Origin of the sequence: Micromonospora sp. CB01531 (genome assembly GCF_001905095.1) — a bacterium.
In the GTDB taxonomy this organism is placed as follows: domain Bacteria; phylum Actinomycetota; class Actinomycetes; order Mycobacteriales; family Micromonosporaceae; genus Micromonospora.
Genome location: NZ_LWLS01000071.1, coordinates 1 through 93,770, shown reverse-complemented (window position 1 = coordinate 93,770; position 93,770 = coordinate 1). Strand labels below are relative to the sequence as shown.

The 93,770-nt window shown below is 72.6% G+C and carries 83 protein-coding genes and 3 pseudogenes; 40 read left to right on the top strand and 46 right to left on the bottom strand.

From position 1 onward, the window contains the following. Positions 1-283: 283 nt before the first annotated feature. Positions 284-1,192: a hypothetical protein gene (locus A6A27_RS43240; protein ID WP_143194072.1), complete on the bottom strand. Its 909-nt coding sequence runs from the start codon at positions 1,190-1,192 to the stop codon at positions 284-286. A gap of 733 nt (positions 1,193-1,925) precedes the next feature. On the opposite strand from A6A27_RS43240, the pseudogene A6A27_RS19260 reads away from it, so the two are divergent. The 6 genes and pseudogenes from A6A27_RS19260 to A6A27_RS19235 all read left to right on the top strand — a co-directional run. Beyond that, positions 1,926-2,156, top strand: a pseudogene (locus A6A27_RS19260) (hypothetical protein); the annotation flags it as partial. A 437-nt stretch (positions 2,157-2,593) separates the two neighbouring features. Then, positions 2,594-3,394, top strand: a complete 801-nt coding sequence (locus A6A27_RS19255; protein WP_073836022.1) for a class I SAM-dependent methyltransferase — start codon at positions 2,594-2,596, stop codon at positions 3,392-3,394. 144 nt (positions 3,395-3,538) lie between these two features. Continuing rightward, on the top strand, positions 3,539-4,717 hold the full coding sequence (locus A6A27_RS19250; RefSeq protein WP_073836012.1) for a sensor histidine kinase: 1,179 nt from the start codon (positions 3,539-3,541) through the stop codon (positions 4,715-4,717). Further along, entirely contained in the window at positions 4,707-5,930 is a 1,224-nt protein-coding gene (locus A6A27_RS19245; protein ID WP_443189982.1) for a hypothetical protein, read from the top strand. The genes A6A27_RS19250 and A6A27_RS19245 overlap by 11 nt, the downstream gene beginning before the upstream one ends. Continuing rightward, positions 5,900-6,616 (top strand): response regulator transcription factor, encoded by a 717-nt coding sequence (locus A6A27_RS19240; RefSeq protein WP_073836011.1) that lies wholly within the window; start codon positions 5,900-5,902, stop codon positions 6,614-6,616. Before A6A27_RS19245 ends, A6A27_RS19240 begins: the two co-directional genes overlap by 31 nt. 73 nt (positions 6,617-6,689) lie before the next feature. Beyond that, a complete protein-coding gene (locus tag A6A27_RS19235; protein ID WP_073836020.1) occupies positions 6,690-7,433 on the top strand; it encodes a hypothetical protein in 744 nt (247 codons plus the stop codon). Between the two features lie 53 nt (positions 7,434-7,486). Here A6A27_RS19235 and A6A27_RS19230 read toward each other — a convergent pair whose 3' ends face one another. Continuing rightward, entirely contained in the window at positions 7,487-8,236 is a 750-nt protein-coding gene (locus A6A27_RS19230; protein ID WP_073836010.1) for a lysophospholipid acyltransferase family protein, read from the bottom strand. A 123-nt stretch (positions 8,237-8,359) separates the two neighbouring features. Between A6A27_RS19230 and A6A27_RS19225 the strand changes: the two genes are divergently transcribed. Together A6A27_RS19225 and A6A27_RS19220 are read left to right on the top strand one after the other, a co-directional pair. Next, positions 8,360-9,004, top strand: a complete 645-nt coding sequence (locus tag A6A27_RS19225; RefSeq protein WP_073836009.1) for an alpha/beta hydrolase — start codon at positions 8,360-8,362, stop codon at positions 9,002-9,004. 18 nt (positions 9,005-9,022) lie between these two features. Beyond that, the gene (locus A6A27_RS19220; RefSeq protein ID WP_073836008.1) at positions 9,023-9,415 is read left to right on the top strand and encodes a VOC family protein; all 393 of its coding nucleotides are present in this window, start codon (positions 9,023-9,025) and stop codon (positions 9,413-9,415) included. A gap of 50 nt (positions 9,416-9,465) precedes the next feature. On the opposite strand, the gene A6A27_RS19215 is transcribed toward A6A27_RS19220, so the two are convergent. The 7 genes from A6A27_RS19215 to A6A27_RS19185 all read right to left on the bottom strand — a co-directional run bounded on the left by A6A27_RS19215 (position 9,466) and on the right by A6A27_RS19185 (position 17,139). Beyond that, a complete protein-coding gene (locus tag A6A27_RS19215) occupies positions 9,466-11,529 on the bottom strand; it encodes an amylo-alpha-1,6-glucosidase (protein ID WP_073836007.1) in 2,064 nt (687 codons plus the stop codon). After that, positions 11,529-11,951: an SCP2 sterol-binding domain-containing protein gene (locus A6A27_RS19210; protein WP_443189981.1), complete on the bottom strand. Its 423-nt coding sequence runs from the start codon at positions 11,949-11,951 to the stop codon at positions 11,529-11,531. The genes A6A27_RS19215 and A6A27_RS19210 overlap by 1 nt, the downstream gene beginning before the upstream one ends. Positions 11,952-12,065: 114 nt before the next feature. Beyond that, complete coding sequence (locus tag A6A27_RS19205; RefSeq protein ID WP_073836006.1) at positions 12,066-12,482, bottom strand: CBS domain-containing protein; 417 nt, start codon at positions 12,480-12,482, stop codon at positions 12,066-12,068. A gap of 158 nt (positions 12,483-12,640) precedes the next feature. Then, the gene (locus tag A6A27_RS19200) at positions 12,641-13,081 is read right to left on the bottom strand and encodes a PPOX class F420-dependent oxidoreductase (RefSeq protein WP_073836005.1); all 441 of its coding nucleotides are present in this window, start codon (positions 13,079-13,081) and stop codon (positions 12,641-12,643) included. 91 nt (positions 13,082-13,172) lie between these two features. Continuing rightward, positions 13,173-14,198 (bottom strand): aspartate-semialdehyde dehydrogenase, encoded by a 1,026-nt coding sequence (locus tag A6A27_RS19195; RefSeq protein ID WP_073836004.1) that lies wholly within the window; start codon positions 14,196-14,198, stop codon positions 13,173-13,175. A gap of 299 nt (positions 14,199-14,497) precedes the next feature. After that, on the bottom strand, positions 14,498-15,844 hold the full coding sequence (locus A6A27_RS19190; protein WP_073836003.1) for a M16 family metallopeptidase: 1,347 nt from the start codon (positions 15,842-15,844) through the stop codon (positions 14,498-14,500). Beyond that, a complete protein-coding gene (locus tag A6A27_RS19185; RefSeq protein ID WP_073836002.1) occupies positions 15,841-17,139 on the bottom strand; it encodes a M16 family metallopeptidase in 1,299 nt (432 codons plus the stop codon). Before A6A27_RS19185 ends, A6A27_RS19190 begins: the two co-directional genes overlap by 4 nt. 80 nt (positions 17,140-17,219) lie before the next feature. Between A6A27_RS19185 and A6A27_RS19180 the strand changes: the two genes are divergently transcribed. After that, positions 17,220-17,942, top strand: a complete 723-nt coding sequence (locus A6A27_RS19180) for a phosphodiesterase (RefSeq protein ID WP_073836001.1) — start codon at positions 17,220-17,222, stop codon at positions 17,940-17,942. Here A6A27_RS19180 and A6A27_RS19175 read toward each other — a convergent pair. Further along, on the bottom strand, positions 17,909-18,121 hold the full coding sequence (locus A6A27_RS19175) for a hypothetical protein (RefSeq protein WP_073836000.1): 213 nt from the start codon (positions 18,119-18,121) through the stop codon (positions 17,909-17,911). The genes A6A27_RS19180 and A6A27_RS19175 overlap by 34 nt on opposite strands. Before the next feature lie 470 nt (positions 18,122-18,591). On the opposite strand from A6A27_RS19175, the gene A6A27_RS19170 reads away from it, so the two are divergent. The 3 genes from A6A27_RS19170 (at position 18,592) to A6A27_RS19160 (ending at position 20,353) form a co-directional block, all read left to right on the top strand. Next, on the top strand, positions 18,592-19,677 hold the full coding sequence (locus tag A6A27_RS19170; RefSeq protein ID WP_073835999.1) for a 3-deoxy-7-phosphoheptulonate synthase: 1,086 nt from the start codon (positions 18,592-18,594) through the stop codon (positions 19,675-19,677). A gap of 139 nt (positions 19,678-19,816) precedes the next feature. Further along, complete coding sequence (locus tag A6A27_RS19165) at positions 19,817-20,050, top strand: hypothetical protein (RefSeq protein WP_387280214.1); 234 nt, start codon at positions 19,817-19,819, stop codon at positions 20,048-20,050. Between the two features lie 96 nt (positions 20,051-20,146). Next, positions 20,147-20,353, top strand: coding sequence for a hypothetical protein (locus A6A27_RS19160; RefSeq protein ID WP_073835997.1), 207 nt, complete (start codon positions 20,147-20,149; stop codon positions 20,351-20,353). A gap of 88 nt (positions 20,354-20,441) precedes the next feature. Here the strand turns inward: A6A27_RS19160 and A6A27_RS19155 are convergent, their stop codons facing one another. The 3 genes from A6A27_RS19155 to A6A27_RS19145 are packed head-to-tail and all read right to left on the bottom strand — an operon-like array spanning position 20,442 to position 21,659. Next, entirely contained in the window at positions 20,442-20,981 is a 540-nt protein-coding gene (locus A6A27_RS19155) for a DUF1360 domain-containing protein (RefSeq protein ID WP_073835996.1), read from the bottom strand. A gap of 31 nt (positions 20,982-21,012) precedes the next feature. Continuing rightward, the gene (locus tag A6A27_RS19150) at positions 21,013-21,342 is read right to left on the bottom strand and encodes a hypothetical protein (protein WP_073835995.1); all 330 of its coding nucleotides are present in this window, start codon (positions 21,340-21,342) and stop codon (positions 21,013-21,015) included. Further along, a complete protein-coding gene (locus A6A27_RS19145) occupies positions 21,342-21,659 on the bottom strand; it encodes a DUF6158 family protein (RefSeq protein ID WP_073835994.1) in 318 nt (105 codons plus the stop codon). Before A6A27_RS19145 ends, A6A27_RS19150 begins: the two co-directional genes overlap by 1 nt. A 121-nt stretch (positions 21,660-21,780) precedes the next feature. On the opposite strand from A6A27_RS19145, the gene A6A27_RS19140 reads away from it, so the two are divergent. Beyond that, on the top strand, positions 21,781-22,200 hold the full coding sequence (locus A6A27_RS19140; protein ID WP_073836018.1) for a hypothetical protein: 420 nt from the start codon (positions 21,781-21,783) through the stop codon (positions 22,198-22,200). A 26-nt stretch (positions 22,201-22,226) separates the two neighbouring features. Next, a complete protein-coding gene (locus A6A27_RS19135) occupies positions 22,227-22,556 on the top strand; it encodes a DUF3817 domain-containing protein (RefSeq protein ID WP_073835993.1) in 330 nt (109 codons plus the stop codon). A 1-nt stretch (position 22,557) separates the two neighbouring features. On the opposite strand, the gene A6A27_RS19130 is transcribed toward A6A27_RS19135, so the two are convergent. Then, positions 22,558-23,082 carry a DUF6232 family protein gene (locus tag A6A27_RS19130; RefSeq protein WP_073835992.1) on the bottom strand — a complete coding sequence of 175 codons (525 nt, stop codon included), beginning with the start codon at positions 23,080-23,082 and terminating at the stop codon, positions 22,558-22,560. Positions 23,083-23,582: 500 nt separating this feature from the next. Here A6A27_RS19130 and A6A27_RS19125 point away from each other — a divergent pair, with 500 nt between their 5' ends. Beyond that, complete coding sequence (locus A6A27_RS19125; RefSeq protein ID WP_073835991.1) at positions 23,583-24,551, top strand: C40 family peptidase; 969 nt, start codon at positions 23,583-23,585, stop codon at positions 24,549-24,551. 88 nt (positions 24,552-24,639) lie between these two features. On the opposite strand, the gene A6A27_RS19120 is transcribed toward A6A27_RS19125, so the two are convergent. From A6A27_RS19120 to A6A27_RS19110, 3 genes are all read right to left on the bottom strand, one after another. Next, positions 24,640-25,629, bottom strand: coding sequence for a sigma-70 family RNA polymerase sigma factor (locus A6A27_RS19120; RefSeq protein ID WP_198940363.1), 990 nt, complete (start codon positions 25,627-25,629; stop codon positions 24,640-24,642). Positions 25,630-26,078: 449 nt separating this feature from the next. Then, on the bottom strand, positions 26,079-27,026 hold the full coding sequence (gene murQ / locus A6A27_RS19115; RefSeq protein WP_073835989.1) for an N-acetylmuramic acid 6-phosphate etherase: 948 nt from the start codon (positions 27,024-27,026) through the stop codon (positions 26,079-26,081). After that, the gene (locus A6A27_RS19110; RefSeq protein ID WP_073835988.1) at positions 27,023-27,937 is read right to left on the bottom strand and encodes a MurR/RpiR family transcriptional regulator; all 915 of its coding nucleotides are present in this window, start codon (positions 27,935-27,937) and stop codon (positions 27,023-27,025) included. The genes murQ and A6A27_RS19110 overlap by 4 nt, the downstream gene beginning before the upstream one ends. A 300-nt stretch (positions 27,938-28,237) precedes the next feature. Between A6A27_RS19110 and A6A27_RS19105 the strand changes: the two genes are divergently transcribed. Next, on the top strand, positions 28,238-28,993 hold the full coding sequence (locus A6A27_RS19105) for an SDR family NAD(P)-dependent oxidoreductase (RefSeq protein WP_073835987.1): 756 nt from the start codon (positions 28,238-28,240) through the stop codon (positions 28,991-28,993). On the opposite strand, the gene A6A27_RS19100 is transcribed toward A6A27_RS19105, so the two are convergent. Next, positions 28,978-29,709: a dTMP kinase gene (locus A6A27_RS19100; protein ID WP_073835986.1), complete on the bottom strand. Its 732-nt coding sequence runs from the start codon at positions 29,707-29,709 to the stop codon at positions 28,978-28,980. The genes A6A27_RS19105 and A6A27_RS19100 overlap by 16 nt on opposite strands. A 152-nt stretch (positions 29,710-29,861) precedes the next feature. Here A6A27_RS19100 and A6A27_RS19095 point away from each other — a divergent pair, with 152 nt between their 5' ends. The 4 genes from A6A27_RS19095 to A6A27_RS45065 are packed head-to-tail and all read left to right on the top strand — an operon-like array spanning position 29,862 to position 31,637. Then, the gene (locus tag A6A27_RS19095) at positions 29,862-30,446 is read left to right on the top strand and encodes a nucleotidyltransferase (RefSeq protein WP_073835985.1); all 585 of its coding nucleotides are present in this window, start codon (positions 29,862-29,864) and stop codon (positions 30,444-30,446) included. 56 nt (positions 30,447-30,502) lie between these two features. Continuing rightward, on the top strand, positions 30,503-30,712 hold the full coding sequence (locus tag A6A27_RS19090) for a hypothetical protein (RefSeq protein ID WP_241825342.1): 210 nt from the start codon (positions 30,503-30,505) through the stop codon (positions 30,710-30,712). Positions 30,713-30,725: 13 nt separating this feature from the next. After that, positions 30,726-31,454 carry a metallophosphoesterase family protein gene (locus A6A27_RS19085; protein WP_073835983.1) on the top strand — a complete coding sequence of 243 codons (729 nt, stop codon included), beginning with the start codon at positions 30,726-30,728 and terminating at the stop codon, positions 31,452-31,454. A gap of 36 nt (positions 31,455-31,490) precedes the next feature. Further along, positions 31,491-31,637 carry a GPGG-motif small membrane protein gene (locus tag A6A27_RS45065; protein WP_167402562.1) on the top strand — a complete coding sequence of 49 codons (147 nt, stop codon included), beginning with the start codon at positions 31,491-31,493 and terminating at the stop codon, positions 31,635-31,637. A gap of 178 nt (positions 31,638-31,815) precedes the next feature. Here A6A27_RS45065 and A6A27_RS19080 read toward each other — a convergent pair whose 3' ends face one another. Next, positions 31,816-32,595 carry a M23 family metallopeptidase gene (locus tag A6A27_RS19080; RefSeq protein WP_073835982.1) on the bottom strand — a complete coding sequence of 260 codons (780 nt, stop codon included), beginning with the start codon at positions 32,593-32,595 and terminating at the stop codon, positions 31,816-31,818. A gap of 262 nt (positions 32,596-32,857) precedes the next feature. Between A6A27_RS19080 and A6A27_RS19075 the strand changes: the two genes are divergently transcribed. The 5 genes from A6A27_RS19075 (at position 32,858) to A6A27_RS19055 (ending at position 39,162) form a co-directional block, all read left to right on the top strand. After that, a complete protein-coding gene (locus A6A27_RS19075) occupies positions 32,858-34,201 on the top strand; it encodes an ABC transporter substrate-binding protein (RefSeq protein ID WP_073835981.1) in 1,344 nt (447 codons plus the stop codon). Positions 34,202-34,272: 71 nt separating this feature from the next. Then, a complete protein-coding gene (locus tag A6A27_RS19070) occupies positions 34,273-35,322 on the top strand; it encodes a carbohydrate ABC transporter permease (RefSeq protein WP_073835980.1) in 1,050 nt (349 codons plus the stop codon). Position 35,323: 1 nt separating this feature from the next. Next, positions 35,324-36,286: a carbohydrate ABC transporter permease gene (locus tag A6A27_RS19065; protein WP_073835979.1), complete on the top strand. Its 963-nt coding sequence runs from the start codon at positions 35,324-35,326 to the stop codon at positions 36,284-36,286. Between the two features lie 63 nt (positions 36,287-36,349). After that, positions 36,350-37,423 (top strand): LacI family DNA-binding transcriptional regulator, encoded by a 1,074-nt coding sequence (locus A6A27_RS19060; RefSeq protein ID WP_073835978.1) that lies wholly within the window; start codon positions 36,350-36,352, stop codon positions 37,421-37,423. 83 nt (positions 37,424-37,506) lie between these two features. Further along, positions 37,507-39,162, top strand: a complete 1,656-nt coding sequence (locus A6A27_RS19055) for a glycoside hydrolase family 13 protein (RefSeq protein WP_073835977.1) — start codon at positions 37,507-37,509, stop codon at positions 39,160-39,162. Positions 39,163-39,244: 82 nt separating this feature from the next. Here A6A27_RS19055 and A6A27_RS19050 read toward each other — a convergent pair whose 3' ends face one another. The 3 genes from A6A27_RS19050 to xylA are packed head-to-tail and all read right to left on the bottom strand — an operon-like array spanning position 39,245 to position 43,332. After that, complete coding sequence (locus tag A6A27_RS19050; RefSeq protein ID WP_073835976.1) at positions 39,245-40,657, bottom strand: MFS transporter; 1,413 nt, start codon at positions 40,655-40,657, stop codon at positions 39,245-39,247. A gap of 24 nt (positions 40,658-40,681) precedes the next feature. Then, positions 40,682-42,133, bottom strand: a complete 1,452-nt coding sequence (gene xylB, locus A6A27_RS19045) for a xylulokinase (protein WP_073835975.1) — start codon at positions 42,131-42,133, stop codon at positions 40,682-40,684. 11 nt (positions 42,134-42,144) lie between these two features. Continuing rightward, positions 42,145-43,332, bottom strand: coding sequence for a xylose isomerase (xylA, locus tag A6A27_RS19040; RefSeq protein WP_073835974.1), 1,188 nt, complete (start codon positions 43,330-43,332; stop codon positions 42,145-42,147). A 49-nt stretch (positions 43,333-43,381) separates the two neighbouring features. On the opposite strand from xylA, the gene A6A27_RS19035 reads away from it, so the two are divergent. Further along, on the top strand, positions 43,382-44,641 hold the full coding sequence (locus A6A27_RS19035) for an ROK family transcriptional regulator (protein ID WP_073835973.1): 1,260 nt from the start codon (positions 43,382-43,384) through the stop codon (positions 44,639-44,641). A gap of 9 nt (positions 44,642-44,650) precedes the next feature. Here A6A27_RS19035 and A6A27_RS19030 read toward each other — a convergent pair whose 3' ends face one another. Continuing rightward, a complete protein-coding gene (locus A6A27_RS19030) occupies positions 44,651-45,181 on the bottom strand; it encodes a MarR family winged helix-turn-helix transcriptional regulator (protein WP_073835972.1) in 531 nt (176 codons plus the stop codon). 95 nt (positions 45,182-45,276) lie between these two features. On the opposite strand from A6A27_RS19030, the gene A6A27_RS19025 reads away from it, so the two are divergent. Beyond that, positions 45,277-46,407, top strand: a complete 1,131-nt coding sequence (locus A6A27_RS19025) for a PP2C family protein-serine/threonine phosphatase (RefSeq protein ID WP_073835971.1) — start codon at positions 45,277-45,279, stop codon at positions 46,405-46,407. A gap of 38 nt (positions 46,408-46,445) precedes the next feature. On the opposite strand, the gene A6A27_RS19020 is transcribed toward A6A27_RS19025, so the two are convergent. From A6A27_RS19020 to A6A27_RS18990, 7 genes are all read right to left on the bottom strand, one after another. Next, entirely contained in the window at positions 46,446-47,927 is a 1,482-nt protein-coding gene (locus A6A27_RS19020; RefSeq protein WP_073835970.1) for a sugar transferase, read from the bottom strand. Positions 47,928-48,133: 206 nt separating this feature from the next. After that, on the bottom strand, positions 48,134-49,879 hold the full coding sequence (locus A6A27_RS19015) for a VWA domain-containing protein (protein ID WP_073836017.1): 1,746 nt from the start codon (positions 49,877-49,879) through the stop codon (positions 48,134-48,136). A 178-nt stretch (positions 49,880-50,057) separates the two neighbouring features. Then, positions 50,058-51,092 carry a lactonase family protein gene (locus A6A27_RS19010; RefSeq protein WP_198940361.1) on the bottom strand — a complete coding sequence of 345 codons (1,035 nt, stop codon included), beginning with the start codon at positions 51,090-51,092 and terminating at the stop codon, positions 50,058-50,060. 128 nt (positions 51,093-51,220) lie between these two features. Then, positions 51,221-51,823 (bottom strand): GTP-binding protein, encoded by a 603-nt coding sequence (locus tag A6A27_RS19005; RefSeq protein ID WP_073835968.1) that lies wholly within the window; start codon positions 51,821-51,823, stop codon positions 51,221-51,223. Then, positions 51,804-52,193 (bottom strand): DUF742 domain-containing protein, encoded by a 390-nt coding sequence (locus tag A6A27_RS19000; protein WP_073835967.1) that lies wholly within the window; start codon positions 52,191-52,193, stop codon positions 51,804-51,806. The genes A6A27_RS19005 and A6A27_RS19000 overlap by 20 nt, the downstream gene beginning before the upstream one ends. Next, positions 52,183-52,602: a roadblock/LC7 domain-containing protein gene (locus tag A6A27_RS18995; protein ID WP_073835966.1), complete on the bottom strand. Its 420-nt coding sequence runs from the start codon at positions 52,600-52,602 to the stop codon at positions 52,183-52,185. Before A6A27_RS18995 ends, A6A27_RS19000 begins: the two co-directional genes overlap by 11 nt. Further along, the gene (locus A6A27_RS18990) at positions 52,602-55,022 is read right to left on the bottom strand and encodes a sensor histidine kinase (protein WP_073835965.1); all 2,421 of its coding nucleotides are present in this window, start codon (positions 55,020-55,022) and stop codon (positions 52,602-52,604) included. The genes A6A27_RS18995 and A6A27_RS18990 overlap by 1 nt, the downstream gene beginning before the upstream one ends. A 409-nt stretch (positions 55,023-55,431) precedes the next feature. Here A6A27_RS18990 and A6A27_RS18985 point away from each other — a divergent pair, with 409 nt between their 5' ends. The 3 genes from A6A27_RS18985 to A6A27_RS18975 all read left to right on the top strand — a co-directional run bounded on the left by A6A27_RS18985 (position 55,432) and on the right by A6A27_RS18975 (position 57,461). Next, a complete protein-coding gene (locus tag A6A27_RS18985; RefSeq protein ID WP_073835964.1) occupies positions 55,432-56,025 on the top strand; it encodes a hypothetical protein in 594 nt (197 codons plus the stop codon). A gap of 13 nt (positions 56,026-56,038) precedes the next feature. Further along, the gene (locus A6A27_RS18980) at positions 56,039-56,989 is read left to right on the top strand and encodes a hypothetical protein (RefSeq protein ID WP_073835963.1); all 951 of its coding nucleotides are present in this window, start codon (positions 56,039-56,041) and stop codon (positions 56,987-56,989) included. Positions 56,990-57,056: 67 nt separating this feature from the next. Next, positions 57,057-57,461, top strand: a complete 405-nt coding sequence (locus A6A27_RS18975) for a hypothetical protein (RefSeq protein WP_073835962.1) — start codon at positions 57,057-57,059, stop codon at positions 57,459-57,461. 113 nt (positions 57,462-57,574) lie between these two features. On the opposite strand, the gene A6A27_RS18970 is transcribed toward A6A27_RS18975, so the two are convergent. Next, a complete protein-coding gene (locus A6A27_RS18970; protein ID WP_073835961.1) occupies positions 57,575-59,320 on the bottom strand; it encodes a glycoside hydrolase family 6 protein in 1,746 nt (581 codons plus the stop codon). Between the two features lie 602 nt (positions 59,321-59,922). On the opposite strand from A6A27_RS18970, the gene A6A27_RS18965 reads away from it, so the two are divergent. Both A6A27_RS18965 and A6A27_RS18960 read left to right on the top strand, forming a co-directional pair. Continuing rightward, the gene (locus tag A6A27_RS18965; protein WP_143194069.1) at positions 59,923-60,876 is read left to right on the top strand and encodes a hypothetical protein; all 954 of its coding nucleotides are present in this window, start codon (positions 59,923-59,925) and stop codon (positions 60,874-60,876) included. Then, the gene (locus A6A27_RS18960) at positions 60,863-61,627 is read left to right on the top strand and encodes a class F sortase (RefSeq protein WP_073835959.1); all 765 of its coding nucleotides are present in this window, start codon (positions 60,863-60,865) and stop codon (positions 61,625-61,627) included. Before A6A27_RS18965 ends, A6A27_RS18960 begins: the two co-directional genes overlap by 14 nt. A gap of 70 nt (positions 61,628-61,697) precedes the next feature. Here the strand turns inward: A6A27_RS18960 and A6A27_RS18955 are convergent, their stop codons facing one another. Beyond that, positions 61,698-66,764 carry an NAD-glutamate dehydrogenase gene (locus tag A6A27_RS18955; RefSeq protein WP_073835958.1) on the bottom strand — a complete coding sequence of 1,689 codons (5,067 nt, stop codon included), beginning with the start codon at positions 66,762-66,764 and terminating at the stop codon, positions 61,698-61,700. Positions 66,765-67,043: 279 nt separating this feature from the next. Here A6A27_RS18955 and A6A27_RS18950 point away from each other — a divergent pair, with 279 nt between their 5' ends. After that, positions 67,044-69,011, top strand: coding sequence for a penicillin-binding transpeptidase domain-containing protein (locus A6A27_RS18950; RefSeq protein WP_073835957.1), 1,968 nt, complete (start codon positions 67,044-67,046; stop codon positions 69,009-69,011). A 409-nt stretch (positions 69,012-69,420) separates the two neighbouring features. Here A6A27_RS18950 and A6A27_RS18945 read toward each other — a convergent pair. The 6 genes and pseudogenes from A6A27_RS18945 to A6A27_RS18920 all read right to left on the bottom strand — a co-directional run. Further along, positions 69,421-70,447 (bottom strand): annotated as a pseudogene (locus A6A27_RS18945) (arginase family protein); the annotation flags it as partial. Positions 70,448-70,514: 67 nt separating this feature from the next. Next, positions 70,515-71,420 (bottom strand): tetratricopeptide repeat protein, encoded by a 906-nt coding sequence (locus A6A27_RS18940; RefSeq protein ID WP_073835956.1) that lies wholly within the window; start codon positions 71,418-71,420, stop codon positions 70,515-70,517. Positions 71,421-71,535: 115 nt separating this feature from the next. Continuing rightward, positions 71,536-73,224, bottom strand: coding sequence for an acyl-CoA mutase large subunit family protein (locus tag A6A27_RS18935; protein WP_073835955.1), 1,689 nt, complete (start codon positions 73,222-73,224; stop codon positions 71,536-71,538). Between the two features lie 96 nt (positions 73,225-73,320). Further along, positions 73,321-73,734, bottom strand: coding sequence for an Asp23/Gls24 family envelope stress response protein (locus A6A27_RS18930; RefSeq protein ID WP_073835954.1), 414 nt, complete (start codon positions 73,732-73,734; stop codon positions 73,321-73,323). An 83-nt stretch (positions 73,735-73,817) separates the two neighbouring features. Then, positions 73,818-74,753, bottom strand: coding sequence for a methylmalonyl Co-A mutase-associated GTPase MeaB (meaB, locus tag A6A27_RS18925; RefSeq protein ID WP_443189983.1), 936 nt, complete (start codon positions 74,751-74,753; stop codon positions 73,818-73,820). 124 nt (positions 74,754-74,877) lie between these two features. Next, positions 74,878-76,074, bottom strand: coding sequence for an acetyl-CoA C-acetyltransferase (locus A6A27_RS18920; RefSeq protein WP_073835952.1), 1,197 nt, complete (start codon positions 76,072-76,074; stop codon positions 74,878-74,880). A 63-nt stretch (positions 76,075-76,137) separates the two neighbouring features. Here A6A27_RS18920 and mce point away from each other — a divergent pair, with 63 nt between their 5' ends. From mce to A6A27_RS18895, 5 genes are all read left to right on the top strand, one after another. Continuing rightward, positions 76,138-76,608 carry a methylmalonyl-CoA epimerase gene (gene mce / locus A6A27_RS18915; RefSeq protein WP_073835951.1) on the top strand — a complete coding sequence of 157 codons (471 nt, stop codon included), beginning with the start codon at positions 76,138-76,140 and terminating at the stop codon, positions 76,606-76,608. Positions 76,609-76,877: 269 nt separating this feature from the next. After that, positions 76,878-78,233, top strand: coding sequence for a crotonyl-CoA carboxylase/reductase (ccrA, locus tag A6A27_RS18910; protein WP_073836016.1), 1,356 nt, complete (start codon positions 76,878-76,880; stop codon positions 78,231-78,233). A gap of 276 nt (positions 78,234-78,509) precedes the next feature. Beyond that, positions 78,510-79,760: a DivIVA domain-containing protein gene (locus A6A27_RS18905; RefSeq protein WP_073835950.1), complete on the top strand. Its 1,251-nt coding sequence runs from the start codon at positions 78,510-78,512 to the stop codon at positions 79,758-79,760. A 166-nt stretch (positions 79,761-79,926) separates the two neighbouring features. After that, on the top strand, positions 79,927-82,263 hold the full coding sequence (locus tag A6A27_RS18900; RefSeq protein ID WP_073835949.1) for a hypothetical protein: 2,337 nt from the start codon (positions 79,927-79,929) through the stop codon (positions 82,261-82,263). A gap of 538 nt (positions 82,264-82,801) precedes the next feature. After that, positions 82,802-83,992: an AI-2E family transporter gene (locus A6A27_RS18895; RefSeq protein ID WP_443189980.1), complete on the top strand. Its 1,191-nt coding sequence runs from the start codon at positions 82,802-82,804 to the stop codon at positions 83,990-83,992. Between the two features lie 19 nt (positions 83,993-84,011). Here A6A27_RS18895 and A6A27_RS18890 read toward each other — a convergent pair whose 3' ends face one another. From A6A27_RS18890 to A6A27_RS18860, 7 genes and pseudogenes are all read right to left on the bottom strand, one after another. Beyond that, on the bottom strand, positions 84,012-84,821 hold the full coding sequence (locus tag A6A27_RS18890) for an alpha/beta hydrolase (RefSeq protein WP_073835947.1): 810 nt from the start codon (positions 84,819-84,821) through the stop codon (positions 84,012-84,014). Positions 84,822-84,887: 66 nt separating this feature from the next. Beyond that, a complete protein-coding gene (locus A6A27_RS18885; RefSeq protein WP_073836015.1) occupies positions 84,888-85,220 on the bottom strand; it encodes a hypothetical protein in 333 nt (110 codons plus the stop codon). Positions 85,221-85,277: 57 nt separating this feature from the next. Then, positions 85,278-86,354 carry a hypothetical protein gene (locus A6A27_RS18880; RefSeq protein WP_073835946.1) on the bottom strand — a complete coding sequence of 359 codons (1,077 nt, stop codon included), beginning with the start codon at positions 86,352-86,354 and terminating at the stop codon, positions 85,278-85,280. After that, positions 86,351-86,842: a SigE family RNA polymerase sigma factor gene (locus A6A27_RS18875; RefSeq protein ID WP_073835945.1), complete on the bottom strand. Its 492-nt coding sequence runs from the start codon at positions 86,840-86,842 to the stop codon at positions 86,351-86,353. Before A6A27_RS18875 ends, A6A27_RS18880 begins: the two co-directional genes overlap by 4 nt. Positions 86,843-86,883: 41 nt before the next feature. Continuing rightward, the gene (locus A6A27_RS18870) at positions 86,884-88,674 is read right to left on the bottom strand and encodes a 3-hydroxyacyl-CoA dehydrogenase family protein (RefSeq protein ID WP_073835944.1); all 1,791 of its coding nucleotides are present in this window, start codon (positions 88,672-88,674) and stop codon (positions 86,884-86,886) included. Positions 88,675-88,874: 200 nt separating this feature from the next. Continuing rightward, positions 88,875-89,940, bottom strand: a pseudogene (locus tag A6A27_RS47545) (alpha/beta fold hydrolase). Positions 89,941-90,026: 86 nt separating this feature from the next. Then, positions 90,027-90,431 (bottom strand): FHA domain-containing protein, encoded by a 405-nt coding sequence (locus A6A27_RS18860; protein ID WP_241825337.1) that lies wholly within the window; start codon positions 90,429-90,431, stop codon positions 90,027-90,029. Positions 90,432-90,714: 283 nt separating this feature from the next. Between A6A27_RS18860 and A6A27_RS18855 the strand changes: the two genes are divergently transcribed. Then, complete coding sequence (locus A6A27_RS18855) at positions 90,715-92,217, top strand: aldehyde dehydrogenase family protein (RefSeq protein WP_073835942.1); 1,503 nt, start codon at positions 90,715-90,717, stop codon at positions 92,215-92,217. Between the two features lie 18 nt (positions 92,218-92,235). Here A6A27_RS18855 and nucS read toward each other — a convergent pair whose 3' ends face one another. Beyond that, positions 92,236-92,895: an endonuclease NucS gene (nucS, locus tag A6A27_RS18850; protein WP_073836014.1), complete on the bottom strand. Its 660-nt coding sequence runs from the start codon at positions 92,893-92,895 to the stop codon at positions 92,236-92,238. 71 nt (positions 92,896-92,966) lie between these two features. Here nucS and A6A27_RS18845 point away from each other — a divergent pair, with 71 nt between their 5' ends. Beyond that, the gene (locus A6A27_RS18845; RefSeq protein ID WP_073835941.1) at positions 92,967-93,584 is read left to right on the top strand and encodes a DUF4126 domain-containing protein; all 618 of its coding nucleotides are present in this window, start codon (positions 92,967-92,969) and stop codon (positions 93,582-93,584) included. The last annotated feature ends 186 nt before the right edge of the window (positions 93,585-93,770 follow it).

The window sequence follows — 93,770 nt, the reverse complement described above, 5'->3', positions numbered from 1 at the left end:
CATGGACAGCCGTTAACGAAGGGCTGAGGCTAGTGCGGCGAGGATTGCGACGGCAGCAATTGCGAAGCCGAGAAGCGCGCTGGATGAGCCTGTGAGGGAAGAGTAAACCTGCTGCCGGGTTGCCTTATCGGAGGCGCTTAGCAGGACTGGCTGATCGGAAAGGTGTGACCACACAGTTAGAAGCACAGCTGCAACGGGGAAGGCGATGACGGGGACAGTCCACGGCTTGCGATCGATCCACATGCCTTTTTCTTCGGACATCATAACCTCCCGGAATCATGGCCTATCTATGGGAGCGGCGAGCCTCTAGAGCGTTGTCTAAAAGTCCGCTAGCCAGGAACTTCTTGTATGTCAGGTCGAGGGTAGTGAAGGTTTCTTCGACGTCCGGGAAGGCTGAGTTGTCGACCTGTGGGGACAGTTCGACCTGTTCATGAATTCGCTCGGTCATGAGATTGACCGTGTCAGAAGACCCGGTGATGCGACTCTTGCCCGTCACCACCAGCCGATCCAAGAATTCCTCCTCGGCTGAGGCGAGCTGGAAGAGTTCCTGCTCTAGCCCTTGATCAATATACCGATCACGTGGGCCGTTCTTGCCGAAACCCATGCGAACCGAGATGCTCGGAACCGGAGCTCCCTTGATCATTCTCCAGAGTGTTCCCACCATGGGTGGGTCCACTAGTTCTCTGTGTGGTTTCGTAAACGTGAAGTTGAATGATCGGATTTGTCCTTCGAGTGCTGCCAAGCGTTCATACATGTCGGGCCGGTATAGCTGCCTAAAGGCAGCTTGTGCTCGCAGCTTCCGGTACAGGAAATCGACAAGGCGGCTGGGGCGAGGGAGATTTACGTGGTAGTCATGCGCTAGGTATCCGTCGGGCCACATCATGATGTGGGTTACGTCCGAGACGTAGTGGCCCTCTGGCATTGGAATATTTACTGGGCTTGTGCCAGGACTCCATTGGGCCGGTCGATTCCTAGCGGGCCGCAAGGCCAAGAGTTGAAGTTTGACGGGAAGGTTTTCATTGCCGGCTTCCAGTGGAATTACGGCAGTCCCGTTGTCTTCGTCCTCTAGAACTGCGAACTTTGAGTCTTGTGCGATCTCGGCAGCCAGCAGGGCTATAGAACGCCATGGCACAAACTCGCGCTGCGCATTAACAGATTCCCAGCGGTAAAAGACGATCTTCCTGGCAACCATGCAGGCAGCGTAGATGCCCGTCGTTGATTGCGCGACTTGAGCGAGGGCCAGGCGGCTCGACGCTCAGGCTAAGTGAACCCTGAGTCCTCAAGCCCTCTTGACAGCGGGTCCGTTCAGGGATTATTAGCAGTCGGCCCAGCGATGAGTTCATGTCAAGAACCTATCGGTGGGGTACGACAGAATGGACGACCCCAGGGTTCCTGTATGCCGGCTCCGTAGGCACTTACTGCTTATGCGCGGTTTCGCAAATGGCTATGTGTCGTATTTGCGACCGAATCGCAGATAGGGAGGTTGGCTGTAGCTGACTGAGCCGCCGGGTGGGATCGCTAGCGAAAAGCGATCCCACCCCTGCGAGTCGGCTCCTCGCTGCTCCGCTCCTCCGCCTGACGTGAGCCCGGTGTGAGCCCGGACGCCTGTGGACTGGCCGCTACAGGCAATTACTGACCGACAGCCATAGGGGCGTTTACCTGGATAGGTAGACACCCTTATGGACTGTCAGTCACCCGCGATCATGATTGGGATTCAACTTCTAATCCCAAGGCCGCAGGTTCGAATCCTGCCGGGCGCACCACCGTCATCCCAGGTCAACGGTCTGTCGGTCCCGGCCCGCTCGGTCACCACGGCCCCCGTAACGCCAAGTCAGCCGAAGAGCTGCAGCGCAGCCTCGTCCACCGCGGCTCGCTCGATCCGGCAGGACATGGCGTAGGTGTTCATGGTCAGCCCCACAGCTTCCCTGAAGTTGCTGATCGCGTTCGCCGTCGCCGCTGTGCTGGCCACGATCTACGTTGCCATCGTGGCGGTAGCAACCGACGTACCCATCGTCGGCGCATTGTTGGCATGCCTGGGCGGCGTAGTCGCCGTGCTTGGCCTCACTGCGGTCCACGTCGGCGTCGCCCACGGCCTGCTGAAAGCCAGTTCGATCTGGCGGCGTTTCCGGCCGCCGGCACCTGCGGTCCGCACCTAGCCCGCAAGAGGCCAGCCGACGGCGCGGGAGAGGTTGAGATGTGGGAAGTGGCGGTGACGCCGATCCTGGGAGCCGCCGTAGACCCGGAATCGGGAGTGGGTGAGGCGGCGGCCACAGGACGGGCCGCCGCCTCGCCGCGCCGGCTTCGGCGCGGATCGCGACCCGGCGGTCGACCCAGGGGGGCGGGTCGGCCGAGCGGGCCGCGGTGTCGACGCCGGGCAGGCGAAGGGGGGTGTGGCCGGCCCGGCGTCATGGATCAGATGAATCTCATGCGATCGTTCCGTGTCCTCAGCGCCGACTACCGGCCGAATGTCACACCGTCACCGATGGGCACCACGACGGGACGGACGGCGACGGGCGACAGCCCCCGGCGTAAGCGGCATCGCGTCACCCGGAAACCGGATGACCTGTTCGACACCGTCGTCCACCATCGACGGATGCCGCAGCATCGCCCGGCCGAGGCGGACATCCAGCGCTACTACACCGAGGTCTTCGCCGAGGCGGAGCGGTTGGACCGTACGCCGCAAGGACGCCTGGAGGCGAGGCGGACCCGGGAGCTGCTGACCCGCCTGCTCCCACCGCCACCGGCCGCCGTGCTCGACATGGGCGGCGGCCCCGGCACGTACGCGGGCTGGCTCGCGGCGGCCGGTCACCGGGTGCACCTGGTCGACCTGGTGCCGGCGCACGTGGCCGCCGCGCGGGCGGCGTACCCGGAGCTCACGGCGACCGTGGGCGACGCCCGCGACCTGCCGTTGCCCGACGACGCGGCCGACGTGACGCTGCTGCTCGGCCCGCTCTATCACTTGACCGAGCGCGCGGACCGGGTGGCCGCGCTGCGCGAGGCGGCGCGGCTCACCCGGCCCGGTGGGCCGGTCGTCGCGGCGGTGATCAGCCGCAACGCGGCCCTGATCGACCTGACCGCGCAGGGGCGGGCGGACGAACGCACCCGATCGCGCCTGCTCGGGGCGTACGCCACCGGGGTGAACGACCCGGAGACGGGCTTCACCACCGCCTACTTCCACCGGCCGGAACAGGTGGTGGACGAGTTCAGGGCGGCCGGGCTGCCGACCCCCCAGCTGTACGGCGTGGAGGGTCCACTCTGGCCGCTGCTGAACGCAATGGACACCGGCCCGGCGGACGCGCTCTTCGCCGACGCGATGGCCTGCGCGGAGACGTTCGAGCGCGATCCGGCGGTGCTCGGCGCCAGCGCGCACCTGCTGGCGGTCGCACCCGCCTGACCACGTGGCGAGGTCCTCCGCCGCACCACCCAGGCGACGCGCCACGTACGGAGGGTGACCAGTTGCCGTTTTGCATGTTATTCTCCGGCGTCGATCTAGGCCGCCCGGACCCGACCGGGTCGCTGCCGGAAGGACACCCTCCCCATGCCGGTCGTTGCCGCCACGACCTCGCCACCGAGCCCGCTGGACCGGCCGGCCGGCGGTGCGTTCACCGTCGTCTTCACCACCCTGCCGGCGCTGCTCCGGCTGAGCTGTGGCCTGGTCTGCGCGGTGGTGGCCCTGGCGGTCCGCACCCCGCCGGTCCGGGTGGCGCTGCTGGTACCGGCGGTCGCCGTGCTGACCGGCTGGTCCGTCTGGTACGCCGTCCGCGCGCTGCGGCACCGGATCACCGCCGGGCTGGTGGCCGGCGATGTCGCGCTCTCGGCGGCGGCCGGGCTGGCGATCCCGTGGCTGGTGGCGCCGGAGGTGCTGCCCGGCGAGGTGAGCTGGGTCGCGGTGCTGGCCAGCACCACCGTGATCAACGCGCAGGTCACCGCCCCGGCCCGCTGGTCGGTTCCGGCCAGTCTGCTGGTCACCGCCGGCTACGCGGCCGGCGCGACCGCGGCGGACAACCCGGTGGAGGCGCAGGCACACGCGACCACTTTGCTGGTGCAGACCGGCCTCACGGCGGTGCTGATCGCGGTGGTGCGGCGCCGGATCGGGCGCGCCGACGCCGCCTTCGCCGACTACCAGCGGCTGGCCCGGGAGGCGGTGATGGCGCGTTCCACGCGCGAGGCTGAGCGGCGACAGAACCGGGACCTGCACGACACCGCCCTCGCCACGCTGACCATGGTGGGGCTCGGCGCGGTTTCCGGCCCGTCGGCCGCGCTGCGCGAGCGGTGCGCGGCGGACCTGCGTACCCTCGCCGCCCTGGCGGACGCGCGGTCGGCGCCGCCGGCCGGCGTGGTGGCGCTGGACGACCGGCTGCGGGCGGTCGTCGCCCGGCTGCCCGAGTTGCCGCTGTCCGCGGCGCTGGCCCCGTGCGCGGTGCCGCCGGAGGTCGCCGAGGCCCTCGCCGACAGCGCCGCCGCCGCGCTGGCCAACGTGGTCCGGCACGCGCCCGGCGCGTCCGCCGCGCTGCGGCTGGCCCGGGACGGCGGCACCGTCGTGGTCGAGGTGACCGACGACGGTCCGGGCTTCGATCCGGCCACGGTCCCGGCCCACCGGTACGGGCTGCGCGAGTCGGTCCACGGTCGCATGGCGACCGTCGGCGGGCGCGCCGAGGTGACCTCCGGCCCTGGTGCGGGCACCCGGATCCGACTGGAGTGGACCGGTGAGCACTGACCTCGACGCGCGCGCGGTCGGGCCGGTCCACCGTCTCGCGCCGATCCCGGCCACGGGCGCTCCGGCCCCAACCGATGCCGCGGGAGCGGCGATCGCGGTGGCGGATGCCTCCGACCGGGCCGCCCGGATCGCGGCGGTCACCATCGCGCTCGCCTGGCACCTGGCGATCGACCTGCCGGCGCTGCCCGGCGTCGGGTCCTCACCCGCCGCCTCGGCCGTGGTCGCCGCCGGCTGGCTGGTGACCGCGGCGGTCGGCGTGGTGGCCGGCGTACGCCTGCTGCGCGGTGGCCTGCCGCCCGCCCGGCGGCTGGCGGCGGTGTTGCTGGTGGTCGACGCGGCGGTCTTCGCGGCGGTCGGCGGCGGGCAGTTGTTCGCCGCGGCGAACTGGGTGTGGGGCGGCCTGGTCTGGTTCTTCCCGCTGGTGCTCTGGCGACGGCCGGTCCGGTGGCTGCTGGCGCTGCTCGGCGCGCACGCGGTGATCGCCCTCGCCGCGCTGCTCGCTTCCGGCGCCACCGCCCCGGCCGACCTGGCTCGCTACGCGATGTACGTCTACGGCGTGTCGTCGCTGCCCGTCGCGGTCTTCGTCGGCGGCGTCGCGCTCGCCGCCCTGGCCCAGGCCAGGGCCGGCACGGCCACGGCGGCGCTGGCGGTCGAGGCGGAACGGGTGGCGGCGGAACGGGTCCAGGCGGAACGGCGAGCGCGGCTGGCCCTGGCCAGCGGCACCGCCGAGGAGGTGCTGGCCGCCCTCGCCGCCGGCGACGCCGACCCGGCCGACCCGGAGGTGCGCCGCCGCTGCGTGCTGGCCGCGGCCCGACTGCGCCGGCTGATCGCCGAGTCGGACGACGTGCCCGACCCGCTGCTGCACGAGCTGCGCGCCGCCGCCGACCTGGCCGAACGGAACGGCCTGTCGATCGAGCTGGTCGCCGTCGGCGTCCCGCCGGAGTTGCCCGTCGAGGTACGCCGGCGGTTGGCCGACCCGCTCACCGCGGCGCTCGCCGACGCCCGGGACTGGGCCCGGCTTACCGTGGTGACCGGCCCGGACGAGGTGGTGGTCAGCCTGGTCACGCCCGACCACGACGGGCCCGACGCGAGCGGGCCGCCAGGCCCGACCGGTCCGCGGGAGGCGGACGGGGACGAGAACGGGCCGGTGGAACACGTGCACGAGCGGGACGGGGAGATCAGATGGACGCAGACCCGGTGGCGGCGGACGTGACCGGCGGGCGGCCCATCGGCGTGGCCATCGTGGACGACCACCCGGTGGTGATCGACGGGGTACGCGCCTGGCTGGCCAGCGAGCCGCGGCTGCGCGTACTGGCCACCGGGGACGACCCGGACGCGGTGCTGCGGGCCGCCCCGGAGGCCGAGGTGGTGCTGCTCGACCTGCGGCTGCACGGACGGATGGCGTTCGACAAGCTCGCCGAGCTGAGCGCCGCCGGCCGGCGGGTGGTGGTCTACTCCCAGCACACCGACCCGGACACCATGCTCGCCGCGCTGGACGCGGGGGCGGTCGCGTTCCTGGCCAAGCACGAGGGGCGCGAGCACTGCGTGGCGACCGTGCTGGCCGCGGCGAGCGACCGCCCGTACGTGCCGCCGGCGCTGGCCGGGGCCATGGTGGGCGATCCCCGGCCGGACCGGCCGGCCCTGTCGGACAAGGAGCGCGAGGCCCTGCTGCTGTGGTTCCAGTCGATGTCGAAGGCGTCGGTGGCCCGCCGGATGCGGATCAGCGAGCACACCGTGAAGCAGTACGTGGATCGGGCGCGGATCAAGTACACCCGGGCGGGCCGGCCGGCCGCCACGAAGGCGGCGCTGCTCGCCCGGGCGATCGAGGACGGCCTCGTCCGGCCGGAAGAGATCGGCACCTACCGGTCACAGGCGTCCACCGACCGGCCGACCCCCTAACGGCTGTCATGACAGCCACCACGGTGTGGGCCAGGCTCGACGTACCGCCAACCGTCCCCGGGAGGTTGTGACCGTGCAGGAGGACGCCGCACCGTTCTTCATCGGACCACACCGCTTCGACGCGGATGGGGACTCCGCCCGTCCCACGCTCGACCGGCGGTACGCGCTGGTCCCCGAGCCGGGCGAGCAACTGCTCGGGCAGCACCTACTGCGGATCGCCGGGCATCTGCTCGGTCCCACCGAGAACGCGCCCGCCTGGCACCTGCCCGCGCCGGCGACGGTCACCGTGACGGACCGGCGCCTCTCGTATGTCTGCACCGGCTCCGAACTGGCCCTGGTCTCGGGGCGGACCGGCCGGACAGGTGCCCGGCACCGGCGTCCGCTCCGGCTGTCCCGTCTGGTCAGTGGCCAGATCCGCTGGCAGTGGCCGTCCCGGCTGGAGCTGGCCGAGGGCCCGGACGACGAGGTCGAGTTGCTGTTGGTCTGCGACGCGCTGCGCACCATCCGGCAGCCGGCCCTCGCGCTGGCCGGCCCGGACGCCCTGATCGTCGCGCTGGCTCGCCAGGTACGCCGCGCGGTGGCCGCGTTCCGCCTGGTGCACCCCGAGCTGGTGGACCTCTCCCCGCCGGAACGGGACACCCTGCTGACCCGAGTGGGTGGCGCGCCCGGCCCGGCCCGGGGCTCGCTGACCCTGCCCGGTTCGCTGCCGGTGGAGTTTCTGTCCCGGGAGGACTACTACCGGCCGGCGGCGACCGAGGCGGCGGGTTGGCCCCGGGCGGCCTCCCCGGCCCGGGTGGGGCCGGGTTCCGCCTGCTGACCCTCAGGTCAGCGCGGGCCGGTCGGGGCGGACCCGGGCCCCGCAGCCGGCGGTCAGGGGGTGGCAGCGCGAGGGCCTCGGCGGTCCAGCGCGGCGGCCTCCTCGGGCGTGGGGGCGGCGCCGCCGAGGTGGGCGGGCTGCCACCAGGCGTCGTCGGGGCCGGCGGGCTGCTCCGGGTACTCCCGCTGGGCCCGATCCACCAGCGCGCTGAGCCGGTTCCTCAGCTCGGCCGTCATCGTGGCGGCGTCCGGGTAGCCGGCCGGGTCCATGGGCTCACCCACCAGGATGCTGATCGGGGTGTGCCGGCGGGTGAGGGTGCGTGGGCGGCCCTTGGTCCACAGCCGCTGGGTGCCCCAGAGTGCGACCGGCAGCAGCGGCACGGCGGCCTGCTGGGCCATCCGGGCGGCCCCGCTCTTGAGGTCCTTGACGGTGAAGGAGCGGCTGATGGTCGCCTCCGGGAAGACGCCGACCACCTCGCCGCGCCGCAGCGCGGACACCGCGGTCTGGTACGACCCGGCGCCGGCCGCCCGGTTGACCGGGATGTGCTTCATGCCCCGCATGAGCGGCCCGGAGACCTTGTGCCGGAAGACCGAGTCCTTGGCCATGAACCGGACCAGGCGGCGGGAGTCGCGCGCGCCGTACCCGCAGAAGATGAAGTCCAGGTAGCTGACGTGATTGCTGGCCAGCACCGCCCCGCCGGTGGGCGGCACGTGGTGGCTGCCCTCCACCCGTAGGCGCAGGTCGAGGACCCGGAACATCGTCTTGGCGGCGGCGATCACGGGCGGGTACACGAGCTCCGGCATCCGCCGACTTTACCCCGAGTAGGTTACGCAACCGTAGGAACAGATCGGGCGGTCGGATCTGCGGGCTCTGCCCTGGGCAGAGCCGGGTCGCGGGCCGGCCCCGGGAGGGGCCAGCATGGCGGGATGACCGAACGCGGAGTGCTGCTCTGGATCCACGGTGGCGGCTGGCGGGCCCGGTACCACGAGGACGGCGCGGCCCTGGCCCCGCTCGGGCTCCGGGTGGTCGCGGCGACCTACCGGTTCGTGGCCGAGGCGCACTGGCCGGCCCAGCTCGCCGACGTCCGCGCGGCGGCCCGGGCCGCCCGGGCTGCGGCGGACGGGCTGCCGCTGCTGGTCGGAGGCGACTCGGCCGGCGGGATGCTCGCCCTGCACCTCGCCCTGCGGGGAGTGGACCGGCCGGGCGACGTCGCGGCGGGGCTGGCGTACTGGGCGCCGGTCAACCCGCTGGACCCGCAGTGGCGGCGGCAGCGATCCGACGACCCGTGGGCCGACCTGCTCGGCCACCCGCCCGCCGCGGGCGACCCGGCCACCGTCGACGCCACGGTCGCGTCCCACCTCGGGTCCGGCGTACCGGTGCTGCTGGTGCAGGGGCGCGCGGACGCGTCGGTGCCGGCCGCGCAGTCGGTGGCGCTGGCCGGGCAACTGCTCGCCGCCGGGCACCCGGTGCACAGCTGGATCACCCACGGCGGGCACGCCCTCGACCTGGCGCGTCCGGACATCCAGGCGGTCACCACCGCGTTCCTGGACACCGTCCTGCCGCCCGCCTGACCCGACTACCGTCAGGGCATGCCCGACCTCGCCGCGATCGTCATCCACTGCCGCGACCCGTACCTGCTCGCCCCATTCTGGAGCGCGGTCACCGGACTGCCCGTGGTCGAGGAGGACTGGGTGAAGCTCGCCGATCGGGCGCTCGCGCCGACCGAGGCGGTGCTGCTGCGCGACCCGTCCGGGCACCGGCCGGACATCTGGATCAGCCCCGCCGACGACCTGCCGGCCCGCGGCCGGATCCACCTCGACTTGGCCGGCGACGCGGAGGAGCGGGCCGCGGTGCTGGAGGCGGGGGCGACGGTGGTCCGCGAGCTGCCCCGGTGGACCGTGCTGGCCGACCCGGAGGGGAACGAGTTCTGCCTGCTGCCCCGCACCCAGGCGCACGCCGATCCGCTGGTGCCCGGCCACTGAGCACGCGGCGGCGCCGCCGACCCGGTGGTCGGCGGCGCCCCACGGTCGCGTTACTGGGCGGCCAGCTGGTGCAGATCGACCCGGCCCCGGGCGAAGGCATCCACCTTCCCCCACCGGCCCGGGATGTCCAGCACCTCGATCCGCCCCATGCCGACCGGCAGCCGCGGGTCCACCGCCAGGTGCCCCTCGTGCGGCTCCAGCCCGAGCATCGTCCGGATCAGCAACAGCGGGGTCCCGGTCGACCAGGCCTGCGGGCTGCACGCCGTCGGATACTCCACGGGGAACTTGGTCAGGTCCCGCGGATAGCCGCCGAACGCCTCCGGCAGCCGGCCGTCGAAGTACCGCGCCGCTTCGAGGATGCCGTTGGCGATGACGGCGGCCTCGTCGGCGAAGCCGTACCGGCGCAGACCCCAGGCGATGAACGAGTTGTCGAACGGCCAGATCGTGCCGTTGTGGTAGCCGATCGGGTTGTAGCGGACCTCGCCCTCGGCCAGGGTGCGCACCCCCCAGCCGGAGAAGAGCCGCGGCCCGAGCAGGTGGTCGGCGATCTTCCTCGCCCGGTCCGGCTCGACGATGCCGCTCCACAGCAGGTGCCCGATGTTGGAGCTGAGCACCGCGCAGTGCCGGCCGTCCGGGTCCAGCCCGAGGGCGTAGTACTCGCCGTCCGCCACCCACCAGTCCCGGTTGAACCGCTCCCTGAGCTCCGCCGCCTCCCGCTCCAACTGGTCGGCGTACGCCGGGTCGTCCCAGAACTCCCGGGCCAGCCGGGCGGCCCGCATCTTCGCGTCGTACGCGTATCCCTGCACCTCGCAGGTGGCCCGCGGGAACGGCGGCAGCGTGCCGTCCCGGTAGGAGATGGAGTCCCACGAGTCCTTCCAGCACTGGTTCTCCAGGCCGGTGTCGGTGTTGCGCCGCTCGTACCAGATGTAGCCGTTGCCCACCAGGTCGGCGTAGGCGTCGACCCACTTCAGCGCCGCCCGGCACTCCCGTTCCAGCTCCTTGACCAGCGCCACGTCGCCGGTCCACTTCTCGTACTCGTCGAGCAGCACCACGAACAGCGGCGTCGCGTCCACCGAACCGTAGTAGGGCGAGTGCGGCTGCTCCTCGAAGGCGGCCGTCTCGCCGTAGCGCATCTCGTGCAGGATCCGGCCCGGGTCCTCGTCCCGGAAGTCGTCGAACCGGGTGCCCTGCAACGCCCCGAGGATCCGCAGCGTGGTCTTGGACAGGTCCGGCGCGAACGGCAGCACCTGGAGGCAGGTCAGGATGCTGTCCCGGCCGAACATGGTCATAAACCAGGGCAGGCCGGCGGCCGGCAGCGTCTGCCCACCGAGCGACAACGGCGAGAAGCGCAGCGCCGCCAGGTCGATCAGACTGCGCCGGTACGTCGAGCAGACCTCGCGGTGCTCGCTGTTCACCTTCGGTGCGTTGGCGATCCACTGCTCGAGGTCCTGCTGCAGGGCCAGCCGCTCGACGCCGTGCGTCCGCAGCCCCATTCGCAGGTCCCGACCGCCCGGGCCGATCGCGAAGGTCTGTACGTCGATGCCGGTGTCCCACTGCTCGTTCGGTTCCAGGTGGACAGTGAAGGCGAGGCCGTTCCGGTCGTAGCGGGCTGGCTGGGATGACTGGATCACCGTTTCCCGCTTGAAGTTGCCCCGCCGGTAGCCCAGCCTGAGCCGGTCCGACTCGGCCTCGGCGTAGATCTCGCCCTTCTTGTTCAGGATCTCGTCTTTGACCTGGAACAGGTCGGCGAAGTCCGACGCGGCGTCGATCCGGATCTCCAGGTCGACCGGTTTCTCGTCGTGGTTGAGGATGGTCAGCGTCTCCCGGAAGCTGCCGCCCACCGCCCGCTCCCGGATGATCGACAACTTCGCGTCGATGTAGTGCGTGGCCATGCCCGGCACCAGGAAGAACCGGGCCTCGTAGTACTGGAGGTCGTCGTACGACAGCGCGTTGAGCCGCTCGCCGTTGACGGTCAGCACCCACTTGGAGAGGAAACGGGTGTCGATGGCGAAGAGGCCGGTCGGCTCGCTCGGCGTCGCCTCGATGTCGCCGGTGTCCTCGGACACCACGAACGTGTTGCCGTCCAGGATCCGGACGGTGTCCGTGCCCGCCATCAGGAAGCCCCCCTCTGGAACGCGTGATGCGGCCCGCGAGAGTTCGGCGGGCCGGGAAAGATCCGTTCGACCTGCAACACCAGCCGCAGGTCGCCCAGCACGGTCATGTCGCCGCGCAGCAGCGCCGCGATGACGTTCTCCCGGCCACTCACCAACTCGCCGAAGAGTCGCGGCGCGGTCCCCACGACCGTGTTCGCCTCCTGGTCCTCCTGCCGGACCCGGAGGTTGCCCCGGTCGATGTGCAGCAGCCAGTGTGTCGTGTGCGCCCCCTCGTGCAGGTCGAAGCGCAGGGTGCCGCTGGTCTTCGCCAGCAGGGGTTCGTACCCCCGCCGGTCCAGGTCCTCGAAGAACTTCGTGGTCGCGTCCACCAGTTCACTCCTCCCGCGGTCCGCGGCGTGCGACGTCCGAGAAGGGGTGCCCATCGGGTACGGGGTCAATCTCGCCCGGTTCGGGTGAGCCGCCGACATGGCGCGTGGGCGGAACGCGCGAACGCCGGCACCCGGGAACCGGGGGCCGGCGTCGCCACGGCGGACGGGTCAGTTGTTCGGTTCGTCGGCGCTGATGTCGGCGAGCACCGACTGCGGCTCCCGCTCGACGGCGAGGTCACCCATCGACACCAGTCCGATCAGCCGGCCGTCGTCGACCACCGGCAGCCGCCGGACGGCGTATGTGCGCATCAGGTCCGCGGCCGCCACCGCGTCGTCGTACTGGCTCACCGTCACCACGTCCTTGCTGGTGATCTGGTTGAGCCTGGTCGTGGCGGGGTCCATGTTCTCGGCGACGCCCCGGACCGTGATGTCCCGGTCCGTGACGATGCCTACCACGCGGTCACCATCGGTCACCACCACGTCGCCGATGGCGCTGTCACGCATCTCCTGCGCCGCCGCGGTCAGGGTGTCGTCGCCGTCCATCGTCACCAACCGGGTCGTCATGAACTCTCCGACCGTTGTCATGGTGCTCCCCTCTCGGTGTCGGCACCGCGGTCTACCCGCCGCCACGGGCCGAGTAACGCGCCCTGTTCGGTGGTGGTGGGTCGTGGCAGCCGGTCCTGGACCGGCCGAAGGATGCCGGGCCGGGGGCGACGGGAGGCCAGGGGCGCGGCGACGCGTGGTCAGGCGCGCGGGGGCGCGCCGTAGACCCGCTCGACGTGCAGCCGCAGCACGAGGCGGCGCTCGGCGACCATGGCGCGCCGGAAGTCGTCCCAGTCCGGGTGTTCGCCCTGCACCGCCCGGTACAGCCCGACCAGTTCCTCGACGGTGGGATCGTCCGGCCGCTGGGCCACCGGGGTCAGCTCGGCCCGCGCCTCCGCCACCGCGTACGCCCAGCCGTCCGCGCTGCTGACCTGGAAGCTGGCCCGGGGGTCCCGACGCAGGTTGGCGGTCTTCGCCCGGTCGTCGGTCACCGAGATCCGGATCACGTCCTGCACCCGGTCGAAGGAGTGGACCACGTTGGACAGCTGGGGCCGGCCGTCCCGCTTGATGGTGGCGAGCACCCCGATCCGGCGGCTCGCGATGAGATCGGTCAGGGCCTGCTGGGTCTGCTCGTCCGCCATGGGGGCCTCCCGGGTCGACTGGTCGCGCGGTCGACCCCCATCTCACCGCATTCCCGGCCGGCGTGCCCGACGCACGGCCGGGCCCGCCGGCTCAGCGCCGCTCGGCGGCGACCAGCTCGGCGAGCTGTACGGCGTTGAGTGCGGCGCCCTTGCGCAGGTTGTCGTTGGAGCAGAAGAGTGCCAGCCCGTGCTCGACGGTCTCGTCGGCCCGGATCCGCCCGACGTACGTCGGGTCCTGGCCGGCCGCCTGCAGCGGGGTGGGCACGTCCGACAGGGCCACCCCCGGCGCGTCGTCGAGCAGCTCCCGGGCGCGGGCCGGCGTGATCGGCCGGGCGAAGCGGGCGTTGATCTGGAGCGAGTGTCCGGTGAAGACCGGAACCCGGACGCAGGTGCCGGAGACCTTCAGCCCCGGGATCTCCAGGATCCTGCGGCTCTCGTTGCGCAGCTTCTGCTCCTCGTCGGTCTCGAAGGAGCCGTCATCGACGATCGACCCGGCCAGCGGGAGCACGTTGAAGGCGATCGGGCGGGCGAACGAGCGCGGCGCGGGGAACTCGACGGCCGCACCGTCGAAGGTGAGCCCGGCGGCGTCCTCGGCCACCTTGCGGACCTGCTCGTCCAGCTCCGCCACGCCGGCCAGGCCGGCGCCGGAGACCGCCTGGTACGTCGCCACGACCAGGCTGACCAGCTCGGCCGCCTGGTGTAGCGGGCGCAGCACCGGCATGGCGGCCATGGTGGTGCAGTTCGGGTTGGCCACGATGCCCTTCGGCCGGTCGGCGATGGCGTGCGGGTTGACTTCGGCGACCACCAGCGGCACCTCGGGGTCCATCCGGAACGCCGAGGAGTTGTCGATGACGACCGCGCCGGCGTCGGCGACCCGGGGGGCCAGCTCGCGGGCGGTGCCCTTGCCCGCCGAGAAGAGCACGATGTCCAGCCCCCGGTAGTCCGCGGCGGCCGCGTCCTCGACGGTGACCTCGCCGTCCCGCCAGGGCAGGGTCCGCCCGGCCGACCGCGCCGAGGCGAACAACCGCACCTGCTCCGCCGGGAACTCGCGCTCCGCCAGCACCTGCCGCATCACGCCACCGACTTGGCCGGTGGCCCCCACAATGCCGATCCTCATGCCCGCGAGGCTACCCAGCCGGGCGGCCGGACCGGGAAGGCTTTCCCACCGCGCGGGCCGGCGGCCGGCCCCGCCCTCGCCGGACGGCAGCCGCCAGGAGCTGCAACGACGGCGCTCCAGGACCGCTCGTCCCGGAAGATCACCCGCCGTCGGCCCGCCTGGCCGGAGCATCCGCGCCCCCGCCCGCCCGGGGTTGGCGGCCGGACGCGACCGGAATCACACCCCCGCCCGGCCCGGGAGATCCTGGTAGCGGAAGTCCGCCGCGTACCAGGATCTCGGCCGGGCCGCGCGACGGGCGGTCAGGGGGTGTGGTCGACGACCTCGCCGAGCCCGGTGGCGACCAACTCGTCCCGGATGATCGCCGCGTCGCCCTCCACGACCAGGGTGAGCGAATCCGGGTGCAGGTGCGCCGAGGCCGCCGCGGACACCTGCTCCACGTCGGCGGCGAGCAGCGACTCGCGCAGCCGGGCGTGGTAGTCGTCCGGCAGGTCGTGCACCACCAGGGTGGTCAGCGCCGAGGCGATGGCCCGCGGGGTCTGCAGCTCGACCGAGAGCTGGCCGGCCCGCCAGAAGCGGGCCACCGCGAGCTCGTCCTCGGTCACTCCTTCCGACCGGGTCCGCGACACCTCGCCGACCGCCTCGACCAGCGCTGGCGCGGTCACCGCGGTCTGCACCCCGGAACTGATCGCGAACCGGCCGAACCGGCGGGACGAGGCGAAGTCGCCCCGGATGCCATAGGTGTAGCCGTGCACCTCGCGCAGCAGATGGTTCAGCCGGGAGGTGAAGGCCCCGCCCAGCACCGTGCCGGCGAGCGACATCGGCACGTGGTCCGGGTGGGCCCGGTGCGGGGACGGGTGCCCGAGGCGGAGCGTGGACTGCACCGAGCCGGGGCGGTCGACCAGGATGATCCGCCGCCGGTCGTGCCGCGGCACCTCGACCGGGCCGCCCTTCTCCACCGGGCCGCCCCCGGCGCCCGCGAACGCCGTCGCGCCCAGCGCGTCCAGGTCGATCCGGTCCAGGTCACCGGCGATGACCAGGGTGCCCGGGCGGATGAACCACTCGGAGTGGAAGACGGTCACGTCGTCCACGTCCAGTGCGGCCACGCTGACCGGGTCGCCGTACATCGGGCGACCCCAGCGGTTGTCCGTGCCGAAGATGTCGCCGCGCAGCACCGCGTCCGCCCGGGGGCCGGGGTTGGCCCAGTCCATCCGCAGCGCGGTCGCCTCGTCGTCGCGGACCCGCAGCACGTCGGCCGGGTCGAGCTTCGGCGTCCGGACCGCCTCGGCGAGCAGTTCCACGGCGGCGCTCAGCCGATCGACCGGCACCTGCACGCTGACCTGGAAGGAGTCCCAGTCCAGCGCGGTCACCAGTTCGGTGCCGAGCGCCTCGACGGCCAGCGCGTACGCGGTGGCGTCCCGCTGCGCGGTACCCTCCTCCAGGGCCTTGGCGAGCACCGCGCCCAGCCCCTCCTTGCCGACCGGCTCCCGGCCGGCGCCGGCGTCGAGGAGCAGCAGGGCGACCGCGAGGCTCTGCCCGGGCAGGTGCGCGGCGACGACCTGCCCGCCGGCGACGGCCCGGCGCACCACCTGCGGGAACCGGTACGGGCGGGCGGCGCCCGGCCCGGGACGTTCGGTGATCAGCGTCATGCGGTCTTCTCCTCCGGCACGTAGCACAGGGTCACCCGGTCGTGTTCGGTACGGAGCAGCTCGGCGGCCTGTTCGGCGATCTGCTCGGCGGTGACGGCGAGCCACCCCGGCAGCCGCTCGCCGGCCTTCGCCGGGTCGCCGAACTGGGTGGCGTACCGGCCCAGCGTGTCCGCCCGGCCCTCCACCGTGGACATCTGCCGCCACCACATGGTGCTCAGCAGCGCCTTGGCCCGGTCCAGCTCGGCGGCGGTCACCGGCACCGTCGACAGCTCGTCGACCACCTCCGCCAGCCCGTCGCGCAGCCGCTCGACGGTGACCCCGGGGCGGGCGGTGGCGGTGGCGATCAGCGGGGCGGGAGCGTGGGCCAGGTCCACCCCGTACGCCCCGACCAGATCCGGCTGGGCGATCCGCTCCCCGTCGGCGAGGCGCTGGTAGAGCCGGCTGCCCCGGCCGCTGCCGAGGACGGTGGCGAGCACCGTGGCGACGTCGTAGCCGGGGGTGCCGAACGGCTGGGTGCGGTGCGCCACGTAGACCCGGGGAGCGGGGACGTCGGCGGTGACCGTCTCCACGGCCGGCCGCCCGGCCGTCGGCACGGTGCGTCCGTCCGGCGCGGCGGGGATGTCGGCGCGCGGCGGGATGGCGCCGAAGTACTTGTCGGCCAGCGCGAACACCTCGGCCGCCGTGGTGTCGCCGACCACGGTGAGCACGGCGTTGTTCGGCGCGTAGTAGGTCTCGTGGAACGCCTGGAAGGTGGGCAGGCCGGCGGCGTTGAGGTCGGCCATCGACCCGATCGTGGCGTGGTGGTACGGGTGCCCCGGCGGGTAGAGCAGCGGCAGCAGGCGCAGCCACGCGTCGCCGTACGGGACGTTCTCGTACCGCTGGCGGCGCTCGTTCTTGACCACCTCGCGCTGGTTGTCCAGCGTCTCCTGGGTCAGCGCCGGCACCAGGCCGCCCATCCGGTCGGCCTCCAGCCAGAGCGCCAGCTCGAGGTGCTCGGCCGGGACCGTCTCGAAGTAGTTGGTCCGGTCCGGGTTGGTGGTGGCGTTCAGCGAACCGCCGGACCCCTGGATGAGCTTCATGTGCTCGGTCTTCGCCACGTTCACCGAGCCCTCGAACATCAGGTGCTCGAAGAGGTGGGCGAAGCCGGTCTGGCCCGCCGGCTCATGCCGGGAGCCCACGTCGTACCAGAGGTTCACGGCGATCGCGGGTGCGGTGCGGTCCTCGCTCACCACCACGCGCAGGCCGTTGTCCAGTCGGGTCGTCTCGATCGGCCAGGGGTAACCGCTGTCGGGCATGGCACGACGCTATCCGATCTCGCGGGCGGAAAGGGGACGGGCGGGAGCATCCTCGCCGCGCGGCGGGGTATCCCCGGGGTATGCCCGACCCCGCATCCACCGCCGCCGAACGTGCCGCCGCGGCGCTGGCCCGCCGCCGGCGGGCCCGGCTGCTGCATCCCGTCGGCCGCACCTTTTCCGCCGAGGTGATGATCTGGGGTACGCCCGGTCCGCCGACCGGGGTCCCGCTCTTCGACCGGCCCGGACGGTGGCGGGGCACGGTCCGGCTGTCGAAGGGGGTCGCCACGCCGGGGAGCTGGCCGGACGTACTGGGGCTGGGCGTGCGGCTGCACCGGGACCCGGAATCGCCGGTGGATCTGCTGATGAGTTCCAGCGCCGCCCCGCCGGTGCTGCGCCAGCTGCCGCTGCCCCGGCGGCGCTTCACCGGGACGTACAGCTCGATCATGCCCTTCCGGGCCGGCCGGTGCCGGCTCCTGGTGGCCGCGCTGGCCGACCCGGACTCGCCGGAGCTGGGCCGCAGCCTCGCCGAGGTCTCGTCGGCGGTGGGCCCGGACGCGCCACGGCTGGTGCTGGCGGTGGCCTCGACGGTCGGGCCATGGCGGCCGTTCGGGCAGGTCTGCCTCGACGGCCAGCACGGCGCCCGGGAGGACGCCGCGCTGGCCTTCGATCCGATCGGCAACCCGCCGGCGGGCCTGCGGGCGGAGGGGCTGCTCGCCTGGCTTCGCGACACCACCTACCGCGGCTCCCGCCGGGCCCGGGCCGCGTCCCCTCAGTCCGGAGGCTCGCTCGGGGTCACGGTCTGATCCGACATCCGGCGCTCCAGGGTGGCGTCCTGGGCGACGTTCCGATCCTCCCGGATGTCCGATTCGGCGAGGATCGCGTCGGCCTGGGCCTCGGGGTCCTCGCTGCCCACCGCCGCCTCCTCCGGCAGGAGGTGGGCGCGGGACTCGATCCGCTCCTGGTCGCTCTGCTGGTGGCTCATGCCATCCCCATACCCCGCGGGTGCGCACCGGAACGGGCAACGCACCTCGTTCGGGCGCACTGGGTGCCGCCGTCGTCGGCCAGGTAGTGCGGTTCCGGTTCCGCTTTCCCAGGATTCGGTACGCCGAGGAAATCGTTCCGTCGCGTCGCCGCGTGGCGCTGATGGCCCCGCCGGGCGCTTGTCGCGCCCTCGGCGCCACCGTTGGCAGCATAGATGAAGTTGAACGCGGGGCGGGGCCCTGCCGACGATGGAGTGAGCCCAGCCCGTCGCGTCGGGTACGCTGGCTGGCGTGACGCGGTCGTATCGATGGTTTAGGCAGCCGGCTGGAGGAGCCGGTGACTCAACCATGATCTGACGTCACTCCTCTTCGAGCCGGCCGGGCAGGGATCATTCCCTGCCCTTTCGCGTACGAGCAGCCGGCTCGACCCCGGGCGCCGGCCCCGGGCACGGTCGGCGGAAGGAACCCCACCGTGCCGACCCAGGACGCCCATCGGGTCATCGACCAGCGGATCGACCGCGTCGTACCACTGACCACCCCGGCCCTGCTGCACCACCACCTGCCCCTGGACGCGACGCTCGCGGAGGCCGTGGTCACCGGCCGACGCGCCGTCGGCCGGGTGCTGGACCGTGCCGACGACCGGCTCCTGGTCGTGGTCGGCCCGTGCTCGGTGCACGACCCCGCCGCCGCCCTCGAGTACGCGGGCCGGCTGCGCGAGGCCGCCGACCGGCTCGCCGACGACCTGCTGGTGGTGATGCGGGTCTACTTCGAGAAGCCGCGCTCGACGGTGGGCTGGAAGGGCCTGATCAACGACCCGGGGCTGGACGGCTCGGGCGACGTGAACACCGGCCTGCGTACGGCCCGGTCGCTCCTGCTCGACGTGCTGCGGCTCGGGCTGCCGGTGGGTTGCGAGTTCCTCGACCCGATCACGCCGCAGTACATCGCCGACACGGTGGCCTGGGGAGCGATCGGCGCCCGGACGGTGGAGAGCCAGGTGCACCGGCAGCTCGCCTCCGGCCTGTCCATGCCGATCGGCATGAAGAACCGCCCCGACGGCAGCATCTCGACCGCCGTGGACGCGATCCGGGCGGCCGGCGTGCCGCACGTCTTCCCCGGCATCGACGTCTCCGGCACCCCGGCGATCATGCACACCCGGGGCAACGCCGACGGCCACCTGGTGCTGCGCGGCGGGGGCGGGCGGCCCAACTACGACGCGGAGTCGGTGGCCGGCGCGCTCGACCTGCTCCGCACCGCCGGCCTGCCCGAACGAGTGGTGATCGACGCCAGCCACGCCAACAGCGGCAAGGACCATCGCCGGCAGCCGCTCGTCGCCGCCGACGTGGCCGCCCAGCTGGCCGGCGGCCAGCGCGGCATCGTCGGCATCATGCTGGAGAGCTTCCTCCAGCCGGGCCGCCAGGACCTGGACCCCACGCGGGAGCTGGAGTACGGGAAGTCCGTCACCGACGCCTGCATCGGCTGGGACACCACCGCGCAGGTCCTCACCGACCTGGCCCAGGCCGTCCGCACCCGCCGCGCCACCCTCCCCACCCCGGCCTGACCTCCCCTGTCAACCCATCTGTTGATCATGAGGTTGGCGGCGCGGTCAGCGAGATCCACATCGCCGCCAACCTCATGATCAACGAGGAGCCGGGGCAGCGCCGCGACCGGCGACGTTTGACCGATTCGGGCCGGGGTAGCTGACCGGGGTGACCGACGACGCGCCCGTGACCGAACAGCCGGACACCCGGCAGCTCGACGAACTGCTCGACGACATCTACCACGGCCAGGAGCGGATCACCCAGGCGGACATCTACCGCCGGGCGGTCGCCGCCGAACTCCCCGCGGAACTGCTCACCCGGATCGCCGCACTCCCACAGGGCGAGTACGCGATCGACGAGGTGACCGACCTGCTGGGCGGGACCGTCGCCTGAACGGCCGGCCGGGTGGACGCCGCGCCGACCGGCCGGAGCGGGCCCTGACGGCGCCCACCCGGAGACCGCCGGCGGCACGACGGAGAGGACAGTGGGATGACCGACCGGGACGAGGGGCGCCAACCCGAGGCGCTCGGCCAGCCGCCGACGGCGGTGCCCCCCGACGCTGATCCGGAGTTCGCGGAGGAGCACGAGGAAACCGCGGTGGACGAGGACATCATCACCGGCGAGGACGGGGGCCGACGCGAGCCCGAGTCGTCGCGTGGCTGGGCCGGCGAGAACCACGGCACCAACCCCACCTGAGCCCACGGACGAGGGGCGGGCGCGCCCTCGTCCGCCCCTCGTCTCGACAAACTCCGGTTCGGCGCAGCGATCCAGGAGCCGTTGCGACTCACTTCCCGCGTTGCCCACCCGCGGCCGCCTGCTGGGCGACCGCGTACCCCATCTGGAGGAAGTCGGAGGCGGCCACCGCGGTCAGCGCGGTGGCGACCAGCCGGGTCAGCCGGGGCGCCAGCACCAGCCCGCCGGTCAGCCCGGTGGCGACCCAGACCGCCAGGCAGAACGGGCAGCTCAGCAATTCCCCGACCGCGTGCCGGGTGGCACTGCCCTGGTCCCGCACCTGCTCCATCACCTCGCCACTGCCGATCGGGTGGTCGTAGCGCGTGAACGGAGCACGCAGCGGGCTGGTGATCGCGTCCTTGGAGAGCAGCCGGCTGAGCTTGTGGGTCGCGACGGAGAGCAGCACCACGTCTGCCGGCGAGGGCCGCTCCGGCACCGGCCGCCCGGTCGCCCGGACCAGGCCGACCAGCGACGCGGTGACCGCCGCGTACGTGCCCATCGCCACCAGGTAGCCGCCCAGCGGTCGGTGCTCGTGCGGCGCGTACGCCTGGCGCAGGCGCGCCACCTTGTGCTTCAGGCCACTCCGGGACACCCGGCCTCCTCGTTCTCGTGGCACGGCCGGCTCAGCCGGCGGTCAGGTTGTCATCCACCTCGCGGGCCAGGTTGGCCAGCGTCTCCTCGGCCAGCGCCGGGACGTCCCCGCCGGCCAGGTCCAGCCGGACCCGGGCACCCCCGGCGTCGGCCGGCTCCACCCAGATCTCCGCCGACCAGTCGGGCGCGGAGTCGCTGTACCAGGTGGCTCGCATCTCCTCGACGCTGACCACCTCCGGACGGCGCCCGCCGTCCTGCCGCAGCGGCTCGGGCAGCCACGCCGCCGCCCGGTCTGGGTCGATGGCCGTGTTGAAGACCACCTCGGGCGGCGCGGACATCCCCCGCTCGACGTGCGCCGCCATCAGGCCCCCCGGAGCCGGCTCGGGTCGACCTCCCGCCCCGGGTGCCGGGCGAGGTATTCCGTCTCCAGCTCGGCGGTGCGACGCAGGTGGTTGGCGAGCGCGGAGTCGGTGGCGTGCCGCAGGGTGTCCAGCCGGGTCCGGTGCAGGCTCTGCATCTCCCGGATCAGGTCCTCGTCGCCCAGCTCGGCGGGGTCCACCCCGAGCAGCTCGCCGTCGACGTCGCCCAGCACGGTATCGGTCCGGGCGTGGTCGCCGTCCCACTCGGGCATCCGCTGCTCCGGGCTGGCGTCGCCGGGCCGGCGTACTGATTCGGTCATTGTCGCCCCCTCGTCTCGTTCGGGCTGGCGTCTAGACGGATGCCCACCCGGGATGCCACCAAACCCCGCCACCTACGACACCGCGTCGGAGACGGCCGCCGGCCCCGGTACGCTCAAAGGCATGAAGCGGCTCCGGACACCGGCGTGGATCGCCCGCCACGTGGCCATGGTCGTGCTGGTCGTGGGCTTCCTCGGGCTCGGCTGGTGGCAGGTCACCCGGGCCGCCGAGGGCAACACGCTGAGCTTCGGGTACGCGATCGAGTGGCCGGTCTTCGCCGGCTTCGTGGTCTTCCTCTGGTGGCGTGAGGTGCGGCACGCGCTGCGGGGCCCGCGTGAGCCGGGGCCCACTCCGGCGCCGCCGGCGGCCGCCGGGCCCGAGCCGGCCCCCACCACCCCGGTGGTACGCCGACCGGTGCGGGTCAGCCGGGTGCCGGCCACCCCGGCCGGGGCGGTCGAGGACGGCGACCTCGCCGCGTACAACCGCTATCTGTCATGGTTGAACGCCAACCCGGGCGCGCGGCCCGGCGACTATCCCGGCTGATGGCCGGTTCGGAAGGACGGACGACGGTGGGCGGAGCGCTTACCCGGTACCGCGTGATCGCCTGGATCGTGGGCGTCGCGCTGGCGGTGCTGGTCCTGATCGGCATGCCGCTGAAGTACGGCTTCGACAAGCCGACCGTGGTGGCCGTGGTCGGCACCGCGCACGGCTGGCTGTACATGCTCTACCTGGCCGCGACGTTCGACCTGTCGCGCCGGGCCGAATGGCCGCTGAAGCGGATGCTGCTGGTGATGCTCGCCGGCACGGTGCCGTTCGTCTCGTTCTACGCCGAGCGCCGGGTGAGCCACTGGCTGTCGGCCGGCGACCGGCCCCGCACCCCGGAGCCGGTCGCCGGCTGAGTCACCGGCTGGGCCGCCACGGGTCGGCGGAGGCCAGCGGGTCCGCCCAGCCGGAACCGTGGCGTACCCCCTCCCGGGCCCGGTTCAGGGCCCGGGTGACCTGGCCGAACTGCCGCTCGTCGTCGCTGCTGAACAGCAGCACCTCGGCGCCCCGGTGCAGCCCCCACAGCTCGTACGCCGGGGGCCGCCAGCGGTCGCCGACCAGGATCAGCACCAGCGGCAGCAGACCCACCGCGCCCAGCGCCAGGTACGCGGCCGCGGTGAGTCGTTGCAGCCCGCCGGTGAAGCCGAGCAGCACCCCGACCCCGCCGATCAGCGCGGCGGTGACCACGACCGCCCGGAGGGCCAGCCGGTCGTGCGGCCCGCGGGTGGTCCAGAGCTGGGTCAGTTCCGCGACCCGCCAGCTGTTGCGGCCGACAGTGAAGCGTTCGGCGGTGACGACGATGCCCGGCCGGGCATAGAGCAGGGTCGGGGTGGTCGCCTGCGGCGACCGGGGCGGGCGGGTGGTGGAGCCATCGCTCTGCACGGCGTCCTCCAGGGGTCGCGCGCCGGGTTCTCCGCGCCAGCCCTGACCAGTGCCGATGCCGCTGACAGGATTCCCGGCTCCGCGCTTCATTGTGTTGGGGGCGCGCCACCCCGGCCCGGCGTTTCTCCTGGTCCCCGGGGCCGCCCCGGCGGAGATTCCGCCCGGTAACAGAAGCCATTTGGGGCTATGTCGTGACTTCACGACCCGTTGCCTGGCGACATCCGCCGAGAACGACGAATGGGGCGAGCCTCACGATGCGGCCATCGGGCGCGACGGCCGCCACGTCCAGGTCGCAAAACGGGCACAAAGCGTCACCATCACCAGCATCACTTCCTGACACTTTGCCAACATTCGCCCCTACTTCAACTGCCGGGCACTCCCGTCACGGGTTAGGTTGGGCAGGCCGGTCCGGTCGACCGCCATCCACCTGGATGGCCCCGGGCCGGTGTCGCCGGGGCGCGAAACGCTCCCGGCGACCGTGGGAGAGGAGCTTTCCGCTCTTGTCGTCCTTACGGATCCTGCTCCGCTCGCTGGTGGTCGCCGGCCTCTCGGCCGTGCTGATCGCCCCGGCGTCGGTGGCTCGGGCCGAGCCCACCCCTGCCGAGCTGACGAAGCAGATCGAGAAGTCCTCGACTGAGCTGGAGCGAATCGTCGAGTCCTACAACAAGCTCAACGAGGACATCAAGGCCAACCAGGCCGCCGCGGCCGCGTTGCAGGCCAGGATCGGCCCGTTGCAGGCGCAGGCCGAGCGCAGCCGCGCCGACGTGGGCATCCTCGCCGTCACCGCGTACAAGACCGGCGGGCTGCGCACCGCGCAGGCGCTGCTGGAGCCGAGCGGCTCGGCCACGCTGCCGGAGCGGCTGGGCACGCTGGACCAGCTGACCCGCCAGCGCCAGCAGACCATCGCCGGCTTCACCGCGGACCAACGCCGGCTGATCGACCAGAAGACCCGGCTCGACGCCACGCTCGCCCGTGAGGCGGCTCAGGCGAGGCAGCTCAGGGCCGGCAAGAAGAAGATCGAGGCCGACCTGGACCGCCTCTACCAGCTGCGGCGGCAGGCGTACGGCCGGGCCACCGAGGCACCCGGCTCGGCCAGCTCCGCCGGCAGTCCGCCGGCTGTCTCCGGCTCCGCCGGGGTGGCGGTGCGCTACGCGTACGGAGCGGTCGGCAAGCCGTACGTCTACGGGGCCGACGGCCCCAGCGGCTACGACTGCTCCGGGCTCACGCTGGCCGCGTGGCGCGCGGCCGGCAAGTCGTTGCCGCACAACGCGGCGATGCAGTGGAACGTCACCGCACGGATCAGCCGCAGTTCGCTGAAGCCCGGTGATCTGGTCTTCTACTCCGGCCTGGGTCACGTGGCGCTCTACGTGGGTGGCGGTCAGATCATCGACGCGCCCAGCGCCGGCCGCAACGTCAACAAGCGGGACATGAACATCATGTCCATCGCCGGTTACGGCCGGGTGCGCTGACCCCAAGAGCCCGCGCGGGCTCCCGGACGGCGAACGGCCGGCGTCCCCCTATCGGACGCCGGCCGCTCGTCTTGTCATTACTACCAGCTCAGGCTGCCTGCAGCCCCTCGGCCCGGGCCAGCTCACGGAGCCGGCCGAGGGCCTGGATCTCCAGCTGGCGGATCCGCTCCCGGGACAGCGAGAACCGCGACGCCACCTCGGTCAGCGAGTGCTCCCGGCCGTCCTCCAGGCCGTAGCGGGCCCGCATGATGCCGGCCGACCGGTCGTCGAGGTGGTTGAGCAGACCCTCGATGCGCTGCCGCTCCAGCCCGGTGAGGACGATTTCCTCCGGCGACGGGGCGTCGCTGTCGGCGACCAGGTCACCCAGGTTGGTGTCGCCGTCGTCACCGACCGGGGTGTCCAGCGACACCGTGTCCTGCGACCAGCGGACCAGCTCGTTGACCCGCTCGACGGTGACGCCGAGCGCCGCCGCGATCTGCTCCGGCTCCGGGTCGCTGCCCAGCTCGCGGGTGAGCTGGCGGGTCACGTTCCGCATCCGGTTGACGTCCTCGACCAGGTGCACGGGCAGCCGGACGGTCCGCTCCTGCTGGGCGATGGCCCGGCTGATCGCCTGGCGGATCCACCACGTCGCGTACGTGGAGAACTTGTAGCCACGCTCGTAGTCGAACTTCTCGACCGCCCGGACCAGGCCGGTGTTGCCCTCCTGGATCAGGTCCAGCATGGGCATGCCGGACCGCACGTACCGGCGGGCGATCGACACGACCAGTCGCAGGTTGGCGCGGATGAACAGGTCCTTCGCGCGCTCACCCTCGACGACCAGCCGCTCCAACTCCTCCCGCTCGACGCCGGCGGGGACGCGGTCCTCGCCGAGCAGATGCTCGGCGTAGAGGCCGGCCTCGATCGCCTTGGAGAGGTCGACCTCCTTGGCGGCGTCCAGCAGCGGCGTCCGGGAGATCTCGTGCAGGTAGACGCCGACCAGGTCCCGCTCCTCGGCGACCTCGTCGGTACGCATGCCGATGTTCTTGTCCACGATTGCCACGGTCCCCTCGCTAGCGCCGGTTGCCCGGTTCCTTGCCATCCCCACGTTCATCAGCCCTCCCCGTAACCTCTGCTGTGCCCGTAGGTGCTGACACCTACACAACAGTTGAGACGCGTTGGGGATTCCATGCCGTGAGTCGAAACTGTCACGAATGCCTGAGTAGTAGCTGAGAGCCCGGTCCATGTTTGCTGTCAGGACCCCTGCTCGGGTGGCTCGCGCACGCCCCGATGAAAAGACGCTCGGAGCAGCGGAATCGTTGCCGCCCGGGAAATCGCACCATTGCGAATTCCAAGAACACAGCGACCCGCGTCACCGCGGCATTGCGATCCTGGTCACTGCGAGATACGCATCGGCGGACCGGGCGGTTCAGCCACGGGTCAGGATTACCCCACGCTTCGATGAACAATCCGCAGCGCGGAAGCCGTCCCGGCCACGGCGTGACGTGCGTCGCAGCCGGGAGTGGGCGGGGTGAAGGGACGCCGGGCGGGTCAGGAGGCGAGCAGGGCCAGCGCGCCGCGCACCTGGTCGGCGGAGCGGGCCAGGGCGGCCCGGGCGGCGGAGACCTCCGCGCCGGAGACCAGCGAGACCAGGGCGGTCTTGAGGTCGCCGTCGGCCTCGTGCAGCGCTACCCGACAGATCTCCTCCGCGCAGCCGGTGGCCTCCATGAGGATCGAGATCATCCGGCCGCGCAGCTTGGCGTTGGTGGCGACCATGTCGATCATCAGGTTCGAGTAGACCCGACCGAGGCGCACCATCACGGCCGTGGAGAACGTGTTGAGCACCAACTTCTGCGCGGTGCCCGCCTTCATCCGGGTCGACCCGGTGACCACCTCGGGTCCGGTGTCCACCCCGATGAAGACGTCCACCGACGAGGCGGCGTCGGCCTCCGGATTGGCGCAGAGCAGCACGGTTGAGGCCCCCTGTGCCCGGGCGGCGGCGAGCGCCCCCAGTACGTATGGGGTGCGTCCGCTGGCGGCCAGCCCGACCACCAGGTCGCCGGCGCGTACGCAGCCGGTGGCGTCGGCGGCGCCGGCGCGCTCGTCGTCCTCGGCGTCCTCCACGGCCCGCCACATGGCCTCCGGGCCACCGGCGAGATGGGCGCAGAACCAGTGCCGCGGCGAGTTGAAGGTGGGGGCCAACTCCGCGGCGTCCAGCACGCCGAGCCGGCCGGAGGTGCCGGCGCCGAAGTAGTGCACCCGGTGCCCGCCGCGCAGCGCGGCCACGGCCAGGTCGACGGTCTCCGCGATCTCGTCGAGGACCGCCGCCACCGCCCCCGGCACCCGCCGGTCCGCCTCGTTGATGACGGTGAGCACCTCCCGGGTCGACATCAGGTCGAGGTCGACGCTGTGCGGGTTGCGCCGCTCGGTGGGCGCCCCCACCCGCACCACCGGCCGCACCGCGGTCACCTTGCCCGGCTCCACCCGTCCGGTCGTCATCCCCGCCTCCGCCCGGCGCCCACCCGATGCGACTGGACGGCCTCGGCGGTCACCTCCAGGGCCTTCTTCGCCCTAGCCCGGTTGCGCGCGGCCACTCCGACGAAGAGGCAGTCCACCACGGTGAGCTGGGCGAGCCGGCTGGCCATCGCCCCGGAGCGGTAGGTTGTCTCGCGGGCCGCTGTGGTGAGCACGAAGTCGGCCACCTCGGTGATCGGCGAGCGGGGGAAGTTGGTCAGCGCGACCGTGGTGGCGCCCCGCGCCCGGGCCTGCTCCAGCACCTCGATGACGTCCGATGTGGTGCCGGTGTGCGAGATGCCGACCGCGACGTCGCCCCGGCCGAGCAGGGCCACCGAGGTCAACGCGGTGTGCACGTCCGGGAAGTAGAAGGCGGTCCGGCCGATGCGGTGCAGCTTCTGCTGGAAGTCGGAGGCGACGAAGCCGCTGGCGCCGGCACCGTAGACGTCGATCCGGCCGGCCGCACCGATCGCCTCGACCACCTGCTCGCAGACGGCCGGGTCGAGCTGCTCGGCGGTCTCCTCGACGGCCCGTGCGTCGTTGAACGCGATGGTCGCGATGATCTGCGCCAGGTCGGCGCCGGGCGGGATGTCGCCGCCGACCACTCGGGCGTCCGGCGGCTCGATCCGCCGGGCGGCCTCGGCGGCGAGCCGGATCCGCAGCTGGGGGTAGCCTTCCATGCCCACCGACCGGCAGAACCGGATGACGGTGGCCTCCGAGGTCTCGGCGGCGGTGGCGAGGTCGGTGATGGTGCGCCGGGCGGCGTCCGCCGGATCGGCGACGACCAGCCGGGCGACCCGCTGCTCGGCCGGAGACAGCGACGGGAGCAGGCCGCTGATGTGGACGATCAGTCCACCGGGCTCGTGACTCGCAGAAATCTTCGGACTCTTCGCCACGGATGAAACTTACTTTCATGAGGCGCGACCGTCAACCATGACCGCGCGTATCGGGAAAAGTACCCCCTTCCGCGCCGGATCATCGCCGCAAGGGTCCCATTCCCGCGGCCCGCCCGCCTCATCCGCTCCGGTCGAGTCGGCCACGCCGACCGACCGTCGGACCGGCCTTCGTGCAGGTCACGCCGACCGGACGGCTTGGACCGGCCCGCCGGACGGACGGCTCCGGAGGCCCGGTCGGCATCGCCCCCGCCGGAACGCCCCCGACCACCGCCCCGCCCGGCGGGCGACTAGCGTGGGCCCATGGCGGAGCGCACGGTGCTGGTGACCGGGGGCACGGGCGGACTGGGCGGCGCGGTCACCGCGGCCTTCCTCAAGGCGGGCTGGCGGGTGGTCGTACCCGAACGGGAGGGCGATCCGACGGCGTCGGCGGGATCCGGACCGGTCCAGGTCCGGCGGCCACTCCGGCTCGACGCGTCTGACGCCGCGCCGCGCCCTGGAGCCGTCGCGGAGGCCGTCGGCGCGGACCTGCTGGAACCCGCCGGGGCGGCGCGGGCCGTCGCGGTGGCGGCCGCGGAGCCGAGCGCGCCGCTGCGCGCGGTGGTCAACCTGGTCGGGGGGTACGCCAGCGGCGGGCTGGTGCACGAGACCCCGGTCGAGGAGTTCGACCGGATGCTGCGGATCAACCTGCGCCCCACGTACCTGGTCACCCAGGCGGCACTGCCGCACCTGGTGGCGGCCGGCGGCGGCGCGGTGGTCTGCGTGTCGGCACGGGCCGCGGTGGCGCCCTTCCCCGGCGCGGCCGGCTACGCCACGGCCAAGGCGGCGGTGCTGGCCTTCGCCAACGCGGTGGCGGTGGAATACCGGCAGCGCGGGGTGCGGTGCAACACGGTGCTGCCGAGCGTGATCGACACCCCGGCCAACCGGGCCGCCCAGCCGGAGGCCGACCACCGGCGCTGGGTGCCGCCCGCCGAGATCGCCACGGTGATCCGCTTTCTCGCCTCCGACGAGTCCGCGCCGACCAGCGGGGCGAGCATCCCGGTCTACGGGCGGGCCTGAGCCGGCAGCGGGTCACCCCGGCCCGCCCCGCCGGAGGGTGGGCGGGTGCCACCCGGCGGCCCGCCCGTCGACGACGGCGGGTCGCCCGGGAGCCACTCGGTGAGGTGGGCGCGGATGCGGCGGGACACCTCGTCCGGCGTGCCGTTCGCGTCGACCACCACGAAGCTGGGGTATTCCGGCAGCGTCCGGTAGGCGGTGGCGGCGGAGGTGAGCCACCGCATGGTCTCGTGGTCGGTGCCGCGCCGCTCGATCCGCCGGTACGCCTCGGCCGGGTCGACGCTGAGCAGGATGGTTACCCGCGGCGCGGGGAAGATGCGGTAGCCGGCCCGGGCCAGCCGTTCCCACCGTTGTCCCCCGTGCGCCCGGATGCTGGCGTACTGGCAGGGGGACCAGCGGTCCATCACCGCGGTGCGACCGGTCACCAGGCAGCTCAGCAGGGCGAGGGCGATGGCGAGCCAGCGGAGCACGGACTCGACGGCGAGCAGCCCGTCGCGGCCGACCAGCCGTTGCGCGTCCGGCCGGCCGAGCCGTTGGGCGAGCCGGCCGAGCCAGCGACGACCGCCGGCGTTGCGGTGGTAGGTGGCGGCGTGGCCGGCGGCGGTGAGCGCCTCGGCGAGCCGGTGGGCCTGTGTGGTCTTGCCCGAGCCATCGATGCCGATCAGGGCGACGGCGCGCAGTCGGGCCCCGCCGCGCCGCCCCCGCAGTGACCTGGCCACCTGCCCCAGGCTAGCGGACCGGTGCCCGTCCCCGGCACTTTGTCCCGTTCCGGCCCGCCCCGTCCGCGCCACTGCGGCAACAGGTGTGGCCGACCGGTTCGCCGGGTACGCAACTTCATTCCCACCGCCACCCACGACGACGGGAGAACCAGATGGCCGAGCGCGGGGACGAGACCCTGGTGCACACCCTCAAGAAGGTCGCCGCCGTGCTCAAGCAGTCCGAGATCCCCTTCGCGCTCGGCGGCAGCTTCGCCGTGTACGCCCACGGCGGCCACTCGAGCGACCACGACGTGGACTTCCTGATCCGGGAGCAGGACGTCGACCGGGCCCTGGAGGCGCTGGTCGAGGCCGGCTTCACCGCCGAGCGGCCGCCCGAGGACTGGCTCGTCAAGGTCTACGACGAGGGGCGGATGGTGGATCTGATCCACCGGCCGATCGAGACTCCGGTGACCGAGGAGACCTTCGCCGACACCATCGTGCGGCCGGTCGACGCGATCCACATGCCGGTGCTCTCGGCCACCCAGCTGATGGTGCACAAGCTGCTGAGCTTCTCCCAGCACTACTGCGACTTCGCCCGGGCCCTGCCGCTGGCCCGCTCACTGCGCGAACAGATCGACTGGGAACGGGTACGGAAGGAGACGCAGCACTCGCCGTACGCCGAGGCGTTCCTGGTGCTGCTCGACCGGCTGGACGTGCTGCCGGAGAGCGGCACCACCGAGGGAAGGGAGACACCGTGACCGAGCAGCACGGCGACGCGCCGCCCGACGAGTACGTCGAGGCGGAGATCCAGCGCATGTTGGCCGAGGACCCGGCGATCGCCGAGCAGGGCATCACCGTGGTCTGCCTGGAGCGGGGCCTGGTGCTCTACGGCGAGGTGGAGAGCCCGCACCGACGGGAGGAGATCCTGCGCCGGGTCGCCGAGCGGTTCCCGCGCGTGCCTATTACCAGCGACATCGGGGTGATCCGGACCCAGGCGCCCAGCCAGGTCGAGGAGCTGCCGTGAGGGAGGTCGGACCGTGATCCGGATCGCCGCAGTCGGCGACGTGCACATGGACGAGGACGTTGTCGGGCGGTTCCGGCCGGCGCTGGACGAGCTGCCCGACTGCGCCGACGTGCTGCTGCTCGCCGGCGACCTGACCCGGCACGGCAGCGAGTCCGAGGCGCGCTGCGTGGCGCGGGAGTTCGGCAACCTCGGGGTGCCGGTGATCAGCGTGCTCGGCAACCACGAGCACCAGTGCGACGAGGTGCCACAGGTGGTGAAGGTGCTGGAGGACGTCGGCATCACCGTGCTGGAGGGGAACGGGATCGTGCTGGAGTGCGCTGGCGGGCGGCTCGGCGTGGCCGGGGCGAAGGGCTTCGGTGGTGGCTTCGCCGGGCGCTGCGCCAGCGACTTCGGTGAGCCGGAGATGAAGGCCTTCGTCCAGACCACCAAGGACAGCGCCGACGCGCTGGGCCGGGCGCTGCGCGGGCTGGAGTGCGACGTGCTGGTGGCTCTCACCCACTACTCCCCCGTGCCGGACACGCTCGCCGGCGAACCGCTGGAGATCTATCCGTTCCTCGGCTGCTACCAGCTCGGCCAGGCGATCGACTCGGCGCCCACCGCGCTGGCGCTGCACGGCCACGCCCACCACGGATCGGAGCGGGGCACCACCCCCGGCGGCGTCCGCGTCCGCAACGTCGCCCACCCCGTGATCAAGCAGGCGTACAGCATCTTCCACCTGGGGGATCACCTCGACCGGGGCTAGGTTTCTCGGATTCGGCGGCCGGGTACTGCACGAGCCATGGAGCTGATTCTCTGGATTCTCGCAGTCGTACTGGTGGTCGCCGGCATCCTCGCGCTGTTCCGCCGGCAGATCCTGTGGGGCATCGTCCTCATCATCGTCGGCCTGCTGGTCGGCCCGGGCGGCGTCAGCATCTTCAGCAGCTAGCCGCCGCACCCCACCGCCCCTGACCCGCCGGGGTCGTCGGGTCCGCGGGCTCCGTCCTCCCAGACTGGAGCCCGCGGACGCGACGACCCCGGCGCTTCGCGTTTCGGGCGGTCACCCACCCGACCGACCGGTTCGCCGGCCGGACGTGGGCTCGGGCGGGGCCCCGCGTCACTGCGGTTCAGCAGCGCGGTACGCCCGGGATGTAGCCGTCGTAGCCGGTGTAGACGTACGCGTCGGAGATGAATCGTCCGGTGCCGATCCGGTCCCAGATCGAGCTGGTGCCGTACGTGCCGGTGACCGTGGTGCCGCTGGTCTGGCAGTAGATGGTGACCTTCGCGCCGTCGGCGACCGAGCCGACCGCGCTGTAGTTGGTGCCCGGTCCGGAGCGGACGGTCAGGCTCACGCCGGACGTGGTGTTGACCGTGCCCTCCCCGGTGTTCGAGCCGGAGCAGCCGTTGTCGCTGGTGTACGTCTTGGTGCCCCAGTAGAGGGCGAGCGCCCCGTTGAACCGGACCTGGATGTCGTTGCCGTTGAGCCGCTGCTCGTAGTGCAGGTGCGGGCCGGTGGAGCCACCGGTGCTGCCCACGTACCCGATCACCCGGCCGTAGCCGACGGTCTGCCCGACCGAGACGTTGAAGCCGCTCAGGTGGGCGTAGTAGGTGGTGTAGCCGTTGCCGTGGTCGATCCGGACGTACTTGCCGTAGCTGGTGCCGCCGAGGTCGGTCACCCGGTCGACCGTGCCCGGCGCGCTGGCCACCACCGGGTCACCCAGGTCGTCCGTGCGGTTGAAGTCGATGGCGTAGGCCGGGCTGTGGTCGGACCGGGTCTGGCCCGACCAGGACTGGTTGCAGGGGAACGGGACCTTGAAGGTCGGGGCCGCCATGGCCGGAGCCGCCGGCACCAGGGTCGCCGCGAGGACGGCGCCCACGGCCGCCAGGCTGAACCACCGCTTGCGCATCCACTTCCTCCTATGTTGAAAGTTTTCTATCTGCCGTGCTCAGCGCGACAGAAAGCTCCATTGATGGAAAGGGGTTCCCTGCGGGCGGGATCAGCGGAGCGTGGGAGCGCGCCCACACGCGGTAAGTGGGTTTCGGGATTGTTACCGGGCCGTGTCCGGCAGGGGGGTGGACCCGACAAGATGCAAGCGCTTACATGTTGGGACGACCATCGGACCGGCGCGGGTTCGATCCCTCCACGCGCCGGCTAGGAAGGAGATCGGCATGGCGTTTGCCAGATCGCGCCAGGCTCTCGCGGTCGCCGGCGTTCTGGGGCTGGCGCTTGGCGTCACCGCCTGCGGCACCGGCAATGACAAGAAGAGCAGTAAGGCGAGTTCCCCCGAGTGCGCCGCGTACGAGAAGTACCAGGGCCACGACGGCAAGAAGGTCACCATCTACTCGTCCATCCGGGACATCGAGGCCGACCGCCTCGCGCAGTCCTGGAAGGAGTTCGAGAACTGCACCGGCATCAAGATCGACCACGAGGGCTCGGGTGAGTTCGAGGCCCAGCTCGGCGTCCGCGTGGACGGCGGCAACGCCCCCGACCTGGCCTTCATCCCGCAGCCGGGTCTGCTCAAGCGGTTCGCCGACGCGGGCAAGCTCAAGCCGGCCGGCGCCGACACCAAGGCCATGGCCGAGGGCAACTACTCCCCCGACTGGCTGAAGTACAGCACGGTGGACGGCAAGTTCTACGGCGCGCCGCTGGGCTCCAACGTGAAGTCCTACGTGTGGTACTCGCCGAAGATGTTCAAGGAGAAGGGCTGGACCGTCCCGGAGACCTGGGACGACCTGATCAAGTTGAGCGACACGATCGCGGGCACCGGCATGAAGCCGTGGTGCGCCGGCATCGAGTCCGGTGACGCCACCGGCTGGCCGGCCACCGACTGGATCGAGGACCTCATGCTGCGCATGACGTCGCCCGAGGTCTACGACCAGTGGACCACCCACGGCATCCCGTTCAACGACCCGCAGGTCGCCGGGGCGGTCGACAAGGCCGGCATGATCCTCAAGAACGAGAAGTACGTCAACGGCGGCTTCGGCGGCGTGAAGAGCATCGCCACCACCTCCTTCCAGGAGGCCGGCACGCCGATCACCGCCGGCAAGTGCGCGCTGCACCGGCAGGCGTCCTTCTACGCCAACCAGTGGCCGCAGGGCACCAAGGTGGCCGAGGACGGCGACGTCTTCGCCTTCTACTTCCCGGCCGTCGACCCGGCCAAGGGCAAGCCGGTGCTGGGTGGTGGCGAGTTCGTCACGGCGTTCGCCGACCGGCCCGAGGTCCAGGCCGTGCAGACCTACCTGGCCTCCGGCGAGTACGCCAACAGCCGCGCCAAGATCGGCGACTGGGTGTCGGCGAACAAGAAGCTCGACCTCGCCAACGTCCCGAACCCGGTGGACAAGCTCTCCGTCCAGATCCTCCAGGACCCGAAGACCGTCTTCCGCTTCGACGGCTCGGACCTGATGCCGGCCGCGGTCGGCGCGGGCACCTTCTGGAAGGGCATGGTCGACTGGATCAACGGCAAGGACACCGCCACGGTCCTGAACGGCATCGAGAGCAGCTGGCCGAAGTGATCTGACCCGGTGGTCCGGTCCGCTCGCGCGGACCGGACCACCGTCGGTCGATCCAACCCGAGGGAGGGTCGATGGAGTTCGACTTCGCGGAGGAACAGCCCAAGTTCCTCATGCTGATGTACGGGTTGATCGCTTTCGTCGCGGTGGTGGGTGGTCTGCTCCTGCTCCTCGACGTGGTGCCGGCCTGGTTCGCCCGCCGTCGCGACGCGCGGCTGCTCGCCGCCGTGACGAGCGGTGCCCCCCTGCTCCGTCGGCGGAAGCCACGGGAGGGCCTGTTCGCGCTCTTCTTCCTGCTGCCGACGCTGCTGTTCCTCGTCGTCGGGCTGGTGGTGCCGGCGATCCGCACCACCCTGCTCTCGTTCATGGACAAGGACAGCACCAACTGGGTGGGACTGCGCAACTACGGCTGGCTGTTCTCCGAGCCCTCGATCGTCCGGGTGCTGACCAACACCCTGATCTGGGTGCTCCTGGTACCGCTGGTCGCCACCGCCTTCGGCCTGATCTACGCCGTGCTGGTGGACCGGGCCCGGCTCGAGGCGCTGGCCAAGTCCCTGATCTTCCTACCGATGGCGATCTCGTTCGTCGGTGCCAGCATCATCTGGAAGTTCGTCTACGCGTACCGCGGCGAGGACCAGGAGCAGATCGGTCTGCTCAACCAGATCGTGGTCAGCCTCGGCGGTGCGCCGAAGCAGTGGCTGCTCGACTCGCCGCTGAACACGTTCCTGCTGATCGTGATCATGGTGTGGATCCAGGCCGGTTTCGCCATGGTGGTGCTCTCCGCCGCCATCAAGGCCATTCCGGCCGACATCGTCGAGGCGGCCCGGTTGGACGGGGTCACCCCGTGGCAGATGTTCTGGCAGATCACCATGCCGAGCATCCGGCCGGCGCTGATCGTGGTCGTGGTGACGATCTCCATCGCCACGCTCAAGGTCTTCGACATCGTCCGGACCGCCACCAACGGCAACTACGAAACCAGCGTGATCGCGAACGAGATGTACAACCAGGCGTTCCGGTACGGCCAGCCGGGGCAGGGTTCCGCCCTGGCGGTGTTCCTCTTCATCCTGGTCATCCCGATCGTGATCTACCAGATCCGCAACCTGCGTCAGCAGCGGGAGGGCTGAGATGACCACCGCCACCCCCACCGTCGGAGCCGGCGTCCAGGCGACCACGAAGACCTCCCGGGCCGCCCGCGTCCGCAGGCGCTTGAACAGCCGGGCCGCCACGCTGGTCTCCATCGTCATCGCGCTGCTCTGGACGGTGCCGACCTTCGGCCTGTTCATCTCCTCGTTCCGGCCGGAGGACCAGATCAAGACCACCGGCTGGTGGACGTTCTTCACGGACCCGCAGTTCACGATGGAGAACTACCAGGAGGTGCTCTTCAGCAGCTCCTCCTCGGCCGGGCAGCTCGCCAGCTACTTCATCAACTCACTGGCGATCACCATCCCGTCGGTGCTCTTCCCCATCGCGTTCGCGGCGCTGGCCGCGTACGCGCTGGCCTGGATCAACTTCAAGGGACGGGACTGGCTCTACATCGCGATCTTTTCGTTGCAGATCGTGCCGCTCCAGATGGCCCTGGTGCCGCTGCTGAAGTTCTTCTCCACCGGCGTCACCATCGCCGGCCTCCAGGTGCTCCCGGCCTGGGAACTCGACGGCGCACAGAAGTTCGCTCAGGTGTGGTTCGCGCACACCTGCTTCGCGCTCCCGTTCGCCGTGTACCTGCTGCACAACTTCATCTCGCAGCTGCCCCGGGATCTGATGGAGGCGGCCCGGGTCGACGGGGCCACCCACCCGAAGATCTTCCGCACCATCGTCCTGCCGCTGATCACGCCCGCCCTGGCCGCGTTCGGCATCTTCCAGTTCCTCTGGGTCTGGAACGACCTGCTGGTCGCGCTGATCTTCGCGGGCGGCACCAAGGAGACCGCCCCGCTGACCGTCCGGCTCGCCGAGATGGCCGGCACCCGGGGCAACGAGTGGCAGCGGCTCACGTCCGGCGCGTTCGTGTCGATCGTCGTACCGCTGATCGTGTTCCTGTCCCTCCAGCGCTACTTCGTGCGCGGCCTGCTCGCTGGCAGCGTCAAGGGCTGACCCGCTGCTCCGCCGCCGCCGGTCTCGGCGGCGGCGGAGGCGGAGCGGAGCGGGGGAACAACGATGACGAAGATTGATGACGTCGCCCGCCTGGCCGGGGTCTCCACGGCCACCGTCTCCCGGGCGCTGCGCGGCCTTCCGACGGTGTCGGCCGCGACGCGGCGCCGGGTCCTCGCCGCGGCCGAGCAGCTCCAGTACGCGGTCTCGCCGAGCGCCTCCCGGCTGGCCGGCGGGAAGACCGGCACGGTCGGCGTCGTGGTTCCCCGGATCACCCGCTGGTTCTTCGGGACGGTCGTGGAGGCTGTCGAGGACTTCCTCCACCAGAACGGGTACGACCTGCTCCTCTACAACCTCGGTGGCCGGGAGCAGACCCGGCAGCGGGTGCTGCGGACCGCCAACCTGGACAAGCGGATGGACGCGATCATCCTGGTCGCCACCCCGCTGCGGCCGGCGGACGTGACCGCGCTGACCAGGCTGGCCCTGCCGGGTGTGACCATCAGCTCCGGCAGCGGCGTGCCCGGCTGGCCCCGGGTACGCATCGACGATGTGGCCGCGGGACGGACCGCCACCCAGCACCTGCTCGACCTCGGCCACACCCGGATCGCGCACATCTCCGGCGACCCGGACGACGAGTTGGCCTTCACCACGCACCTGGACCGCCGCCGCGGCTACCAGGACGCGCTGCGCGCGGCCGGGGTCCGGCCCGACCCGAGCCTGGACGTCGAGTCGCAGTTCACCATCGACGGCGGCATCCGGGCCACCGCCGAGCTGCTGGCCCGGGGCGAGCCGCCCACCGCGATCTTCGCCGCCTGCGACGAGATGGCCATGGGCGCGATGACGGCACTGCGCGACGCCGGGCTGCGGGTGCCGCGCGACGTCAGCGTGATCGGCATCGACGACCACGACCTGGCCGGCGTGCTCGGGTTGAGCACCGTCGCCCAACCCGCCGCGGAGCAGGGGCTGCTCGCCGCCCGGATCCTGCTCGACCCGCTGGGGGTGCGCACCGCCGACCCGTACCCGGGGAGGGTGCCGCGACCACGCCGCGGGGACGCCGACGGCGAGCCACCGACGCGGTCGGTGATCCTGCCCACTCGACTGGTGGTGCGTGAATCGACCGCGCCACCGCGGGCAAACTAAACGGATTCGGCCGTCCGGGTGACGGCCGCGGGAATGACCGACCGGCCGGCGGACGACCACCGCTCGACACAGGGGAGAAGGCTCTGAACACCGACGCGACGCAGCAGGAACCGGCCGGCGGCCCGGCCACCGGCTGGTGGACCGAGGCCGTCATCTACCAGATCTACCCGCGCTCGTTCGCCGACGCGAACGGCGACGGGATCGGCGACCTCCCCGGCATCACCGCCCGCCTCGGTCACCTGACCGAGCTGGGGGTCGACGCCGTCTGGCTGTCCCCCTTCTACCCGTCACCGCAGGCCGACGCCGGGTACGACGTGGCCGACTACCGGGACGTCGACCCGCTCTTCGGCACCCTCGCCGACGCCGACGCGATGATCGCCGAGGCGAAGGCGCGCGGGCTACGGGTGATCGTCGATCTGGTACCCAACCACACCTCGTCCGCGCACCGCTGGTTCCAGGAGGCGCTGGCCGCCGGTTCGGGCAGCCCGGAGCGGCAGCGCTACATCTTCCGGGACGGCCGCGGCCCGCAGGGCGCCGAGCCGCCGAACGACTGGCAGAGCGTCTTCGGCGGTCCGGCGTGGACCCGGGTACCCGACGGCCAGTGGTACCTGCACCTCTTCGACCCCGGCCAGCCCGACCTGAACTGGGGCAACCCGGAGGTCCACGCCGAGTTCCTGGACATCCTGCGGTTCTGGCTGGACCGGGGTGTCGACGGCTTCCGGGTGGACGTGGCGCACGGCCTGATCAAGCAGGCCGATCTGGCTGACTGGCAGGAGCCGCAGGAGATCCTCTCCGGCCCCGAGGTGGACAAGCCCCGCCCGCCGATGTGGGACCAGGACGGGGTGCACGAGATCTACCGGGACTGGCGGCGGCTGCTCGACTCGTACGGCGGGGAGCGCATCCTGGTCGCCGAGGCCTGGGTGGAGCCGGCCGAGCGGCTGGCCCGCTACGTCCGGCCCGACGAGATGCACCAGGCGTTCAACTTCGAGTACCTGCTCGCCGCCTGGACCGCCCCGGCCCAGTACGCGGTCGTCACCCGCTCGCTGGAGGCCACCGACACGGTCGGCGCGCCCACCACCTGGGTGCTGTCCAATCACGACGTGGTCCGGCACGCCTCCCGGCTGGGCCTGCCGATCGGCATTCCCCGGCCGAACGGGATCGGCATCGGCGATCCGCAGCCCGACGCCGCGCTCGGCCTGCGCCGGGCCCGGGCGGCCACCCTGCTGATGCTGGCCCTGCCCGGCTCCGCGTACCTCTACCAGGGCGAGGAGCTGGGGCTGCCGGAGCACACCACGCTGCCGGACGAGGTGCGGCAGGACCCGACCTGGGAGCGCAGCCAGCACACCGAGCGGGGCCGGGACGGCTGCCGGGTGCCGATCCCGTGGGAGGCCGACGCCCCGTCGTACGGCTTCGGGCCGACCGACGCGAGCTGGCTCCCCCAGCCCCCGATCTGGGCCGAGTACGCCCTCGACCGGCAGCGCGGGGTGCCCGGCTCGACGTACGAGCTGTACCGGACCGCGCTGCGGCAGCGCCGCGAGCACGGGCTGGGCGCCGGGGCGCTGCGCTGGCTCTCCTCCGGAGACGAGGTGCTCACCTTCACCAACGCCGGGCTCACCGTGCTGACCAACTTCGGCCCGGCACCGGTGCCCCTGCCGGCCGGTGCCGAGGTGCTGGTGGCCAGCGCACCGCTGGAGGACGACGCCGTCCCCACCGACGTCACGGTCTGGTACCGCGCCTGACGGTGATCCACCCGCCCGCCGGTCCCACCGTCTGCGGGGCCGGCGGTCGGCGGCGCCCCACGAAGCGGCGGCGCGAGAGAGGTCAGAGGCGGCCGGCGCGGGTGTGCAGGAGGTCGTGGACCTGCGCGATGTCGCGCGGCGAGGTACGGGCGGCGAGCCAGTACATCAGGCCGGTCGGGATGAAGAAGAGCTGGAACACGGCCAGGCCGACCGCGTAGTTCAGCGGCGGCGGGAAGGCCGCCCGCAGCGCGTGGAAGGCCACCCCGACCAGCCCGTTGCCGGCCGCCCGGCCGACCCCGTTGACCAGGTTGCCCAGGCTGTAGACGGTGCCCCGGTGCTCGGGCGGGTTGACGTCGGCGATCAGCGCGAACCAGTTCGGCGAGTTGGCGGAGGTGAGCGCGAGCGCGAGCACCGCGGTCAGCAGGCTCAGCCCGACCGTGGGCTCGGTGACCACGCTGGTCAGCACCGCGGCGATCACCGCGCCGGAGCTGCCGCCGTTCGGCACGTCGATCCGGATCGGCACCAGGAAGAGCACCAGGTAGAACGGCACGGCCGCGAGGATGCCCACCGCCGCGACGAGAGCCCGGCCGCTGGGCGTACGCCGCTGCAGCGCGTCGCCGGCCAGGCCGCCCACGATGGACAGCACCCCGCCGAGCTGGAACAGGGTGGCGAACACGCTGCCCACCACCACGGCGGTGGCGGGCGAGTAGCCCTGCGCCTCGGCACGCTGGGCGAACAGCACCGGCAGCCACACCAGGGACCCAAACGCCGCCTGCGCGGTCAGTCCCTGGAGGATCAGCCAGCGGTTGGTCCGCCGGCCCAGGATCCGGGGCAGGTCGGCCCGGCTGATCCGGTAGTCGTACTCGGCGCCGGCGTCGAGGACCGCGGCCAGCTCCGGCTCGCTCTGCCCGCGCCGGATGTCGTACGTGAACAGGTAGGCGACGGTGGCGGCCAGGCCGACCACGGTGAGCAGCAGGAACGGCCGACGCCAGTCGGTGGCGCCGAGGATGCCGCCGACGAGCGTCCCGGCGAGGGTGCCGACGCCCTGCGAGAGCCCCCAGAAGCTCATCACCAGGCCCCGGCGGCGGGGCGAGATCAGGTCGGTGACCACCGAGAAGCCGACCGAGCCGACGGCACCCAACCCGACCGCGGCGACGAGCTGGGCGACCAGGAACGTCGGATAGTGCTGGGCCAGGGCGCTGCCGCCGGTGCCGGCCGCCCAGATCAGCGTGCCGACCATCAGCAGCGGCTTGCGGTTGGTCCGGTCGCCCACGTACGCCCAGCCGACCGCGGCGACCGCGCTGACCAGGAAGCTCACCGCGGTGACCAGACCGAGGAGCCGCTGCGGCACTCCCAGCGCGCCGGAGATCGGCCCGTACAGCGGCGGGACCAGGCCGATCGCCACGTTGTCCAGCGAGGCGAGCACCACGAACACGAGCACGCTGTAGAACCGGTGGGCCGCGCTGCCGCGCCGGGGGATCCTGGTGCCGCTCATGCCCGGCAGCCAATCAGGTGGAGATCACGGGACGGTGTCGAGGCGGTCCACGACCAGGTCCCGGGCCCGGGTGTAGCGCGCCCGGACGGCGGGTACGGGCACCGCCCCGTACTCCTCGGTGTCGCCGACCGTCCACGCCGGTGGCGCCGCGCCGCCCAGGGCGACCCAGGCGGCCTGGCGGGCGGCGCCGTCGGCGACGTACTCGCCGGGCGGCGGCACCACCACGGGCCGGCCGAAAACCTGCGGGGCGATCCGCCGCACGGCCGCCGACCGGGCCCCGCCGCCGACCAGGATGACCCGGCGGGCGGTGGCACCCTGCGCGGTCAACGCGTCCAAGCCGTCGGCGAGCGCGCAGAGCATCCCCTCCACGGCGGCCCGGGCCAGGTGGGCCGGGGTCGAGCTGCCCAGGGTGAGGCCGTGCAGCGACCCGGTGGCGGAGGGCCGGTCCGGGGTCCGCTCCCCTTCCAGGTAGGGGACCATGACCAGCCCATCGGCGCCGGGCGGGGCGGCCAGGGCCAGCTCGCTCAGCTCGGCGAGGCCGACCCCGAGCAGGGTCGCGGCGGCGTCGAGCACCCGGGCCGCGTTGAGCGTGCAGACCAGCGGCAGGAAGCGGCCGGTGGCGTCGGCGAAGCCGGCCACCGCCCCGTTCGGATCGGCGGCGGCCGCGTCGGCCACCGCGAAGACCGTGCCGGAGGTGCCGACCGAGACGACCACGTCGCCCCGGCCGGCACCGACCCCGAGCGCCGCGGCGGCGTTGTCGCCGGTGCCGGGGCCGAGCAGGACGGCACCGGTGCCGCCCCGGCCGGCGAGCGCCGCCGGGTCCAACGGCCCGGCCGGGTCCGCCGGACCGAGCACCGCGGGCACCCGGAGCTGCCGCCCGAAGGCGCGTTCCAGCAGGTCGAGACGGTACGCACCGGTCCGGGGCGACCAGTAGCCGGTGCCGCTGGCGTCGCCCCGGTCGGTGCGCAACGCGTCGAGCCCCGGCGCGCCGGCCAGCCGCCATGTGAGCCAGTCGTGCGGCAGACAGACCGCGGCCACCCGGTCGGCGTGCGCCGGCTCGTGCCGGGCCAGCCAGCGCAGCTTGGTGGCGGTGAAGCTGGCCACCGGCACGCTGCCGGTCGCCTCGGCCCAGAACCGCCGGCCGGCCTCGCCGCCGCCCGCCTCGGCGATCAGCTCCTGTGCGGCGCCGGCGGAGCGGGTGTCGTTCCAGAGCAGGGCGGGGCGGACCACCTGGCCCGTCTCGTCCAGGCACACCATGCCGTGCTGCTGGCCGGCGACCGACACGGCCGCGACGTCGGCCAGCCCGCCGGCCGCGTCGACGGCCGCCAGCAGGGCCGCCCACCACGCCTGCGGGTCGACCTCGGTGCCGTCCGGGTGGGGAGCCCTGCCCTGTCGGACCAGCGTGCCGGTCTCCGCGTCGCGGACGACGACCTTGCAGGACTGGGTGGACGAGTCGACCCCGGCGACGAGCGGCATGGCGGCCCGCCTCAGCGCGCGCCGAGCAGGTGCTCGACGGCGAGCTGGTTGAGCCGGACGAAGCCGTAGCCCTGTGCCCCGGCCGCCTCCGGGTCGAACTCCTCGAACGCGGACCGGTCGGCGAGCAGGTCGGCGTAGCTCTCCCCTGGCGCCAGCGTCGGCGTCGCCAGCTCGCCGACCTTGCTGGCGGCCAGCGCCTCGGCCACCTCCGGGTCGGCCCGGAACGCCGCCGCCCGCTCCTTGAGCAGGAGGTACGTGCGCATGTTCGCCTCCGCCGACGCCCACACCCCGGTCATGTCCTCGGTACGCGAGGGCTTGTAGTCGAAGTGCCGCGGCCCGTCGTACGCGGGACCGCCGTTCGGGCCGCCGTGCTCCAGCAGGTCCACCAGGGCGAACGCGTTGAGCAGGTCGCCGTGGCCGAAGACCAGGTCCTGGTCGTACTTGATGCCCCGCTGGCCGTTGAGGTCGATGTGGAACAGCTTGCCCTGCCAGAGCGCCTGGGCGATGCCGTGGGCGAAGTTGAGCCCGGCCATCTGCTCGTGCCCGACCTCCGGGTTCAGCCCGACCCGCTCGGGGTGGGCCAGGGTGGAGATGAAGGCCAGCGCGTGCCCGACGGTGGGGAGCAGGATGTCGCCGCGCGGCTCGTTCGGCTTGGGCTCGAGGGCGAACCGCAGGTCGTAGCCCTGGTCGACGACGTACTGGCAGAGCAGGTCGACGGCCTCCCGGTAGCGGTCCAGCGCGGCGCGGACGTCCTTCGCCAGGTCGTACTCGGCGCCCTCCCGGCCGCCCCACATGACGAAGGTGCGGGCACCCAGATCGGCGGCCAGGTCGACGTTGCGCAGCACCTTGCGCAGGGCGTAGCGGCGGACGTCGCGATCGTTGCTAGTGAAGCCGCCGTCCTTGAAAACCGGGTGGGTGAAGAGGTTGGTGGTGACCATCGGCACGACCAGGCCGGTCTCGTCGAGGGCCTTGCGGAACCGGGTCAGGTGGGCGTCCCGGGTCGCCGGGTCCGCGCCGAAGGGGACCAGGTCGTCGTCGTGGAAGGTGATCCCGTACGCCCCGAGCTCGGCGAGCTTATGCACCGCCTCGACCGCGTCCAGCGATGGCCGGGTGGCGTCGCCGAACGGGTCACGGGCCTGCCAGCCGACCGTCCAGAGACCGAAGGAGAACTTGTCGGCGGGAGTGGGACGGGTTGCCATGGCAGACCTCCGGTGGTGTCGTCCGCAATTTGTTCAGTGGTTGAATTAAATGGCCACCGTGTGGCAGTGTCAAGGGGTGACCAGCGCCAGCACCGCCGGGGCCGTCCGGCAGGGCAGCCTCCGCGAGCTCAACCTGGCGGTGGTGCTCCGGCGGATCGCCGCCGCCGAGCGGCCCCCCTCCCGGGCCGAGATCGCCGCCGGGACCGGGCTGACCCGGGCCACCGTCTCCGCCGTCGTCGACGACCTGATCGCCGGTCGGCTGGTCGCCGAGGCGGACCCCGCACCACGTACCGGGGCCGGGCGGCCGGCCCGCGGCCTGGTGCTGGCCGCCGACGGCCCGGCCGGGCTCGGGCTGGAGGTCAACGTCGACTACCTGGCCGCCTGCGTGGTCGACCTGACCGGCGCGGTACGCCACCACGTGGTGCGCCGCGCCGACCTGCGGCCGCTCTCCCCCGCCGACGCCCTGGACCGGCTCGCCGCGCTCGCCGCCGAGGCCCGCGCCGCGGCCGTACACGACGGGCTGACCCTGGCCGGCGCGGCGCTCGCCGTGCCGGGCCTGGTCGGCGACGGCGGCCTGGTCCGGCTCGCACCCAACCTCGGCTGGCGGGACGTGGACGTCCCCGGGCTGCTCGCCGGGCACCCGCTCGCCGAGCCGGTCGACGGGATCCCGCCGCTGGTCGTCGACAACGAGGCCAACCTCGCCGCCCTCGGCGAATTGCACGCCGGCCCGCCCGGGTCGGCCAGCTTCCTGCACATCTCGGGTGAGATCGGCATCGGTGCCGGGATCGTGCTCGACGGGGTGCTGTATCGGGGCGCGCGCGGCTGGAGCGGCGAACTGGGCCACATCCCGGTGCACCCGGAGGGGCGGCCCTGCCGCTGCGGCGGCCGCGGCTGCCTTGAGCGGTACGCGGGCCAGGAGGCCGTCCTGGCCGCCGCCGGACTGTCCGGCGGCGAGTTGCCCGCCGACACCGCCGCGACCCGGCTGGCGGACCTCGCGGCAGCCGACGATCCGGCCACCCTGGCCGCCCTGGCCGACGCCGGGACGGCCCTCGGCGTGGCCGTGGCCGGCGTGGTGAACCTGCTGGACCTGGACACCGTGGTGCTCGGCGGCGGATACGCCCCGCTTGCCCCCTGGCTCGCCCCGCCGGTGGTCGCCGAGATCTCCCGGCGGGTGCTCACCGCGGCATGGTCACCGGTAACGGTGCGCCCGGCCGCGCTCGGCGCGCAGTCCGCGGCGGTCGGCGGGGCCGCCTCGGTGGCCCGCCGGATCATCGAACGCCCGGTCGGTTGGCTGGCCCGTTCCGGCTGATCCCGGCCTTCAGGCGGTACGCGCCACCGGCGGTTCGCCGGTCGACGGCTCCCCCGGCTCGGCCAGCGGGTCCCCGGTCCGCTCGCCGGAGGGCTGCAGCACCGGCCACCCCTCCGGGGGACCGGCCACACCGCGCCGGGCGACCGTGTCGAACTCCTGCATCCCGCGCAACAGCGCCGCGCGGCCCTCAGCGCTCATCCCGGCGAGGATCTGGTCCAACCGGTGCCGCCGGTCGGCCCGCAGCTCCGCGAGAAGCCGGGTCGCCGCCGGGGTGAGGTGCAGGGAGATCTCCCGTCGGTCGAACCGGCCCGGCTCCCGCTCCAGCATCCCGGCCGCCACCAGCCGGTCGCAGAGCCGGCTCGCCGAGGAGAGCAGCATGTCGGTCAGCGTGGCGAGGCGGCGAAGGTTGATCCCGTCGTACTGCTCGACGACCATGACCGCACGCAACTGGGCACCGGAGAGTCGGCTCGTGGTGCGCTCCCGGGCCGCCTCCCAGACAGCCAGCAGGGTGCCCGCCGCCTCGTCCAGGGCGGCGGCCATACTCGCTTCAGGTCCGTAAGGACCGCGTTCTTCGGCCATGGTGCGCCCGAGACTACCCGCCGTACCAGGCGGCCGACCTGTGCAAAGGAGCAAAGATGAGCGGACCGGAGGATCGGGTGCGCCGGGCTCTCGGTGAGGCCCCGGCCGACCTGCTGATCGACCGGCTCGCCACCGAGCTCGCGCGGGCCTACGGGATCACCCGCACCGAGCTCTACCAGGTCGACTACCGGCTCGCGGTGCTGCTGGCGCTCGGCGACGGCGAGCCGATCACCAGCCCGGGCCATCCGGCCTGGCGCTGCTTCGACCACCAGGAGCCGGTGGTGTCGGAAGGCACCGGCTGGTTCCCGGTCGGCATGCGCGGCGAGCGGCGCGGCGTGCTCCGGCTGTCGCCGCTGCCGGCCGGCCCGGCCGCCCTCCGGGAGCTGGACGCGATGGCCACTGCGCTCGGGCACGAGCTGGCCGCCGTGACCGCCAGCACCGACGTCTACGTCACCGCCCGGCGGGACCGCCGGCTGACCCTGGCCGCCGAGATGCAGTGGGAACTGCTGCCCGGTCGCAGCCGGATCCGGCCGTCGTTCCGCCTGGCCGGACAGCTGGAGCCGGCGTACGCGGTGCGCGGTGACAGCTTCGACTGGTCGGACGACGGTCGACGGCTCTGGCTCTCGGTGATCAACGGCTCGGGTGAGGGGGCCGCCGCGTCCATGCTCACCTCGCTGGCCATCCACGCGCTGCGCAACGCCCGCCGCGCCGAGCTGGCCCTGGCCGACCAGGCCGCCCTGGCCGACCAGGCGATCTACGCGCTGCACCGGGGCGAGCAGTACCTCTCCGCGCTCCTGCTGGAGCTGGACCTGGCGTCGGGAACGATGACCGTGGTCGACGCCGGGTCGCCGCGCCTGCTGTTGCTGCGCGAGGGCGAGGTCAGCGAGCAGGTCCTGGAGAAGCAGTTCCCGCTCGGCATGTTCGAGGCCACGGACTACCAGGCGCAGCAGTTCCCGCTCCGGCGCGGGGACCGGCTCTTCGTGGTCAGCGACGGGGTGGTCGACGCCACCGCCCGGCAGATCCGCTACGGCGAGACCGCGCTGGACCGCTTCCTTCGACGTACCGGGCCGATGGAGCCGCTGGACGCGGTCCGGTCGCTGATCGGCGATCTGCGGGCCTTCGTCGCCGGCGACCTGATCGACGACGCGGTGGCGGTCTGTCTCGACTGGCTCGGCCCGCAGCCCTGACCGGGCTCCCGTTTCGGCGGGCTGCACCGGGGGCGGGGTCAGTAGGCGCCACGACGGTGGATCACCGCGCCGAAGGTCTTCCAGAGGATGGTCAGGTCGGCGGCGAGCGACCAGTTCTCCACGTAGTAGAGATCGAGCCGGATGCCGTCCTCCCAGCTCAGGTCGGACCGGCCACTGACCTGCCAGAGGCCGGTCATGCCGGGCTTGACCAGCAGGCGGCGGGCCAGGTCACCGTCATACCGGGCCACCTCGGAGGGGAGTGGCGGGCGGGGCCCGACCAGGCTCATCTGACCAAGTAGCACGTTCGCCAGCTGGGGCAGCTCATCCAGGGACCACTTGCGCAGCAGCCGGCCGGTCCGGGTCACCCGCGGGTCGTCGCGCATCTTGAACATCAGGCCGTCGGTCTCGTTGCGCGCGGCCAACTCGGCCAGCAGATCGTCGGCGTTGACGACCATGGTGCGGAACTTGAAGACGTCGAACTCCTCGCCGCCCTGGCCGACCCGGACCTGGCGGAACAGCACCGGCCCCCGGCTGTCCAGCTTGATGGCGAGCGCGATCACCACCAGCACCGGCAGCAGCAGGAGTAACGCCAGCAGCGACAGCGAGCGGTCGACCAGCCCCTTGACCAGCTTACGGGCGCCCCGGAACTCGGGCGCCTCGACGTGGATCAGCGGCAGGCCGGCGACCGGACGGGTGTGGATGCGCGGGCCGGCGACGTCGGTCAGCGCGGGCGCGACGACCAGGTCGACCCCGGTCCCCTCGAGCTGCCAGCCGAGCCGGCGCAGCCGGGTGGCGGTGAGCGAGCCGGAGGCGGTGACGGCCACGGTGTCCGCGCCGATGGCGGTGGCCGCCTCGGGGATGTCCCGGAACGAGCCGACCACCGGCACGTCGCCCAGCCGCTGCGGCACCGGGGCGAGCAGCGCGTCCGGGATGGAGGCGCCGACCACCTGGTAGCCGGCGTACGGCTCGCGGCGCAGGGTGTGCACGAGCTCCAGCACGTGCGCGGTGTCGCCCACCACGAGGACCTTGCGGGACCAGCCGGCGCCCCGGTCACGGGCCCGGTGCAACCGCTTGCGCGCGGCGTACCTGGCCACCTCCAGGCCGATCGCGCCGACCGCGAAGGAGATGGCCAGGAAGCCCCGGGACACGCCGACGTCGGCGATGTACCCGGCGATCGCGATGCCGCCGGCCAACCGCAGGCTCGCCGAGCTGACCCGCCGGTACTCGTCGGCCCCGTAGCCGAGCACCCGGTCGTCGTAGCAGCGCATCGCCTTGAGCGAGATCAGCCAGACCAGCAGCAGGGCGGGCGCCACCACCACGTACGGGATCTTGGAGCCGCTCGGCGGCTCGTCCCCGAAGCGGGCCAGGTATGCGATCAGGATGGCCGCCGCCAGCACGGTGGTGTCCAGCACCACCAGGACCCCGATGTAGGCCCGTTCCGCGGCCCGCGTCGGGCCGGGACGGTCGCCGCCCGGTCGCGACGATGTCCTGACCGGGGTCAGCAGCGTCGCCGAGATCACCGGCCCTCCCCAGTTCGTTCAGGACCATCCCGTACCGCGTGGCCCTGTGGCGGGCCGGCGGCTCGGAGCACCAGGACATCCTGCCTCGACAATTACGGGCACCGATTGCTTCGGACGGATTACCGTCAGTTGCCTTGCGGTCGAGGAGCGCCGGGGAAGCGGATCGCCGTACCGGATTCCGGTACGGCGGCCCGCTGAGTGGCGGATCAGCGCGGCGCGGGCGGGCGCAGTGCGATCGCCTGCAGGAAGATCTCGCCGATCTTCGTCGGGTCGGCGGTGACGAAGGCACCGCCACCGGTCACGTCGGTGATCGACTTGAGCTCGGCCTTGCTGACGTCGCTCCCGATGCCGATGATGATCACCTGCACCGGCTGCTCCGCGTCGCGCAGCTTGCGAAGCTGGGCCAGCAGCGCCTTCTGGGAGATGCCGTCGTCGTCCTCGTTCTTGCCGTCGGTGAACAGCACGATCGAGTTGACCTTCCCGGGCTCCCAGTCCTGCTGGACGGTCTTGTAGGCCGCCAGCAGGGTGTCGTAGAGGCCGGTGTCGCCGTTCGACGGCTTGACCGTGGCCAGGCCGCGCTGGATCGCGCCCCGATTGCTCGACAGCGGCCTGATCGGGACCACCTCCCGGTAGTCCTGCGACCCGTTCAGTTTGGTGGAGAAGGTCCACAGCCCGATCGACCAGGAGTCGTCGAAGAGGTTCAGGCCCTGGGTCGCCGCGGCGACGGTGACCTGCTCCCGGGTGGCGCCACCGGCGGTCTCCACCTTCTGCTTCATCGAGCCCGAAACGTCGATGACGCAGAGCATGCGGCCGGACAGCGTGACCGCCGACCAGGTGCTGGTGGCCTTCTGGATGGCGGTCGGGTCGAGCCCGCCCGCGGCGCCCTGACCGGCCGGCGCCGTACTCCCGCCCGCCGGGCTCGGGGCACCGGGCAGCGCCTTGAAGCCCTCGCTCCAGTTGCCGTCGGGCGCGCGCAGCGACTGGGCGGCCAGTCGACTCTTGAAGCCGCGGGTGGTCAGCACCTCGAAGAGCACCTTCGCGGCGGACGCCTTCGCCGGCTCGATACCGGGCAGCACCGCGAACGGATAGTCCAGGGGGGCCGGCGGCGGGTCCAGGTAGAGAGCGGCCAGCGGGATCGGCGGCTTGGTGGCGTTGTACGCCATCACGTCCTCTTCGGACAGCGCGGCCGCGCCGAGGCCGTTGGCGACCGCCGTCGGTTCGGACGAGCGCGGAAAGCGCGCGAGGAGATCCTGCCGCAGTCGGGAACTGTTGGTGGCCACCGCCCGCAACGCCCCGATCGTCGCCTCCCGCGCCTGCGGGGAGCCGGCGGCGCCGGTGGAGTTGGCGGCAGCGGTCAGCGCGAGCAGGCCGGACAGACCAGCCGCGTCCTGGGTCGGCTCGACGATGCCGGCGTGCAGCGGTTTGCTGCTGTTGACCTGCGCCAACAGGTCGGCCCAGGTGAACTTCTTGTCCGGCCAGCCGAGCCGGGTGGCCACCGGTTCGGGCATCGCGACCACCACCGGACTGCGGGCGATCGAGGCGCCGTTCGCCGGGGCGAAGGCGGTGGCCCCGCCGGCCTTGAGCCGCAGCAGCCAGGTGGACGAGTCCGGCACCCAGACGTCCGGCGTCACCGCGGTGCCGCTCGCCTGCCCCACACCGGCCAAGGTGGCGCCGTGCTTGCTGGCCACCGTGGCGGCCACCTCGACCGACTCGGCCGGGGTCACGTTCACCGCGATGCAGGTGTCGCCGACTGCCGCGCCGTCCTTGACCCACTGGTCGGCCGCTCCCTGGACGGCGGGCGCGATCTCCGGGGTGGCCGCGACGGAGAGCTGGATCTGCCCCGAGCAGGACGGCCCCGCCAGCTGCTGGTAGCCGAACCAGGTCCCGGCTACGACGGCGACGAGGGCGGTGGCCGCAGCAGCGGCGCCTACCCCACGTAGGTTCGAACGCATGCGATGGCGGCCAGACACGGTGACCATCTTGCGTATCTCGTGGGGTTAGTGCCACAACCGTTCGGACGAAAGTTACGCAGCAGAAACAGTTGATCAGCAAAACTTCAACATTGAGTGACTGATCAGTCATCAGAGGTGACGCCGGTCCATGGTGGACGATGCTCGCGGCAACGCTCCGTCACGGCCGGACGCAGGTCGGGCTGGCCACCGGCACCGGCTCCCCGACCGGCTCCGGCACCCCGGTGACCGGGTCCACCCGGAAGACCCTGATCATGTCGGCCCGCTCGTCGGCCACGTACAGGTGCTCGCCCGCCCGGGCGAAGTGCCGCGGCCACTCGCCGCCGGTGTCGACCTCGGCCACCAGCTCCGGCGCCTCACCGGCTAGCGCGAAGACGGCCACCGTGCCGACTCCCCGGTTGGCCACGTAGAGGAACCGGCCGTCCGGTCCAACGGCGACCTCGGAGGGCTGCACGTGCCCGACCCGCCCGCTCGCGTCGACCCGGACCCGCTGGTGCAGCCCATCGGCCGTCAGGTCGTACGCGGTGACCGTCCCGTCCAACTCGCCGACCAGCCAGCAGCGCCGCCCGTCCGGGTGCCGGGCCAGGTGCCGGGGGCCGCTGCCGGCCGGCGTGCGCAGCCGCGGGGCGCGCGGCACCAGCCGACCGGAGGCGACGTCGAGGTCGTACCGGTAGACCGAGTCGGTGCCCAGGTCGACGGCGAGCAGCGGCCCACCGCCCGGATCGGGCGAGACCATGTGGCAGTGCGCCGCCTCCTGCCGCTGCGGGTCGGCGCCGTGCCCCTCGTGCCGAACCAGATCGGAGCGCTCCCCCGGTACGCCGTTCGGGTCGAGCGGGAACACCGCCACACTGCCGCCGCCGTAGTTGGCCACGAAGAGGTGCCGGCCGTCCGGGGCGACCGCCACGTGGCAGGGCTCGGCCCCGCCGGTCGGGCGGACGCCGAGCAGGGCGAGATCGCCGTCCGGGGCGACCCGGAACGCGCTGACCTGCCCCTCGGACAGCTCGTTGACCGCGTACAGCACGGGCCGGGTCGGGTGCCGGACGAGGAACGACGGCGACGAGGTCACCGCCACCGTGCCGAGCGGGGTCAGCTCCCCGGACACCGGATCCCGCCGGGCCGCGACGATGCCCTCGGCCCGCCCGCCCATCTCCGCCGCGTAGCCACCGACGTGGACGATCGCGTGCTGCGCGGTCACCGGTCCCACCTTCCGCCGATTCCTCCGTCGATCCAACCAGAGGCCCTCCCGGTCGGCCGGGCCGTTGGCCGTCTTCCCGGAACCAGTTTCGACGGTCGGCCGCACGCCCGCGACCCGTCGCGGCCCGGTCAGCCCACCGGCACCGGCTCTCCCCGCTGCCGGGCGACGTGCTCAACCAGCGAGATCAGCACCAGCTTCCCGGACTGCCGATCCCGGACGTCGCAGAGCACCAGCGGCACGTCCGGGTCCAGGTCCAGCGCGTCGCGTACCGCCTCCAGGCTGAACCGCCGGGCCCCGTCGAAGCAGTTCACCCCCACCACGAACGGGATACCGCGCTGCTCGAAGTAGTCGATCGAGGGGAAGCAGTCGGCCAGCCGGCGGGTGTCGGCGAGCACCACCGCGCCGAGGGCGCCGAAGGCCAACTCGTCCCAGAGGAACCAGAAGCGGTCCTGGCCCGGGGTGCCGAAGAGATAGACCTGGAGGTCGTCGGTGATGGTGATCCGGCCGAAGTCCATGGCCACCGTGGTGGTGGACTTTTCCTCCACCCCGGAGACGTCGTCGGTGCCCACACCAGCGCCGGTCAGGACCTCCTCGGTCTGCAGCGGCCGGACCTCGCTCAGCGCGCTTACCAGCGTGGTCTTGCCGGCGCCGAAGCCGCCGGCGATGAGGATCTTCAGGGCCAGCGGGATCCGCAGCGCGGCCGTCCCCGGTTCAGAGCGCACGAAGTCCACTGACCACCGCCTTGAGGATGTTGTCGTCGGGCAGGTGGGCGGCGGTCGGCGGCTGGTGCACCGCGACGAGCCCACGGTCGAGGAGATCGCCGAGCAGCACCCGGACCACGCCGACGGCGAGGTCCAGGTCGGCGGCGAGGTCGGCCACGGCCACCGGTCGCCGGGCCAGCTCGACCAGGCGCCGGTGCTCCGGCTGGAGGCCCGGCAGGCCGGCCGGGTCGGCCGCCGGCGGGGCCAGCACGAAGGCCACCAGGTCGAAGCCGGCTACCGGCGGCCGCACCCGGCCGCCGGTCAGGGTGTACGGACGGACGACCGGACCCGCGGCGTCGTCCAGCCACTCGTGCTGCGGCCCCGGTGACTCAGTCCGCATCGACGGCACCCGCCGTACGGGCCGGGACGCTCAGGTTCTCGCCGACCCGGATGACCAGCATCGCCATCTCGTACGCCACCAGGCCGATGTCGGCGTCGGCGTCGCTCACCACCGCCAGGCAGCCGCCCGGCCCGGCCGCGGTGACGAACAGGTACGCGGACTCCATCTCCACCACGGTCTGCCGGACCGCGCCGCCGGCCAGGTGCCGGGTGGTCCCCTTGGCCAGGCTGGAGAAGCCGGAGGCGATGGCGGCGAGGTGCTCCGCGTCGGTACGGCTCAGCTCGGCCGAGGCGCCGAGCAGGAGCCCGTCCGCCGACAGCACCACCGCCTGGCGGGCGGCCGGCACCCGCTCCACCAGGTCGTCGAGCAGCCAGTCGAGATCGGCGTTCTGCCGCGTCGTGTACACCACTAGGCGTCCCTCTCAGTCGCGGTCGGAGGTTCCGGAGCCGGCGCCGGCTCCGGAGGGGAGGGCTCGGCGGCCCGGTCCCGAGCCGCGTCGGTGGACGGGCCACCCCGGAACCGGGCAGCGGAGTCGACGGGTTGGCCGGCCGGACGGGCGACACCCCGGGCGGCCGGGGCGGCCGTACCGGTGGGGCCGGCGGCGGCGCGTGCCACCCCGTCCCGGCGGCCCCGGGCGGTGCCCGCCTGGAGGGCGGACATGGCGCGCCGGGCCTCCTCCGGCGGGCGGTACGCCGGGGTGTCCGCGGCGGCCGGCCGGGGTCCCGTCGCCGGCCCGCGCCGGCGGACCCGGCGGGGCAGGCCGTCGCCGTCCGCGGGTGCCTCGACCGAGGAGGTACGGCCGACGGAGAGCGGCACCACGGCCGAGTCGGGGCGTTCCCGGCCGGGCCGGGCGGTACGCGGCCGGGGCAGCGTGGACAGCCGGGTCACCTTGGCCATCCGCCGGTCACCGGCGCCCGCTGCCCCGGCATCCGGGCCGGGGCCCACCGGCGGCTCGCCGGTGACCAGATCGGCCGGGACCAGCACCAGCGCCGTGCTGCCGGACGGGGTGGCCGGCCGCAGCTCGACCCGGACGCCGTGCCGGGCGGCCAGCCGGGCGACCACGAAGTGACCCAGCCGGGCGCTGTCGGCCGGATCGAACTCCGGGGAGCGGGACAGCTTGCGGTTGGCGTCCGCCAGGGCCTGCGGCGACATGCCGAGCCCGTGGTCGGTGATCTCGATGGCGTACCCGCCCGGCACCGTCCGCCCGCTGATGTCGACCCGGGTGTCCGGCGGAGAGAAGGCGAGGGCATTCTCGATCAACTCGGCGAGCAGGTGGATGACGTCGCCGACGGCCCGGCCGAGCACCCCCGCCGGCTGCACCTCGCCGATGTCGACCCGGTCGTACTGCTCCACCTCGGAGATGGCGCCGCGCACCAGGTCGACCGCGGCGACCGGGTTCCGCCAGCCCCGGCCCGGAGCCGCGCCGGCGAGGATGACCAGGTCCTCGGCGTGCCGCCGGAGCCGGGCGGCGAGGTGGTCGACCTGGAACAGCCCGGCCAGTTCGTCCGGGTCCTCGGTCTGCCGCTCCAGCCGGTCCAGCAGCGCCAACTGCCGGTGCACCAGCCCCTGGCTGCGTCGGGCGATGTTGAGGAACACCTCGTTGAGCCCCCGGCGCAGGGTGACCTCGTCGACGGCGGCCTGCACGGCGGTCCGGCGTACCTCGTTGAAGGCCCGCCCCACCTGGCCGATCTCGTCGCCGCCGTGGTCCAGCTCGGGCGCCTCCCGGGCGACGTCGACCTGCTCGCCGCGGCGCAGCCGGGCGACCACGTCCGGCAGCCGGTGCTCGGCCATCTCCAGTGCAGCGGTGCGCACCCCGGTCAGCCGTCCGGCCAGCGACCGGCCGACCCGCAGCGCCACCAGCACGCAGATCACCACGGCGAGCAGGCCGAGCACCCCGGCGGCGGCGAGCCGGCTCAGGATGCCCACCGCCATCGGCACGGACCGTTCGGCCAGCCCGTCGGCGCCGCGCAGCTCAAAGTCGCGCAGGCCCTGCCAGACCGCGGTCTGGCTGGACTCCCAGGCGCGTACGTCGAGCTGGGCCGGCAGGTCGCGGGCGCGGATCAGGGTGTCCTGGAGGCCGTGCAGCCGGACGAACGCGTCCCCCTCGGTGAGCCGCTGGTACGCCGTGCGCTCCCCCGGCGGCAGGTCGGCCACCGCCGTCTCGGCCAGGAAGCGCTGGTTGTCGATGGTGCGGACGAGCTGTTCGTGCTCGCCTTCGGCGTACCCGCCAGCGGTGACCGCGCCGGCGAGCAGCGCGTCCGCCTGGCCGAGCAACTCCCGGGACCGGCCCAGCGCGGTGAGCGCCAGCGCCTCCCGGTTGAGTTGGTTGTCGGGGAAGGCGGCCATCGCGGAGAACGCCTGGAAGGCAGAGCTGATCATTCCACTGTAGAGGCCGATCGCCCCGGCCCGGTCCACCTTCCGGTCGTCGATGAAGCCCCGGCCGGCGGGCAGCGCATCGAGCGCGGAGACCAGCTGATCCAGCCGGGCGTCGAGCAGCTCGTCGGCGGCGTCGCGCAGCTCCTTCCCGTCGACCCTGCGACGCAGCTCGGCGATCGCCCGGTCGGTGCGGTTCCGCTGCTCGGTCAGTGCCGGCAGGGTGCTGTCGCCAGCGAGCTGGACGACCGAGAGCCGCCGTTCCTGTTGCAGTTCGGCGACCACGGCCTCACCCGGCCGGCCCAGGTCGTAGAGGAAGGTACGCGCCGCGAGCAGGTCGAGGGCGGGTCCGAAGGTCAGCGTGGTGGCGAAGATCCAGAGCGCCAGCAGCGCAGTCACCGGACCGACGACCAGCGCGGTCAGCTTGGCGCGGATCGGCCAGTCACGGGTGTTCATCAAACCTCGCCCGGAAGGTGTCGCAGGGGTGGCGCCGGCACCGGCCGGAACGTCTCCGACCGTGACGCCGAGCCCCAGCCCGGGCGCCTTGGGCAGGATACGTAATCCCGGGCCGATGCACTACCGGCCGTCTCGCTCGTCGCTACCGTCCGGGATGTTCCGTTGTGGACACCAACGGAGCGGATGCCCGCCGGAAGGGACCGGCGGGGGGCACTGGTCGCAGCGGCGCTCCGCACCCACGCCACCTCGCAGCACCTTCTGGAATGACTCAAGTTTCAGCGGTACGTACGAACGTGTCGGTCGCACCCGGGTTCCGCGAGGTTTCGGTCGGGAAATCCCAGGAAAAGTGCCCTGGACCGGGATTGGCGATCAGTGCGCGGAGGGAATACCAGCGGGCGAAGGAGGAGCCATGTCGCCCACGCAGGTAGTCGTCATAGTCATCGTGCTGGTGGTGCTCGCGGCGCTGGCCGCGGTCGCCGTACGCGCCGGCCGCCGGCGCGCCCTCAGGCAGCGGTTCGGCCCGGAGTACGACCGGGTCGTCGCCGAGCAGGACAGCCGGGGCGCCGCCGAGCGGGAGCTGCGGGAGCGGGAGCGCCGGCACGCCGAGCTGCAGCTCACCCCGCTCGCCCCCGAGTCCCGGGCCCGGTACGCCGCCGCCTGGGAGGAACTCCAGGTCCGCTTCGTCGACTCCCCGGGCGAGACCGTCGGCGACGCCGACGAACTGGTCACCCGGCTCATCGCCGACCGTGGGTACCCGACCGGGGACTTCGACGACCAGATCGCCCATCTCTCCGTCAAGCACGCCCGCACCCTGGCCCACTACCGGGACGCCCACGAGATCCGGCTGCGCCACGAGCGCGGCGAGGCGAGCACCGAGGAACTCCGGCAGGCGCTCGTGCACTACCGGGCCCTCTTCGCCGATCTGCTCGGCGCGGACCCGGTCGCGCACCAGCCGCCGGAGCAGCGCCAACCCGACCACGAGCACGACGTCCCGAGCCGCTGAGGAGGCCGCCGCGATGCGCCAGGAAGAGCAGCAGGTCACGCACGAGCACCCGGAGACCGTCCGGTCCACGCCGGTGCCGGTCCCGCCGGCCGGCGCGCCCGCCGAGGGCGACGGGCCCCGGCACGACCGGGCCGCCCGGGTCGACGTACCCGAGGACGCGCTGGACGACCGGGGCACCTTCGACGACCCGGGGGTGGCCGGCGAGCGTGCCGACGACCGGCGGGACGCGGAGCCGGACCAGACCCGGGCGTACGACGCACGGGACGCCGAGGCCGCCGACGTCGACGAACGGCCGGAGTACCACGATCCGGCGCCGCTGCCCTCGGTGTTCGGCGCGACCTCGGTGGGCGACGCGGTGGCCGCCTCGGCGATGGCCAGCGGGCGGCCCGAGGACGAGCGGGATCCGCGCGGCGAGGACACCGCCCAGCCGGGCGACGGGGCGCCGGGGCGGACCGACGCGTTCGACGACGAGCGGGCCGACCCGACGGCCGGCGACCGGCTGCACAGCCCCGAGCGTGCGGCGGCCGGGCGCTCCGCCGGGCCGCGGGACGACGCGCCGGCGGCCGGTGCGACCGGCTACGGCAGCGCCGAGCCGGCCATGGTCGACCCGGACACCAGCACCGCCGCGGCCGGCGCCGCAGCCGACACGGCCCTGGCCGGGGCGGCCCGGCCGACCCCCGGCGCGGTGCCGTCGGACGCCGCCACGCTCTTCGCCCCAGACGTCGCGCAGGGTTTCCGGGACCGCTGGCGGGACGTCCAGCTCCGCTTCGTGGACGACCCGCAGGCCGCGGTCGGCGCGGCGCAGTCGCTGGTCGAGGAGGCGATCGAGGCGCTGTCGGCCGCGTTGCGCGACCAGAAGGCCCGGCTCGGCGGCTGGCAGGCGTCCGGCTCGACCGACACCGAGCAGCTCCGGGTGGCCGTCCGCGACTACCGGGACTTCCTGGACCGGGTCCTCGGGCGCTGAGGCGGCATGGCCCGGCCCCCGCGGGGTACGCCAGGGGGATCACGGAACGGGACAGGAGGGCAGCAGCATGACGGATCGTGACCGCGGCGAGCGGCCGCTGGAGGAGACCCCCGAGGTGGCCGCGGCGGTGGACGACGACAGCACGGTGCCGCAGCTGCGCAGCGGCGGCGGTGCCGACCGGGACAACCCGACCTTCACCGAGCCCGACGGCGCCGTGCCCGACACCGGGTCACCGGACATCCTCGGCGACCCGTACGCGGCCGGCACCGGGCCGACCGGCACCGGGACCGGGGCCACCGGCACCGGCACCGAGGGGGCCGGGCGCAACATCCGGACGGGCGCTGAGCAGCCGTGGGACCCGGAGGACCTGGTGCTGGCCCGGGGCCAGGACCTCACCCGGGAGAACATCGAGCGGGCCCGCCGTGACCTGGCCGAGCTGGGCCGGGCGGCGATCGAGAAGACGGTTCCCTGAGGGCCGCACGCCGAGCGGGCCCGAGGGCCCCTGGTCGACCGAGTGCCGACCAGGGGCCCGGGGAACCCGCGGCGGCGCCTCACTCCGCTGCGGCGGGTGGGCCGGCCGCCGGTTCAGGAGAGCGGCGGGTAGGCGTTGCGCATGAGCTCCTGGAACTGGGCGGAGAACCAGTGGCCCGAGACCGGGGCGTTGGGCAGCGCGCCGCTCGGGTTGTTGCCGTTGCGGGCGTTGCCGGTGTACGTCGGGTCGCACATCCGGTCGAAGCCCTTGCCCTCGTCGTTCGGGATGGCGCTGCTGGAACCGTCCGACTCGCCCGGGGGCTTGATCCAGGCGTAGGCGTCGATGCCCGCCTCGGGCGCCGCCTTCGGCCGCTCGCCGAGGCCCGCGCCGGCCTGGTTGCACCAGTTACCGGCGTGGATCCGGCGGTCGATGCGGCCACCGTTGACATAGGTGTCGACGTTCGTCGTCGCGCCCGGCCCGGTGGGCCGCGCCGAGCCGCCCCAGCCGTTACGGGAAGTGTCGATCAGCATGCCGATGCCACTGTCGAAGCCCACCGAGACCAGCTTCTGCCGGAACGCCTGGGCGAACGACAGCTCATCGACGTACTGGTTCCAGTCGATCCACTTGGACTGGCGGACGGACGTGCCGTTCACCGAGTCAGTGATCTTGACGTACGGCTCGCGCAGGGCCGAGTAGTTCGCCGTGTTGACGATGAAGCCGTGCACGTTGCGTACCGTGCTGCCGGAGGCGACGGCCGCGCTCTTCAGCATGTCCGCGGTCGGGCCGGAGTTGCTGTCCCAGCCGATCCAGCCGTGGTGCGCGGCGTCGATGTAGTTGTAGACGTTGCCGATCGCGCCCAGCTTGGCCAGGGCGTAGCCGACGCCGTTCACGTACGCGCCGTTGGCCTTGACGGTGTCGCACATCGCGGTGCCGCCCGCCTGCCCGGAGGTGTTGGTCACCAGGTTGGGCAGCGAGTCGATCTCGATGATGTTGATGATCCGCAGGTTGGCGTACTTCGGGTCGGCCTGGATCGCCGCGATCGGGTCGATGTACTCGGCCTTGTAGCGGGGCAGGTCGTTCGGACCGAGCTCACCGTTGGAGGCCAGCGCGGCGCAGTCCCGGCCAGGAAGGTTGTAGATCACGAACTGGATGTAGCCGGCGCCCTGCCGCAGTGCCTCGTCGAGGTGGGCGCGGATGCCCCGGGCCCCCGGGGTGCCGTTGATGGCGGCGATCCGGTCCATCCACACGCCCGTCGGGTTGCTCGAGACCCGGCTGCCGCCCGGCTCGGCGTCCGCCTTGGCCTTCCAGTCCGGGTTCACGTAGCCCTTGGCCCCGACGTACGGGTTGTCCGCCTTCTGCCCCGGCGGCGGGCTGGACGGCGGCGGGCTCGAGGGCGGCGGGCTCGACGGCGGCGGGGTGGTGGGCGGCGTGCCGCCGGTGCAGACCGTGCCGTTCAGGGTGAACTGGGTGGGCTTCGGGTTGGCGCCGCTCCAGGCGCCGTTGAACCCGATGGTGGTACTGGCGCCGGTGGCCAGCGAGCCGTTGTACGATTCGTTCTGCGCGGTGACGTTCTGACCGCTTTGCGACCACCGCGCCGACCAGCCGTTGACGACCGACTGCGAACTGGTCGGGAAGGTGAAACCAAGCGTCCAGGCGCTGAGCGGGTCACCGAGGTTCTTGATCGTCACGGTGGCGGTGAAGCCACCCGGCCAGTCGTTGGTGGTGTAGTCCACGCTGCACTGGGTCGCGGCCTGCGCCGCGGTGACCGGGAGGGTCACCAGCCCGCCGGCGACCAGGACGCCCGCACCGGTCAGTGCGAGTGTCCGGCTCCGGCCGGACAGCCTTCTCCACAGATTCATGCCACTGATCTCCTTGGGCGAGGCCGGATCCGCGTGCGGTCCGGCGAATGGCCCTCGGGACGTCCGGCTGGGACGGCCGTCGGCGCCACGGGTGTCTTCGGGGATGCCCGACCCGGACGGGCGGTGGTGGTGATCGACCGGCCGGCACGGCCGGCCGAGGAGTCGGACGCCGCACGGTCGGCCCGGTGCCCTCGGCGTCTGGACTCGCGGTGTGGCTCCCCAACCGCGTGCAGCGATTCTTGCATGGGAGCGCTTCCATGGCAATGCCTCGATATGGGTTGCCGGTTGGCAAAGGGGAGAACAGCCCAGGCGGTATCGGCACGGCCGGTTGCCGGCAGACGGGCCCGAGCCGGTGGAACACGGCAGGGCAGCGCCGCAGCGGGGCGTGCGGCACAGGTACGTCCAGGTGGGCTGCGGCACTGCGGAACCCTCCGAAGAGCCTCGGCAATGCCACATAAGGCTCCTAGCACCCCTATCTCCCTAAGGGCCAACAAACTCTTAAACACGAATCTTTCCTCGGATAGCTCGCGAAAAGGTCTAACGTCGGGCGTAGCTCGACCGCCGTCGGGCTCAGGACAAACAGGGATGGAGTGACGCAGGTCATGGGAAAGAAGATGCTCGGGAAGGTCGTTGCGGGTGCCGCTCTCGGCGGCGCGTCCCTGCTGCTGTTCTCGCCCGGGATGGCGAACGCGGCCGGCCCCGGCACGTACGCGGACGTCGCCGCCAAGCCGCAGGTCAGCCTTCTTGCGACCTGCCCGGGGGGGCACGGGGACTGGGACCGCAAGGACTTCGACCGCAAGGACTTCGACCGCAAGGACGAGGACCGCAAGGACGAGGACCGCAAGGACCACGACCGCAAGGACCACGACTTCAAGGACGAGGACCGCAAGGACCACGACCGCAAGGACCACGACCGCAAGGACGAGGACCGCAAGGACCACGACCGCAAGGAAGAAAACAAGAAGGAAGAGCACGGCAAGGAAGAGAACAAGAAGGAAGAGAACAAGAAGGACGAGCAGGGCAAGGACTGGCAGGGCAACGACAGCTGGCAGCCCGGGGCCTACGGCCAGGGCGGCGGCATGGTCGACGACCAGTCGGACAAGGACCGCAAGGACGAGGACCGCAAGGACCAGGACCGCAAGGACCAGGACCGCAAGGACCACGAAGCCAAGGACGAGGACCGGAACGACCGGGACAACAAGGAGCACGACCGCAAGGACCGGGACATGAAGGACGAGGACCGCAAGGACCACGACCGCAAGGACCGGGACATGAAGGACGAGGACCGCAAGGACCACGACCGCAAGGACCGGGACATGAAGGACGAGGACCGCAAGGACCACGACTTCAAGGACGAGGACCGCAAGGACCACGACCGCAAGGACGAGGACCGGGACCACTGCTTCCCGAAGGGCCACGTGGACGGTGGTGACGGTGGCATGACCACCACCAGCGTGGACCGCGGCATGGCAGCCAGCGGGGTGGGCGTGATCGGCGCCGCCGCACTGGGCGGGATGGTCCTGCTGCGCCGGCGTCGGGCCAATGACCTCGTCTGACCGGACGGCGACTCGGGCCGGCGGCCGTCACGGGAGACCGTGGCGCGCCGCCGGCGTGGTCGTCGTCGTCCTGATCGCCATGCTGGGCGCCGGCCTGATCGGGGCCTCCGTCCGGGCCGTGCCGCCTCCCCGGCCACCCCAGCCGCTCGCCCAGGCCGGACCCGCCGACACGGCCCCGACCCCCACCTCGCCCGCCCTCCCGGGCCCCTCCGACGACAGCGGTACGGTGACCGCCGACCAGGCGTCCGCCGACGACACGGCGACGCCGAACCCGGATCTCGCCCCCGCCGCGCTACCCCGGTCGGCCCCGACGACCATCTCGATCCCCCGGATCGGGGTGAACGCCGAGATCATGCGCCTTGGTCTGAACGCGGACGGCACCGTCCAGGTGCCCCCGCTGGAGCAGGCCATGAAGGCGGGCTGGTATGCCCCCGGGGCCAGCCCCGGAGAGGTCGGCAACGCGGTCATCATCGGGCACGTCGACTCGGCCAAGCTCGGACCGGCGGTCTTCTTCAAACTCGGCTCGCTCAAGGCGGGCGACACCATCAGCGTCGCCCGGGAGGACGGCTCGACCGCCACGTTCACGGTCAACGAGGTGAAGTCGTACGCGAAGACCGCCTTCCCCACCGAACTGGTCTACGGCCCCAGCGCCAAGCCCAGCCTCCGGGTGGTCACCTGCGGCGGGCAGTTCGACCAGAGCTCCGGCAGCTACCTCAACAATGTCATCGCCTTCGCCACCATGACCCCGTGAGGCGGTGCAGACGGGCGCGGCCCGGTGGTCGGGTGACCGACCACCGGGCCGCGCCGGCGTCCGTGCGGGGTCAGGCCGCCGCCGAGGTCCGCACCAGGGTACGGATCTGCCGCAGCAGCACCGACAGCGCGGAGAGGTCGGCGCGGGACTCGTCGAACTCCCCCATCGCCCGGTGCGCCCGGTGGATCGAGGTGGCGTTCGCCTGCTCCCACTCCTGCACCCGGTCGGCTGGCGACACGCTGTCCGGGGTGGAGCCGAGGACCTCTGCGGTGAGCGCGGCCAGCGCGGCGTACAGGTCGTAGCGCAGCGCCATCCGGGCCAGCGTCTGCCAGCGGTCCTCCCGCGGCAGCAGGGAGATCTTCGACAGCAGGGCGTCCACCCGGAACCGGTCGGAGAGGACGAAGTAGACCGAGGCCACCTCGCCCACGTCCCGGCCGGTCGACTGGGCGGTCTCCACCACGTCCAGCAGGCCGAAGCTGTACATCAGCCGGGTCGCCTGCGCGGCCAGCTCCCGGGGCAGCCCCGTCTCGGTCAGCGAGTCGATGTGGGCGGCGATCGCCTCCCGCTCACTGCCGTAGAACAGGTTCTCCAGGTCGGGCAGGAGCCGGGCCACCCCGTCCCGCAGCCGAGCGATCTCCCCCGGCACGTCGATCGGCGAGCGCCGGTTGGTCACCAGCCAGCGCACCGCGCGGTCGAGCAGCCGGCGGGTGTCCAGGAAGACGCTGGTCTGCAACTCGGGCGAGACCTTGTTGTCCAGCGCCTCGATCGCGTTCCAGAGCTCGCGGAGCCCGAACACCTCGCGCACCACCACGTACGCCCGCAGCACGTCCGCAGCCGACGCGGCCGTCTCCTCGACCGTCCGGAAGACGAACGAGATGCCGCCCCGGTTGATCGCCTCGTTGACCAGCACGGTGGTGACGATGTCCCGGCGCAGCCGGTGCTGGCCCATCCGGCCGGCGAACCGCTCGCGCAGCGGAGTGGGGAAGTAGTTGACCAGGATGTCGGTCGTCCACTCCTCGTCGGCCAGTCCCTCGGCGACGATCTCCCGCTCCAGCACGATCTTGACGTACGCCAGCAGCACCGCGAACTCCGGCGCGGTCAGCCCGTTCTCGGTCCGGACCGCGAGTTCCTCGTCCGGCGGGAGTGCCTCCAGAGCCCGGTCCAGCGCCCCGGAGCGCTCCAGCTCGTTGATCATCCGGCGGTGCACCGGGAGCAGCGAGGCGGCCTGCGCCTGGGCGTTATTGATCGCCCGGGCCTGCTCGTAGTTGTCCCGCAGCACCAGCTCGGCGACCTCGTCGGTCATCTCCGCCAGCAGCTCGTCGCGCGCGGGCCGGTCCAGCTCGCCGTCGGCGACCGCCGTGTTGAGCAGGATCTTGATGTTCACCTCGTGGTCGGAGCAGTCCACTCCGGCCGCGTTGTCGATGAAGTCGGTGTAGATCCGCCCACCGTTCTGCGCGTACTCGATCCGGCCGAGCTGGGTCCAGCCCAGGTTGCCGCCCTCGCCGGCCACCCGGCAGCGCAAGGTCTTGCCGTCCACCCGGATCGCGTCGTTGGACTTGTCCCCGACCTCGGCGTTGGTCTGCGTCGACCCCTTCACGTAGGTGCCGATGCCGCCGTTCCAGAACAGGTCCACCGGCGCGGTCAGGATGGCCTTCATCAGCTCCTGCGGGCTGAGCTGCGTCGCGTCCTCGTCGAGGCCGAGCACCGCACGCACCTGCGGCGAGATCGGCACGGACTTGGCGGTACGCGCGTACACCCCGCCGCCTTCGGAGATCAGCTCCTGGTTGTAGTCCTCCCAGGACGACCGGGACAGCTCGAAGAGCCGCTTCCGCTCGGCGTACGAGGTGGCCGCGTCCGGGTCCGGGTCCAGGAAGATGTGCCGGTGGTCGAAGGCGGCCACCAGCCGGATGTGCTCGGAGAGCAGCATCCCGTTGCCGAACACGTCGCCAGACATGTCGCCGACGCCGACCACGGTGAAGTCCTGGGTCTGGGTGTCGTGCCCCAGCTCCCGGAAGTGCCGCTTCACCGACTCCCAGGCGCCCCGGGCGGTGATGCCCATCTTCTTGTGGTCGTAGCCCGCCGAACCGCCGGAGGCGAAGGCGTCACCCAGCCAGAAGTTGTGCGCGGCCGAGATCTCGTTGGCGATGTCGGAGAACGTCGCGGTGCCCTTGTCCGCCGCCACCACCAGGTACGGGTCGTCGCCGTCGTGCCGGACCACGTCCTCCGGCGGCACGATCTCCCCGCTGGCGATGTTGTCGGTGACGTCCAGCATCGCCCCGACGAACTCCTTGTAGCAGGCCACCGCCTCGTCCCGGTCGCCCGGCTTCTGCTTCAGCACGAAGCCGCCCTTGGCGCCCACCGGCACGATCACGGCGTTCTTCACCATCTGCGCCTTGACCAGACCGAGCACCTCGGTGCGGAAGTCCTCCCGCCGGTCGGACCAGCGCAGGCCGCCCCGGGCCACCGGCCCGTACCGCAGGTGCACCGCCTCGAACCGGGGCGAGTAGACGAAGATCTCGAACTTCGGCCGCGGCGCCGGCAGGTCCGGGATCGCCTGCGGGTCCAGTTTGAACGCGACGTACGACTTGGGCCGCCCACCGACCGGCCTCTGGTAGAAGCTGGTCCGCAGGGTGGCCTGGATCAACGTCAGGTACGACCGCAGGATGCGGTCCTGGTCGAGGCTGACCACGTCGTCCAGCGCCGCGCCGATCGCGCCGACCAGCTCGCCGCTGCGCTGCCGCCGCTCGTCCATGGTGGTGGCCCCCGGGGCGAACCGGGTCTCGAAGAGCTCCACCAGCAGCGACGCGATCGCCGGGTACGCGATGAACGTCTGCTCCATGTACTCCTGTGAGAAGACCGTGCCGGCCTGCCGCAGGTACTTCGCGTACGCCCGGAGCACCACCACCTGCCGCCAGGTGAGCCCGGCCCGGAGCACCAGCTCGTTGAAGCCGTCCACCTCGGCCTCGCCCCTCCAGGCGGCGGCGAAGGCGTTCTCCACGTGCGGGCGCACCTCGGCCAGATCCTGGTGCACCTCGGGCAGTCGCAGGCCGAAGTCGTACAGCCAGATCCGGCCGTCGACCCGTTCCACCTCGTACGGGTGCTCGTCGACCACCCGGACGCCGAGCGAGTGCAGCACCGGCAGCACGGCGGAGAGCATCATCGGCTCGCCGTACCGGTAGACCTTGAACCGGACGTCCATCGTCTCGTCGACGTCCACGCCCCGGCCGCCGCCGTTCACCCGCGCCGCGAGCTGCTTGCGGAACAGGTGCATCTCGAGCTGGCCGGACTCCTCCAGCAGCTCCAGCTTGGCCAGGTCCTTCATCGCCTCGTACGGCGTGTGCCCGTCCTTGTAGCCCTCCGGGAACGCGTCGGCGTACCTGCTGAACAGGTGCTTGGCCTGCTCGTCGCCGAGCTTGCGCTCGAGCACCAGCCGGTAGTCGTCGTCCCAGAGCCGGGTGGCGTCGGCCAGCTCCTCGGCGAGCAGGTCGGCGTCGATATCCCCGGGCGGGTTGTTCGGGTCGGTCCGGACGATGAAGTGCACCCGGGCCAGCATCGACTCGGTGACCCGGGTGGTGTAGTCGACTCCGACGCCGTTCAGCTCGCGCAGCAGGATGTCCTGCATGCGTAGCCGGTTCTGGGTGGTGAACCGGTCCCGGGGCAGGTAGATCAGGCAGGAGATGAACCGCCCGTACCCGTCCCGGCGCAGGAACACCCGCAGCTGCCGGCGGCCCGCCATGCGCAGTACGCCGATCACCGCGTGGTAGAGGTCGTCGGTCTTGATCTGGAACAGCTCGTCGCGCGGGTAGGTCTCCAGGATCTGGAGCAGGTCCTTGCCGGAGTGGCTGCGCAGGCTCAGCCCGGAGCGGTCCAGCACCTCGGCGACCTTGCGGCGGACCACCGGCAGCTCCTGAACGCTGGTCCGGTAGGCCGCGGTGGAGAACAGGCCCAGGAACCGGCGCTCGCCGACCACCTCGCCGGCCTCGTTGAAGATCTTGAAGCCGATGTAGTCGAGGTAGGCCGAGCGGTGCACGGTGGCCCGCGAGTTGGCCTTGGTGATGATCAGCAGCCGCTTCTCGAGCACCTTCTCGTGCGCCTCGGGGGTCATCGACGACAGCGCCCGGGCCTCCGGCGAGTCGGAGCGCAGGATGCCCAGCCCGGTGCCGAGGACGGCTTCGAGCGCCTGGCCGCCGTCCGCGCCGTCGGTGTCGACGAGCCGGTACTCGCGGTAGCCGAGGAAGGTGAAGTGGTCGTGCGCCAGCCAGCGCAGCAGCTCCACCGAGTCGGTGATGTCCTTCTCCGGCACCGGCGGCCGGCTGTCCGAGGTGCGCGCGGCGGCCAGCTCGTCGGCCAGGGCCAGGGCGCGCTGGCGCATCTTGGGCCAGTCCTCGACGGCCTCCCGAACGTCGGTGAGCACCCGCTGCAGCTCCTTGCGCAGCTTCTCCCGCTCGGCCGGGTCCCGGATCGGGTCGATCTCGATGTGCATCCAGCTCTCGACCAGGTCACCGGCGATCGCGTCGTCCGGCTCCACGTCGGCGGAGACCTCGGTGAGCCGGCCCAGCGGCTCGCGGCGGACCACGACCAGCGGGTGCACCAGCAGGTGCACGTCGATGTGGTGCGAGTTGAGCAGGGCGGTCACCGAGTCGACCAGGAAGGGCATGTCGTCGGTGACGATTTCGATGACGGTGTGGTGCTGGTCGGCGTCCGGCTCGTGGATGCGCAACTTCAGCTCGCCCGGTACGCGCTGCTGAGCCAGGTCCCGGTGCGCCCGGGCGGCGTCGAGCATCTCCTCCGCGGTGAAGCCGATCAGCTCCTCGTCCGGCGCGAACCGCCAGAAGCGGCTGACCAGGGTCGCCGCGTCGTGGTCGTCGCCGGCCAGCGCGACCGCCTGGGCCACCAGGCGCTCCGCGTTGGGTACCGGCTCGTCCAGTTCGGCGTCGTCCGACTCCTCGGCCAGCGCCTGCGTGGGCAGGCCCAGGTCGTAGAGCGTGTCGACGCTCGAACCGGTCATCCCGGTCGCTCCTGTGTCGAGACGGCCGAAACCGTCCCCGTCGGTCGCCGAATCGAAGCTGTCATCGTCCCGACTGGTATCAACCTGCCGGAGGTCGGGTCCCGGTTTGATCGCCGGACGCCGGTCCATCGGTGCCACTCCCCTCGACCCACCGCGTTGTGGGTCACTCTCCCGCCCAGCCTAGGCCCTACCGTTCTGCCCGTTCGTCGGCGGACCACTGGCCGGACGTCCGGATCGGGACTCTGTCCTTTCACCCGTTGCGGTTCCGTGGTCAACCCGGTCGCGGAGTACCCGGACTGGGGATGTTCATCACACTGCCCCACTGCGCTCTTTGCCTGCTCGCGGGGCGGTGGAGAAGGGCCCGCCGTACTAGCGTGCAGGGCAGTTTCCTACCGGAGGGACTGCTGCATGCCCACGTCGTACCCCGTTCGCCACCGCCTCTCCCCTCGCCGGCCGGTCCGTGCGGCGCTGGCCGCCGCCGTGCTCGTCGCGGGCGGGTTGGTCGGCTGCTCCGGCGCGGACGGGCCGGAGCAGAGTGTCGCCGCGTTCCTGAAGGGCTGGCGCTCCGGCGATCTGCAGGCGGTGGGCTTCATCGACCCCACCGGGGCGCGCGTCCCGGCCGCCGAGGTGGCCAAGGAGCTCAAGGCGCTCGCCGGCGACCTGGCCGGCACCCCGCCGGAGCTGACCGCCGCCGGCGAGCCGAAGATCACCGCCGACATCGCCACCGCGCGGGTCCAGGTCACCTGGACGCTGCCGGGTCAGACCCGCTGGAGCTACGAGACCCCGGTACGCCTCAGGCACGGCGCCGACGACCAGTGGCAGGTGATCTGGGAGCCCGCCGTGGTGCACGAGAAGCTGGAGCCGGGCGACCGGCTCGCGCTGCGCCGCGACCGCGCACCCCGGGCCGGGGTGCTGGACGCTGCGGGCAACCCGATCGTCGCGCCCCGCCCGGTGGTCCGGGTCGGCGTGCACCCCGCCGAGGTCAAGGACGTCCCGGCGCTGGTCCGCCAGCTGGACGCCGCGTTCAAGGCGATCCGGCCCCCGCTCACCCCGCCGGTCGACCTCGCCGACCTGCCGAAGCGCCTCGAGGAGGCCGACCCGGGGGCACTCGTCGAGGTGGTGACCCTGCGGGAGGAGGCGTACCGCCAGATCAAGCCCAGGATCTACGACCTGCCCGGCACGAGGTTCCCCACCGGCCAGCTCGACCTGGCGCCGACCCGGGAGTTCGCCCGGGCCCTGCTCGGCTCGGTCGACCCGGCGCAGGCCGACGACCTCAAGGCCCACCCCGACCGCTACGTCGCCGGTGACCTGGTCGGGCACGGCGGCCTCCAGGGCCGGTACGACGAGCGGCTGCGCGGCGTCCCCGGGCTGGCCGTGGTCACCGAGCGCCCCGGGTCCGAGGGCACCACCACCCCCACCGGCATCGAGGTCTTCCGCAGCGAGCCGAAGCCGGGCCAGCCGCTGAAGACGACCCTCGACGTGGCCACCCAGAACGCCGCCGACGCGGCGCTGCGCGGGCAGGCCCGGCGCTCCGCCCTGGTGGCCGTACGGATCAGCGACGGCGCCGTGCTGGCCGCCGCCAACGGACCCGGCCCGGCCGGCGAAAACCTCGCCTTCACCGCCCAGGTGCCGCCCGGTTCGACGTTCAAGATGGTCAGCGCGCTCACCCTGCTGGACAAGGGGGCGGTGACTCCGGACGTCCGGGTGGATTGCCCGAAGACCCTGGACGTGGACGGCCGCTCGTTCAAGAACTCCGACAACTTCGAGCTGGGGTCGGTCCCGTTCACCACCGACTTCGCGAAGTCCTGCAACACCGCCTTCGCTTTCCTGGCGCCGCAGCTCGGGCCGGACGGGCTCGCGGTCACCGGCCGCGTCCTCGGCCTGGAGGCGAAGTGGGACCTCGGCGTGGACGCCTTCACCGGCAAGGTCTCGGCGAACGGCGGCCCCACCGAGCAGGCCGCCGCGGCGATCGGCCAGGGCACCACGGTGGTCAGCCCGCTCGCCATGGCGGCCGCCACCGCCGCCGTCGCACGGGGCCACTGGGAGCAGCCGAAGCTGCTGCTCGATCCCGCCCCGCAGCAGCCCGCCCCGGCCGGCCCGGACCTGAAGCCGGAGTCGGTGGCGGCGCTGAAGACGATGATGCGCGCGGTGGTCACCAGCGGCACCGGCAGCGCCCTCGCCGGCGTCCCCGGCGGCCCGGTGTACGGCAAGACCGGCACCGCCGAGTACGACAACAACCCGGCGCACACGCACGCCTGGTTCGTCGGCTGGCAGGGCGACATCGCCTTCGCGGTCTTCGTGGAGCAAGGCGGGTCGAGCACGGCCAGCGCGGTCCCGATCGCCGCGCGCTTCCTCCGCGCCCTCCCCACCCGCTGACCCGCGTCCCGCCGTCCCTCTCCCGATCAGGCGAGCGTCGGCGGAGGTCAGGCGATGTCGATGCCCGGCCGCGACGAGGCGTTGCCGGTTGACGCGGTCGGCCCCTCCTCGGCCACTGGTACCCGGCGCAGCAGGCCCGGACCCGCCGACGCGGGCGGCCCGACCGGCTCGGGGGTCGCAGCCGCGTCCCGCGCTGAGACGCGTCGCAGCAGGCCCGACCCCGGACCGACCTGCTCGGGCCCGTCGCCCTCGTCCGCCCCCACCGGTGGCAACGGGCCCGGCCCGGCAGTCCCGGCGGACGGCGCCTCGTCGCTGTCCACGTCGGCGGCCAGGGAGACAGCGGGGTCGCCGTCGGCGAGCTCGCTTGGGGTCGGTGCGGGGCCGATCGGCTCCACGGCGACCGCGGGGGCCGGAGTCGCCACCGGGGAGGGCAGGACGCGGCGGTTCGCGGGACGGCCGTTGCCCGGCCGAGGGGCGGGCGCGACCGGGCCGGACGGCAGCAGCCGCGGCGGCGTCGCGCTGGGCGCGGAGACCGGCGCGAGCCCGGCCACCACGGTGTTGACGATCTCGGCGGCGTACGACCCGTCGGGGTCGTAGTCGGGGTCGAAGACGGTCAGCTCGACCCCGAGGCAGTGCGGGGTGTCCACCAGCCCGGCGAGCAGGATCTCCAGCTCGGCGAAGGCGATCCCGCCCGGGTCGGGGGCGTCGACGGCCGGCATGACCGCCGGGTCGAGCACGTCCACGTCGATGTGCACCCAGTAGCCGGCGCAGTCCGCCAGCTGCTCGTGTGCCCACTGGGCGGTACGGGCGGCACCCTCGGCGCGCAGCGCCGGCACCGGCCGGGTGGTGATGCCGGCGGCCTGCAGGTCGAGCCGGTACTCGTCCTGCGCCCGGATGCCGAGGACCACCACGTCGATGTCCCGGAAGTAGGGGCGTCGCCCCTCGATCGCGGCCAGGTCGGCCTGCCCCCGGCCGGTGACCAGGGCCAGGTCCTCCCCCGCCGCCGCGCCCACGTACGAGGCGTTGCCGGGGTGCCGGAAGTCGGAGTGGCCGTCGACAAAGACCAGCCCGATCCGGCCGCCCACCGCCTCACCGAGCCGGTGCATGGCCAGCGCCGAGCCGAGCAGCACCGAGCAGTCCCCGCCGAGCAGCAGCGGGAACTCCCCCCGGTCGATGATCGCGCCGATCCGGTCGGCCAGCGCCGCCGAGTACGCGGCGATCTCCGGGGCATGGCAGACCCCGTCGCCGGGGCGCCAGTCGCCCGGGTCGTACCGGGGTGGGGTGAGGCAGCCCGCGTCGCGGGCCCGCAGCCGGGCGAGCAGGTCGTGGTCGCGCAGCGCACCCGGAGCCTTGGCGCAGCCCGGGACCGAGCTGGCCGTGGGTGGGCGCAAGCCGAGGTTGGTCGGCGCGTCGAGGACGGCGATCCGGCGCATCATAGGCTCCCGTCCTCGATGATCGGGGCGGGCCGGCCGGTACGCCGGCCCGCGCTGGCGTGCTACGTGCTCAGAACAGGGCGCTCGCCAGGGCCCGCCGGGCCGAGGCGACCGCAGGGTCCTCCGGACCGGCGATGGTGAACAGGCCGACCAGGTGCTGGCGTACCTTCTCCCGGTCGTCACCGGCGGTGCGGCGGACCAGGCCGACCAGGCGCTGGTAGGCCTGCTCGGCCAGGCCGCTGAGCACCTCGATGTCCGCGGCCAGCAGTTGGGCGTCGACGTCGTCGGGGTTGGCCTGCGCGGCGACGAGCGCGGCCTGCGGGTCGGCGCCGGCCACCCGGCGGGCCAGTCCGACCTGGGCCAGCCCCGCCTCCGCCGCCGCGTCCGCCGGGGACTCCGCGAGGATCTTCCGGTAGGCCCGCTCGGCCGCGTCGAGGTCGCCGGTCATCAGCGCGTCGTCGGCCTCGGCGAGGCGCGGGTCCTCGGGCGCCTCGACGCTGACCCCGCCGGCCTTCAGCACGGCCTGGATCCACTGGCGCAGCTGGGCCTCCGGCACCACCCCGGAGAAGGCGTCGATCGGCTGCCCGCCGACGATCGCGTAGACCATCGGGATGCCCTGCACCCGGAACATCTGGGCGATCCGCGGGTTGGCGTCCACGTCCACCTTGGCGAGCACCCACGCGCCGGCGCCCTCCACCGCCAGCCGTTCCAGCACCGGGGAGAGCTGCTTGCACGGCTCGCACCACTCGGCCCAGAAGTCCACAATCACCGGGGTGGTCAGCGAGCGTTCGAGGACCTCGGACTGGAAGGTCGCCTCGGTGACGTCGATGACGCTGACCCCACCGACCGCCCCGCCGGGCGCCCCGGCGGGGGGACCGGACTTGGCCGGGGCGGGATTGGGGGCGGTGCTGCGCAGGGCGCTGAGGTCGACCGCGCCGCGGGTGAAGATCGACGAGGTGATCCGTGGGTCGCTCATGGTTATCTAGTCTCGCACGTGTCCCGCTGAACTCAGATCAACCGCGACGGCGACAGTTGCAACTCTCACGCCAGGTGGGCGCCGGTACCGGGCGTCCCGGCACCGGCGCGGTCACTCAGAAGCGGGCGGGCTCGCGGTAGACGCCCCACTCGGCGCGCAGCGCGTCGCAGATCTCGCCGAGGGTGGCCTCGGCGCGGACCGCGTCCAGCATGGCGGGGATCATGTTCTCCCCGGTCCGGCCGACCTCGACCATGCGCTGCACGGCGGCCTTGACCGCGGCGTCGTCGCGGGCGGCCTTGCGCTCGGCGAGCACCCGGCGCTGCTCCAGCTCCACCTCGTGTGAGATGCGCAGGATCTCCAGCTCCTTGGCGACGGTGCCGGTGTGGCAGTTGACGCCGACGATCTTCTTGTCGCCCTTCTCCAGCGCCTGCTGGTAGACGAAGGCCGACTCGGCGATGTGCCCGGTGAACCAGCCGTCCTCGATGCCGCGCAGGATGCCCGAGGTCATCGGGCCGATCTTGTGCGGGCCGTCGCCGCCGAGCTGCTTGATCCGGGCGAAGATCTCCTCCGCCTCGGCCTCGATCCGGTCGGTGAGCGCCTCGACGTACCAGGAGCCGCCGAGCGGGTCGGCCACGTTGGTCACCCCGGTCTCCTCCATCAGCACCTGCTGGGTACGCAGGGCGATCTCGGCCGACTCGTCGGTGGGCAGGGCCAGGGTCTCGTCGAGAGCGTTGGTGTGCAGCGAGTTGGTGCCGCCGAGCACCGCCGCGAGGGCCTCCACCGCGGTACGCACCACGTTGTTGACCGGCTGCTGGGCGGTCAGCGACACCCCGGCGGTCTGGGTGTGGAACTTCAGCCAGAGCGCCTTCTCGCTGGTGGCGCCGTAGACGTCGCGCAGCCACCGGGCCCAGATCCGGCGGGCGGCCCGGAACTTGGCGATCTCCTCGAAGAAGTCCACGTGGGAGTCGAAGAAGAAGCTCAGCCCCGGGGCGAAGACGTTGACATCCAGCCCGCGGGAGAGCCCCAGCTCGACGTAGCCGAACCCGTCGGCCAGGGTGTACGCCAGCTCCTGCGCGGCGGTCGCGCCAGCCTCGCGGATGTGGTAGCCGGAGACCGACAGCGGCTTGTACTTCGGGATCTCCCGGGCGCAGTACTCCATCAGGTCGCCGATCAGGCGCAGGTGCGGCTCCGGGTCGAAGAGCCACTCCTTCTGCGCGATGTACTCCTTGAAGATGTCCGTCTGGAGCGTGCCGTCCAGCCGGGACAGGTCGGCGCCCTGCCGCTCGGCGGCGACCAGGTACATGCAGAAGACCGGCACGGCCGGGCCGGAGATGGTCATCGAGGTGGTCACGCCGGCCAGGTCGATGCCGTTGAACAGCACCTCCATGTCGGCGGCCGAGTCGATCGCCACGCCGCAGTGGCCGACCTCACCGAGCGACTGCGGGTCGTCGGAGTCGCGGCCCATCAGCGTCGGCATGTCGAAGGCGACGGAGAGCCCACCGCCGCCGGCGCCGAGGATCATCTGGTAGCGCTCGTTGGTCTGCTGGGCGTTGCCGAAGCCGGCGAACTGCCGGATGGTCCAGGTCCGCCCGCGGTAGCCGGTCGGGTAGAGCCCCCGGGTGTACGGGAACTCGCCCGGCCAGCCGATCCGCTCGAATCCGGGGTAGGGCACGCCCTCCGGCGGGCCGTACACCGGGTCCACGGTCATGCCGGAGAGCGTGGTGAAGTCCGCGTCCCGCTTGCGGGCGGCGTCGTAGCGGGCCTGCCAGCGGGCCCGACCGGCGGCGATCTCGTCGGCGTCCATGCGCGGAGCTCCTCCTCGAGTCCTCGACTGAAGACCGAGTGTAGAACGGTGGCCTGAACGATCGCTAAGGATCTGGGTACCGGCCGGTAACCAGGCTCAGGCCGACGGTGCCACCGGGCCGCCCAGGGCGACGTCGTCGACCCGGATGTTGATCTCGTCGACCCGCAGCCCGTACGCCTCCACCGCCGAGGTCACCGCCGAACGGACCGCGTCGGTCACCTCGGGGACCGGCCGGCCTCCGTCGATCACGATGACCAGGTTGACCACCGCCGCGCCGTTGGTGACGTGCGCCGAGCAACCCCGCCGCGCGTCGCCGACCTGGTCCAGCCCGACCCGGTCCAGCACCGCGTTGAAGAACCGCGCCACGTCGCCACCGAGCTCGGCCACCCCGGGCACGGACTTCGCGGCGGCCACCGCGATCTTCTCCACCACCTCGTCGGAGACGTGCGTCGCGCCGCCCGCCACCGCGTCCGGCGTCACCGACAGCTCCTGGGTCGCCTCGTCAGCCATGCTCCACCCGCCCCTCGTCCAACCCCACGATCGCCATGAGGCGGTGCGAGCGTACTAGTTGGGCCAGGTCCGCAGTGGACCGCTCAGGCCCCCAGCTGGGCCAGCAAATCGGCGGCGGCGGCGTACGGGTCGATCGCACCCTCGGCCACCTTGGCGGCGAGCGTCGGCAGTTGCGTACCGTCGCGCAGCGAACCGATCCGGGCCCGGAGGGTGCCGAGCGCGATCGCCTCGATCTCGGCGGCGGCCCGCGCCTCCCGGCGGCGGCGCAGCTCGCCGTGCCGCTCCAGCCAGTCCCGGTGCTTGTCGATCGCGGCGGCGATGTCGTCGATCCCCTCGCCGCGCGCGGCGATCGCCCGGACCACCTGCGGCCGCCACTCCCCCGGCCCGCGCTCGCCCAGCGCGATCATGCCCTGGATGTCACGGACGGTGGCGTCGGCGCCGTCCCGGTCGGCCTTGTTGACCACAAAGACGTCGGCGATCTCCAGGATGCCGGCCTTGACCGCCTGGATGGCGTCGCCCATGCCCGGGGCGAGCAGCACCAGCGTGGTGTCGGCCAGCGAGGCCACCTCGACCTCGGCCTGCCCGACGCCCACGGTCTCCACCAGCACCACGTCGCAGCCAGCGCCCTCCAGCACCCGGACCGCCTGCGGCGTCGCCGCGGAGAGCCCGCCGAGGTGCCCCCGGCTGGACATCGAGCGGATGTAGACGCCGGGGTCGGTCGCGTGGTCCTGCATCCGGACCCGGTCGCCGAGGATCGCCCCGCCGGTGAACGGGCTGGACGGGTCGATGGCCAGCACCCCGACCCGGTGACCGCGCGCCCGCAGCGCCCGGACCAGCTCATTGGTCGTGGTCGACTTGCCCACCCCGGGCGACCCGGTCAGCCCGACCACCTGGGCGTGCCCGGCGTACGGCGCGAGAGCCGCCGCGACCTGCGGCAGCACCTCGTCGCCGGACTCGACCAGAGTGATCAGCCGGGCCACCGCGCGGGGGTCACCCGCGCGGGCCCGCTCCACCAGCATCGGCACGTCCCGGCTGCGACGCACCGATCCGGTGGCCGCGGCCGGGGCGTTCTCGACGGTTTCGCTCACTTTGCCGCCTTAGTTCGCGACTGCGGGGCTCGCAAACCCGGCTCACTCCGCACGCTCACTGGTCAGCGGCACCCGACGGCACGTGGATGATCAGCGCGTCGCCCTGGCCGCCGCCGCCGCAGAGCGCGGCCGCGCCGGTGCCGCCGCCCCGGCGCTTGAGCTCCAGCGCCAGGGTGAGCACCAGCCGGGCGCCGGACATGCCGATCGGGTGGCCGAGCGCGATGGCACCGCCGTTGACGTTGACCTTCTCCGGGCTGACGGCCAAGTCCCGGGTGGACTGGATGCCGACCGCGGCGAACGCCTCGTTGATCTCGATGAGGTCGAGGTCGGAGACGGTCAGGCCGGCCTTCTTCAAGGCGTGGTTGATGGCGTTGGACGGCTGCGAGTGCAGGGAGTTGTCCGGGCCGGCCACGTTGCCGTGCGCGCCGATCTCGGCCAGCCAGGTCAGCCCCAGCTCCTTGGCCTTGGCCTTGCTCATCACCACCACAGCGGCGGCGCCGTCGGAGATCGGCGAGGAGCTGCCGGCGGTGATGGTGCCGTCCTTGGCGAACGCCGGGCGCAGCTTGGCCAGCGACTCGGCCGTGGTGTCCGGACGGATGCCCTCGTCCTCGCTGATCACCAGCGGGTCACCCTTGCGCTGCGGGATGACCACCGGGGTGATCTCCTCGGCGAAGTGGCCGTTCTTCTGGGCGGCCGCGGCGCGCTGGTGGCTGGCCGCCGCGAAGGCGTCCTGCTCCGTGCGGGTGATGCCGTGCTTCGCCCCGTGCCGCTCGGTCGACTCGCCCATTGAGCAGCAGTCCCAGGCGTCGGTGAGGCCGTCCAGGGCCATGTGGTCCTTGATCGTGACGTCGCCGTACTTGTAGCCGCTGCGCTGGCCGAGCAGCAGGTGCGGGGCGTTGGTCATCGACTCCATGCCGCCGGCCACCACGATGTCGAACTCGCCGGCCCGGATGAGCTGGTCGGCCAGCGCGATGGCGTCCAGACCGGAGAGGCAGACCTTGTTGATGGTCAGCGCCGGGGTGGTCATCGGGATGCCCGCCTCGACGGCCGCCTGGCGGGCCGGGATCTGACCCGCGCCGGCCTGAAGCACCTGCCCCATGATCACGTACTGCACCTGGTCGGGGGTCACGCCGGCGCGCTCCAGCGCCGACTTGATCGCGATGCCACCGAGCTTCGTCGCCGGGAGGTCCTTGAGGTTGCCCAGCAGGCGCCCCATCGGGGTCCGCGCGCCGCTGACGATCACCGAAGCCATGCCTGCCTCCGAGGGGGGGTGCCGACCTGTACGCCTTAACGATTGTTCGGTCAGACTAGCGCCATGGCTGAGAACTCCCCCGTCGAGCCCGCTGCCGACTATGTCACAGACATCGGCCTGCGCCGCATCGACCACGTCGGGATCGCCGTGGCGGACCTGGACGCCGCGATCGACTTCTACCAGCGCACCTTCGGGATGCGCTGCGTGCACATCGAGACGAACGCCGAGCAGGGCGTACGCGAGGCGATGCTGGCCGTCGGGCCGACCACCGAGGGTGGCTGCGTGCAACTGCTCGCCCCACTGTCGCCGGAGTCGACGATCGCGAAGTTCCTGGACCGCAACGGGCCGGGCGTGCAGCAGGTCGCATACACGGTGACCGACATCGACGCGGCCTGCGCGGCGCTGCGCGAGCGGGGCGTACGGCTGCTCTACGAGACCCCGAAGCGGGGCACCGCCGACTCCCGGATCAACTTCGTGCATCCGAAGGACGCCGGCGGCGTCCTGGTCGAGCTGGTCGAGCCGGCCACCCGGTGAGCCGCGGGGAGGGTCGAGTGGCCCTCCCCCACCCGCGGGAACGCGCGGCGGTGCGCGGTTCGGCGGTCCCGCGGACGTCTCCACGCATCGGCGGATGCAGTTTTTCACAGGGGGCTTCCGGCCCTAGCTACCGTTCAGTAACGTCCGGCCCCACAGGAGTGCGACCGGTGCCGGATGTGTCGATTGCCGACATGGCGGACCCGTCGCACCGGCGCCGACGATGGCAGCACCCCTGCCCCGGTGTGGGTGCGGACGAACGGGAGGTCACCGTGCAGGACATCCTCGATGCGATCATGGCGGCGGAGGGCTCCGCGCAGCCGGAGCGGGAACTCGCCGGCCTCGCCGGCCTGGCGGTACCGGAGAGCTACCGGGGCGTGGTCGTCCGCGCCGAGGACACCCGGATGTTCGACGGCATGGCCACCCGGGACAAGGACCCGCGCAAGGCGCTGCACCTCCAGGAGGTGCCCACCCCGGAGCTCGGCCCGGGTGAGGCGCTGGTCGCGGTGATGGCCAGCGCGATCAACTACAACACGGTCTGGACCAGCATCTTCGAGCCGCTGCCGACCTTCAGGTTCCTCCAGCGCTACGGCCGCGTCTCCGACCTGGCCCGGCGGCACGACCTGCCGTACCACGTGGTGGGGTCGGACGCGGCCGGCGTGGTGCTGCGGACCGGGCCCGGGGTGACCCGGTGGAAGGTCGGCGACGAGGTGGTCGCGCACTGCCTCTCGGTGGAACTGGAGGACGCGGCCGGCCACGACGACACCATGCTCGACCCGCAGCAGCGGATCTGGGGCTTCGAGACCAACTTCGGCGGCCTGGCCGAGCTGGCCGTGGTCAAGGCCAACCAGCTCATGCCGAAACCGCGCCACCTGAGCTGGGAGGAAGCAGCCAGCCCCGGCCTGGTCAACTCCACCGCGTACCGGCAGCTCGTCTCCCACCACGGGGCGAACATGAAGCAGGGCGACGTGGTGCTGATCTGGGGTGCCTCCGGCGGCCTGGGCAGCTACGCCACCCAGATGGCGCTGGGCGGCGGGGCGATCCCGGTCTGCGTGGTCTCCTCGCCGGAGAAGGCCGAGCTGTGCCGGCGGATGGGCGCCGAGCTGGTCATCGACCGGGCCGCCGAGGGCTTCCGGTTCTGGCGGGACGAGGAGACCCAGGATCCGGACGAGTGGCGCCGCTTCGGCGAGCGGATCCGCGAACTGACCGGCGGCGAGGACCCGGACATCGTCTTCGAGCACCCCGGCCGGGAGACCTTCGGCGCCAGTGTCTACGTCGCCAAGCGCGGCGGCACCATCGTCACCTGCGCCTCCACCAGCGGCTACCAGCACCAGTACGACAACCGCTACCTCTGGATGCACCTCAAGCGGATCGTCGGCAGCCACTTCGCCAACTACCACGAGGCCTGGCAGGCCAACCGGCTCGTCGCGCTCGGCAAGGTCCATCCGACGGTCTCGCGGACCTATCCGTTGGCGCAGACCGGCCAGGCCGCGTACGAGGTGCACCACAACACACACCAGGGCAAGGTGGGCGTGCGCTGTCTCGCCCCAAACGACGGCCTCGGTGTCCGCGACAGCGAGCTGCGCGCCCGGCACGAAACGGCGATCAACCGGTTCCGCGGGCACTGACCCGTCCGGGTGATCCCGGCACCATCCGCATGGTGGAGGCATTGCGCTTTCCATTGCGCCGTGCGCGATTCGGCGATGCTCGACAAAGGGCCGCGGGCCACCGACCCACGGCCCTTTCCGCGCGCGCCTCGCGTCCCGCCCGGCGCGCCTGGGAGCTGCCAAGATCGCCGGTTCAGCCCGGTCCCAACCGGCTCCCGAAGTTGACCATGTAAACAGGACACGAAAGCTTCGGACCGCTCTTGCGAAGCACCCTGGGGCGTCTGCCAGTATGTCCCAATGCCCCAGCAGCAGTCCTCCCCTCTTGCGTTCTTCGATAACGCGAACACGCAGCCAGATTTCACCGTCGGCCTGCGCGGATACAACACCAACCAGGTCGACGACTTCATCGGCCGGTTGAGCGCCGCGCTGAGCCAGTCCGAGCAGGCCCGGGCCGAGGCCGAGCAGCGGATGAACGACGCCCAGCGTCGGCTCCGCCAGGCCGAGCAGCGCCAGGGCGCGTTGGAGCAGAAGCTCGCCGACACCAACAAGCAGCTCGAGGAGAACAGCCGGCCGACCCTCTCCGGCCTGGGCACCCGCGTCGAGCAGATCCTCCGGCTGGCCGAGGAGCAGGCCAACGACCACCGCAACGAGGCGAAGCGCGAGTCGGAGGGCATCCTCTCCGCGGCCCGCCTCGAGGCGCGCGAGATCACCGACAAGGCACGCGCCGAGGCGGCCGCCATGAAGGCCACCGCCGAGCGGGAGGCCGGCAGCGTCCGTACCGCCGCCGAGCGGGAGGCCGCCGAGGTCCGGGTGCAGGCCCGCCGCGAGGCGGACACCCTGCGCGCCGACGCCGAGCGGGAGACCAAGCAGCTGCGTACGGTCACCGCCCACGAGGTGGCCGAGCTGAAGTCCACCGTCGAGCGTGAGGTCGCCACCCTGCGCGCCACCGCCGAGCGGGAGATCACCCAGCAGCGGGCCAAGGCCGCTCGGGAGGCCGAGGAGAAGCGCGCCGAGGCGACCAAGCTGCTGACCGACGCGCGGGACAAGCGCGACAAGGACCTCCAGGCCCTGGAGCTCCAGCTCGCCGAGCGGCGGGAGAAGGCCGAGCGCGAGGAGTCCGAGCGGCACGCCGCCCAGGTGGCGCAGACCCAGAAGCTGGTCAGCGAGGCCGAGCAGCGGGCCCGGGCCGCCCAGGAGCGGGCCAAGGAGATCGAGCAGCGGGCCGAGGCCCGCCGGGTCGAGTCCGAGCGCACCGCCAACGAGACGGTGGACAAGGCCAAGGCGCTGGCCGACAAGACCCTGAACGAGGCGAAGGCCGAGGCGCAGCGCCTGCTCAGCGAGGCCCGCACCGAGGCGGAACTGACCACCCAGGCGGCCCGCCGCGAGGTCGAGGACCTCACCCGGCAGAAGGACGCCGTCACCTCGCAGCTCGGGCAGATGCTCTCCGGCCTCGCCGGCATCGTGCCTGGCGTGCCGGGCGGCGGCGCCAAGCCGGCGGCGAAGTCCGGTGGCGCCGAGGAGAAGGTGACCGCCGAGTCGGCCAGCTGAGACACCCGCACCGGGGCATGAGCCACGGCGCGGGGTGACACCGGGTAACCGGTGCCACCCCGCGCCGTCATGCATTTCCCGCCCGTTTCGAAAGGTCAGTGAAGTAGGTCCCAGCAGGGGCGTCCGTATCGCCCCAGCAGAGCCGGATGCGTGTGAGGATGGGGGCATGTCGCACGGCGAGGAACTGTTCGCCCTCGGCGGGGACGTGACCACGGAGCCCAGCTTCGAGTCCGCGCTGCGGGGGTACGACAAACGACAGGTCGACCGATACGTCGCTCGTGCGGAGCACGAGATCACGGCGCTGACGGCCGAGCGGGAGCAGGCGTACACCCAGATCCACAAGCTGGCCGGCCAGGTCGAGGTGCTGCAACGCGACCTCGCCCAGGTGCGCAAGCAGGTGGGCGTGGTGGACCGAGCCTCGTTCCGGCACCTCGGTCCCCGGGTCGAGCAGATCCTCCTGATGGCCGAGGAGCAGGCGGACGAGATCGTCGCCGCGGCCAACGAGGAGATCGAGGCCCGTCGTGCGGCCGCCGAGCACATCATCGAGGAGGCCCGGGAGCAGTCCGCCCAGGCCCTCAAGGACTTCGAGATCGCCCTCGCCGCCCGGCGGGCCGAGGAGGAGCGACTCACCGCCGCTCGCAAGGCCGAGGCGGAGGCCACCCTCACGGCGGCCAAGGAGGAGGCCACCAAGCTCCGCAAGGACGCCACCGAGGAGACCACCAAGCTCCGCAAGGACGCCGCCGAGGAGACCACCAAGCTCCGCAAGGACGCCGCCGAGGAGACCACCAAGCTCCGCCGTGACGCGAACGACGAGGCCACCAGGCTGCGCCGGACGGCCCAGACGGCGCTGGCCACGGCTCAGCAGGAGGCGACCCAGCTCCGGGACACCGCCAAGGAGATCCACAGCCGCGCCCAGCAGGAGGCCGCCCGACTGCGCGAGGCCGCCAAGGAGGCGCTGGCCAAGGCCCAGAAGGAGGCGACCCAGCTCCGCGAGGCGGCCAAGGAGGTGCACGGCAAGGCGCAGCAGGAGGCCAAGCGCCTCACCGAATCCGCGGCCGAGGCCGGCCGAGCCACCCACGCCAAGGCGCTCGCCGAGGCCAAGAAGATCGTCGAAGACTCGGAGGAGGCGGCGAAGGCCACCCGGGGCCAGGCCCGCACCGAGGCCAGCAGGCTCGCCGCCGAGGCTGCCGAGGCCGGCAAGCGCAACCGCGCCGAGGTCGACGCGTACGTCCAGCGGATGCGCACCGAGACCGAGGCGTACGTCCAGCAGGCCCGCGCCCAGACGCAGCAGGAGCTGGGCGCCTGGCGGGCCGGAGTGGAGAAGGAGGTCAACGCCCGGCGGGACGCGGCCGACAAGCAGTTCGCCCAGCGCCGCGCGACCGCCGAGCAGGAGTACGCCAAGCGTCGCGACGAGCTCGACAAGCAGCACAAGAAGCGGCAGGACGAGCTGGAGAAGGCGTACGCCACCCGCCGCCAGGAGATCGAGCAGAGTGCCGCCAAGATCCGGAAGGCGGCCGAGCAGGACGCGCTCAACATGCGCCGGCAGGCCGAGGAGGAGGGTGCCGAGCTGCTGCGCCGGGCCGAGGTCGACGCCGCCGACAAGCGCCGCAAGGCCGACGAGCACGTCGCCGCCTCGCGCCGCCAGTTCGAGGAGTACGCGGCCACCACCCAGCAGCATCTGGCCACCACCCAGCAGCACCTCGCCGCCACCCAGCAGGAGGTGGCCGCCGGCCGGCAGCAGCTCGCCCAGGTGATGTTGGAGATCGCCCACGCCCAGCAGGAGCTGGCGGACCTGCGGACGGAGACGTGGAAGTCCCGCCAGGAGTCCGACGACCTCCAGCGCAAGCTCGCCGAGCTGCGGTTGACGGCGAGCAGCGCCGGCCTGGCCACCACCCCGGTGGACCCGGACGAGCTGGCCACAACCCCCGGGGGTGACTCCGGCGCGGCCGCGCCGACGGCCGGTCCGGATACCACTCCGGTCACCGGCAAGACCACCACGCCGGGGGCCAGCAAGGCCACCACGCCGACGGCCGGCAAGGGCACCACGCCAGTGACCGGCAAGGAGACCGCGCCGGTGAGCTCCGGGAAGGACACGACGCCGGTGGCCGGCAAGGACACCGCGCCAGGGACGCCCGACACGGCCACGGCGCCAGCCGCCGGCAAGGACACCGCGCCGGTCAGCGCGAAGAGCACCACGACGGTCTCCCCCGAGGGCGCCGATTCCGCGCCGGCGGCGACCGGGGAGCCGGCGACGGCCCCGGAGCCGGCCGTGGACGGCAGCCCGGCCCGCCCGGCCGCCGAACCGGTGACCACCGTGGACGGAGGCGCCGCCACCGCCGGCGTGGACGGCGAGCCGACCGTGGCCGCCGTACCCGGCGAGGGCGGCCGGGGCGCCACTCCCACGAAGATCACCAGCACCGGCGAGAACGGCAAGCGCCCGACCAAGCCCACCACCGACGAACGAAGCGCCAAGCCGAGCGCCGTGAAGGTCGAGTCCGACTGACGCAGGCGTCGCGGCGGACGGACGAGCCGGGGCCTCCTGGCAGGCATGTTCGCGTCCGTCCGCGCCGCCGGGCCCGATAGATCGGCCAACCTCGCTGGCGGCGCCTCCGCCCGGACCCCCGCCAGATCACCGACCTCGCAGTGTCCCGGTCCGCCCGTCCCCGGATCGGAGGTCGCCGGATCGGAGGTCGCCGTGGGACACGCGCCGCCGGGAAAATGCCTTCCCGACGCGCGGCGGCCGCCGCACTCCTGGCGCTGCTGGGCCGCCCGCGCCGCCGGGAAGCAGGGCACGCCGCCAGCCGCCGCCGGGAAGCCGCAGCAGGTCGCCAGCCGCCGCCGGGGACGCCGCGGTGGGCCGCCGGGGTGGCTGACCACTGCGGGCGGGGCAGGGCTGGCCGAGGGAAGCCCGGCCGGATAACCTGCCGAGCAGCGGGCTGCCGCGGGGACGGCGACGCCCGGCTGGCCGATCCGGGTCACCCGGCCGGCCCGGCGAGCTGGACTCCGATCGCGTACGACGGAGCGGGATGCGGGGAGGTCAGGTGGCGCAGGACGGGCGGCCGGGCGACGGCCGACCGGAGGACGAGGACCCGCTGGGCGCGCTCCGCCCCGAGGACGGCCCGACCCCCGAGTCCGGACGGCGCACCGTCGAGCAGGCGACCGAACCGACCGAGTTCGAGCCGAGCGGGCGGTTCGGCGTGCCGGGCAAGCCGCTGCGCCGCAGCGCCTTCCTGGTCGGTTTCACCGGGGCGCTCGGCGTGCTGCTGGCGTACGCGGTCTTCCTGGGCATCCGCAACGCCGCCGGCATCCTGGTGCTGGTGGTCATCGCGCTGTTCCTCGCGGTGGGTCTGCACCCGGCGGTGGTCCGGTTGCGCCGCTGGGGGCTGCCGCACGGGCTGGCCGTCGCGGTGGTGACCCTGACCGTACTGCTGCTGATCATCGGTGGGCTGCTGGCGCTGGTGCCCCCGGTGGTGACCCAGTCCGGGCAGTTCATCACGCACCTGCCCGGCTACGTCGAGGAACTGCGCCGCAACCCCACCGTCAACGATCTCATCGAGCGGTACGACGTGATGGAACGGGTCCGCGCGGCGGCGAACGCGGACACCATCAGCCGGGCCCTCGGCGGCGTGCTGGGCGGCGCTCAGCTGATCTTCGGCACCATCCTCCGGGTGCTGACCGTGCTGGTGCTGACGATCTACTTCCTGGCGTACTTCGACCGGCTACGTGACCTCGGTTATGCGCTGGTGCCCCGCACCCGCCGGGAACGCGTCCGGCTGATCGGCGACGAGATCCTGACCCGGGTCGGCGCGTACATGGTGGGCGCGCTCGCCATCGCGGTGCTGGCCGGGGCGAGCAGCTTCGTCTTCGCGCTGGCGGTCGGGCTGCCGTACCCGTTCGCGCTGGCCGTGGTGGTCGCGGTGACCGACCTGATCCCGCAGATCGGGGCGACCCTGGGCGCGGTGGTGGTGTCCCTGGTGGGTTTCGCGACCGACCTGCCCGTCGGCGTCGCCTGCCTGGTCTTCTTCCTGGTCTACCAGCAGGTGGAGAACTACCTGATCTATCCGAAGATCATGCGCCGGGCGGTCTCGGTCAACGAGGTGGCGGCGCTGCTCGGCGCGCTGCTCGGGGTGTCGCTGCTGGGCGTGGTCGGCGCGCTGATCGCCATCCCGATGGTGGCCGCCCTCCAGCTCATCCTCCGGGAGGTGGTCCTGCCCCGGCAGGACTCCCGCTGACCGGCCCGGGTGCCCGGGGTCAGCCCGCCTGCCGCTGCTGCGGGCCGGGGACCGGGGTGTCGGCGAACGCGGCCACGGTCCGGTCGGCGTACGCGCTGACGTCGCCGGTCTCCATCGGCCCGTCCCAGGTGGTCGGCAGCGGCACCGGCACGGCCGGGTTGACCCGCCGGACGATCTCGTCGAGCACGGTCTCCGCGTCGCCGACCCACAGGTGCTTGGCGCCGGGCACCCCGACCACCTCGGCCTGCGGCACGTCCGCGAACCGCTCCCGGGCCTCCGCCGGGCGGAGGTAATCGTCGAACTCGGGCACCAGGGCGGTGAGCGGGCGGCCCGACTCGGCCCAGACGGCGAGGTCCGCCGGCTCGGAGAAGCGCAGCGGCGGGGAGAGCAGGATCGCCCCGGCCACCGCCGGATCGCAGCCGTACTTGAGCGCCAGATCGGTGCCGAACGACCAGCCGACCAGCCAGATGTTCGGCAGCTCGTGGAACTCGGCGTACTCGATGGCGGCGGCGACGTCGAAGCGCTCGCCGACGGCGCCGTCGAAGGCTCCCTCGCTGGTCCCCCGGACGCTGCTGGTGCCCCGGGTATTGAACCGCAGCACGGCCAGGTCGGCCAGCGCGGGCAGCCGCCACGCCGCCTTCCGGAACACGTGGCTGTCCATCATCCCGCCGTGGGTGGGCAGCGGGTGCAGGCAGACCAGCGTGCCGACCGGTGCCCGGTCCAGCGGCCGGGCCAGCTCACCGACCAGCGTCAGCCCGTCGGCGGTGTGCAGCTCGATGTCCTCCCGGTGACCGGGCAGGATCGACGACGCACGGATCGAGGTGCTCACCGTCCCAGTCTCGCGCGCCGCCGTCCCCGCCGCCTGCCCGGGCGGAAACAGGGTGACGCAGATCGCTCAGCCGTACCGAGGGGCGCCGCGTCCGCGCTGGAGGTTCGGCCCGCGCCGGTCCCGGGCCCGCCAGCAGCCGCTGTGCCAGTGCCGCCGGTCGGTGAGGTCGCCCCGGTCGTCAGCCGGCCAGGCCACCACGTGCGCCACCCCCGGACGGATCTCCTGGTCGCAGCCGGGACAGCGGTACGTCTTGACGGACGCCCCGCCGGTGATCCCGCGTACCTGCCAGTCGCCGTCGCGCCACTGCTGGACGGTGGGCACGCCCTGGCGGGCCCGCTCGGAGTCCAGGTGGGTGGTCTCGTCCCGGCGGGGACGGTTGCGACGGGGGCTCACGGTCAACAAGCGTACGTTCCGCCGGCCGGACCGGCCCGGATCGGGCGGCCCGGCCGGCACCGGTCACTCCCAGGTCTCCGGGTCGGTCAGAACCTTCGCCACCTGCGCCCCGGCCAGCACGGTGGAGGCGTCGGCCTCGGTGAAGCTCCGGTAGCCCTTGGGTGGAGCGTCGCCCGGCCACGGCCAACCGAACTCGGCGGTCAGGTGCGCTTTCGGGATGCCGAGCAGGTCCAGCTTTGTCCCGTCGGGGGACAGGTAGGCGGGGCGACCACCCACTGTGCGGTTGCTCTGGTCGCGGTTGGCGGCGATCTGCGCCCCGTACAGCAGCAGCACCCGCATCGTCGCCGACGGCTCCTTTCGGCTGAGGGTGAGCTCGACGTTGAGTCCCGTCGGGAAGGCGGTGGCGTCGACGGAGCAGGCGGTCACGGTCGTACCCTCCGGCAGCGTGGTCAGCCGCAGCGGGGACGCGCACCGTCGTGCCTCGTCCCAGCGGACGGCGTCAACGGCCCGGTCCAGGGCGGCCCGGTCGCCGCCGAGCATGCTCGCCCGGGCGTACAGGCCGGGGACGGGCTGCCAGGCCTTGATCAGACCGGCCCCGCCCCGGATCTGTCGAACGGCGCCGTCGAAGGTCAGCGGGATCACGGCCTCATCGATGGGGACGCCGTCGATGAGGAATTCGTTGACCGCCTGAGCGGATGGGCTCACCTCGACCAGGACCGGCTGCCCGCTCCCGACGCTGAACCGGATCGACTCGACCTGGGGGCCGTGGACGGCCCAGCGCAGGTAGCGAGCCTGGCTGGGGTCCACGCCCAGGTGCAGCGCCTGCGGGTCGGTACCGACCAGGTCGGGTCGCTGGGCGGCGCCGGGCACCCCGTCGGCGCGGGGCGGCACCGGCGGGGCGGCACTCGGCGTGGCCGCCGTCCAGGGCAGCCGCCCGGGCAGCCCGCCGAGGTCGGCGCCGGTCACCCCGACGAAGCCGAGGACCCCGACCAGGGCGAGGGCGGTGCCCGTCGCGGCCCGTCGGCGCATTTGGCGGCGGCGGCCCCGGACCCGCGAGGCCCGCAGCAGCCGGCCGGTGTCGATCTCTCCCTCGGCGCGCTCCCGCAGCGCCGAGGTGATCCGCTCGTCGAGGTCGGTCACGGCCGGCTCCCGTTGGTCGTCGGGACGCCGCAGCGCTCCCGGAGGTGGGCGAGCGCCCGCATCGCATGGGTACGGACGGTGACCGGGGAGCAGTCGAGGATCTGGGCGATCGTGGTGTCGTCCAGGTCCTCGTAGTAGCGCAGCACCAGCACGGCGCGCTGGCGGTCGGGCAGCGCCCGGATCAGCCGCCACATCTCGTCCCGGGCGGCCGCCTCACCACCGAGGTCGCCCCGGTGGGCCTGCTCGGCGAAAGTGTCGACAGCCAGTTCGCGGTTCGACCGCCGGCGCCACCAGGAGGCGTTGGCGTTGACCAGCATCCGCCGTACGTACACGTCGGGCCGGTCGGCGCCGGCGATCTTCCGCCAGTGCACGTACGCGCGGGCCAGGACGTCCTGGGTCAGGTCCTCGGCGCGGTGCGCGTCGCCGGTCAGTAGCCGGGCCAGGCGTAACAGGGCCGGGCGGCTGCCGACGTACTCCTCGAAGGTCACATCCTCAAGACGCCGTAACCGGCGTCCTTTGTTGACCCGAATCAGAGGTGCGTGTGGTCGCGGAAGCCGCGCCCGCTCTTGCGACCGAGGTAGCCGGCGGTGACCAGGTGCTCAAGCAGCGGCGCGGGGGCGAAGCCCGGCTCGCGCAGCTCCAGGTAGAGCTCCCGCTGGATGGCCAGTGCGACGTCCAGGCCGACCACGTCGAGCAGCTCGAACGGGCCCATCGGGTAGCCGCAGCCCAGCTTCATGGCGTGATCGATGTCGTCGGCGGTCGAGTAGCTGGCCTCCAGCATCTTCACCGCATCGTTCAGGTACGGGAAGAGCAGCGCGTTGACGATGAAGCCGGACCGGTCACCGCAGACCACGCCGGTCTTGCCGAGCACCGCGCAGACGGCACGGGCGGTGGCGGCGGCCTCCGCCGAGGTGCGGATGGTCCGCACGATCTCCACCAGCGGCATAATCGGCGCTGGGTTGAAGAAGTGCAGGCCGATCACGTCCGCCGGGCGCTGGGTGGCCATCGCCACGTCGATCACCGGCAGCGAGGAGGTGGTGGTGGCGAGCACCACGCCCGGCTTGCAGATCTCGTCGAGGCTGGCGAAGAGGGCCTTCTTGACGCTCAATTCCTCGACCACTGCCTCGACCACGAGGTCGACGTCGGCGAGGTGGTCGAGGGTGGCCGACCAGGTGACCCGGCCCAGCGCGGCGTCCCGGTCGGTCTCGCTGAGCTTGCCCCTGACCACGCCCTTGTTGAGCGAGGTCTTGACCGCCTCGCAGACCTTCGCGGACTTCTCCGCGCCCCGGGTCACCGAGATGACCTCGTACCCGGCCTTGGCGAAGACCTCGATGATGCCGGTGGCCATCGTCCCGGAGCCGACGACGCCGACCTTGGCGACGACCCGGGCCCCGTCGGCGAGGCCGGCCTCCGTCGCCACTGGCGTCTGCTCGTCCGGTACGACCTTCGGCGAGCCCGGCCGCTCGTAGGTGTAGAAGCCGCGGCCGGACTTTCGCCCGAGCAGCCCGGCGGTGACCATCTGCTTGATCAGCGGCACCGGGGCGTGCCGGCGGTCCCGGCCGCCGCGCCGGTACATGGTGTCCAGGATCTCGTACGCGGTGTCCAGGCCGATCAGGTCCATCAGCGCGAGCGGGCCCATCGGCAGGCCGCAGCCGAGCTTCATGGCGGCGTCGATGTCCTCGCGGCTCGCGTACCGCGCCTCGAACAGGCTCACCGCGTGGTTCAGGTAGCCGAAGAGCAGCGCGTTGGCGATGAAGCCAGCCCGGTCGTTGATGGTCACGTCGACCTTGCCGAGCCGCGTGCAGAGCGCCTCCACGTCGGCCACCACGTCGGCGGAGGTGACCACGGTGCGGACCACCTCGACCAGCTTCATGATCGGGGCCGGGTTGAAGAAGTGGATGCCGATGACCTGGTTGGGCCGGGTGGTGGCGACCGAGATCTCGGTGACGCTCAGCGAGGAGGTGTTGGTGGCCAGGATGGCCTCGGGCTTGCAGACCCGGTCCAGCTCGGCGAAGATCCGCTGCTTCAGGTCCAGGTGCTCGGGCACCGCCTCGATCACCAGGTCCACCGAGTGCAGCGCACCCAGCCCGACCTGGAAGTCGACCCGGCTCAGCAGGGCGTCCCGGTCGGCCTCGGCGAGCTTGCCCTTGGCCACGGCGCGGTCGGTCGACCCGGTGAGGGTGGCCCGGCCACGCTCCAGGGCGGCCGCCGAGATCTCCACGGCCACCACGTCGATGCCGTTGCGGGCGAACACCTCGACGATGCCGGCACCCATGGTGCCCAGACCCACCACACCCACTCTGGTGAACTCGCGCGCCACGACCGGCCTCCCCTTGGTTGACTCCGCCGTTGCCGACATGAACGGCCGCTAAGGTTATGCGCCGGAGTCTGCCACGTGACTCTACGTTGTCGAGACGCCGTGGGATATTTCACGACGTCCGTCACTCTCCGCCCCGGCCTGCGGCCCCGGGCGCGCCCGGGGCCGCAGGCCGGGCACCGACGCGCGCCGGCGTCGCCGGGTCAGACCTCGGCGGGCGCCCCGACCAGCGCCAGCAACTCCGCGACGAACTCGGCCGGCCGTTCCAGGTGCGGGCTGTGACCGCAACCGGGCAGCACCACCTCCCGGTACGTCCCGCCGGCGGCCGCGTACCGGTCCAGCACCGCCCGGGTCTGACCCCACCATGGGCTGGGGCGGGCAGTCCGCCGCTCCCGGCCAGCCCGGCACCGCACCCAGCGACCCCAGGTACGCCAGGTCGAACAGCGAGGTGTCCGAGACGATCACGTCGGCGTCGCCGCGTACCCAGGTCACCGGCGGCTTGGCCGAGACGGCGACCAGCTCGTCGGCGACCCGGAACCAGGCGGGAGCCAGCGCGTTCAGCACCCCGCGCTCGCCGGCCGCCGTTCCCGGCCAGTGCGCGGAGGTGATCGCCGTGCCCGGGTAGTTGTCGTCCCCGGTGGCGGTGGTGAGCATGCTGTCCAGCAGCAGCTCCTCGGCCTCGCCCAGCGACGCCGGGTCGGCCACGTACGCCGCGCGCAGCACGTTCCGCGGGCTGGTCGGGCCCTCCTCGCCCCGGTCCTGTGCGGCGAGCCGGGCGACGAAGTCGGGGTTGGCGGTGCCGCCGCCGGTGCCCGCGAAGTCGGGCGTGGTCGGGGTGCCGTCGAGGTCCCGGGTCCCACCGAACCCGTACGGGGAGACCGGCGCCTCGAGCAGCAGCCCGGCCACCCGCTCGGGATGGTCGACCAGCAGCCGCATCGCCACCCCGCCGCCAAGCGAGTGCCCGACCACCACCGGCCCCGCGCCGGGGGCGAACAGCCCGGGGGCATCGAGCAGGGCGGACACGTCGTCGGCGAAGTCGGCGAGGCCGCGGGTTGCGTCGACCGGGGCGGTGGCGGTGTCGCCGTACCCGCGCAGGTCGGGCGCGACCACGCGGAGCATCTCCGGCAGCCGCCGCAGCAGCGGCTCCCAGAACGCCGACGACGAGACGTTGCCGTGGATCAGCAGCACCGGTACGCCGTCCGGCGGACCGGCCACCCGCACCGACTGGGTGATGCCGTTGGCCTGGACGCTGTGCCGTGTGCTCCGCATCCGCGCATGCTGGCACACCGGCCCGACCCGGTCCATGTGCCCGCGCCCCATCCCGGACCGCTCCCTGGCGTGGACGGGCCCGGTGGTCAGGAGTGCGCGTCGACCGACAGCGACCGGCCCTCGCGCGGCACGGGCACCCGTGGGGCCGACGGCCGGGGCAGCGGCACGGTCGGCCGGTGGCTCGGGGCCGGGAGGTCGAAGCTCATTCCGACCGGGTCGGTCCGGGCCACGCCCGGGTCGAAGTAGCGCAGGTCGGTACGGCCGAGCCGGACCACGTCACCGTCGGAGAGCGGCACGCTACCGCTGATCCGCTGGTCGTTGAGCCAGGTGCCGTTGGTCGAGCCGAGGTCGGTCAGCCAGGCCCCCTCGGGGGTCAGCTGCACCGTGGCGTGCCGCCGGCTCAGATGCGGATCGGCGAGCACGATGTGGGCGCTCGGCGCCCGGCCGATCACCAGCGGGTCCCGACCGACGCGGAAGCTGAGTCCGCGCATCGCCCCACCCGACACCGTCAAAAGCGGCATCAGCTCCGGATGTTCCTCCATTGACAGTCGCCCCTCCGGTCGCCCTGCGGCGTCAGCCTGCCAGCTCACCGTAATCGCCGTCACCACCGGGTGGTTACCCTCGCGACCCCGGCCGGTCAACTTCTGTTCGCCGTTTCGGACTCATTCACCAGTCACATCCGTCGATCCCCCGAACTTCCGGCGTCGCAGCCAGGGCGGGTCGCGCGGGACGCCGGACCTACCGGCGAGTAACGTTCGGGTCTAGACTTCGGCCATGACGGCTGTGCATGTCCCGGGGACCCCGATCATCGAGGACGGTCGGCTGGTGTCCACCAGCCCGGCTACCGGCGCCGAGGCCGGACGGCTCCCGGTGGCGACCGCGGCGGACGTACGGGACGCGGTCGAACAGGCGCGCGCCGCCGGCCAGTGGTGGGCCGGCCTGGGCTTCACCGGCCGCCGGCAGCGGCTGCTGCGCTGGCGCGGCGTCCTCGCCGGACGGATCGAGGAGCTGGCCGAGCTGGTGCACGCCGAGGGCGGCAAGCCGGTCGCCGACGCGGTCGTCGAGATCCTCACCGCGCTGGAGCACATCGACTGGGCCGCCCGCAACGCCCGCCGGGTGCTCGGGCCGCGGCGGGTGCGCACCCGGCTGATCCTCGCCGAGTTCACCGGACACCTCGAATACCAGCCGTACGGGGTGGTCGGGGTGATCGGCCCGTGGAACTACCCCGTCTTCACCCCGATCGGCTCCGCCGCGTACGCCCTCGCCGCCGGCAACGCGGTGGTGTTCAAGCCGAGCGAGTACACCCCGGCCGTCGGGCAGTGGCTGGTGGACCGCTTCGCCGAGGTGGTGCCGGAGCAGCCCGTCCTCACCGCCGTGCACGGGCTCGGCGAGGTGGGCGCCGCGCTGTGCCGCGCCGGGGTCGGTAAGCTCGCCTTCACCGGCTCCACCGCCACCGCCAAGAAGGTGATGGCGGCCTGCGCCGAGACCCTCACCCCGGTGCTGCTCGAGGCGGGCGGCAAGGACGCGATGGTCGTGGACGCCGACGCCGACCTGGACGCCGCCGCCGAGGCATGCGTCTGGGGTGCGCTGACCAACGCCGGCCAGACCTGCATCGGCATCGAGCGGGTCTACGCCGTCGACCCGGTCTACGACGCCTTCCTCGACAAGCTGGTGGCGAAGGCCGGCCGGCTCACCGTCGGCCCGGAGGGTGCCGACATCGGCCCGATCACCATGCCCGCCCAGCTCGACATCATCCGCCGGCACATCGACGACGCGGTCGCCCGCGGCGGCCGGGCGGTGCTCGGCGGCCCCGAGGCAGTGCGACCGCCGTACGTGCACCCGACCGTGCTGGTGGACGTCCCGGAGGACTCGGCCGCCGTCCGCGAGGAGACCTTCGGCCCGACCCTGACGGTCAACCGGGTCCGCGACGTCGACGAGGCCGTCGCGCGGGCCAACGCCCTCTCGTACGGTCTCGGGGGTTCGGTCTTCGGCCGGAAGCGGGCGGTGGCGGTCGCGCGGCGGCTGCGCTCCGGGATGGCCGCGATCAACTCGACGCTCACCTTCGCCGGCATGTCCACACTGCCGTTCGGCGGGGTCGGCGACTCCGGCTTCGGCCGGATCCACGGTGAGGACGGGCTGCGCGAATTCGGCCGGGCCAAGGCGATCACCCGGCGCCGGGGGCCCTCCCTGCTGCCGTCGATGACCTTCGAGCGCACCCCGGCCGACGTCGCCCGCCTGGTCAAGGTCGCCAAGCTGAGGTACGGCCGGGGCCGCTGACGGTCGGCGGACCCGGAATCAGAACAGGGTCAGCTCGTCGCGCTCGATGCCGCGCAGCTTGTCGTAGTCGACCACCACGCAGCGGATCCCCCGGTCGGTGGCGAGCACCCGGGCCTGCGGCTTGATCTCCTGGGCGGCGAACACGCCGGTGACCGGGGCCAGCAGCGGATCGCGGTTCATCAGCTCCAGGTAGCGGGTGAGCTGCTCCACGCCGTCGATCTCGCCGCGCCGCTTCACCTCGACCGCGACCGCACCCTGGTTGGCGTCCCGGCAGAGCAGGTCGACCGGGCCGATCGCGGTCATGTACTCCCGCCGGACCAGCGTGAAACCCTCGCCCAGGGTCTCCGGGTTGGCGGCCAGCAGCTCCTGCAGGTGGGCCTCCACACCGTCCTTACGCAGGCCCGGGTCGACACCCAGCTCGTACGAGGTGTCCTGGAAGATCTCCTCCAGGGTGATGCGCAGCTCCTCGCCGGCCTTGTTGACCACCCGCCAGACGCCGGGAGCCTCCTCCAACCGGCACGGCGGGCTCATCCAGTTCAACGGCTTGTACGCCCGGTCGTCCGCGTGGATCGACACCGAGCCGTCCGCCTTCACCATGAGCAGCCGGGTGGCCGGCGGCAGGTGTGCCGAGAGCCGTCCGACGTAGTCCACCGAGCACTTCGCAATCACCAACCGCACCCGACGAGGGTAGCCGAGCACCCGGCGCCCGTCGGCGAGCGCCACTGGCGTACCGGTGCGATATTGAGATCGTGCTCGAAGTCCTCACCGGTTCCGGCCTCGCCGCCTCGGCCGGCCTGAACGCCTACATCCCGCTCCTCCTCATGGGTCTGCTGGCGCGCTACACCGACCTGGTCGACCTGCCCGGCGGGTGGCAGTGGCTGGGCAACGGCTGGGTCATCCTGATCCTCGCCGTGCTGCTCACTATCGAGGTGGTCGCCGACAAGGTGCCGGTGGTCGACCACGTCAACGACGTGGTGCAGACGGTGGTCCGGCCGACCGCGGGCGGCCTGGCCTTCGGCGCCGGCTCCAGCTCGGAAACCGTCACGGTCAGCGACCCGGACACCTTCTTCTCCTCGCACCAGTGGGTGCCGGTGGTGGTCGGCGTCCTCATCGCGCTCGGCGTGCACCTGCTCAAGTCGGCAGCCCGCCCGGTCATCAACGCGACCACCGCTGGCTTCGGCGCCCCGGTCGCCAGCACCGCCGAGGACGCCACGAGCGCGGTGATGTCGGTGGTGGCGATCCTGCTGCCGGTGCTGGTGCTGGCGTTCCTGCTCGGGTTCGTGCTGTTCTTCGGCTGGTTCCTGCGGCGGCGCAAGGACCGGCGCCGGGAACGCGCGGCAGCCCGCGCGGCTGGGTTCCGGGTCTGATCCTTCCTGCCCTTGGTTGCTCTTGGGATTGGTTGCTCTTCGGCCGGGCGCTACGCGGCTCGCGGTTGCTCCTTGGTTGCTCTTGTGGGCTGGGGGCGACCGTGCCCGGCTCCGGGGTTTTATTCGTGCTTCCGGTTGTGGGCTGGGTTGGCCGTGGGCGCTGCTGCGCCAGTGCGCGCTTCGGGA

Bases quoted from the DNA above. Each gene is read 5' to 3' on its own strand.
- A6A27_RS43240 (WP_143194072.1), bottom strand. From the start codon at position 1,192: ATGGTTGCCAGGAAGATCGTCTTTTACCGCTGGGAATCTGTTAATGCG.
- A6A27_RS19255 (WP_073836022.1), top strand. From the start codon at position 2,594: ATGCCGCAGCATCGCCCGGCCGAGGCGGACATCCAGCGCTACTACACC.
- A6A27_RS19250 (WP_073836012.1), top strand. From the start codon at position 3,539: ATGCCGGTCGTTGCCGCCACGACCTCGCCACCGAGCCCGCTGGACCGG.
- A6A27_RS19240 (WP_073836011.1), top strand. From the start codon at position 5,900: ATGGACGCAGACCCGGTGGCGGCGGACGTGACCGGCGGGCGGCCCATC.
- A6A27_RS19230 (WP_073836010.1), bottom strand. From the start codon at position 8,236: ATGCCGGAGCTCGTGTACCCGCCCGTGATCGCCGCCGCCAAGACGATG.
- A6A27_RS19225 (WP_073836009.1), top strand. From the start codon at position 8,360: ATGACCGAACGCGGAGTGCTGCTCTGGATCCACGGTGGCGGCTGGCGG.
- A6A27_RS19220 (WP_073836008.1), top strand. From the start codon at position 9,023: ATGCCCGACCTCGCCGCGATCGTCATCCACTGCCGCGACCCGTACCTG.
- A6A27_RS19215 (WP_073836007.1), bottom strand. From the start codon at position 11,529: ATGGCGGGCACGGACACCGTCCGGATCCTGGACGGCAACACGTTCGTG.
- A6A27_RS19210 (WP_443189981.1), bottom strand. From the start codon at position 11,951: ATGGGCACCCCTTCTCGGACGTCGCACGCCGCGGACCGCGGGAGGAGT.
- A6A27_RS19205 (WP_073836006.1), bottom strand. From the start codon at position 12,482: ATGACAACGGTCGGAGAGTTCATGACGACCCGGTTGGTGACGATGGAC.
- A6A27_RS19200 (WP_073836005.1), bottom strand. From the start codon at position 13,081: ATGGCGGACGAGCAGACCCAGCAGGCCCTGACCGATCTCATCGCGAGC.
- A6A27_RS19195 (WP_073836004.1), bottom strand. From the start codon at position 14,198: ATGAGGATCGGCATTGTGGGGGCCACCGGCCAAGTCGGTGGCGTGATG.
- A6A27_RS19190 (WP_073836003.1), bottom strand. From the start codon at position 15,844: ATGACGCTGATCACCGAACGTCCCGGGCCGGGCGCCGCCCGCCCGTAC.
- A6A27_RS19185 (WP_073836002.1), bottom strand. From the start codon at position 17,139: ATGCCCGACAGCGGTTACCCCTGGCCGATCGAGACGACCCGACTGGAC.
- A6A27_RS19180 (WP_073836001.1), top strand. From the start codon at position 17,220: ATGCCCGACCCCGCATCCACCGCCGCCGAACGTGCCGCCGCGGCGCTG.
- A6A27_RS19175 (WP_073836000.1), bottom strand. From the start codon at position 18,121: ATGAGCCACCAGCAGAGCGACCAGGAGCGGATCGAGTCCCGCGCCCAC.
- A6A27_RS19160 (WP_073835997.1), top strand. From the start codon at position 20,147: ATGACCGACCGGGACGAGGGGCGCCAACCCGAGGCGCTCGGCCAGCCG.
- A6A27_RS19150 (WP_073835995.1), bottom strand. From the start codon at position 21,342: ATGGCGGCGCACGTCGAGCGGGGGATGTCCGCGCCGCCCGAGGTGGTC.
- A6A27_RS19145 (WP_073835994.1), bottom strand. From the start codon at position 21,659: ATGACCGAATCAGTACGCCGGCCCGGCGACGCCAGCCCGGAGCAGCGG.
- A6A27_RS19140 (WP_073836018.1), top strand. From the start codon at position 21,781: ATGAAGCGGCTCCGGACACCGGCGTGGATCGCCCGCCACGTGGCCATG.
- A6A27_RS19120 (WP_198940363.1), bottom strand. From the start codon at position 25,629: ATGGCAAGGAACCGGGCAACCGGCGCTAGCGAGGGGACCGTGGCAATC.
- murQ (WP_073835989.1), bottom strand. From the start codon at position 27,026: ATGACGACCGGACGGGTGGAGCCGGGCAAGGTGACCGCGGTGCGGCCG.
- A6A27_RS19105 (WP_073835987.1), top strand. From the start codon at position 28,238: ATGGCGGAGCGCACGGTGCTGGTGACCGGGGGCACGGGCGGACTGGGC.
- A6A27_RS19095 (WP_073835985.1), top strand. From the start codon at position 29,862: ATGGCCGAGCGCGGGGACGAGACCCTGGTGCACACCCTCAAGAAGGTC.
- A6A27_RS19090 (WP_241825342.1), top strand. From the start codon at position 30,503: ATGTTGGCCGAGGACCCGGCGATCGCCGAGCAGGGCATCACCGTGGTC.
- A6A27_RS45065 (WP_167402562.1), top strand. From the start codon at position 31,491: ATGGAGCTGATTCTCTGGATTCTCGCAGTCGTACTGGTGGTCGCCGGC.
- A6A27_RS19080 (WP_073835982.1), bottom strand. From the start codon at position 32,595: ATGCGCAAGCGGTGGTTCAGCCTGGCGGCCGTGGGCGCCGTCCTCGCG.
- A6A27_RS19075 (WP_073835981.1), top strand. From the start codon at position 32,858: ATGGCGTTTGCCAGATCGCGCCAGGCTCTCGCGGTCGCCGGCGTTCTG.
- A6A27_RS19070 (WP_073835980.1), top strand. From the start codon at position 34,273: ATGGAGTTCGACTTCGCGGAGGAACAGCCCAAGTTCCTCATGCTGATG.
- A6A27_RS19065 (WP_073835979.1), top strand. From the start codon at position 35,324: ATGACCACCGCCACCCCCACCGTCGGAGCCGGCGTCCAGGCGACCACG.
- A6A27_RS19060 (WP_073835978.1), top strand. From the start codon at position 36,350: ATGACGAAGATTGATGACGTCGCCCGCCTGGCCGGGGTCTCCACGGCC.
- A6A27_RS19050 (WP_073835976.1), bottom strand. From the start codon at position 40,657: ATGAGCGGCACCAGGATCCCCCGGCGCGGCAGCGCGGCCCACCGGTTC.
- xylB (WP_073835975.1), bottom strand. From the start codon at position 42,133: ATGCCGCTCGTCGCCGGGGTCGACTCGTCCACCCAGTCCTGCAAGGTC.
- xylA (WP_073835974.1), bottom strand. From the start codon at position 43,332: ATGGCAACCCGTCCCACTCCCGCCGACAAGTTCTCCTTCGGTCTCTGG.
- A6A27_RS19035 (WP_073835973.1), top strand. From the start codon at position 43,382: ATGGCCACCGTGTGGCAGTGTCAAGGGGTGACCAGCGCCAGCACCGCC.
- A6A27_RS19030 (WP_073835972.1), bottom strand. From the start codon at position 45,181: ATGGCCGCCGCCCTGGACGAGGCGGCGGGCACCCTGCTGGCTGTCTGG.
- A6A27_RS19025 (WP_073835971.1), top strand. From the start codon at position 45,277: ATGAGCGGACCGGAGGATCGGGTGCGCCGGGCTCTCGGTGAGGCCCCG.
- A6A27_RS19015 (WP_073836017.1), bottom strand. From the start codon at position 49,879: ATGCGTTCGAACCTACGTGGGGTAGGCGCCGCTGCTGCGGCCACCGCC.
- A6A27_RS19000 (WP_073835967.1), bottom strand. From the start codon at position 52,193: ATGCGGACTGAGTCACCGGGGCCGCAGCACGAGTGGCTGGACGACGCC.
- A6A27_RS18990 (WP_073835965.1), bottom strand. From the start codon at position 55,022: ATGAACACCCGTGACTGGCCGATCCGCGCCAAGCTGACCGCGCTGGTC.
- A6A27_RS18985 (WP_073835964.1), top strand. From the start codon at position 55,432: ATGTCGCCCACGCAGGTAGTCGTCATAGTCATCGTGCTGGTGGTGCTC.
- A6A27_RS18980 (WP_073835963.1), top strand. From the start codon at position 56,039: ATGCGCCAGGAAGAGCAGCAGGTCACGCACGAGCACCCGGAGACCGTC.
- A6A27_RS18975 (WP_073835962.1), top strand. From the start codon at position 57,057: ATGACGGATCGTGACCGCGGCGAGCGGCCGCTGGAGGAGACCCCCGAG.
- A6A27_RS18970 (WP_073835961.1), bottom strand. From the start codon at position 59,320: ATGAATCTGTGGAGAAGGCTGTCCGGCCGGAGCCGGACACTCGCACTG.
- A6A27_RS18965 (WP_143194069.1), top strand. From the start codon at position 59,923: ATGGGAAAGAAGATGCTCGGGAAGGTCGTTGCGGGTGCCGCTCTCGGC.
- A6A27_RS18960 (WP_073835959.1), top strand. From the start codon at position 60,863: ATGACCTCGTCTGACCGGACGGCGACTCGGGCCGGCGGCCGTCACGGG.
- A6A27_RS18955 (WP_073835958.1), bottom strand. From the start codon at position 66,764: ATGGACCGGCGTCCGGCGATCAAACCGGGACCCGACCTCCGGCAGGTT.
- A6A27_RS18950 (WP_073835957.1), top strand. From the start codon at position 67,044: ATGCCCACGTCGTACCCCGTTCGCCACCGCCTCTCCCCTCGCCGGCCG.
- A6A27_RS18940 (WP_073835956.1), bottom strand. From the start codon at position 71,420: ATGAGCGACCCACGGATCACCTCGTCGATCTTCACCCGCGGCGCGGTC.
- A6A27_RS18935 (WP_073835955.1), bottom strand. From the start codon at position 73,224: ATGGACGCCGACGAGATCGCCGCCGGTCGGGCCCGCTGGCAGGCCCGC.
- A6A27_RS18930 (WP_073835954.1), bottom strand. From the start codon at position 73,734: ATGGCTGACGAGGCGACCCAGGAGCTGTCGGTGACGCCGGACGCGGTG.
- meaB (WP_443189983.1), bottom strand. From the start codon at position 74,753: ATGCTGGTGGAGCGGGCCCGCGCGGGTGACCCCCGCGCGGTGGCCCGG.
- A6A27_RS18920 (WP_073835952.1), bottom strand. From the start codon at position 76,074: ATGGCTTCGGTGATCGTCAGCGGCGCGCGGACCCCGATGGGGCGCCTG.
- mce (WP_073835951.1), top strand. From the start codon at position 76,138: ATGGCTGAGAACTCCCCCGTCGAGCCCGCTGCCGACTATGTCACAGAC.
- A6A27_RS18905 (WP_073835950.1), top strand. From the start codon at position 78,510: ATGCCCCAGCAGCAGTCCTCCCCTCTTGCGTTCTTCGATAACGCGAAC.
- A6A27_RS18900 (WP_073835949.1), top strand. From the start codon at position 79,927: ATGTCGCACGGCGAGGAACTGTTCGCCCTCGGCGGGGACGTGACCACG.
- A6A27_RS18860 (WP_241825337.1), bottom strand. From the start codon at position 90,431: ATGCGCGGACTCAGCTTCCGCGTCGGTCGGGACCCGCTGGTGATCGGC.
- A6A27_RS18855 (WP_073835942.1), top strand. From the start codon at position 90,715: ATGACGGCTGTGCATGTCCCGGGGACCCCGATCATCGAGGACGGTCGG.